Source organism: Paenarthrobacter sp. (genome assembly GCF_031180005.1).
GTDB lineage: Bacteria > Actinomycetota > Actinomycetes > Actinomycetales > Micrococcaceae > Arthrobacter.
This window is the reverse complement of sequence record NZ_JAPSHI010000018.1, coordinates 1-98,476: the sequence shown is the minus strand read 5'-3', so window position 1 is coordinate 98,476 and position 98,476 is coordinate 1. Positions and strand designations below refer to the sequence as shown.

At 60.9% G+C, this 98,476-nt stretch carries 92 protein-coding genes, 6 tRNA genes, 1 other RNA gene, 1 pseudogene and 1 riboswitch; of the genes and pseudogenes, 69 read left to right on the top strand and 31 right to left on the bottom strand.

Features of this window, described 5'->3' with window-relative positions; genetic code table 11:
- Positions 1-1,201: 1,201 nt before the first annotated feature.
- Both RIF72_RS14110 and RIF72_RS20140 read right to left on the bottom strand, forming a co-directional pair.
- Positions 1,202-1,615, bottom strand: coding sequence for a hypothetical protein (locus RIF72_RS14110; RefSeq protein WP_309075483.1), 414 nt, complete (start codon positions 1,613-1,615; stop codon positions 1,202-1,204).
- A 510-nt stretch (positions 1,616-2,125) separates the two neighbouring features.
- Positions 2,126-2,467, bottom strand: a complete 342-nt coding sequence (locus RIF72_RS20140) for a zinc ribbon domain-containing protein (RefSeq protein WP_375164233.1) — start codon at positions 2,465-2,467, stop codon at positions 2,126-2,128.
- Positions 2,468-3,049: 582 nt separating this feature from the next.
- Here RIF72_RS20140 and RIF72_RS14105 point away from each other — a divergent pair.
- The 5 genes from RIF72_RS14105 to RIF72_RS14085 all read left to right on the top strand — a co-directional run bounded on the left by RIF72_RS14105 (position 3,050) and on the right by RIF72_RS14085 (position 6,552).
- Complete coding sequence (locus RIF72_RS14105) at positions 3,050-3,406, top strand: transcriptional regulator (protein WP_309075482.1); 357 nt, start codon at positions 3,050-3,052, stop codon at positions 3,404-3,406.
- Positions 3,406-4,125 carry a nucleotidyl transferase AbiEii/AbiGii toxin family protein gene (locus tag RIF72_RS14100; protein WP_309075481.1) on the top strand — a complete coding sequence of 240 codons (720 nt, stop codon included), beginning with the start codon at positions 3,406-3,408 and terminating at the stop codon, positions 4,123-4,125. The genes RIF72_RS14105 and RIF72_RS14100 overlap by 1 nt, the downstream gene beginning before the upstream one ends.
- The gene (locus RIF72_RS14095; protein WP_309075480.1) at positions 4,122-4,256 is read left to right on the top strand and encodes a helix-turn-helix domain-containing protein; all 135 of its coding nucleotides are present in this window, start codon (positions 4,122-4,124) and stop codon (positions 4,254-4,256) included. Before RIF72_RS14100 ends, RIF72_RS14095 begins: the two co-directional genes overlap by 4 nt.
- 263 nt (positions 4,257-4,519) lie before the next feature.
- Positions 4,520-4,909, top strand: coding sequence for a hypothetical protein (locus tag RIF72_RS14090; RefSeq protein WP_309075479.1), 390 nt, complete (start codon positions 4,520-4,522; stop codon positions 4,907-4,909).
- Positions 4,910-4,953: 44 nt separating this feature from the next.
- Positions 4,954-6,552, top strand: a complete 1,599-nt coding sequence (locus tag RIF72_RS14085; RefSeq protein ID WP_309075478.1) for an ATP-binding protein — start codon at positions 4,954-4,956, stop codon at positions 6,550-6,552.
- Positions 6,553-7,576: 1,024 nt separating this feature from the next.
- On the opposite strand, the gene RIF72_RS14080 is transcribed toward RIF72_RS14085, so the two are convergent.
- Positions 7,577-8,053: a transposase gene (locus RIF72_RS14080; protein ID WP_309075477.1), complete on the bottom strand. Its 477-nt coding sequence runs from the start codon at positions 8,051-8,053 to the stop codon at positions 7,577-7,579.
- A 348-nt stretch (positions 8,054-8,401) separates the two neighbouring features.
- Here RIF72_RS14080 and RIF72_RS14075 point away from each other — a divergent pair, with 348 nt between their 5' ends.
- From RIF72_RS14075 to RIF72_RS14060, 4 genes are all read left to right on the top strand, one after another.
- Positions 8,402-8,692 (top strand): hypothetical protein, encoded by a 291-nt coding sequence (locus RIF72_RS14075; protein WP_309075476.1) that lies wholly within the window; start codon positions 8,402-8,404, stop codon positions 8,690-8,692.
- Positions 8,693-8,913: 221 nt separating this feature from the next.
- On the top strand, positions 8,914-9,708 hold the full coding sequence (locus RIF72_RS14070; RefSeq protein ID WP_091468065.1) for an IclR family transcriptional regulator: 795 nt from the start codon (positions 8,914-8,916) through the stop codon (positions 9,706-9,708).
- 144 nt (positions 9,709-9,852) lie between these two features.
- The gene (locus RIF72_RS14065; protein ID WP_309075475.1) at positions 9,853-11,214 is read left to right on the top strand and encodes an MFS transporter; all 1,362 of its coding nucleotides are present in this window, start codon (positions 9,853-9,855) and stop codon (positions 11,212-11,214) included.
- Between the two features lie 171 nt (positions 11,215-11,385).
- Entirely contained in the window at positions 11,386-13,443 is a 2,058-nt protein-coding gene (locus RIF72_RS14060; RefSeq protein WP_309075474.1) for an acyltransferase family protein, read from the top strand.
- A gap of 8 nt (positions 13,444-13,451) precedes the next feature.
- Here RIF72_RS14060 and RIF72_RS14055 read toward each other — a convergent pair whose 3' ends face one another.
- A complete protein-coding gene (locus RIF72_RS14055; protein ID WP_309075473.1) occupies positions 13,452-14,519 on the bottom strand; it encodes a D-2-hydroxyacid dehydrogenase in 1,068 nt (355 codons plus the stop codon).
- Positions 14,520-14,589: 70 nt separating this feature from the next.
- On the opposite strand from RIF72_RS14055, the gene RIF72_RS14050 reads away from it, so the two are divergent.
- Genes RIF72_RS14050 through RIF72_RS14040 form a run of 3 tightly spaced genes read left to right on the top strand, consistent with a single transcriptional unit; the run spans position 14,590 to position 17,363 of the window.
- Positions 14,590-15,498: an NAD(P)-dependent oxidoreductase gene (locus RIF72_RS14050; protein WP_309075472.1), complete on the top strand. Its 909-nt coding sequence runs from the start codon at positions 14,590-14,592 to the stop codon at positions 15,496-15,498.
- Positions 15,499-15,543: 45 nt separating this feature from the next.
- Positions 15,544-16,314, top strand: coding sequence for an SDR family NAD(P)-dependent oxidoreductase (locus RIF72_RS14045; RefSeq protein WP_309075471.1), 771 nt, complete (start codon positions 15,544-15,546; stop codon positions 16,312-16,314).
- Positions 16,314-17,363 carry an L-idonate 5-dehydrogenase gene (locus tag RIF72_RS14040; protein ID WP_309075470.1) on the top strand — a complete coding sequence of 350 codons (1,050 nt, stop codon included), beginning with the start codon at positions 16,314-16,316 and terminating at the stop codon, positions 17,361-17,363. The genes RIF72_RS14045 and RIF72_RS14040 overlap by 1 nt, the downstream gene beginning before the upstream one ends.
- Here RIF72_RS14040 and RIF72_RS14035 read toward each other — a convergent pair whose 3' ends face one another.
- Positions 17,364-18,092 carry an FCD domain-containing protein gene (locus tag RIF72_RS14035; protein WP_309075469.1) on the bottom strand — a complete coding sequence of 243 codons (729 nt, stop codon included), beginning with the start codon at positions 18,090-18,092 and terminating at the stop codon, positions 17,364-17,366. It abuts the gene before it with no gap.
- Between the two features lie 221 nt (positions 18,093-18,313).
- On the opposite strand from RIF72_RS14035, the gene gndA reads away from it, so the two are divergent.
- Positions 18,314-19,750 (top strand): NADP-dependent phosphogluconate dehydrogenase, encoded by a 1,437-nt coding sequence (gene gndA, locus RIF72_RS14030; protein ID WP_309075468.1) that lies wholly within the window; start codon positions 18,314-18,316, stop codon positions 19,748-19,750.
- Positions 19,751-19,877: 127 nt separating this feature from the next.
- A pseudogene (locus tag RIF72_RS14025) lies at positions 19,878-20,116 on the top strand (short-chain dehydrogenase/reductase); the annotation flags it as partial.
- Here the strand turns inward: RIF72_RS14025 and epsC are convergent.
- From epsC to msrA, 3 genes are all read right to left on the bottom strand, one after another.
- The gene (gene epsC / locus RIF72_RS14020) at positions 20,113-20,697 is read right to left on the bottom strand and encodes a serine O-acetyltransferase EpsC (protein WP_309075467.1); all 585 of its coding nucleotides are present in this window, start codon (positions 20,695-20,697) and stop codon (positions 20,113-20,115) included. The pseudogene RIF72_RS14025 and the gene epsC sit on opposite strands and share 4 nt — an antisense overlap.
- 41 nt (positions 20,698-20,738) lie before the next feature.
- A complete protein-coding gene (gene cysK, locus RIF72_RS14015) occupies positions 20,739-21,674 on the bottom strand; it encodes a cysteine synthase A (protein WP_017200618.1) in 936 nt (311 codons plus the stop codon).
- 66 nt (positions 21,675-21,740) lie between these two features.
- On the bottom strand, positions 21,741-22,265 hold the full coding sequence (gene msrA / locus RIF72_RS14010) for a peptide-methionine (S)-S-oxide reductase MsrA (RefSeq protein WP_011775087.1): 525 nt from the start codon (positions 22,263-22,265) through the stop codon (positions 21,741-21,743).
- Positions 22,266-22,410: 145 nt separating this feature from the next.
- On the opposite strand from msrA, the gene RIF72_RS14005 reads away from it, so the two are divergent.
- Together RIF72_RS14005 and RIF72_RS14000 are read left to right on the top strand one after the other, a co-directional pair.
- The gene (locus RIF72_RS14005) at positions 22,411-23,322 is read left to right on the top strand and encodes a Nif3-like dinuclear metal center hexameric protein (RefSeq protein ID WP_309075466.1); all 912 of its coding nucleotides are present in this window, start codon (positions 22,411-22,413) and stop codon (positions 23,320-23,322) included.
- Between the two features lie 88 nt (positions 23,323-23,410).
- Positions 23,411-24,148 (top strand): C4-type zinc ribbon domain-containing protein, encoded by a 738-nt coding sequence (locus RIF72_RS14000; protein ID WP_309075465.1) that lies wholly within the window; start codon positions 23,411-23,413, stop codon positions 24,146-24,148.
- A 12-nt stretch (positions 24,149-24,160) separates the two neighbouring features.
- Here RIF72_RS14000 and RIF72_RS13995 read toward each other — a convergent pair whose 3' ends face one another.
- Positions 24,161-24,925, bottom strand: coding sequence for a peroxide stress protein YaaA (locus RIF72_RS13995; RefSeq protein WP_309075464.1), 765 nt, complete (start codon positions 24,923-24,925; stop codon positions 24,161-24,163).
- Positions 24,926-24,982: 57 nt separating this feature from the next.
- Between RIF72_RS13995 and rnpB the strand changes: the two genes are divergently transcribed.
- The 4 genes from rnpB to RIF72_RS13975 all read left to right on the top strand — a co-directional run bounded on the left by rnpB (position 24,983) and on the right by RIF72_RS13975 (position 28,333).
- An RNA gene (gene rnpB, locus RIF72_RS13990) (RNase P RNA component class A) lies at positions 24,983-25,375 on the top strand.
- A gap of 263 nt (positions 25,376-25,638) precedes the next feature.
- Entirely contained in the window at positions 25,639-27,126 is a 1,488-nt protein-coding gene (locus RIF72_RS13985) for a glyceraldehyde-3-phosphate dehydrogenase (RefSeq protein ID WP_309075463.1), read from the top strand.
- A gap of 73 nt (positions 27,127-27,199) precedes the next feature.
- Positions 27,200-27,409, top strand: coding sequence for a hypothetical protein (locus RIF72_RS13980; RefSeq protein ID WP_017200613.1), 210 nt, complete (start codon positions 27,200-27,202; stop codon positions 27,407-27,409).
- Positions 27,410-27,532: 123 nt separating this feature from the next.
- The gene (locus RIF72_RS13975) at positions 27,533-28,333 is read left to right on the top strand and encodes an HNH endonuclease family protein (RefSeq protein WP_309075462.1); all 801 of its coding nucleotides are present in this window, start codon (positions 27,533-27,535) and stop codon (positions 28,331-28,333) included.
- Here RIF72_RS13975 and RIF72_RS13970 read toward each other — a convergent pair.
- The 4 genes from RIF72_RS13970 to orn form a co-directional block, all read right to left on the bottom strand.
- The gene (locus RIF72_RS13970; protein WP_309075461.1) at positions 28,318-29,130 is read right to left on the bottom strand and encodes an acyltransferase domain-containing protein; all 813 of its coding nucleotides are present in this window, start codon (positions 29,128-29,130) and stop codon (positions 28,318-28,320) included. The genes RIF72_RS13975 and RIF72_RS13970 overlap by 16 nt on opposite strands.
- A 3-nt stretch (positions 29,131-29,133) precedes the next feature.
- On the bottom strand, positions 29,134-29,706 hold the full coding sequence (def, locus tag RIF72_RS13965) for a peptide deformylase (protein WP_309075460.1): 573 nt from the start codon (positions 29,704-29,706) through the stop codon (positions 29,134-29,136).
- Between the two features lie 126 nt (positions 29,707-29,832).
- Positions 29,833-29,908 (bottom strand) — tRNA-His (locus tag RIF72_RS13960).
- Positions 29,909-30,040: 132 nt separating this feature from the next.
- Positions 30,041-30,676 carry an oligoribonuclease gene (orn, locus tag RIF72_RS13955; protein ID WP_309075459.1) on the bottom strand — a complete coding sequence of 212 codons (636 nt, stop codon included), beginning with the start codon at positions 30,674-30,676 and terminating at the stop codon, positions 30,041-30,043.
- A gap of 147 nt (positions 30,677-30,823) precedes the next feature.
- On the opposite strand from orn, the gene mptB reads away from it, so the two are divergent.
- Positions 30,824-32,380 (top strand): polyprenol phosphomannose-dependent alpha 1,6 mannosyltransferase MptB, encoded by a 1,557-nt coding sequence (gene mptB, locus RIF72_RS13950; RefSeq protein WP_309075458.1) that lies wholly within the window; start codon positions 30,824-30,826, stop codon positions 32,378-32,380.
- A gap of 36 nt (positions 32,381-32,416) precedes the next feature.
- Here mptB and RIF72_RS13945 read toward each other — a convergent pair whose 3' ends face one another.
- Positions 32,417-33,103 (bottom strand): DNA alkylation repair protein, encoded by a 687-nt coding sequence (locus RIF72_RS13945; protein WP_309075457.1) that lies wholly within the window; start codon positions 33,101-33,103, stop codon positions 32,417-32,419.
- Between the two features lie 194 nt (positions 33,104-33,297).
- Here RIF72_RS13945 and map point away from each other — a divergent pair, with 194 nt between their 5' ends.
- On the top strand, positions 33,298-34,065 hold the full coding sequence (map, locus tag RIF72_RS13940; protein WP_309075456.1) for a type I methionyl aminopeptidase: 768 nt from the start codon (positions 33,298-33,300) through the stop codon (positions 34,063-34,065).
- A 130-nt stretch (positions 34,066-34,195) separates the two neighbouring features.
- Here the strand turns inward: map and RIF72_RS13935 are convergent, their stop codons facing one another.
- On the bottom strand, positions 34,196-34,750 hold the full coding sequence (locus RIF72_RS13935) for a single-stranded DNA-binding protein (protein ID WP_309075455.1): 555 nt from the start codon (positions 34,748-34,750) through the stop codon (positions 34,196-34,198).
- Positions 34,751-34,956: 206 nt separating this feature from the next.
- Between RIF72_RS13935 and RIF72_RS13930 the strand changes: the two genes are divergently transcribed.
- The 3 genes from RIF72_RS13930 (at position 34,957) to ettA (ending at position 37,321) form a co-directional block, all read left to right on the top strand.
- Positions 34,957-35,029: transfer RNA gene (locus RIF72_RS13930), tRNA-Arg, on the top strand.
- Positions 35,030-35,094: 65 nt separating this feature from the next.
- The gene (locus RIF72_RS13925) at positions 35,095-35,583 is read left to right on the top strand and encodes a DUF6993 domain-containing protein (protein ID WP_309075454.1); all 489 of its coding nucleotides are present in this window, start codon (positions 35,095-35,097) and stop codon (positions 35,581-35,583) included.
- Positions 35,584-35,638: 55 nt separating this feature from the next.
- Positions 35,639-37,321: an energy-dependent translational throttle protein EttA gene (ettA, locus tag RIF72_RS13920; protein ID WP_011775070.1), complete on the top strand. Its 1,683-nt coding sequence runs from the start codon at positions 35,639-35,641 to the stop codon at positions 37,319-37,321.
- 64 nt (positions 37,322-37,385) lie between these two features.
- Here ettA and RIF72_RS13915 read toward each other — a convergent pair whose 3' ends face one another.
- A complete protein-coding gene (locus RIF72_RS13915; RefSeq protein ID WP_309075453.1) occupies positions 37,386-38,291 on the bottom strand; it encodes an acyl-CoA thioesterase II in 906 nt (301 codons plus the stop codon).
- A 63-nt stretch (positions 38,292-38,354) separates the two neighbouring features.
- On the opposite strand from RIF72_RS13915, the gene RIF72_RS13910 reads away from it, so the two are divergent.
- Positions 38,355-39,026 (top strand): hypothetical protein, encoded by a 672-nt coding sequence (locus RIF72_RS13910; protein WP_309075452.1) that lies wholly within the window; start codon positions 38,355-38,357, stop codon positions 39,024-39,026.
- A 3-nt stretch (positions 39,027-39,029) separates the two neighbouring features.
- Here RIF72_RS13910 and RIF72_RS13905 read toward each other — a convergent pair whose 3' ends face one another.
- Positions 39,030-39,512 (bottom strand): globin, encoded by a 483-nt coding sequence (locus RIF72_RS13905; RefSeq protein WP_309075451.1) that lies wholly within the window; start codon positions 39,510-39,512, stop codon positions 39,030-39,032.
- Positions 39,505-40,203: a mechanosensitive ion channel domain-containing protein gene (locus tag RIF72_RS13900; RefSeq protein WP_309075450.1), complete on the bottom strand. Its 699-nt coding sequence runs from the start codon at positions 40,201-40,203 to the stop codon at positions 39,505-39,507. Before RIF72_RS13900 ends, RIF72_RS13905 begins: the two co-directional genes overlap by 8 nt.
- An 87-nt stretch (positions 40,204-40,290) precedes the next feature.
- Here RIF72_RS13900 and RIF72_RS13895 point away from each other — a divergent pair, with 87 nt between their 5' ends.
- Entirely contained in the window at positions 40,291-41,322 is a 1,032-nt protein-coding gene (locus RIF72_RS13895) for an NAD-dependent epimerase/dehydratase family protein (RefSeq protein WP_309075449.1), read from the top strand.
- On the opposite strand, the gene RIF72_RS13890 is transcribed toward RIF72_RS13895, so the two are convergent.
- Positions 41,319-41,798, bottom strand: coding sequence for an OsmC family protein (locus RIF72_RS13890; RefSeq protein ID WP_091467995.1), 480 nt, complete (start codon positions 41,796-41,798; stop codon positions 41,319-41,321). The two genes, RIF72_RS13895 and RIF72_RS13890, sit on opposite strands and share 4 nt — an antisense overlap.
- A gap of 58 nt (positions 41,799-41,856) precedes the next feature.
- Entirely contained in the window at positions 41,857-44,418 is a 2,562-nt protein-coding gene (pepN, locus tag RIF72_RS13885) for an aminopeptidase N (RefSeq protein ID WP_309075448.1), read from the bottom strand.
- A gap of 131 nt (positions 44,419-44,549) precedes the next feature.
- Here pepN and RIF72_RS13880 point away from each other — a divergent pair, with 131 nt between their 5' ends.
- The 3 genes from RIF72_RS13880 to RIF72_RS13870 all read left to right on the top strand — a co-directional run bounded on the left by RIF72_RS13880 (position 44,550) and on the right by RIF72_RS13870 (position 47,003).
- On the top strand, positions 44,550-45,554 hold the full coding sequence (locus tag RIF72_RS13880) for a hypothetical protein (protein WP_309075447.1): 1,005 nt from the start codon (positions 44,550-44,552) through the stop codon (positions 45,552-45,554).
- Positions 45,555-45,633: 79 nt separating this feature from the next.
- Positions 45,634-46,116: a ribose-5-phosphate isomerase gene (locus RIF72_RS13875; protein WP_375164232.1), complete on the top strand. Its 483-nt coding sequence runs from the start codon at positions 45,634-45,636 to the stop codon at positions 46,114-46,116.
- On the top strand, positions 46,116-47,003 hold the full coding sequence (locus RIF72_RS13870) for a DNA-formamidopyrimidine glycosylase family protein (protein WP_309075446.1): 888 nt from the start codon (positions 46,116-46,118) through the stop codon (positions 47,001-47,003). The genes RIF72_RS13875 and RIF72_RS13870 overlap by 1 nt, the downstream gene beginning before the upstream one ends.
- A 56-nt stretch (positions 47,004-47,059) precedes the next feature.
- Here the strand turns inward: RIF72_RS13870 and RIF72_RS13865 are convergent.
- Positions 47,060-47,133 (bottom strand) — tRNA-Gly (locus tag RIF72_RS13865).
- A gap of 127 nt (positions 47,134-47,260) precedes the next feature.
- Between RIF72_RS13865 and RIF72_RS13860 the strand changes: the two genes are divergently transcribed.
- The 6 genes from RIF72_RS13860 (at position 47,261) to RIF72_RS13835 (ending at position 52,514) form a co-directional block, all read left to right on the top strand.
- Positions 47,261-47,335: transfer RNA gene (locus RIF72_RS13860), tRNA-Pro, on the top strand.
- Between the two features lie 69 nt (positions 47,336-47,404).
- The gene (gene tig, locus RIF72_RS13855) at positions 47,405-48,787 is read left to right on the top strand and encodes a trigger factor (RefSeq protein ID WP_309075445.1); all 1,383 of its coding nucleotides are present in this window, start codon (positions 47,405-47,407) and stop codon (positions 48,785-48,787) included.
- Between the two features lie 220 nt (positions 48,788-49,007).
- Positions 49,008-49,619, top strand: coding sequence for an ATP-dependent Clp protease proteolytic subunit (locus RIF72_RS13850; RefSeq protein WP_014922040.1), 612 nt, complete (start codon positions 49,008-49,010; stop codon positions 49,617-49,619).
- A gap of 39 nt (positions 49,620-49,658) precedes the next feature.
- Positions 49,659-50,318 (top strand): ATP-dependent Clp protease proteolytic subunit, encoded by a 660-nt coding sequence (locus RIF72_RS13845; protein WP_011775058.1) that lies wholly within the window; start codon positions 49,659-49,661, stop codon positions 50,316-50,318.
- A 182-nt stretch (positions 50,319-50,500) separates the two neighbouring features.
- Entirely contained in the window at positions 50,501-51,790 is a 1,290-nt protein-coding gene (gene clpX, locus RIF72_RS13840) for an ATP-dependent Clp protease ATP-binding subunit ClpX (RefSeq protein WP_309075444.1), read from the top strand.
- A gap of 79 nt (positions 51,791-51,869) precedes the next feature.
- Positions 51,870-52,514 (top strand): DsbA family protein, encoded by a 645-nt coding sequence (locus tag RIF72_RS13835; RefSeq protein ID WP_309075443.1) that lies wholly within the window; start codon positions 51,870-51,872, stop codon positions 52,512-52,514.
- An 11-nt stretch (positions 52,515-52,525) separates the two neighbouring features.
- Here the strand turns inward: RIF72_RS13835 and RIF72_RS13830 are convergent, their stop codons facing one another.
- Together RIF72_RS13830 and valS are read right to left on the bottom strand one after the other, a co-directional pair.
- The gene (locus RIF72_RS13830; RefSeq protein ID WP_309075442.1) at positions 52,526-53,401 is read right to left on the bottom strand and encodes a DNA-formamidopyrimidine glycosylase family protein; all 876 of its coding nucleotides are present in this window, start codon (positions 53,399-53,401) and stop codon (positions 52,526-52,528) included.
- Positions 53,402-53,742: 341 nt separating this feature from the next.
- The gene (valS, locus tag RIF72_RS13825; protein ID WP_309075441.1) at positions 53,743-56,364 is read right to left on the bottom strand and encodes a valine--tRNA ligase; all 2,622 of its coding nucleotides are present in this window, start codon (positions 56,362-56,364) and stop codon (positions 53,743-53,745) included.
- 72 nt (positions 56,365-56,436) lie between these two features.
- On the opposite strand from valS, the gene RIF72_RS13820 reads away from it, so the two are divergent.
- Positions 56,437-57,228: an SDR family oxidoreductase gene (locus RIF72_RS13820; protein ID WP_309075440.1), complete on the top strand. Its 792-nt coding sequence runs from the start codon at positions 56,437-56,439 to the stop codon at positions 57,226-57,228.
- A gap of 4 nt (positions 57,229-57,232) precedes the next feature.
- Here RIF72_RS13820 and RIF72_RS13815 read toward each other — a convergent pair whose 3' ends face one another.
- Entirely contained in the window at positions 57,233-58,282 is a 1,050-nt protein-coding gene (locus RIF72_RS13815) for an endonuclease/exonuclease/phosphatase family protein (RefSeq protein WP_309075439.1), read from the bottom strand.
- A 329-nt stretch (positions 58,283-58,611) separates the two neighbouring features.
- On the opposite strand from RIF72_RS13815, the gene ileS reads away from it, so the two are divergent.
- The 4 genes from ileS to ndk are packed head-to-tail and all read left to right on the top strand — an operon-like array spanning position 58,612 to position 64,179.
- Positions 58,612-61,899, top strand: coding sequence for an isoleucine--tRNA ligase (ileS, locus tag RIF72_RS13810; RefSeq protein ID WP_309075438.1), 3,288 nt, complete (start codon positions 58,612-58,614; stop codon positions 61,897-61,899).
- 3 nt (positions 61,900-61,902) lie between these two features.
- Entirely contained in the window at positions 61,903-63,264 is a 1,362-nt protein-coding gene (locus tag RIF72_RS13805; RefSeq protein ID WP_091467963.1) for a folylpolyglutamate synthase/dihydrofolate synthase family protein, read from the top strand.
- A 1-nt stretch (position 63,265) separates the two neighbouring features.
- A complete protein-coding gene (locus tag RIF72_RS13800) occupies positions 63,266-63,718 on the top strand; it encodes a DUF4233 domain-containing protein (protein ID WP_309075437.1) in 453 nt (150 codons plus the stop codon).
- Positions 63,719-63,759: 41 nt separating this feature from the next.
- The gene (ndk, locus tag RIF72_RS13795; RefSeq protein ID WP_159702842.1) at positions 63,760-64,179 is read left to right on the top strand and encodes a nucleoside-diphosphate kinase; all 420 of its coding nucleotides are present in this window, start codon (positions 63,760-63,762) and stop codon (positions 64,177-64,179) included.
- A 79-nt stretch (positions 64,180-64,258) separates the two neighbouring features.
- On the opposite strand, the gene RIF72_RS13790 is transcribed toward ndk, so the two are convergent.
- On the bottom strand, positions 64,259-64,927 hold the full coding sequence (locus RIF72_RS13790) for a vitamin K epoxide reductase family protein (protein ID WP_309075436.1): 669 nt from the start codon (positions 64,925-64,927) through the stop codon (positions 64,259-64,261).
- 471 nt (positions 64,928-65,398) lie between these two features.
- Here RIF72_RS13790 and RIF72_RS13785 point away from each other — a divergent pair, with 471 nt between their 5' ends.
- From RIF72_RS13785 to RIF72_RS13730, 12 genes are all read left to right on the top strand, one after another.
- The gene (locus RIF72_RS13785) at positions 65,399-68,653 is read left to right on the top strand and encodes an Rne/Rng family ribonuclease (RefSeq protein ID WP_309075435.1); all 3,255 of its coding nucleotides are present in this window, start codon (positions 65,399-65,401) and stop codon (positions 68,651-68,653) included.
- Between the two features lie 166 nt (positions 68,654-68,819).
- Positions 68,820-68,918: riboswitch (TPP riboswitch) on the top strand.
- Entirely contained in the window at positions 68,909-70,459 is a 1,551-nt protein-coding gene (gene thiD / locus RIF72_RS13780) for a bifunctional hydroxymethylpyrimidine kinase/phosphomethylpyrimidine kinase (RefSeq protein WP_309075434.1), read from the top strand. Its footprint overlaps the riboswitch before it by 10 nt.
- Positions 70,460-70,833: 374 nt before the next feature.
- Complete coding sequence (gene rplU / locus RIF72_RS13775; RefSeq protein ID WP_024816904.1) at positions 70,834-71,142, top strand: 50S ribosomal protein L21; 309 nt, start codon at positions 70,834-70,836, stop codon at positions 71,140-71,142.
- Between the two features lie 62 nt (positions 71,143-71,204).
- Positions 71,205-71,468 (top strand): 50S ribosomal protein L27, encoded by a 264-nt coding sequence (gene rpmA, locus RIF72_RS13770; protein WP_003803426.1) that lies wholly within the window; start codon positions 71,205-71,207, stop codon positions 71,466-71,468.
- Between the two features lie 154 nt (positions 71,469-71,622).
- Complete coding sequence (gene obgE / locus RIF72_RS13765) at positions 71,623-73,209, top strand: GTPase ObgE (protein ID WP_309075433.1); 1,587 nt, start codon at positions 71,623-71,625, stop codon at positions 73,207-73,209.
- Positions 73,199-74,380: a glutamate 5-kinase gene (gene proB, locus RIF72_RS13760; RefSeq protein ID WP_309075432.1), complete on the top strand. Its 1,182-nt coding sequence runs from the start codon at positions 73,199-73,201 to the stop codon at positions 74,378-74,380. Before obgE ends, proB begins: the two co-directional genes overlap by 11 nt.
- Positions 74,377-75,738, top strand: coding sequence for a glutamate-5-semialdehyde dehydrogenase (locus RIF72_RS13755; RefSeq protein ID WP_309075431.1), 1,362 nt, complete (start codon positions 74,377-74,379; stop codon positions 75,736-75,738). Before proB ends, RIF72_RS13755 begins: the two co-directional genes overlap by 4 nt.
- Before the next feature lie 83 nt (positions 75,739-75,821).
- A complete protein-coding gene (locus tag RIF72_RS13750; RefSeq protein WP_309075430.1) occupies positions 75,822-76,061 on the top strand; it encodes a hypothetical protein in 240 nt (79 codons plus the stop codon).
- A 55-nt stretch (positions 76,062-76,116) separates the two neighbouring features.
- Positions 76,117-76,737: a nicotinate-nucleotide adenylyltransferase gene (gene nadD / locus RIF72_RS13745; protein ID WP_375164231.1), complete on the top strand. Its 621-nt coding sequence runs from the start codon at positions 76,117-76,119 to the stop codon at positions 76,735-76,737.
- Positions 76,738-76,744: 7 nt separating this feature from the next.
- Positions 76,745-77,992, top strand: a complete 1,248-nt coding sequence (locus tag RIF72_RS13740) for a hypothetical protein (RefSeq protein WP_309075429.1) — start codon at positions 76,745-76,747, stop codon at positions 77,990-77,992.
- A gap of 58 nt (positions 77,993-78,050) precedes the next feature.
- Entirely contained in the window at positions 78,051-78,455 is a 405-nt protein-coding gene (rsfS, locus tag RIF72_RS13735) for a ribosome silencing factor (RefSeq protein WP_017200574.1), read from the top strand.
- Positions 78,456-78,571: 116 nt separating this feature from the next.
- Positions 78,572-78,647: transfer RNA gene (locus RIF72_RS13730), tRNA-Ala, on the top strand.
- Between the two features lie 84 nt (positions 78,648-78,731).
- Here RIF72_RS13730 and RIF72_RS13725 read toward each other — a convergent pair.
- Complete coding sequence (locus RIF72_RS13725; RefSeq protein ID WP_309075428.1) at positions 78,732-79,322, bottom strand: ScbR family autoregulator-binding transcription factor; 591 nt, start codon at positions 79,320-79,322, stop codon at positions 78,732-78,734.
- A gap of 375 nt (positions 79,323-79,697) precedes the next feature.
- Here RIF72_RS13725 and RIF72_RS13720 point away from each other — a divergent pair.
- Positions 79,698-79,770, top strand: a tRNA-Ala gene (locus RIF72_RS13720).
- Positions 79,771-79,836: 66 nt separating this feature from the next.
- On the opposite strand, the gene RIF72_RS13715 is transcribed toward RIF72_RS13720, so the two are convergent.
- The gene (locus RIF72_RS13715) at positions 79,837-80,214 is read right to left on the bottom strand and encodes a cupin domain-containing protein (RefSeq protein ID WP_309075427.1); all 378 of its coding nucleotides are present in this window, start codon (positions 80,212-80,214) and stop codon (positions 79,837-79,839) included.
- Between the two features lie 73 nt (positions 80,215-80,287).
- Between RIF72_RS13715 and RIF72_RS13710 the strand changes: the two genes are divergently transcribed.
- The 5 genes from RIF72_RS13710 (at position 80,288) to RIF72_RS13690 (ending at position 86,164) form a co-directional block, all read left to right on the top strand.
- Positions 80,288-81,538: a methyltransferase gene (locus tag RIF72_RS13710; protein ID WP_309075426.1), complete on the top strand. Its 1,251-nt coding sequence runs from the start codon at positions 80,288-80,290 to the stop codon at positions 81,536-81,538.
- 189 nt (positions 81,539-81,727) lie between these two features.
- Positions 81,728-82,978, top strand: a complete 1,251-nt coding sequence (locus tag RIF72_RS13705) for an ROK family transcriptional regulator (protein ID WP_309075425.1) — start codon at positions 81,728-81,730, stop codon at positions 82,976-82,978.
- Between the two features lie 137 nt (positions 82,979-83,115).
- The gene (locus tag RIF72_RS13700) at positions 83,116-84,483 is read left to right on the top strand and encodes an extracellular solute-binding protein (protein ID WP_309075485.1); all 1,368 of its coding nucleotides are present in this window, start codon (positions 83,116-83,118) and stop codon (positions 84,481-84,483) included.
- Positions 84,480-85,349, top strand: a complete 870-nt coding sequence (locus tag RIF72_RS13695; protein WP_309075424.1) for a sugar ABC transporter permease — start codon at positions 84,480-84,482, stop codon at positions 85,347-85,349. The genes RIF72_RS13700 and RIF72_RS13695 overlap by 4 nt, the downstream gene beginning before the upstream one ends.
- Positions 85,346-86,164: a carbohydrate ABC transporter permease gene (locus RIF72_RS13690; protein WP_309075423.1), complete on the top strand. Its 819-nt coding sequence runs from the start codon at positions 85,346-85,348 to the stop codon at positions 86,162-86,164. The genes RIF72_RS13695 and RIF72_RS13690 overlap by 4 nt, the downstream gene beginning before the upstream one ends.
- Before the next feature lie 7 nt (positions 86,165-86,171).
- Here RIF72_RS13690 and RIF72_RS13685 read toward each other — a convergent pair whose 3' ends face one another.
- Complete coding sequence (locus RIF72_RS13685; protein ID WP_237715847.1) at positions 86,172-86,375, bottom strand: hypothetical protein; 204 nt, start codon at positions 86,373-86,375, stop codon at positions 86,172-86,174.
- A 115-nt stretch (positions 86,376-86,490) separates the two neighbouring features.
- Between RIF72_RS13685 and RIF72_RS13680 the strand changes: the two genes are divergently transcribed.
- Genes RIF72_RS13680 through RIF72_RS13655 form a run of 6 tightly spaced genes read left to right on the top strand, consistent with a single transcriptional unit; the run spans position 86,491 to position 91,567 of the window.
- Positions 86,491-87,498, top strand: coding sequence for a MoxR family ATPase (locus RIF72_RS13680; protein WP_309075421.1), 1,008 nt, complete (start codon positions 86,491-86,493; stop codon positions 87,496-87,498).
- Between the two features lie 12 nt (positions 87,499-87,510).
- A complete protein-coding gene (locus tag RIF72_RS13675) occupies positions 87,511-88,440 on the top strand; it encodes a DUF58 domain-containing protein (RefSeq protein WP_309075420.1) in 930 nt (309 codons plus the stop codon).
- Positions 88,430-88,903 carry a hypothetical protein gene (locus RIF72_RS13670; RefSeq protein WP_309075419.1) on the top strand — a complete coding sequence of 158 codons (474 nt, stop codon included), beginning with the start codon at positions 88,430-88,432 and terminating at the stop codon, positions 88,901-88,903. The genes RIF72_RS13675 and RIF72_RS13670 overlap by 11 nt, the downstream gene beginning before the upstream one ends.
- Positions 88,894-89,865 carry a VWA domain-containing protein gene (locus tag RIF72_RS13665; protein ID WP_309075418.1) on the top strand — a complete coding sequence of 324 codons (972 nt, stop codon included), beginning with the start codon at positions 88,894-88,896 and terminating at the stop codon, positions 89,863-89,865. The genes RIF72_RS13670 and RIF72_RS13665 overlap by 10 nt, the downstream gene beginning before the upstream one ends.
- The gene (locus tag RIF72_RS13660; protein ID WP_375164230.1) at positions 89,847-90,863 is read left to right on the top strand and encodes a VWA domain-containing protein; all 1,017 of its coding nucleotides are present in this window, start codon (positions 89,847-89,849) and stop codon (positions 90,861-90,863) included. The genes RIF72_RS13665 and RIF72_RS13660 overlap by 19 nt, the downstream gene beginning before the upstream one ends.
- Positions 90,860-91,567, top strand: a complete 708-nt coding sequence (locus tag RIF72_RS13655) for a hypothetical protein (RefSeq protein WP_309075416.1) — start codon at positions 90,860-90,862, stop codon at positions 91,565-91,567. Before RIF72_RS13660 ends, RIF72_RS13655 begins: the two co-directional genes overlap by 4 nt.
- Positions 91,568-91,683: 116 nt before the next feature.
- Here RIF72_RS13655 and RIF72_RS13650 read toward each other — a convergent pair whose 3' ends face one another.
- Together RIF72_RS13650 and RIF72_RS13645 are read right to left on the bottom strand one after the other, a co-directional pair.
- Positions 91,684-92,190: a DUF2004 domain-containing protein gene (locus RIF72_RS13650; protein WP_309075415.1), complete on the bottom strand. Its 507-nt coding sequence runs from the start codon at positions 92,188-92,190 to the stop codon at positions 91,684-91,686.
- Between the two features lie 50 nt (positions 92,191-92,240).
- The gene (locus RIF72_RS13645; RefSeq protein ID WP_309075414.1) at positions 92,241-93,206 is read right to left on the bottom strand and encodes a LysR family transcriptional regulator; all 966 of its coding nucleotides are present in this window, start codon (positions 93,204-93,206) and stop codon (positions 92,241-92,243) included.
- A 394-nt stretch (positions 93,207-93,600) separates the two neighbouring features.
- Here RIF72_RS13645 and nrdH point away from each other — a divergent pair, with 394 nt between their 5' ends.
- The 4 genes from nrdH (at position 93,601) to nrdF (ending at position 97,597) form a co-directional block, all read left to right on the top strand.
- Positions 93,601-93,843: a glutaredoxin-like protein NrdH gene (gene nrdH, locus RIF72_RS13640; RefSeq protein ID WP_011775022.1), complete on the top strand. Its 243-nt coding sequence runs from the start codon at positions 93,601-93,603 to the stop codon at positions 93,841-93,843.
- 63 nt (positions 93,844-93,906) lie between these two features.
- A complete protein-coding gene (gene nrdI / locus RIF72_RS13635) occupies positions 93,907-94,377 on the top strand; it encodes a class Ib ribonucleoside-diphosphate reductase assembly flavoprotein NrdI (RefSeq protein ID WP_309075413.1) in 471 nt (156 codons plus the stop codon).
- A gap of 11 nt (positions 94,378-94,388) precedes the next feature.
- Positions 94,389-96,530 (top strand): class 1b ribonucleoside-diphosphate reductase subunit alpha, encoded by a 2,142-nt coding sequence (gene nrdE / locus RIF72_RS13630; protein ID WP_309075484.1) that lies wholly within the window; start codon positions 94,389-94,391, stop codon positions 96,528-96,530.
- 92 nt (positions 96,531-96,622) lie between these two features.
- Positions 96,623-97,597 (top strand): class 1b ribonucleoside-diphosphate reductase subunit beta, encoded by a 975-nt coding sequence (gene nrdF, locus RIF72_RS13625; protein ID WP_011775019.1) that lies wholly within the window; start codon positions 96,623-96,625, stop codon positions 97,595-97,597.
- A 101-nt stretch (positions 97,598-97,698) separates the two neighbouring features.
- On the opposite strand, the gene RIF72_RS13620 is transcribed toward nrdF, so the two are convergent.
- Positions 97,699-98,476, bottom strand: a 778-nt coding sequence (locus RIF72_RS13620) for an HNH endonuclease signature motif containing protein (protein WP_309075412.1), incomplete at its 5' end; no start/stop codon positions are given.

Genomic DNA, 98,476 nt, shown 5'->3' with positions numbered 1-98,476 from the left:
CGTCCGAGGAACCTACGCGGTACTGGATTCCGCTGGCCATAACGCTCATCTTGAACGCCCGGAAATCACCGCCGCCCTAGTTAATGACTGGCTTGTACGGACCAGCACGGCTGCCCGGTAACGGATCGGCATACGGGCGCTTGGAGTTGGGCGGAGTCCCCGATCGCTCCCGTAGAGCGGTGGTCCTCCCGGACCTGGCCTGGCTCGAACAGGCAACCACCCTCACCAAACTACGGGCAGGACACGCACTTACCGGGTATACGCATCTTGGGCAGGTTCGATCTGAGCATATGTGGCGCAATCGAAGAAATGAAGTGGACTTCTATCGAGCCGCCACGCCATGTCCGGCCAAGGATCCTCTATCGGGCATGGGTCGGGGCACTTCATGCCTCGCGTCCCGACTGACTGAATCCGTCTCAAGTGGTTCAGGACGGAATCTCCGGACTGTTGGCAGCCCTCTGCTATGGCCTCGTGAACTTCGGGAAATGGCCTTATCCGCCAGTCTTGGTGCCTGAAGCGGTCGGGTAAAGTTCCCCACATCGGGATAGGGCGTTCGCAGAAGCTTGCTCGGATGAGAAGGAATGAAATGACAAAGCGGTACAGGCCTCCGGGCAGAGGTGGCGGCAGTATGTTCGTGCTCTATCTTGTGCCCCCTTTTGCGATTGCAATTTTTATTATGTGGAGTCTGGAAAACGTGTTCCATCTGTACTAGGGAATGATGTGAGGACCGTGATTTGGGACCCGCTACGTCGATCAACAGTCCACAGTTCATGGTCCGTCGCAAGTTGCAGGGCATTTTCGAACGACTCGCGCGCATAAGTCTTCGAACTTCACTGCAATCCCAGATGCTCCCTCAAGGCTGTTCGCCAGTGCAGTCGACTTCTGACATTCAGTGCAGTCAGCTTCTGAAAACGACACTTCCCATGTCATTTTCAGAAGCCAGCTGCACTTGATCTCGCGGAATCCCGGGGTTGGTGCAAACGAGTATGGACACGGAAATGTCAGAAGTGCCGTGCAAGGCACTCCCTTCTGCTCCAGAGTCCTCTGCCCAGAGGGCGCGTTTCTGAGTCGCCTGCACGGTTATGACGTGGGCCTTATGGCTAGGCCGGGCCGTCGGCCCAGCCAACCTCTACCCCTGGGCGGAGCGTCGATCTGTTGGGGGCAGTCTAGGTTCGACTTCATCTGCGGTTTAGGCCTGTACCTAAAGTCTGCTGCGGCCAAGTCCTCGAACAAGGAGACCCAAGGCCGCGCCTACCTGAGTTCCGATGATTACTGTGGCCCCTGTCCAGTCAACGTCACTTGGGCGGCCCTGAGCGCTAATCCACAGGTAGACGTTGACACCGATTTCCGAGGCGAAAATCGCTATGCCGGCGAGCGGTATCAGGAAGGAGGGCGCTGCTGCCGCGGCAGCACCGAGTAGCCCAGCAACCACGAGCAAGAGGAGGTTCAATTCAATAGGTGCTTCGAGGAGAACCTCGATGTTGAAGGGATAAATCAAGAAGAGCAGTATTTCTACAGCCCCCAGGGCAGCGAGGCCAAGCCTCGGGATATTGAAGGTTCTCAGAATGTTGAGGACCACACCCACCAGAAACATGAGTGCGAAGATACTGATCATGGCGGTTGCGGGCAGTGGAGATGCTTGACTAGCAGTAACGTATTCCCAAACCATGACAACAGCCAGCAGACCAGCGCACAACGAAAGTACGAGGTCTCGCGCAGTGCGCAGGACTGGTCCCGCCGTCAATGTCGAGACCAGACCAGCTACAACAGACACGATGCACCACGTTTGGAAACTAACACCGCGCAGTATCGGAAATACTCCATCCTGTAGCTGAGCTGATGCTACGAGGACAAGCGCTGGTGAAATCCAATTAGCAATTCCATCTGGCGCAGAATATTTTCCAAAGTCAGCCCATGAACGGGCACCTCCATAGGCGGGAACAGTCTTGCGTAATATGGCGCCGATAAGCACGGCCACCAAGAGTGCGACGGCGACAGAAGCCGTAACCTGCTTAGGCAACTGAATCCGTCCGCTCAGTGGGAGAGGTGCAGAAGCAGGCGCGGACATCAGGCAAAACGGAAGGCCTCGTGCTGGACAAATCGCTCCTGTCGGCTCAGGGTACCTCTAGGAGAACTTGACTCCACCGGTAAGCTGACTGATGCCGAGAGTGAGCTTCCCCGGAGATTGAGGGGTTACGTCAATTGTGGTCGTTCCGGTCTTCCCGCGTGATGTCTCTACGAGGACATGGTGCTGGCCAGCTGAAACCGGTATCGTCATTGATTTTCGAGCTTTGATGTCTCCGTACAACGTATTGTCCACATAGACAGTCAGCCCTATGGCTCCACCGCCAAGACTTGGACGAATTATAACAAGTTCACACGACCCACCAGGCGAATCAATTCCGCAATTCGGACATGTGCGTGCTGAATCCGAAACCGTGTTACCGCACTCACGACACTGAATCATTGCCACGGCAGTTCGTCCTTTCGCTGCACCCGCCCCATTGGCCTGGTCCTTGCGACGACATTAGCGCTAATTTCTCCCCTGCGGGAGAATTTTTTGTGACTCCACGTCATCCCACATCCAATGTCTCTGTATTCTAAGGCCCTTGCTGGCAAGATTCTGTGCCGTAACACCGTTTGGCAGTGCAGATCGCTTCGGACATTCCGTAGCCAACTTCTGTTCACACGGAGAAGGCAACTTCCCCAAGGGGCCAAACCAATCTGGCTTGGGCAGCCTAACGCTGGACATCAGTTCTTTCAGCCGAGACGACGCCAGGGTAGGTGCCCGTGAAAGCGAGCCATCGCTTGGAACCTAGGACTCGGCGCAGCTGTTAGACAAGCCCCAAACGGGGGCCGTGCAGGGGACTTCTGACATTTGTGCAGTTAGCTTCTGAAAATGACACATGTAGGGGCCTTCAATCACCAGCTTTTGCACGAAAGACTGCACGAAACCTAAGAATGAACAACGGCACGCTGTGTTGAGTTTCGTGCACTCTTGCTAACCTAAGCGCAGCGGCAACTTCCGCCGCGTCTACAGGAGAGACCAATGCCGACCCTCAAGCCCAGGCGCACTGGCGACCACTCGAACGAGCCACGGGTCCTGATACAGGACGTGATCCCCTACGAGGTGGCCGGAAGCCTTGATGCCCTGCAGGGGCCGGGGGAGGGCGTTCTGACGCTGCCTCACCACGTGTACTGGGGTCCGCAGGCGGACTGCGATCTAGGGCAACCCGAAGGTGTGTTCAAGGCCTATCAGGCGATCCTGCGGGAAGGTACGCGGGCAGACCAGGAGCAGCTGCTCAACGCCGGCCTCTTGATGAAGGTGTGGGACGAGCTGATGCTTCCTGTTCGCGTCCGCGATTTGTGGGAGAACAAATTCCCGCAGCTGGCGCGGCACTCCTAATGTCGGACGTCGATTACCAACGTGATGTCACGCGCCTGGCGCTTGATGCTTTGGCCAGCGGAGGCTTCGCATTGGCAGGCTCCGGAGCCATAAGGGAACACGGGATCATCGACCGTCCCACACAGGACATCGACCTGTTCACCTCCGTCACCACCACCGAGGCTTTCGCGCTTTCAACACAACGCCTCACGGCCGCGATGCGGGAGCGTGGCCTCGAGGTAGTGGAGGTGCGCAACGCACCGCAGTTCGCGAACTTCTCTGTCGCATCCCCTGCCGGCCAAACTGTGGAAGTGGACCTTGGCGTCGACTGGCGCGCAGCCGAGCCGGTAACCCTTTCCATCGGCCCGGTCCTGAGCCTGGAGGACGCCGTGGGAAGCAAAGTCGTTGCTGTCTACAGCCGCGCTGAAGTCCGCGACTACCTTGACCTTGATGCCATCAGGGAATCCAAGCGATTCACTGACGGGCAACTGCTCGACATCGCAGCTGACCGCGACCCCGGTTTCGACGTCGGAATGTTCGCCGCGCAGCTCGACCAAGTAAAGCGCATCTCCAGCACTATTCGAGTGCAGGAGTACGGCGTCGGAGAACACGAACTGGCACAACTGAAATCCCGGCTCAGCGGATGGGCGGAGAAGCTGCGCACCAACCCGCCGGCACTTGGCCAACACCCGAAGCCGCCCGTGCTCGCGGCCGCGTGGGCGGCCGGCCTTCCACGATGACCCCCGCACAGGTGGAAGCAGCCCGCACCATGCACGCGACGAAAACACCCATCACAGAAATCGCCCAGGTACTCGGCGTGGGACGGATGAGCGTAAGCCGCGCCCTCGCCAAGCAACAGTCGAACGGATAGGCATAATCTGTCGCTACTCTGGAGCGGTGCCTTCACGTCAAATTAGAGTCCTCGTTCACGCTATCTGGGGGCTCGGTGGGCTCACTCTTGGGGCATCGTTCGCTCTGTTGCTGGTCAAGAATTGGACGCCGGATTGGATTGAAGCGACCGGGACGTGGTTTGGAGCGATAGCAACAGTTCTTACGCTGCTTTGGGCCGTTAGCAGCTTTCGCTCAGACCAAGCAGAGCGCGAGCGGTCTCGTAAAGAGGAACATCAAAAGGAAGTGGCAGAAGCGGCTGAACGTGACCGGCAGCGGGTCACAGAGGCGGACAGGGTGAAGGTCTCCCTTAGAGGCGGCGGTGGCTTCGGACAGGACGCTACACAGGAGATGAACAGTATCTACGTAGTAGTGGAGAACCACTCTAGGTACGACGCCGTCATTAAAAGCATCTCTCTTGATTCAAGGCTCAAACCCATAGTCCCGCTTCCCGCCAGTTTTACCGTTGCTGCCGCCGGCGACCCGTTCAAGCAGGTTATAGACATCGAGCCTGTTCCAGGTCGTGCCGAAGAGCTCAGTGGAAAACCTCTGGATCGTTTTACCGTATCCATGACTTACCTCCTCGATGGAATCGACTGGAAGCGAAGCTCGACAGCGGACCCTGAACTCGACTAACGAAGCTACGGCGCGTTGGTGGAGTCATTACCTAAGATCAGGGGATGAGCGAAGCTGCATCCGGGCTGCCCGGGCCTGTACCCCCCTTTACTTATGACGGCAAGGTTGGCGAGGAAAAGCTCGGGGAGCTTCTTGCTCTTGGCGCGGAAAAACCCTACTTGGATTTCAAGAAAGAACTGGACCTTCGCGAACCGATCAAGAAACTCGATTTCGTCAAAGACTGCGCGGCCATGATGAACATGCCTCGAGGTGGGTACCTCGTAATTGGAGCAAACGACGATGGTACTCCCGCGCAGGACGCGGTTGTCCCTACGAAAGAGATGTTCGACTCCGCAGCGCTCACTCAGATCGTTAGAGGATATGTTGATGCGCCAGTGGATATTCGGTCCCAGGTGCACACGCTTACGGTCAAGGGCGTCCAGGCGTGCATGGTGGTCATCTACATAGCGCCGCCAGCGGATGGCATTCCCGCTGTTATGTCCAAGGCAGGAATGGTGCCTAGCCCAGCTGGCGGAAAGCCGATCGTTCGGTTTAACGAAGGTACGGTCTTCACCCGGATGGGAACCACGAACGCATTGGTCACGCATCAGACGTGGAGACAAGTTCTAAGTAATTTCAGAGACTACGAACGTGCTGATGCCCGCCACGACAGTGACGAGTTGCTGCGGCGAGTGGTCCAAGGCTTTGGCGCATCGGCCGCGCCTTCGCCCGTTGTGCCGGATCTTGCCATGGACGCTACAACTTTCACGGAATCGGTTCGAGCTGCTCTGCTTCAAGACAATGAGCGGATAATTCGGCGCTTCCTCATAACTGCGAAAAGTGTCTATCTTTCAGCCGCTGACGAAGAGCAAACGACAACCCTGAATCGGGTTGCAGCAGCTGCGGTGGAAGCCCTTTTGCTCAGTGACTTGGCCGTAGTGAAGCAATCCATGGACGTTCTCTATGACTTGTACCAAACCCACCTCCTTGCTCCAACCAGGACGAATGGAAAGCCGGGGGCGCCGGCTAAGTGGCTAGAAATAGTTCTTCGCATAATGGCGGTCGGGGCCGCAGCCGTCCGCAGTGGGATGTACGAAGCAATCCCGCTCATCGTTCTGCGACGAATTGGTGACGACACATACTCATATCGGTCGTGGATCCGGCATGGCCTAACGGAGGCCTCCCGCGCGAATCTGTTTATTCGATCTGATGAATCGGGGAAGGGCGGAAATCTCATAGCTTTCTCCGCAGAATTGCTTCTGGAGCACCCCGAGCTCCGACCGGACATTCAGCTACCGGATACCGCCGATTCCGTGGAGGAGTTTCTTGATTCCCTGTGTCAGTTTGATTTTCTATGGTGTTGTCTGTCCTTAGCGGCAGTCGGCGACGGATCATCATCAGCTGCGTTCTATCCAAGTTGTGCGGCCTACCATCAGCACAGAGTCGAACCGGTTATCCAGCGGTTCGAAGGTGACCAAGACGTTCGGGCTGCGGTGTTCGGAGATCTCCCAAATCACCAGATTGCTGACGCCGTCCTCCGTGTCATCGAGATGGCGGAAAACCAGTCTTGGAACTACGGCGGATTTTGGCGGGGAGGAGATAACTTGCATCCATATGGATGGATCAAGAAGAACGCTTCCACGACAGATCCGGTGACAAACTAGAAGCCGATTGTTCCTGATCAGCAATCGTCAAGAATCGTATCTGGCCCCTCGTCCACTGGTGCAAGGCAAAAGCTAAATCCTTCGGGCTTTTCCCGCACACAAGTGGACGACGGGACCCACCTGACCGCCTGCACACAACCACCACGTCACCACTTTCCATGATTTCTCCGTCAGACTTCATACAGGGCCTCTTCCTGGTTCGCTTTTGGTGCGCTTAGACACCGTCATCAAACCCCAGTGAGAGGCTCCCGCCGCTTAGGGCGCGGTCGGTTCAGTAAGGAAGTGGGCAGATCTTATCGCCACCGGTGGGCAGTTTTACTGGCCGTCAGTGGGCACTTTCGTGGCCGCCTATAGGCAGTTTTTCATGGCCGCTAACATTCGACCGGCTTTAATTGATCTCCGCCATCCCGAATGCGCCCTTTAGTCGGTGGATCACAGGGCGCTATGCGCACGTTCAGGGATCTCCAATCGAACGCGGAGGCGCTCGTTAGCCACCGCTTACGGGACGAAGTGAGCTGCCGGATGCAGAACAGTGTGGGGCGGTGGTCTGGTAGCGTCGGGCAACGAACACTTGGGGGAATATTGGACACCGAATTTGCCAGGGTAAGACCTGATCGACCACGTCTAGCCGTGGTCCTGGCTACGATCTTCTGCTCACTGGCAATTCTGCCCGCGATTCCATCCGCTCTTATCGCTGGGGCCACCATCATGTCCGTCTTCACCGGGACCGGGGCTACGTCGAACCAGGCGCTGCAAGTCAGTGCCGTTCTGTCCACCTTTTTGGCCGGCTTAGTGGCATTCGTGATGATGCGACGAAGCGTCACCACCCGTAAAACGTGGGTATGGGCGGGCTTGGCCATCATCCTCGTTGTAGCAGCATCCGCCCCTATAGTTTGGGTTGCTGTACAAGCCTTCGCCGAGGAGTGGTGCGAATATCAACCCGGTGGCAGAGGCGGCGCCGAAATTCGCTCGGTTGATGATGTTCCGGCCTTGTGCCGTTAGGCCTTTGGAGAACCACGGCTCCCTACATCGCTTTCTTCAGCCGCAATTTTCTCTTAGAAGAAGGTGTTTGAGCCCTGCGTTGATTCCGCCCTCCAGCGGACTGGTCGGGTCTCCAGGTGGCGAACTCCCCGGTCCAGGCTGCGGCTTGGTCAAGGTCCGTGACGTGCGTAAGGGCCTTGGCCAGGGCCAGCAGTTCCTTGCCGGCTTCCAGTTTCGGGCGCATCATCAGGTGGGTGCGGATGTTCTGGCGGATGTGGAAAAGACACCGTCGGACTTTCGTTTCGGGCCAGTGTTCCCGCGGTGCGCTCTCCAGGCCTTTGTGGCCGTCCACGACGGCGACGAGCGGTGCCGGGATCTGCTGCAGCAGCGCCGCCCATAAGGCGTGCTTTTCCCGGTCACACCACTGCCAGGCGATGACGTGCCGGCCCGCGTAGGCGACCAGGACGCACCAGCCATTGAAGTACGTGCCATCGACCACGGGGTGGATCTCCCCGGTCACAGCTGCCTGCGGGACTACGTTCCAGCACCAGATACTCCTGCGCCGGAGGGTCCGTTCCGAGGCTGCGTGCGCGCCTTGACGTTGCTTGCCTGTGATCCAAGCCAGGAATGCGGTGAACTCGGCCTTCCTCGTGACATCAATCCTGGACTACGTACTCGATGCACCACAGGACTTACAACGCCATCTTGTTCGTCCCGCACTCGTCGTGCCGTTCAATCCACATACTTTCAAAGCATGTGGATGCCCCTACAACCCGCGCGGAAACTGACAACCAAGCCAATCACGTACACACATTTTGGCCGCTAACCCAGATCTTGAATGTCAGACCCCCACCCTACGCTTTCTTCCATGGAGCACGTTTACATCCCCACGGTTGAGCCAGACGCGCAGGCCATCATCATGAGGGGCGGCCGGGAGTGGCGCATGGTGGTGGAACCAGTGCGCTGGTTTGAGCGCGTTGCCTGGTGGGAGCAGTCCCGGCGGATGCCAAGGGGGCAAGGGCGGGTTGATATTGAAGTCTGGCAAGTCCAGGTCCGTCTGGGGAACAACCCACGATCCGGCATTGCAACGTGGGAATTGGTGAGGGACGGAACTGGTGGGGGCTGGCGTCTTCGGGGCGAGGAGCTCGCTGCTGCGTAGCCTGGCGCAGGAAATGGATGAGCTCTCCACCACGACTATTGGGGGATGCCGCGGTGGAGAGCTCGAAGATGAATATACAGAGAACTTTTGGGTTTGGAAAGTACGGTCTCACCAGCGTCGTATTGCGGGGCTCATCTGACCCTGCTGTGGCACCCCAATTCCACTATGATGAGTATTGTTCAGCAGAATGAACAGCCGATTTGCGATGTCGAAGGAGAATCATGGCCGATTCCCGCACCTCCCGTTCCGAAGGGCTGGGCGCTTCGTCGCCGGCGCCTGCTGTCACCCGCGCTGCGGCCGTGCTGGAGGTGCTCGCTGAGTCCCCAACGGGCCGTTTGACGCTGAGCGACCTCTCGCGTGAACTCGGAATTCCCAAGTCCTCTACATCCAACCTGCTGTTGGCACTGGAAGAGGCGCGCCTCATCACCCGCCAGGGTGCGGACTTTGCCTTGGGGAGGAAGCTTGTGGAACTGGGAGCTGCCTACCTTAGCCGCCTGGACGAGGTGCAAGAGTTCTATAAGTACTGTGAGCAAGCGCCCACACTCTCCGGGGAGACTGTGAGAATCGCGATGCTCGACGGCGACCATGTCATCTATCTGGCTCGGTACGAGGGTCATCCAGCGGTCAGGTTGACGTCCAACATCGGCGACAAGATGCCCGTCTCGCTCTGCAGCGTCGGCAAGGCACTGATTGCCCAGCTTCACGATCACGATATTGATGCAATGTTCCCGGATGGCATGGAGTTGCCCACCATGACCGCAAACTCCCTCAAGACTGCGGAGGAACTCAAGGCCCAGATTTCCACCATCCGCAAGCAGGGGTATGCCTTCGAGGATGAGGAGTCCACGGTGGGTGTAGTCTGCCTGGCCGTGCCGGTCCCTACCCACGGGGCCCATGGCCCAAGCCTGGGCCTGTCCGTGACGGCACTCAAGGCCACCTACTCGGAGGAGCAGGGTGCCCTCATGGTTAAGGAACTCAAAGAGTTGGCGCGTTCCCTAGGTAACCCCATGGGTTAGCACGTTCCCACTTTCTCGAAATAAATCTGATTACAACCTTGGCAGCGCGTCCAGCAAGCTGTACGCTGTTCATCATAGTGATCTTGGCGGTGATGCCATCACTATCTCGCTGGGCCAACGGGGGCCTGGGGTGATTTTGAGGGAGTGCTTGTGATAACTCGTGCAAATGAAAAGCTCGCGGCCGAGGCTGAGGATGCTGTAGTTGAGCCGGAACAGCTCCGGCGGGCTACGCTGGCCAGCTCTGTCGGCTCCGCGCTGGAGTACTACGACTTCTACCTTTACGGCTTAGCTTCAGCTCTGATCTTCGGTCCGCTGTTCTTTTCACCGCTCGGCCCTGACGGTGCGTTGATTGCATCTTTTGCCACCTACGGCGTTGGCTTTGCTGCCCGTCCATTTGGCGGTTTGATCTTCGGTTACATCGGCGACAGGTTTGGCAGGAAGATGGTACTGATCCTCACCATCGCGCTCATGGGAACAGCAAGCTTTGCCATTGGCCTTCTGCCCACCTTCGAACAGGCAGGGATGCTCGGAGCGATTCTGCTGGTTACGCTGAGGATCATCCAGGGACTCGGCGCCGGCGCCGAGCAGGCCGGCGCCACCACCCTGATTTCAGAAGTGGCTCCGCGCAGCCGTCGTGGGTTCTTCGCTTCATTGCCGTTTGTCGGCATTCAGTTGGGCACACTCCTTGGAGCCGGCACCTTTACAGTGCTCATGATGGCGGACCAAACAGCCGTTCACGCTTGGCTTTGGCGGGTGCCGTTCCTGGCAAGTTTCGTTCTGATTGTGGTCGCTGTGCTGATTCGACTCAAACTGAAGGAAACACCAGCTTTCCAAGAGTTGGAGAAGCACAAGAACGTGGTCAAAAGCCCCATCCGGGAGCTATGGAAGCACTCCAAGAAGAACGTGCTTGTGGGTATTGGCCTACGTATGGGCGAGAACGGAAACTCTTCAATCTACTCCGCGTTGCTGGTGTCATTCTTGAGTATGCCTGCTGGTGGCGGGTTCGTAGGCAACACGCAGATTGGCTCGACGGGGCTTTTGATCGCTGCCGGTTTCTCCGCCATTTTGGTGGTTACGTTCGGTGCGTTGTCCGACAGGTTTGGTCGCGTCCCCGTCTACCGCTACGGCGCACTGTTCCAGGCAATCATCGCGGTTCCTGCCTTCTACCTGGTCACACTCGGCAATGTCACTCTTGTATGGGTGGTCATGAGCGTCGGAATCGCAATTGGCGTCCAGTCGATGCTTGGCCCCCAGTGCCCCCTCCTTCCAGAATTGTTCGGCTCGCAGTACCGCTTCACCGGCGTGGCCATGAGCCGGGAAATCTCTGCAGTGCTGGCTGGTGGTGTAGCCCCCCTGCTCGGTGCAATCCTGCTGGCTGCGACCAATCAATCATGGCTGGTCCTGGCCATCTACTCCCTGGTCCTGGCGCTCATCTCCTTCGTCACCACGTTCTTCACCCCGGAGACAGCAGGCAGGGATCTCGTCAGTACCGAAGACGCAAAGTAGCTTCCGCAGAAGCGCCTGCTCAAGGAATAGACAACCACTAATCAGCGCGGCACCCTCTGTCAACAGGGTGCCGCGCTGCTTTGCGCCTCAACACAAAATGAGTCGCTCAGAGTGTGGTGGAAATTCCCGGGTGGCAGTGCAGAATTGGTGCAGCGATAGAGGAGCGTGTCGATGACGGCGACCAAGGGCCTTGCTTCACCGGAAAGTACCGGGCAGGTCCGGTCCGTGGCAGGGAAGACCGCGTTTCGGCCTGAGATCCAAGGCCTGCGTTCCTTGGCCGTACTCATGGTTGTCTCGTACCACATTTGGTTCGGCCGGGTTTCCGGTGGAGTGGACGTCTTCCTGTTGATTTCGGCGTTCCTGATGACGCTGCACTTCGTAAACCGCTACGAGGATGCCCGTCCAGTGTCACTGGTGCGGCACTGGTTACATCTTTTCTGGCGGCTCTTGCCTGCCGTTGTCGTGGTACTCCTTGGCACTCTGGCGGCCACGTACGTCATCATTCCCCGCACCCGTTGGATCGAAATATTCAGCCAGGGATGGGCTTCGCTGTTCTATGTGGAAAATTGGCTGCTCCAGCGGCAGGTGGTCAACTACTACGCGGCAGACCATAGCCTGGCAAGCCCCTTTCAGCACTTTTGGTCGCTGTCCATCCAAGGGCAGGTATTCATCCTCTGGCCCGCCATCTTTGTTGCAACGGCCTTCGTCTGTCAACGTTTGGGTCTGAGCTATAGGGTCGTGTTGCTTGGAGTCTTTGGCCTGATCTTTGCGGTTTCGCTGACATATTCGGTCTATTTCACGGCAGCCAACCAGGAATTGGCCTACTTCGATACCTTTGCCCGGCTGTGGGAGTTTGCCTTGGGCACGCTGGTGGCGCTGTTGCTTCCGTATCTTCGGCCCGGCAGGGGCCTGCGAAGCGTGCTTGGCTGGGTAGGGGTGGCTGCCATGCTGAGCTGTGGCGCCCTTCTTCAGGTCCAGACCGCGTTTCCTGGCTTTGTGGCCTTGTGGCCGACCCTCGCGGCGGTGGCCGTCATCATCGCGGGGCAGTCCGGAAGCCGCTTTGGTGTGGACCGCATTCTTTCGTCCAAGGTGTTGGTAGGCCTGGGATCAACGTCGTATGCCCTCTACTTGTGGCATTGGCCGCTGTTGGTGATTACCCTGGTGTTGATTGGCCAAGACCACGCGGACGTAATGACCGGAACCTTGATCGTGGGTGCATCCCTACTGCTCGCGTTCCTCACCACCCGGTTCGTGGAGCAGCCCCTGCGTGCATGGCAATGGCCGGAAGCCAAGCGCCGGCGTCTGGCGTTGGCTGTATTTGTTTGTCTTGCGGTCGCTGCCGCTCCGATGGTGCAGTTTGGCTTCCAACAGCAAGCGGAGAAGAACATCATCGCCACGCAGGATGCCGACGATAACCCGGGGGCGCGTGCGCTGTTACCCGGATACGTCGCTCTAGTCAGCGAGGGCGCGCGGACGCTGCCCACCCCTGAGCAGCTGCCGGAAGATTGGGGAAGGCTCGACGGCGAATGTACCGGAGATCTTCGCCCCATGGATCCGGTGCTGTTTGCAGAGTGCCAGCAGAACGACGTCGGTGCTGACGCCGGCAGGACCGTCTTTGTGGTGGGTCAGTCCCATTCGCTGCAGTGGCTTGGAGCCATCGGCCCCCTGGCCAAGGAACACCATTGGCGTGTCCAGGCGATCACATTCGGGGCTTGTCCCTTCATGACCGAAACGGATGAGGTAGGGGACGAATGCAACGCCTTCAACCGAAACGTCAGGGAACACATCCGTATCCATCAGCCCGATGCTGTCTTCCTTGTGGGGACGGCAGCAGTTCCGGACTCGCCTGATGAAGACCTCACCTGGGGTCTTGACGAACTGGTTGGCGAGATGACTGACCAAGGTATTGAGGTCATCGCCATGAGGGACAACCCGCGCTTCTCCTTCAGCCCTAGTGAGTGCGCAATGGCGTCCGGCGTGGAGGACCCACGCTGCCGGCCAGATCAGTCGTCGGTGCTTGCTGAAAGCAATCCCTTGGATCAGTTGGAGGGTACCTTCACGGGGTTGTCCATCCTGGACATGACGGACCTGATCTGCGACGGCACGTCGTGTCCGGGCATCGTGGGCAACGTGTATGTGTACCTCGACGACAACCACCTCTCGAGTACTTACGTCAGGACCATGACCGAGACGTTGTCCGAGAGGTGGTTTGGCGCCACAGGATGGTAGTTTCCGGCCTAGTAGAAGTGGACCGGATCAACCAGGTGGGGGAGGTCGCCCCCGTCCAGGAATATGCGCAGGTTACTGCAGAAACGTTCCGTGATGAGCCGGTTTTCAGCGGTGCTTAATGCCGAGGTGTGCGGGGATACCAGGACCTTGGGGTGATTCCACAAAGGACTGTCCTGCGGAAGCGGCTCCACCGCGAATACGTCGAGACAGGCGTAGGAGACCTGGCCTTTGTCAAGGGCTTCCAGCAGCGCGACCTCATCCACTACGGTTCCACGGCCGACGTTGACAAATACGGTTCCCGGCTTCATGGCGGAGAAGATGTCCCTGTTGAACAGCTTCTCCGTATACGGGGTGCCGGGCAGCGTGTTCACCACCGCATCGGCGTCCGCCAGCAGGACGGGGAGGCCCTCATTGGTGGTGACCTCGTCGATCCCCTCCAAGGCTTCAACATTGCGCTTGGTTCCGCTGACTTTCATCCCCAACGCCCGGGCGATTCGAGCCGTCTCCATGCCAATCTCGCCAAGCCCCGCGATGACCACTTTGGAGCCGTTGACAAGCTTGGTGGGCGTCCTCAGCTCGGGCCAGATTTTGGCGGCCTGGTCCTGCGCCATTTCAGCGCTGCGCTTGAAGCCGCTGAGGATGCCGAAGGCTGAGAACTCTGCCAGGGGCAGCGCGTGGACACCTGCGGATGTTGTCACGCGGAACTTTTGAAGGGTTTCCGTGTCCAGCCCGGAAGCCTTGACGGCGCCACCGGCTCCGGCCGCCATGGCGTGGATCCATTGCAGGTGGGGGTTGCTGCCGGCAATGCGCGCCAGTCCGGCCGGGCTCTCGTTGGGGAAGCCGTACAGGATTTGGGCCCTGTTTAGCATGGCCCAGTAGCGTTCCTCCTGCTCCGGTGTGCGTTTGAACCCGGGATCGCCGGCGTGATCGGCGGGAAACCTTTCCGGCGGAAGAAGCTCGGGATCGTAAAGAACTGTTACGGAGGGATCTACAGCGCGGATCAGCTCTACGTGCTCTGCTTCGAGCGGCACAGCGATGGCGATGGTAAGTTCGTCAGTCGTCATAGTGTTCATCATACTGAATGGAGGCTAGGATATTGAACAGAAATCTCCTAGATGACCACAAAGAAGTGAGGTGTTACCTACCGTGACCAGCAAGCGAGTGGGCTTTGTAGGCTTAGGACTCATGGGAGCGCCCATGGCCTCCAACATCGCCGGTGCAGGATGGAACGTCACCGCCTGGAACCGCTCCGACACCATTTTTGAGGGCCTCTCCGGCGTCCGCCGAGCAGCCAGCGTTGCAGAGTTGCGCAACGAGGACACCATCATCTTCATGCTTCCTGACCTGCCCCTCATTGAGGAAGCGGCCACGGAATTGCTCGAGTCATGGCGGAACGAGTCACCGGAGCCGGGCACCGCCGTCGTCATCATGAGCAGCGTCTCGCCAACCGCAGTCCAACTGTTCGGCGAGATTGTTCACCAGGCATCCGGCGGCCATGCCGCGGTAGTTGATGCGCCGGTCAGCGGTGGCACCTCCGGGGCGCAAAACGGAAGCCTTGCCATCATGGTGGGCGCGACCGAAAGCCAGTTCGAATCGCTCGAGCCGCTCCTGGGAACAATGGGGACCACCGTGCGGCGCATGGGTCCTCTTGGATCGGGGTCGCTCGCCAAAGCCTGCAATCAACTCATTGTGGGAACCACGACGGCGGCACTCGCCGAAGCGGCCGAACTCGCGGAACGCTCCGGAATGGATGTGCGGGCGCTTTACGAGGTCCTCTCGGGAGGGCTGGCCGGAAGCCGGGTGCTGGAGAACGTTGGCCCCCGCTTGGCCGCCAAGGACTATGCCCCAACAGGGCCGGCCAAGTTCATGCATAAGGACCTGGGCTTCGTCCTCACCAGCGCTGAAGCCGTTGGCTCTGCCGTCCCCATGGCTTCGGCGGCAATCGATCTATATTCCGAACTTAAGCGCCAAGGACTCGGAGACCAGGACCTCGCCGTCGTCCGCCAGGCCATTGCAAACCTGAGCGTGGCAGCCGCGACGTCGAACAGCAACTGACCGGTGAAGAACCTGCCCAACTGAAGAAGGAATGAAGTACAAACTATGAGTGGACTTTTTGATCTGACCGGGCGGGTTGCTTTGGTCACTGGTTCAAGCCGGGGGATCGGCAACGCCCTGGCCAAGGGGCTGGCGGATGCCGGAGCTACCGTGGTGCTCAATGGCATCAACGCCGAACGGCTGGAAGCAGCCCGGCAGGCCATGGCTGCCGACTACCCGGAGGGAAGGACCCACAGCCTGGCCTTCGACGTCACCGACGCCACGGCCGCCGCTGACGGAATTGCCTGGGTGGAGCAGAACGTGGGTCCGCTTGACATCCTGGTGAACAATGCCGGAATCCAGCACCGTGTTCCCATGCTGGACCTGGATGTGAAGGACTGGGACCGCGTGATCACTACAAATCTCACCAGCGCCTTCCTTGTGGGCCGGGAAGCGGCCAGGCACATGATCGCCCGGGGACAGGGGAAGATCATCAACATCTGCTCGGTTCAGACGGACCTTGCCCGTCCCACCATTGCACCGTATGTGGCGGCCAAGGGCGGGCTCAGAAACCTGACCCGCGCCATGACTGCAGAGTGGGCTGCCTCCGGTATACAGATCAATGGCATAGCGCCCGGGTACATCCACACGGAAATGACGCAAAACCTGGTGGATGACGCCGATTTCAACGCCTGGATCCTCGGGCGGACCCCGGCCAACCGGTGGGGTACCGTTGCAGATCTTGCCGGGCCGACGGTATGGCTCGCTTCTCAGGCATCCAATTTCGTGAACGGCCAGACGATCTTCGTCGACGGCGGAATGACAGTGGTGGTCTGATGAGCATTCATCTTCCGGCCTCCGGCCCCGCTGTAGTTGCCCACGGCAAGGGCGATCTCAGGATCGAGGACATCCCGCTGACGGCACCGGCGCCCCATGAGGCGGTAGTAGAGGTTGCCTACGGTGGGATCTGCGGGTCAGACCTGCATTACTGGCTGCATGGTGCTGCGGGGGAGTCCGTCCTCCAAGAACCCATGGTCCTTGGACATGAAATCGTAGGGGTGGTCGTCCAGCAGGCATTCGATGGTACTTGCCCCGGCGTGGGAACGCCCGTGGCTGTCCATCCAGCCAGCCCTGCCTCAGGTAACGTCAGATACCCGGAGGACCGGCCCAACCTGTCCCCGGGCTGTACCTATTTGGGCAGCGCCGCACGGTACCCGCACACCGACGGCGCTTTCAGCCGATACGCCAACCTGCCCACGCGAATGCTGCGACCGCTACCGGAAAACCTGCACCTTCGCACTGCCGCCCTGGTGGAACCTGCCAGCGTTGCCTGGCACGCGGTAGGACGCGCAGGAGACGTCAAAGGAAAGACCACGCTTGTGATCGGCAGCGGCCCTATTGGTGCGCTTGTGGTCGCCGTTCTCAAGCGTGCCGGTGCGGCCCGAATCGTCGCAGTCGACATGCATGACAAGCCCCTGGAAATCGCGCGGGCTGTTGGCGCCGATGAGGTCCTTAAAGGTGATGATGCGGACGCCATTGCTGCCGTGGATGCCGATGTCGTAATTGAATCCTCAGGCAGCCATTTCGGACTGGCCTCGGCCGTCAAGGGTGCTACCCGTGGCGGCAAGGTGGTGATGGTGGGGCTCCTGCCATCAGGACCGCAGCCGGTGTTGATCTCCTTGGCCATTACCCGCGAGTTGGAACTGCTTGGCTCTTTCCGCTTCAACAACGAAATCGATGAGGTCATTGATGCCTTGGCTGATGGCTCGCTGTATATCGACCCCGTGGTGACCCACGAGTTTGGCCTCGCCCAAGGCCTGGAAGCCTTCGAAGTGGCGAAGAACTCTGCCGAATCCGGAAAGGTCCTGCTGAACTTCCGGCCGTAGCTAGTTCTTAGCGACCGGGACGAAGACGCGGGGCTGGTCATTCCAGCTGGGTGCAAGCTCCGCGATGGTCTGCCGCATGATCTTGGCGGCGGCGTCGCGGGCGACGGAACCGTCGCCGGCGTCAATTGCGTGGGCAACATCCATGTGCCATTGAAGCGCCTGCTTTTGGGGGTGTTCCGGCATGAGCCCATGGACGGTGCGACCGGTGAGGGTTTCAGTGACCTGTCCAATAAGGTTGGCAAACATTTCGTTCCCGGAGCCGGAGAGGACCAGCGCATGGAACCGGATATCGAGGTCAAGAAAGCGGGCCATATCGCCGGCATCACCGGCTTCCTTCATGGCCAGCGAAATGGCAACCAACTCCTGCCGGAGACTTTCGGGTGCGTTTCCTGCGGCCAGCTCTGCTGCAACAGGTTCGACGGCGGAACGGAGTTCGGCCAGCGACCTCAACTGCGCGCCACGCCCCTCGCCGGCGAGCCGCCAACGGATCACCAGCGGATCGAATGGATTCCAGCGGTTGGCGGGGAGGACCCGGATGCCAACTCGCTTGATGGTCTCCACCAGCCCTAGCGACTGCAGCACGCGGACAGCTTCACGGACAACGGAGCGCGACACATTGAGCTCGTCCTCCAAATGCTCGGCCAGCATGACGTGGCCTGTAGGAAGGGCGCCACCGACGATCCTGGTGCCCAAATGCTCTACGGCGCGGTGGTGGAGGCTGGTTGACATAGAGGTAAGCATAGTGGCGCGGGGACGTCCCGTGCGCAGCTGCATCCGGGCCGGCATCATAGACTGTTTATGACGCGGCACCGTTCCAAAACGTGGGCGCCGCTTTCCCGCCCAAGGTTTAAATACGTATGGTTTATTACAGCCCCTGGTTTTGAAATCGCTTCCTGTGTACCCCCAGGGGGTAGGCGGGACTGTTTGTACACGAACGAATTGGAGTTTTAATGTCAGCACACATCGGTGTCACCGGCCTTGCGGTGATGGGCGCCAACCTGGCCCGCAACCTCGCCCGTAACGGCTTCACCGTGGCTCTCCACAACCGCTCCGTGGAAAAGACTGACGCCCTGCTCGAAAAGCACGGCACGGACGGCGACTTCATCCGCACGGAAACCCTGCAGGAACTCGTCGACTCCCTCGAAAAGCCCCGCCGCGTCCTCATCATGGTCAAGGCAGGCGCCCCTGTTGACAACGTGATCGAGCAGCTCGAACCGTTGCTCGAAGCCGGGGACATCATCATCGACGCCGGTAACTCGCACTATGAAGACACCCGCCGCCGAGAAGCCGCGTTGGCCAAGAAGGACCTCCACTTCGTCGGCGTCGGTGTATCCGGCGGCGAAGAGGGCGCACTGAACGGCCCGTCCATCATGCCCGGCGGCTCGCGTGAGTCCTACGATGCCCTCGGCCCGCTGCTGGAGAAAATTTCCGCAAAGGTCGACGGCGAACCGTGCTGTGCATGGATCGGCACCGATGGCGCCGGCCACTTCGTCAAGATGGTCCACAACGGCATTGAATACGCCGACATGCAGGTCATCGGCGAAGCCTTCGACCTCCTCCGGTCCGGCGCCGGCATCGAGCCCGCCGAGCAGTCCAAGATCTTCGCTGAATGGAACAAGGGCGATCTGTCCTCCTTCCTGATCGAAATCTCCGCCGAGGTCCTGGGCCACGTTGACGCCAAGACGGGCAAGCCGTTCGTGGACGTCGTCGTGGACGCTGCAGGCCAGAAGGGCACCGGCCGCTGGACGGTCATCTCCGCACTGGAACTCGGATCCCCGATCTCCGGCATCGCCGAATCCGTCTTTGCCCGTGGTCTCTCCTCCCAGGCCGAGCAGCGCAAGCTTGGCCAGGAACTGCTCGCCGGCGAAGAAGCCTCCGTGGAAGTCCCCGAGACCTTCGTCGAGGACGTCCGCCAGGCACTGTACGCCTCCAAGCTGGTCTCCTACGCTCAGGGCCTGGACATGCTGACCTCCGCTGCCAAGGAATACGGCTGGGACCTTAAGCTGGACGAGATCGCTTCGCTCTGGCGCGCAGGCTGCATCATCCGGGCAGAACTGCTCAAGGACATCACCAAGGCCTACGCCGCTGAGGAGAAGCCCGCAAACCTGCTGTTCGCGCCTGCCTTCACCAAGGCCATCGCGGAGGCACTCCCGGCATGGCGCCGCGTGGTAGCCACCGCAGTCCAGCTGGGCATCCCGGTACCTGTGTTCTCCTCCTCGCTGGCCTACTATGACGGCCTGCGCCGCAAGCGCGTTGCCGCTGCCCTGATCCAGGGCCAGCGTGATCTCTTCGGTGCACACACCTACGGTCGCGTGGACACCGAGGGCACGTTCCACACCCTGTGGGGCGAAGACAAGTCCGAGATCTCGGCAGTCGACACCCACTAGCAGCAGCTTCAAGTCAGAGGCCGGTTCCTCCCAGTTACGCTGTGGGGACCGGCCTTTGCCGTACCCAGCTGAAGGAGACCAGTCATGGCATCCCGTATCGCGCTTGTCACCGGCTAGAGGAAGTTCCGCGGTTGAGGGAATGAGTGATTCCCTGCACCTGGAGCTGGGGCCGCACGGCATCGACGTCGTCATTATTGAACCGTCGGGAACTGACAGTGAATAGTGCGGGCCGCAACGGCAAAACGCCCCAGGACCCGCTACCCGGTGGGTAGGGGAGCCTGGAGCGTCCTGGCACTGCGAAGGGTTCTTCCGGACCGCGCCTTCGACGCAGTCTTCTGGAATTTTTACAGAAGGCTCGCCAGCTAGATCCGGTACTCGATGTAATATTCTGCCGGGTCCACGGCAGGCTTCGTTTCGGACCTGGCATCGCGGTGCCGCCATGTGGCCGGAATGCCTGTGATGATGGATTCCGCTGGCGCGTCCTTGACCACCACTGCATTGGCGCCGATAGCGCTGCCGGCACCGATGGTGATGGGACCAAGGACCTTTGCACCTGCGCCGATGGTTACGCGGTCGCCGATGGTAGGGTGCCGCTTGACCTTGGCCAGTGAACGTCCGCCCAACGTTACTCCGTGATAAATCATCACGTCCTCGCCGATCTCTGCAGTCTCACCGATCACCACCCCCATGCCGTGGTCGATGAAGAAGCGGCGGCCGATGGTGGCACCGGGATGGATTTCGATGCCGGTAAGGAACCTGGCCAGCTGGGAGATCAGGCGCGCAGGAAAACGGAGGGCCGGATTCTGCCACAGCCTGTGGGTCACGCGGTGTGCCCAGATGGCATGCAGGCCGGAGTATGCGAAAAAGTTCTCAAAAGAGCCTCGAGCCGCCGGGTCATGAGACCGGGCGGCGTCGAGGTCTTCCTTAAGCCTTGCGAAGAAGCTCACAAAGACCTTTCTACAGGAAATGAAGGCGTGCGGGCGAAGTGTTAGCCGCGGATGTCGTCGAACAGCACTGTGGAGATGTAACGCTCTCCAAAGTCACACACGACGGCGACGATCAACTTGCCGGCGTTCTCGGGACGCTTGGCCAGTTCCAATGCACCCCACACGATGGCGCCGGAGGAAATACCGCCGAGGATACCTTCACGCGCGCCGAGTTCACGGGCTACGCGGACTGAATCTTCCAAGGTGGCGTCCAGTACTTCGTCGTAGACGTTGGTGTCCAGGATTTCCGGAACAAAGTTAGCGCCGATTCCCTGGATCTTGTGCGGACCGGGTGCTCCACCGTTGAGGATCGCGGAGTCCTTGGGCTCGATAGCCACAATCTGGACGCCGGGCTTGCGTTCCTTGAGGACCTGGCCGACACCTGTGATGGTGCCGCCGGTGCCTACGCCGGCAACAAAAATGTCTACTTCGCCATCGGTGTCTTCCCAGACTTCCTCGGCAGTAGTGGTGCGGTGGATCGCCGGGTTGGCCTCGTTGGCGAACTGCTGCGCCCAGATGGAGTTCTCCGTGTTGGCGACGATTTCCTGTGCCTTCTCGACGGCGCCACGCATGCCCTCGGAACCGGGTGTCAGGACGATTTCCGCACCGTACGCACGCAGCATGACCCGGCGCTCGGTGGACATGGTCTCGGGCATGGTCAGGATGACCTTGTAACCGCGGGCTGCACCCACCAAGGCCAGCGCGATGCCGGTGTTGCCGGAGGTACCTTCGACGATGGTTCCACCAGGCTTCAGGGCGCCGGACTTCTCGGCAGCATCAATGATGGCCACGCCGATACGGTCCTTGACACTGTTGGCCGGGTTATAGAACTCAAGCTTTACTGCAACGGTGGCGTCGAGGCCCTCGGTCAGCCGGTTCAGACGGACCAGCGGGGTGCGGCCGACAAGCTGCGTGACGTCGTCGTAGATCCTTGCCATGAAAATTACGCCTATCTCTGAAGAGGGAATGCTGAGGTCAGCCTAACCAGCAGGATCGAAACCCTGCTAAGCAGTAAGCCATGCAGAGTAATATTTCCGGGCCTTTGCCAATTTCGGGTTAATGATCACCTGGCAGTACCCCTGATACGGGAACTTCGCATAGTAATTCTGGTGGACTTCCTCGGCCTCATGGAACTCCGGAAGGCGGCTGACCTCGGTCACAATCGGATCGGACCAGAGGGCTTGGGCGCGCTCGATTGCTTCCTCGAACAGCACCTTCTCTTCCGTTGTTGTGTAGAACATCGAGGATCGGTACTGGGTTCCGACGTCGTATCCCTGGCGGTTCAGCGTGGTGGGGTCGTGCAGGGCGAAGAACATGTCCAGGATGACTTCCTCCGGAACAACGGTTTCATCGAATGTCACCGCGACAACTTCTGCATGGCCCGTAGTACCGGAGCACACCTCGTAGTAATCGGGATTGCGGACGTGACCGCCGGTGTAACCGGATACAACCGAGCTGACGCCGCGGGTCTTCTGGTATACGGCATCAAGGCACCAGAAGCAGCCGCCGCCAAGTACGAAAGTTTTCATGTTCTCTTCAATGGATCGGAGGGCCTGATGATTCCCGCTTCACCTTACGGGAGAATTACGGCACCAGGGAGATGCCACCGGTGCGGTAGCCGCCGGACCGGGCCCAGTAAGAAAGAAATCGGTCCCAGTAGGGAAGAATAAGAGCATGGAAGCAGTAAACACCGACATTTCGGATGCGGATTCCGTCGAAGAAGACGAAACAGTTGACGCCAGCGGTGATCCTACGCTCGGTCAGGTGTTGCTGGCTGTCGAGGAACTCTGGCCTGAATCCCTGGCTGAAGACTGGGATGAGGTGGGCCTTGTTGTCGGCCGGCCCAACGCCGCCGTCACCAAAGTCCTCTTTGCCGTGGATCCGACGCTGGCCGTGATCGACGAGGCCGTGGAGTGGGGAGCCGAACTGCTCATTACCCACCACCCCCTGCTTCTCAAAGGGGTGAACTCAGTGGCAGCCACGTCCGCGAAGGGCCTCGCTGTCCATCGCTTAATAGAGGCCGGCACTGGGCTTTTGACCGTGCATACCAATGGTGATTCAGCAGTTGGCGGGGTTTCCGATGTCCTGGCCGACGCCTTCGGATTGGAGAACGTCACACCGCTGACGGCTGCAAGCAACGGCTTGCCGGAGGAAGGCATCGGCAGGGTAGGGGACCTCCCTGAGCTGGAGACGCTCGGTGATTTTGCAGCCCGCGTCTTTGAGATGCTGCCCGCTGTTGCCGGGGGAGTCCGGGTGGCTGGAGATAAGGACGGTCTGGTCAGGCGCGTCGCAGTTTGCGGTGGTGCGGGCGACAGCTTGTTCGACGCCGTTCGCGCCCGCCATGCGGATGTGTACGTCACGGCAGATATGCGCCATCACCCGGCATCGGAGGCCCGCGAAGGTGCCACTAACGGTAGGCCCTATCTGATTGATGTTTCGCACTTTGCCAGTGAATGGCTGTGGCTCCCTGCAGCAGCTGAAGCGTTGGGCAACGTGCTCTCGGATCAGGGCTACGACGTCGAGATCCGCGTCAGCGGCACGAACAGCGACCCTTGGGACTTCATACTCACTCCCGGCGGGGACTAGAGTCTAGAAAGATACGGGCAGCCCTGACAGATAGTGGCGGTCCGGCCGGACCTGATACCCAGGCCGGCGGCGATTAGCGGAGGTAAGCGTGGCGAAAGCAGCACCGGCAGAACAATTGAAATTGCTTGAACTGCAGGGACTGGATGCCAAGCTCAGGTCGCTTGCCGGCCGCCGTAAGGTTCTTGAAACAGATCCACGCATCACCGATCTCACAGACGCGTTGAACGTGGCCAACGGTGAACTTGGCGCGGCCAAGGTAGCCGTCCACGATGCCGAGGCCGAGCTCCGCCGGGCGGAAGCCGACGTTGAGCAGGTGGCTACCCGCATTGAACGCGATGAAACCAGGCTGAACAGCGGTACAGGCCTGTCCAAGGACCTGGTGGCCCTGCAGAGCGATATCGCTTCGCTGAACAAGCGCCGTTCGGACCTTGAAGATGTGGAGCTCGAAATCCTGGAGCGCTTGGATACGCTGCGGGAACGTCAAGCTGCCCAGCAGTCCATCGTGGACGATATCCAGGGCTCGTTCGGCAGCATCCGGGCCGAGCTGGACGAGGCTATTGCGGAGATTGCCGCCGAAGAAACGGTGGTCCGTGGACAACGTGCCGCCTTCGCGGAATCCCTGGATGCGGGAGCGCTGGCCATCTACGAGAAGACCATTGCCAAGCGGGGAGTTGGTGCAGCCCGGCTTTTCCACGGTAAGTCCGAGGGCTCAGGCATGATGCTCAGCCCAGGCGACCTTGCGGAAGTCAAAGCTGCAGCAGAGGACGACATTGTTTTTTGCCCGGACTCAGGCGTCATCCTGGTGCGTTCGGCGGAGTGGAACTGACCCGGCCCAGTCTCAGCTGGACAGGATGATGTTGAGCGCGTGCGGCTTCCGGGCCGTGCCCTCAACAAGTTCCGCCGTCCAGATTTCCCGCGCGGCCTTCAGGAGCTGATCCGGGGATGCCGGCGCCTTGCCACGCCGGGTCAGCAAGTGTCGCGCCAGTTCCCCGCGGGTGTGTTTGGCGAAGTGGCTGACAACCGTACGCTTGCCGTTTACCTCGTTGAAGACGTTGACGTTAACAGTGTGCGTCGCTGGCGGAGCCCAGGCTGCGGCATAAGTGCTCGATCGACAATCCACCAGAAGCTCGTTCTCGGCACGTGAGGCGAGGGCTGCGTTAAGCTGCGGCTTCCAGTAGGAGGCGAGGCGTCCGACGTCGGGCAGTGCAGTTCCCATGGACAGCCGGTAGGCGGGTACATGGTCGCCAAAGCCGATGGCGCCCCACAGGGCGGAAACCACCAGGACGGATTCGTTCGCCTTCCGGCGCTGCGTCGGGGTCATGCTGTTGTAGCCAAGGGCGTCGTACAGAACCCCGGAATAGACCTGATGCGCCGGAGCGACCGGTTCGGCATGCAACCGTGTATTACGTTCGACGTCGTCACGCAGTGAGGCGCCCACCCCCAACAGAGCGAGGGCATCCTCGTGCGCGCTCACCGTACCCAGCGCTTCGAGCACCTTTGCCCGGTACGGGTTCAGTTCAGGAAAGCTCAGCGATTCCCAGTCGATGGAGGGGCCGTTGGCAGCGGGGGTTTTACCTTCGGAAGGCGGCAGCAGAATCAGCACCAGTCGATATTACCGGGGACTTTGCCCGGTCCCAACGCCGGTAGACTGGACAACGGATGGGTCGACCAGGCGGTCGCGCGTCACGAGAGTGGCTCGAGGAACGTCCGGGCTCCGCAGAGCAGGGTGGTGGGTAACGCCCACTCGGGGTAACCCGCAGGCCAGTGCCACAGAGAACAGACCGCCTGCGCGTCACGATGTTCTGCATCGCGGGGTAGCAGGTAAGGGTGAAACGGTGGTGTAAGAGACCACCAGCTCCCTGGGTGACCGGGGAGGCTAGGTAAACCCCACCCGGAGCAAGGCCAGACAGGACACGCTTGAGGGCTGCTCGCCCGAGTGTCCGGGTAGGCTGCTGGAGGGCGTCGGCAACGGCGTTCGTAGATGGATGGCCGCCACTCCTTTGCCGGTAACGGCAGGGGATGACAGAACCCGGCGTATCGGTCGACCCATCCATTTATTACCCCCGGATTTCCGCCGTGTGAGTGATTTCACGCCGCGGGGCGGCCTTCACCGCTTCCTTCCGCCCTAGAATGGTTACTGAACGTAGATGTTCTGCCGCCGGGACTGCGTTCGCAGCCGGCGGATTTTCTTTGCTCTCGTTCAAGGCGCTGTGGGTGGACCGAAGCCCGCCGGCGCATGAGCCGCAGGACTACTCCGGGCGGCCGCTGCCATCTGCATACGAGGACGTATGTGGTTGACCCAAGGAAGGTAGTTCTGTGAGCCAGACGTCAGATTCTTGTCTTGATAAGTGGATGGGCCGGGAGGCTCTCGCCGAGGCCATGATTCCGGTGATCGGCCGGTTGTACCGGGAAAACAACGTGGTCACGAGCATCCACGGCCGGAGCCTGATCAACAAGTCCACCATGAACATCCTGAAGGCCCACCGCTTTGCGCGCCGGATGAGCAACCACGAGCTGCTGCTCGAAGAGACCGCACCGCTGCTGAACGCCCTGTCCGAGCTGGAACTCGGCGCAGCAGCCATTGATATTGCACGTTTGACAGAGAAGTTCCGGGCTGAAGGCAACGGTGCCTCGCTGGATGAGTACCTGCGTGCCGAGCTCGCCGAAATCGTGGGAAAGCGTGGCGCAGACGACCGCACCAGCACCGATGTCGTTCTTTACGGCTTTGGTCGAATCGGACGCCTCCTGGCCCGCATCCTCATTGAGAAGGCCGGCGGCGGGCACGGTCTGCGACTCCGCGCCATCGTGGTGCGCAAGGGTGCAGAGAATGATCTTGTGAAGCGCGCCAGCCTCCTGCGTCGCGACTCCGTGCACGGTTCCTTCGAGGGCACCATTCGCGTGGACGAGGAAGCGAACACAATCACCGCCAACGGTGTGCAAATCCAGGTCATCTACTCGGACAACCCCGCCACGGTGGACTACACGGCCTTCGGCATCAAGGACGCCCTGGTGGTGGACAACACGGGTCGCTGGCGCGACGCCGAGGGCCTTTCCCAGCACCTGCAGAGCAAGGGTGTTTCCCGTGTGCTGCTGACTGCACCGGGCAAGGGCGAGCTCAAGAACATCGTCCACGGCATCAACCACCGGGACATCTCGGATGATGACAAGATCGTCACCGCGGCGTCCTGCACCACCAACGCCATTACGCCGGTGCTGAAAGCCATCAACGACAAATTCGGCATCATCCACGGCCACGTTGAGACCGTGCACTCCTTCACCAATGACCAGAACCTGATCGACAACTTCCACAAGGGTGATCGCCGCGGCCGTTCCGCAGCCCTGAACATGGTCATCACGGAGACCGGTGCAGCCAAGGCAGTAGCCAAGGCGCTTCCGGAATTGCAGGGCAAGCTCACGGGCAATGCCATCCGCGTTCCTACCCCTGATGTCTCCATGGCAATCCTGAACCTCAACCTGGAGAAGGGCACCAACCGCGACGAGGTCAACGACTTCCTCCGCGAAATGTCATTGCACTCCGATCTCCGCAAGCAGATTGACTACATCGATTCTCCCGATGTTGTTTCCACTGACTTCGTCGGCTCCCGCCGAGCGGGCATCGTTGATGGCCTCGCAACCATTTCCAACGACAAGAACCTCGTTCTTTACGTCTGGTACGACAACGAATTCGGCTACTCCTGCCAGGTTGTCCGCGTCATGGAAGAAATGGCCGGCGTGAACCCGCCGTCGTTCCCGGCACGCGACGTGGTTGCTCCCATCGCAGTGCTTGAAGGCGCCGGCGCCTAAGCACGCCGAAGTATTCACGGGTTTCCCGGCTGAGTCACTGGTATCAGCCGGGAAACCTGACCAAAATAGGTTCATGGAAAACGAATCAACGTTGGAACATGAGACCACCCTGGAACACGCGTTGGACGTCGCCAAGGCCAACCACAAGCAGGCCCAGAAACTTCTGGACCAGGCCATAGCGGCCAACGCCGCCGGTGACGTCCCGGATCAGCGCGTGGAACAACTACGTGGCCTCCTCGCGCTGGCAACAGAGGACCTGCAGCGCGTAATGCGTGAGCAATAGCCCTCTGACGCGCCCCATCTCCGCAGTGTGACTTCTCCTGCACACTGTGGATAGCGACTCTGACTGTCGGGGCCTTGTCCTACGCTCGTAGGACATTGCTAGTTCCCCACCGGATGGAGTCCCTTGAGCATCACATGGTCTGCCTACAAACGTGCGCGGCGCAGGTCACGTCAGGCGTGGGCCATTCTTGGCCTGGCCGCCGTAACCGTGGTGGCAGGCCTTTCCTGGTACTTCACCACGGGTCAATTCAGTGCCGCTGAACCGTGGGCCGACGGCCCCAGTGAAGCACCCGTCTACAATCCCGGCTGGATGAAACCCCTTCGGGGTGGGGTGCGCGTTGCCCCGGAAAAGGCGAGCGACGCCTTGGAGCGACTCCCGGTCAAAGGGCGCGCGGCCAAGTCGAACTACGATAGGGCCGCCTTCGGGCAAGCTTGGGCGGACGCTGACCGCAATGGGTGCGATACCAGAAATGACATTCTCCGGCGGGATCTTTCGGGGGTCGAATTCACGGAAGGTTCATCGTGCAAGGTTGCCGGCGGTAGCTTCCATGAACCCTACACGGGGGCGCAGGTGACGTTCCGAAGAGGCCAGGGCACCAGCGCTGCAGTTCAAATCGATCACGTGGTGGCCCTCGCCGACGCTTGGCAAAAGGGCGCCCAGCAGCTCACGGTGCAGCAGCGGCAAACGTTCGCGAACGATCCGCTGAACCTGATCGCCGTCGATGGTCCGGCCAATGTTAAGAAGGGCGCAGGTGACGCGGCCACGTGGCTGCCGGCCAACAAGAACTTTCGCTGCCACTACGTCGCGCGGCAGGTTTCCGTGAAAGCGGCCTACAAGCTCTGGGTTACGCAGGCCGAGAAGGACTCCATGAAGCGGGTTCTGTCCTCCTGCACTGAACAGCAAACCATCTACAGTGCCAGGTGACCGTGCCCCAGTTGCCAGATGCCGCCGTCGTCGATCCGCTCCAGGACCACGCGCTGGAGTGAGGTTTCCCGTGGGAGCTTATCCAGGTCATGAAGGCCCCGCTGCCTGAACGTGAAGTAGATGGCATCGGTCGGGGCGTCAGTGCAGTGGTCGAGCGTGAAGCGTCGGGCAAACGACGCGATGTTGCTGTCCGGCAGGCGCTCGACGAGATACGGGTCCAGCATCCATGAGTCGCACGTGGCTTTGTGCGCAGGCTTGTCTGGAAAATGCCGGGAAAAGAACAATCTCGCTTCCGCAAAACTGGCATCCACCAGCGCAGGGGAGAGGCCTCCATCTTCGGGTATGTGGACGCCGAGAAGCCAGTCAGGGCCCCGATCATTGGCCGGAACCAAATGGAACTGAAGCCGGCCCAACCGGAACAGATTGCCGGCCATATGCAACGTCAGCCAGCTCCAGGTGTCCAGCCCAAAACGGCCGTGGACCCGTCTGTTGATACGAAGCTGCAAACCCATGTCTGCCAAGGATGCAGCCGAGACAGCCGGACTGATTCCGAGCTCCAGATGGTACGCGTGAACTGAGGGCGCGAAGCGGAGGAGTGCTTCGACCCACACCGTCTCCACAGCGCCGTCGGCCCGGATGCTGTCTACTGGAAAGGTCCCCAGCCGTTCCTGCATCGCCTTCATGGCCTGCAGAACAGGCGCGTCCGGAGGCGTCTCCAGAAGGTGTGTGCATTCAATGGCGTCTTGGCCGGTGATGTCCAAGAGCTCAAAAAGCTCTGCGTGGGGGCTGGCGGCCATGGCTTAGTGCCCGAACGGATCGGGATCGACGCCGGGCATCCAGGTCAGGCCTGGCACGCCCCAGCCTTTCTTCTTGGCTTGCTTGAGCGCCTTCTTTGAGTAACGGTCCACGAGGCGGTTGACGTACAGTTTGCCGTCCAAATGATCGAACTCGTGTTGCAGGATTCTGGCGAACCAGCCTGTCGCTTCGAAATCCAGGGGATTGCCGTCGCCGTCAAAGCCCTGAACCCGTGTCCATTCAGCGCGCTGCAACGGGTAGTACTCGCCGGGGAAGGACAAGCAGCCCTCAACGTGTTCATCAGGATCTGGAAGCGCGCCGGAGACCTTGGACAGGGTCAGCACCGGATTGACTACCACGCCCTGTTCGGGGACGTCGTCATCGTTGGCGTACTTGTAGACAAACAGGCGCTTGCCCACGCCGATCTGGGGCGCGGCCAGCCCCACCCCGTTAGCAGCGTCATTGGTCTCGAACATGTCCGCGATCAAGGCGCGGAGTTCGTCGTCAAAAGCCTCGACTTCACTTGCCCGGCGGTGCAAAACAGGTTCGCCCCAAATAGTGACTGGCAGGACGGTCATCTCGGTTTTCCTTCGTCTAGCGCTGCGGTCCGGAAGCGGCCTTGGTCCGCCCTTCGGTTAAAAGCAAAGGCCGCACCGGATAACCGGTGCGGCCTTTGTGGAAACCGGCTCTGGAGCCAATCTCGGTGGGGTGAGCTACGGGGGTTGAACCCGCGACCTCCTGGACCACAACCAGGCGCTCTGCCAACTGAGCTAAGCCCACCATGTGCCTTTTTGGGCTGAACCGTTTGACCGGCTTTCCTTCAAGGCAACGACAAATAGCTTACCTGCTGTTTTGGGGTGCAAAGTCCACTTTTGCCGCTTTTTGCGAAAAAACCTCGAAAAATGGTGCAGATCACACTTTTTCGCTGGTCCCCAGGATCTCCGCCGTAGCAATGATGTCCTTGGAAATGCGCTGTGCCGTCGCTGTGTCCGGTCCCGGCGCCGGAACGAAGACGGCTTGCCGGTAGTAACGGAGTTCGTCAATGGAGTCCTTGATATCGCCCAAAGCGCGGTGGCCGCCATGTTTGGCCGGCGACTGGAAATACGCACGCGGGAACCAGCGGCGTGAGAGCTCTTTGATGGTGCTGACGTCGATCACGCGGTAATGGAGGTGCTCTACGATGTTCGGCATGTCCCTGGCCAGGAACATGCGGTCTGTTCCCACCGAGTTTCCACCCAAGGGAGCCTTGCCCGGATCCGGGACCCACTTCTCGATGTATTCAAGGACCTGCGCCTCTGCTTCAGCCATGGTCTTCCCCTGGGGGAGCTCGTCCAAGAGCTTGGAGCGGGTGTGCATGTCCCGCACGAAATCGTTCATTTGTTCCAGCGCGGCGTCATCCGGCTTGATGACGACGTCTACGCCGTCGCCCAGAATGTTGAGCTCGGAATCCGTCACCAACGCTGCAACCTCGATCAAGGCGTCGTTCGTGAGGTCCAAACCGGTCATTTCGCAGTCGATCCAGACGATGCGTTCATTAGTAATAGGCACGCGCCCAGCCTATCCCTCAGTGGCTTCCAAGTGCTCCGATGGTACGATTTTTGAGCGCGGCAGTGTCGTTTTTTTCCTGTTGCCGAAAGCCCCCATGACGCAGAATTTGACCCGACCACAGCGGGTGAACGATTGGATGACGACCACATGACGGTGCCAGTACCCGCCGCCCAGTTGGCAGGGGCAGCGACGCCGTCAGCTGACGCCGTTGCCGGCGAGGTGGATAACGCACGTTCGCCGCTGATCGCTGGCTTCGTTGGTTCGATGTTCATGGTGTTCGGCTCACTGGGCGTAGGTTGGCTTGCTCCGGTCTCGGAACTTCGTCGCCTCCCGCTCTTCATATGGATGCGCACCGAAGGTGTGGGCGTCGCTCTCTCCATAGTTTTGCTGGCCATCGGTGGCATGTTGCTCGTCCGTGCCTGGCTACGGCTGGGACAGCGTGTCCGGGTTTGGGGGTTGGAGGCGAGGAAAGCAACGCTGCAGGCTGTAGCAGCTTGGGGCCTGCCCATGATGTTCACCGTTCCCCTTTTCAGCAGGGACGTTTACGCGTATATCGGCCAGGGCCGGTTGATGGTGGAAGGGATAAATCCTTATGAGAACGGGATTTCGGCCCTGCCCAACTACTTCCAGCTCGGCGCAGACAAGATGTGGACCGAAGCGCCGGTTCCCTACGGTCAGTTGTTCTTGTGGATTGAGCAATTTGTAGTGTGGGTCACCAACGTGCAGCCGGAAGCGAGCATCATGCTTTTTCGGCTTGTTGCTGCTGCGGGGGTCATCCTCTGCATCATCTACGTGCCGAAACTGGCGGAGCTCCATGGCGTAAATCCTCATAGGGCGCTGTGGCTGACGGCGGCCAACCCGCTATTTCTCACAAACTTCATCGCCAGCGTCCACAATGATGCCTTGATGATTGGGCTGGCACTGGCAGGCCTGTACTACTGCGCGACCCGCCGTGTCATTCTCGGACTGGTGCTGGTCACGCTCTCCATCTCGATTAAACCGATCACGGTGGTATTCCTACCGTTCATTGGGCTTCTGTGGGCAGGCAAGGATGCCTCGTGGCCGCGCAAGTTCCTGTATTGGTTCCTGACAGCAGCTCTGAGCTTTGGTCTTCTCTTCGCTTTGAGCCTCGTGAACGGCTTCGGATTCGGTTGGATCAACGGCCTGTCAGCGCCGGGCAGCGTATGGATTTGGTATGCGCCTGTGGGTCTCATCGGAATGGTTGTTGCCCTGATCTTCAACGCCTTTGGCCTGGACGGCTGGGCCATGGCGAAGTGGGTTTACGATATCGGCAAGGTGCTGATGGTTGCAGCGGTGGCTTGGCTGATTTTCAGGGGCGACTACGATCGCTTAATGCGCCGCTTGACCTTGGCCTTTGCCACCATTGTCCTGCTGGCGCCCATGATCCAGTCCTGGTACGTGGTGTGGCTGATCCCTCTGTTTGCCGTGACCGGCATCCGCAACGACTGGCAGGTCAAGGCTCTCTACTTCATCGTGTCGTTCTTCATGGTTTACGCGATCTCAGACCAATTGGACGTGTTCCCTTACCTTCAGAGCGAAGACCTGGGACTTGCCCTCATTCTGGCGCGTTACGCTGCCGCCCTTATTGCGCTCCTGTTCGCCATCTATCTGATCTTTGTGGACCCGAAGACCAAGAGTTTGTTCCGGGTGCGCGACGAATCCGGTCTGCGTCCCATTATCTGAAGACTCTCCGCTGGGTCGTGCCCGCTGCGTGCCCGCTCAGCTGGACGGCAACAGCCGCAATGCCTCGCGGGTGGACAGCGGACTCAAAGCCGCTGCGTTGTCGGCAGCGAATGCCTTGACCCATTCAGGATCCGTTTTGCTGTACTCACGGAGCGCCCACCCAATGGCCTTGCGGATGAAGAACTCGCTGTCGGCGAGGTTCGCTGAGATGACCGCTGCCAGGAGGCCGGTATCTGTCTTTGACTTGGCCCCTAGCTGTGCAGTGATTGCCGCCCGGCGAATCCACATGTCATGGTCCGTGGACCACTGCTGCAGTACAGGCGTCATGGTGGGCCTGTGCGCAAGAAGGAGCGCGCAGATCCGGTGTGAAACCCCGTCGACCAGGTCCCACCATGCACCCGTCCGGATGATCTCCTCATAGATGGGGAGCATCTGCAGGTCTTCTTTGACCATTCGCAGGCCTGTCAGGTCGATGGCTGCGTATCGCTCTTCACGGGCCTCCGCGTTGCGCCACAGCTCAAGAACGTCTTTTTGCAACTCAACCGGTGAGGCCACAGGGAACTGCTTCACGGCTTCTTTCACTATTCTGCGAACCTCGGGAACCCGGACGCCCCGGGAAGGCATGTCGGATTTCAAGTAAGCCTGGGCTCCGGCGCCCCGTTCCGCATCAGCGGCTGATCGGAGGGTTGACCGGATCGACTCCACGAGGACGTTGGGGTTCATGCCACAACTCTAGGTCGGTGATGGAGGAAGGCGATGGACGAAGGGGTGTGGGCCACTGCGCGGGAACTGTGGTCCCCGCTGTTCGGTCACCGTAGAGTGGGCACATTCGTACGCGCTGTTCCCGCACGGCCAACAGTGCCTTAGTTCACGCTGAAACAAACCAACTTCATCTCGGCAACAACGAAGGAATCCCGATGTCAATGCTGAAATCACCGGATCAAATCGCGATGATGCGTGAGGCCGGTCGCGTAGTGGCCAAGGCACTGTCCGCAGTCCGGGAACAAGCTGAAGTGGGTGTTTCCCTTAAGGAACTCGACGACGTCGCTGCCGCTTTAATCTCCGATGCCGGCGCAAAACCTGCCTTTCTGGATTACCACCCACGCTGGGCGGCGGTGCCGTTCCCCGGCGTCATCTGTACCAGTGTCAACGACGCCGTGGTGCACGGAATCCCGAATGGATACGTGCTGGAGGACGGCGATCTGCTCAGCGTGGACTGTGGTGCCTTTGTGGAAGGCTGGTGCGGTGATGCGGCCGTGAGCTTCGTCGTAGGGGCCGGAGACCCTGCCGATCATGAGTTGGTGAAAGCGACGGAAGCCGCGCTTGCCCGCGGCATCGATGCAGCCCGCATAGGAAACAAGATGGGTGACCTTGCCTACGCGATTGGTGGCGAGGCGAAACGCGCAGGATACGGGCTGTTGGCTGATCATGGCGGGCATGGCATTGGACGGACAATGCACGCCGAACCTCCCGTCCCCAACCTCGGTCGGCCTGGTCGGGGTATGAAGCTCGAAGAAGGCTTGGTCATTGCCATTGAGCCCATGTTGATCTTGGGCGGCAAGGACGATTACTACCACGACGAGGACGAATGGACTCTTCGTTCGGCCAACGGGCGACGTGCCGCCCACAGCGAACACACGGTAGCCGTCACGGCTGACGGCCCGATGATCCTCACCTTGCCGTAGTTTGGCGATCCTGCTTATCGAACAACAATTCCCTGCGGTCACCGGTCGATGTTCCGGCCCAACCATTGCCGGTAAGGGCGAACCACCGGCACCGGCACCGGGAGGGTTCGCCCTTGGTTCCGAACAACGATCAGACGCCGGCACCCACCAGTTCGCCTGTTGTGGTGTTAACCATTAGGGGACCGGTGCCATCAGCACCGTCAACGTCCGTCACGATGGACTCGTCCTCCGGTGGAACTTGTTCGTGGTCGTCCGAGTCCCAGTCATTGCTGCGGTCAGGGGTGCCGGGTGCCTCAACAGCAGGTGCTGCATCGGCAGGGGCTGAGGCGCCGCTCATTCGGGTGAAGTTGGCAGAGCCCCACATGAGGTCATGTCCCACTGATTCGGCGTCGATTTCGGCTACGTGGTAGACACGGCCCTCATGTTCCCATTGCCGCAACCGGAGCTTCCCAACGACGAGAACCCGCTGTCCCTTTTTCACACTGCATCCAACGTGTCCAGCGAGGTAGCGGAATGACTGAACCGTGTACCAGTTCGTGTTTCCGTCCACCCAGGTGTTGGTGGCGCGGTCGTAGCGACGTTCCGTGGTGCCCAGGCGAAACGAGGCAGTGGACGTGCCCCGTGTTGTGGTGGAGCTCTTGACCTCCGAGGCCACAAAGCCCCGGACTGTGATCATGTCATTCATGGTGGTCCTTCTCGGGTAGTGAAGTGCCTGTCCGGCTCTTTCAGCTTCATCCAGGGAAGTCAGGGAAGGGAGTGCCTCATGCACTTATGTGAATAACGGCGGTTGTGGAGGAGTAGAAGCACGTTGCATGGGATGGCAAGGAGTTGGCTGATCGCACTGTAAACTCTTTGTGGCGCCAGCGGCCCATGTGGTCATGACGCGAGTGCGCCCCAGTAGCTCAGGGGATAGAGCAGCGGCCTTCTAATCCGCCGGTCGGGGGTTCGATTCCCTCCTGGGGCACCGAAACATCCCCCTTGGGACAGTGTCCAAGGGGGATGTCACTTTTAAGGCAGAATAGCTAAGTGATGAGCAGGCGAACCGCACAGACATATGGCAGGGCAGCAGACGCATCGACTATTCGGGGCGCTGGGTTGTCGCTGATGATCGCCGCGGCACTGACGGTCACCGCATGCACTCCAACGCCTGCGTCATCCGCCGATCAGCCCACAGTGGCTCCGTCACCGTCCGTGAGTCCGCAAGCCACGGCCACCGTTGATCCCGCTGTGGCTGCAACCACCTCTGCCGTGGAGTCAACGCTTAGAACCTTGATAGCCGGTAACCCCAAACCCGACCGCGAAACCCTGCGTGCGGCCCTGGTTTCTGCAGGCATCCCCAACGCCAACGTAGAGGTGTCCGTGAGCAGTACGCCGACGGGCCTTGACGTGGATGCGATGGAAGCCGCAGCGCTGACGGGGGAGAGTTGCGTCATGGGTCAGATCCGCGACGGCGGAGTAGTGGTTACGGTGCTGCCTGTGCTGGCCACCGGAAAATGCTTCGTGGGAGACGCCCGCTAGCTCCACCGCGGGGCTCGAATGTGAGTTATGTACGCCTACCCATTAGATTTAAGGCATGGCGGAATTCATTTACACGATGACCAAGGCTCGCAAGGCCGTTGGCGACAAACTTATTCTGGACGACGTCAGCATGTCGTTCTTCCCTGGCGCGAAGATCGGCGTCGTGGGTCCGAACGGTGCTGGTAAGTCCACCATCCTGAAGATCATGGCCGGACTGGACACCCCGTCAAACGGCGAGGCCCGCCTGAGCCCCGGCTACACCGTGGGCATCCTCTTGCAGGAACCGCCGCTGAACGAGGAAAAGACAGTCCTGGGCAACGTCCAGGAGGGCGTTGGCGAGATCTACGGCAAGATCCAGCGCTTCAATGAGATCTCCGAAGAAATGGCCAACCCGGATGCGGACTACGAGACGCTCCTGGACGAAATGGGCAAGCTTCAGGAAGCCATTGACGCGGCGGATGCCTGGGACATCGACTCCCAGCTTGAGCAGGCCATGGACGCACTGCGCTGCCCGCCGGCTGATTCTGATGTCACAGTCCTCTCCGGTGGTGAGCGCCGCCGCGTAGCGCTGTGCAAGCTCCTCCTGCAGAAGCCCGATCTCCTGCTCCTTGATGAGCCCACCAACCACTTGGACGCCGAGAGCGTACTTTGGCTCGAGCAGCACCTGGCTCAGTACCCCGGCGCCGTGCTTGCCGTGACTCACGACCGTTACTTCCTGGACCACGTGGCTGAGTGGATCGCAGAGGTCGACCGCGGCCACCTCTACCCGTACGAAGGCAACTACTCCACCTACTTGGAGAAGAAGAAAGCCCGCCTTGAGGTCCAAGGCAAGAAGGACGCAAAGCTTTCCAAGCGCCTCACCGAAGAACTTGAGTGGGTGCGCTCCAACGCCAAGGGCCGCCAGACCAAGTCCAAGGCACGTCTGGCCCGCTACGAGGAAATGGCTGCCGAGGCCGAGCGCACCCGCAAGCTGGACTTCGAAGAAATCCAGATTCCGCCGGGACCGCGCCTGGGTTCTTTGGTCATCGAGGCCAAGAACCTGAAGAAGGGCTTCGACGATCGAGTGCTGATCGAGGACCTTTCCTTCTCCCTGCCCCGCAACGGCATCGTCGGCGTCATTGGTCCCAACGGTGTGGGTAAGTCCACGCTGTTCAAGACGATCGTCGGTATGGAGCCTTTGGACGATGGTGAGCTCAAGATCGGCGAGTCCGTGAAGATCTCCTACGTGGACCAGTCCCGTGGCGGTATCGATCCCAACAAGTCCCTCTGGGAAGTTGTCTCCGAAGGCCACGACTTCATCCAGGTCGGCCAGGTTGAAATGCCTTCGCGGGCCTACGTTTCGGCGTTTGGTTTCAAGGGACCGGACCAGCAGAAGAAGGCGGGTGTCCTCTCCGGTGGTGAGCGCAACCGCCTGAACCTGGCCCTGACGCTCAAGCAGGGTGGCAACCTCCTGCTCCTTGACGAACCTACCAACGACCTCGACGTCGAAACCCTGAGCAGCCTTGAGAATGCCCTTCTCGAATTCCCGGGTTGTGCAGTAGTCGTATCGCACGACCGCTGGTTCCTGGACCGGGTAGCGACTCACATCCTCGCCTACGAAGGTGACGACGAGAACCCCTCCAAGTGGTACTGGTTCGAGGGCAACTTCGACTCTTACGAGGAGAACAAGGTGGAGCGGCTCGGCCCCGATGCCGCCAAGCCGCACCGTGTAACGCACCGCCGCCTGACCCGCGACTAGTAGGTAACCGCAAATACGAGAGGCCGATCCCAGCAGGGATCGGCCTCTTGGCTTTAAGGCAAGACTACGGAATCCGAACCATGCCCTCCTGGGCCACCGTGGCAACATGCTGGCCTTCGCGGTTGAAGATGCGTCCGGTGGCGAGTCCCCTGGCACCCTGGGCGCTGGGGGATTCCTGCACGTAGAGCATCCACTCGTCCACCCGCACAGGGCGGTGCCACCACATTGCGTGATCGAGGCTGGCAACACTCATGCCGGGAGTCATCCAAGCCAGGCCGTGCTTACGGAGGATTGGTTCCAGCAGCGTGTAGTCGCTCGCGTATGCCAGGGCGGCCCGGTGGAGGTTGGGGTTGTCAGGAAGGGGCCCCATGGTCTTCATCCAGACAGCGTTGGTAGCTACGTGATCGGTGGGTGGGGAAACATAGAGAGCGGGGTCGATGTGGCGGACGTCGAAGGGCCGCTCCGAAGACATGTGCCGTGCCATGGGGTGATCGTAGTGGGACAACAGCTCGGCGGTGCTGGGCAGCGTTTCCGGATCAGGGATGCCTTCGGGCATCTGTGCCTGATGGTCCAGGCCGCTGTCTTCCACCTGGAAGGAGGCGATCATTGAGAGAATCGGCACACCGTCCTGGTAGGCGTGCACTCGGCGGGCCGAGAAGGACCGGCCATCCCGCAGCCTCTCCACACCGAAGGTGATGGGTTTGTTGGCATCACCCGGACGGAGAAAGTATCCGTGCATGGAATGCGCTACTCGGTCCGGTTCAACGGTCCTCATGCCGGCCATCATGGACTGCGCCAACACTTGGCCACCAAAAACGCGGTGCCTGGGTTGCTTTTGGGACGGCCCCAGGAAAATGTCCTCGTTGGTGCGGGCTCCGTCAAAGTCACCAAGATCCAGCAGGCCAATCAGCACTTCCATGGGGTCTTCTACGGGTGCTTCCACCTCGAGGCCAGCGTTCGTGTCAGTCATGGTTCGACTTTAGACGGCACCCCAACCCCTCTCAACCGTGGACATGCCGGTAGAGTCGATGATGTGACAGACGTCTTGACCCAGTCCTTCCGCTTCGCCGATCCCCGTGACCTCGCTGACCTGCGTACCTTCGTTACGCGAGCAAAGAGCATCGACGACGGCGCCATCCGCCTTCAGGCCACGGGCAATGTCCTGGCGGCCTATGTGTGTGTCCTGAGGCCACGTATCCTGGGCGAATCAACCCCTACAATTCTTGGCCTGCGAACCATGGCCCTGGCCGAGCCTGCCCAAGTCGACGTGACCGTGACGCTCGCGTCCGTCATGGACCGCTTGGCCCGATCAGGCGCCGAAGATGTGGAACTGCCCATCCCGCCGTCGACCGTTTCCGAATCCTGGGCGGGCGTTGGCGCGCCCCGGACCGGCTGGGAAGCCCAAGGAACAGTTCCCGACGCCGACCTCAAGACGGCTGCTGAGGCCGGCATTGCGGAGGTGGCGGGCGTCATTCCCGCTTTGGCGGGCGCCGCGGTAGTCAACACAGCCAGGGCAGCGGTGTGGGGCCGTGAGTTGCCAGGTCTGGGCGGGCTGCCGGCAGGTGCGGCTTTCGCGGCTTTCGCGTTGGGTTTCCTGGGCGAGTCTGAGCAGCAGGTCTTCCGAAATGGCCGCTGGTTCCGCCTGAGCGGCCCCCGCGGCCATGTGTTGGTCCGGACCGGAGCAGGCCTGGGGCTCGGTTTCTAGGACCTAGGCCTCGGGACCGGCCGAAGGGCTATTGACCATGGTCAGCGCTGCGCGCTCCATGTAGTCCCACAGCGTGCCCTCATGCAACGGCGAGAGCTCCAAGGAGTCCACGGCGGCGCGCATATGGAACAACCAGCGGTCCTTGGCTTCGGGGGTCACCCGGAACGGCATATGGCGCATGCGCAACCGTGGGTGGCCCCGTTCTTCGCCGTAGGTGGTGGGACCGCCCCAGTATTGCTCCAGGAACATGAGGAAGCGGCGCTTTGCCGGTTCGAGGTCCTCTTCGGGGTACATGGGTCGAAGCAACGGGTCAGTGGCTACGCCGTCGTAAAAGACGTCGATAAGCTTGACGAACGTCTCATGGCCACCGACTGCGGCGTAGAAGCTGTCCGTGTAGGCTGGCTGGCTGAACGGATCGTTCTGCATCAGCTGACGTCGGGGCCCTGCCTGCGGCGCTGGCGGTTGCCCACCTGCAGTGTTACTCATTGGACTTCTCCTCGGCTTTGGTGACGCGCGGTGCGCCTGCTGTGACGGGCGCAGCGGCAGCGCCGGGTTCGTCGCTGTTGTCCGGCGTTTCCAGCGGCACGTAGTCGCCCTGTGAACGGTTGCCCACACGGAGGATTTCGCCGTTGCGAAGGTACCAGATGGCGCCGTCCTCTGCGCGGACCCGTGTAATACGCAGGCCCACCGATTCAACGGTACCAATCACTTCGCTGGTAACAATGACGTCACCGATTCCGTATTGGTCCTCAATGGTGATGAAGATTCCTGCGAGGAAGTCGCGGATCAACTGCTGGGCGCCGAAACCGATGGCAACACCGAGGATGCCCACGCTGGTTAGGAGCGGCGCGACGTCCACGTTCATGTATTTGAGGACGTAGATGATCACGATCACCACCACCACAACGCTTACCAGGCTTGTCAGCAGCGAGCCGATGGTCTCGGCGCGCTGGGAGCGTCGTTCATGGTCCAAAGCACGGATAGCGGGTTGCACCCATTTGAAGTGCGGCTTCTTGAAGAAAGTACTGCCCGCCGAGACTCGTCGCGTGATGCGCAGGATGATGAACCGGGCCACGATCCACACAGCCAGGCCTACGCCCACCGTGATCAGAATCGACATGAGGTCGATTTTCTCGGGTTCGATGTTGATGGTTTCCGCCAGGGGGATGGAGGTCAAAGTGGAATAGCTCCTTGTCGTCGGCCCGTGTTCGCCGGGCGCGGAACACTCTGTCCACCTACAACCCTAGCGCCGTAGCGTGACGGTATGCGCATCCTGGTCTTGGGCGGTACAGCCTTCCTGTCAGCAGAAATCGCCCGGCAGGCTGTAGAAGCCGGACATGAGGTCACCTGTTTGGCACGCGGCAGTTCAACAACCCCGCCCGACGGCGTCACTTGGGTAAGGAGCGACCGCGGGGCGGGTGCAACGGCCTTCGCGGAGATCGACGGAAGCTGGGACGAAGTGGTGGATGTTTCCCGGGATCCGGTACAGGCACGTGTGGCACTGGACGTGCTGGGCCCTTCCGCCGCTCATTGGACCTTTGTTTCAAGTTGCTCCGTGTACGCGGACCACTCAATGCCCGACGCGGATGAGAATGCGGCCCTCTTGGAGCCCTTGCCTGAAGGCCAGGCAGGGACCCCGGAAACGTATGGGGAGTCCAAGTCGGCGATCGAGCAAATGACGCTTGCCGCTGTGGGGGAAAAGGCGCATATCGTCCGGGCGGGACTCATTGGCGGACCCGGAGACGGCACCGACAGATACGGTTATTGGCCTGCCCGATTCGCTGCGAACACTGACACGGTACTGGTCCCGGACATCCCGGACGACGCCACCCAGATCATTGATGTCCGGGATCTCGCGGCGTGGATCCTGCAGTCCGCGGAGGAAGGGCTGACGGGAATTTACAACGCTTTGGGAGAGGTAGTGCGGTTCGAGGACTACATCGTCGAGTCCCAGCGGGCGGTTGGAACCGCAAATGGGGACGGAAATTCAGCAACTGACAGGGCAGACCAGGACGTCATCAGGCCTGACGCAGATTGGCTCGTGCAGCGCGGTGTCGAGTACTGGTCCGGCCAGGATTCCCTGCCCCTGTGGCTCCCGGCAGGCTACGACGGTTTTCAAGCGCGGACAAACCGCGCTGCTCGCGAGCGCGGAATGGTGCTGCGGCCGTGGCAGGAAACCCTGGCGGCCGCACTCGAGGATGAACGGGCGCGAGGCTTGGACAGGAACCGCAAAGCCGGCCTGAGCCGTGAAACGGAACAAAGGCTCGTGGCACTCTGGCAGCTCGAACAGCGTTAGGCTGCTGCCGCCGTCGTGATCGGTTCGTGGAGTACCGGGAAGTTGACGCTGCGGGCGATGAAGCAGACCTGGTTGGCTTCATGGTGAAGCTGCGGGACCAAGCTTTCGTGGGCGGGATCGGCAATGATGACGTGAGGCTTCAGGGTGACGCTTTCGAACTGCCCGCTGCCGTCCCGGTTGAGCTTCATGAGGCCTTCGGCGTTGTCCTCGTAGCCGGTAACTACCACCCCATGCTTGACGGCCACGTGCAGGAAGGACAACATGTGGCATTGCGAGAGGGCCGCAAGTAACAACTGTTCCGGGTTGTAGCGTGTCCGGTCGCCGTGGAACGTCGGATCTGCTGAGCCCTTCAAGGTGGGCAAGCCACTGATTTCGACGTCGTGGTCCCTTGAATATCCCCGGTAACTGGCCGTGCCTTCGCCGAGGTTTCCGGTCCAGCGGACGGTCAGTGCGTAATGGTGTTCGTGGAGGCCCATGCGGACAGTTTAGCTTTGGGGCCACAACCGTCCGCACGGGCCTCACGATCCTGCGGGCTTAGACGTCTGCTGCCCTTGCGCGCAGTGCCCGGGCTACGCTGTCCCGGTTTTCCAGCATCATGCGGCGCAGTGCTGCGCTCTCCTCCGGAAGACCGGCCAGGAACTGGTCCGTGCGATCCACTGTGGCCTGCGTGGTGAGCTGTGCCGGGTAGAGACCCACAACAATCTGCTGGGCCAGGGCGTGCGTTCGTTCCTCAACGATTCCAGGTACGGCCTCGAAGTACTTCTCTGCGAAAGGTTCCAACAAGCCGGTGTCCACGACACGCATGAAGCCGGCCACGGCTGAGGCTTGCAAGGCGTTGGAGAGTTCTCCTTTGACCACGATCGAGTCCCAAGCTGCTGCCTTGGCCTCCGGGGTGGGGATGGCTGCTGTCGCCTGGGCTGCTGCATTTTGGCCGTTGGAAGTGTTGTCCCGGGAAAGCTCCTCGTCGATCCGGGCTTGGCCCTGCCGACCGCCGGCAACAAGGGCCGTCAGCAGTTCCCAACGCATGTCTTGGTCGATGCTGAGTCCTTCGAGGGTCTCCGTACCGTCCAAAAGGGCCTGAAGACGGTCGAACTGTCCGCCACTGCGGGCCAGCTGGGCGTACGACTTGGCGAACTGCAGCTGGGCATCCGAACCTGCGACAGCTGCCGATGCGAGCTCCCACAACTTGTCCGCAGCCGCGATCGTCGAGTCGAGCTTGTGATCGGCGGCCACGAAATAGGTCAAGGTGGTGGCGAGCTGACGCAGCTGCACCAGGATCACGGAGGAGTCTGTTTCCGAGGCGATGTTCGCCAGGATCAGCTCCACGTAGCCGCGGGCCGGGGTTTCGCCGTCGCGGGCCGCGTCCCAGGCCGAACCCCACACCAAAGTGCGGGGCAGACTGGTGGCGAAGTCCTTCAGGTGCGCCTTGGCGGTGGCAAGGGAGTGCTCATCGAGGCGGACCTTGGCATACGCGAGGTCGTCGTCGTTCAACAGGATCAGGTCCGGCCGGGCTTTGCCAACCAAGGCAGGTACCTCGGTACGGGGGCCATCGACGTCGAGTTCCTCGCGGTGGGTCCGCTCCAGCTTGCCTTCGCCCGAGAGCGAGTAGAAGCCAACGGCCAGGCGGTGCGGGCGGAGCGTGGGCTGCTCGTCGATCGCGGTCTGCAGGATCGCGAAATTGGTAATGTTGCCGTCCGCGGCAACGGTCAACTCCGGGGCGAGGGTGTTCACCCCTGCAGTTTCGAGCCAGAGCTTGCCCCACGCGTCCAGGTCGCGACCGGAGGCAGCTTCGAGCTCCACCATGAGGTCCGCGAGCTCGGTGTTTTTCCAAGCGTGCTTGGCGAAGTACGTGCGGACGCCTGCCATGAACTGTTCAGGTCCCACCCAGGCCACCAGCTGTCGCAGGACAGAGGCGCCTTTAGCGTAGGTGATGCCGTCGAAGTTCACCTCGACGTCTTCGAGGTTGTTGATCTCGGCGAAGATCGGATGTGTGGTGGGCAACTGGTCCTGTTTGTAGGCCCAGGACTTTTCCACGGAGGCGAACGTGGTCCAGGCCCGGTCGAATTCGGTGTTCTCTACGGCGGCCAGGTGAGACATGTATTCGGCAAAGGATTCGTTGAGCCAGAGATCGTTCCACCAACGCATGGTTACCAGGTCCCCGAACCACATGTGCGCAAGCTCGTGCAGGACCGTGATGGCGCGCCGCTCAATCTGCGCACCCGTGACCTTTCCACGGAAAACGTAGCCTTCCAGGATGGTCACGGCACCGGCATTCTCCATGGCTCCGGCATTGAACTCCGGGACGAAGAGCTGGTCGTACTTCTCGAACGGGTACGGGAATCCGAATTGTGCCTCGAAGAACTCGAAGCCCTGGCGGGTCAGTTCAAAGATGTTGTCCGCGTCGAGGTACTGCATGAGTGACTTGCGGGCAAATACTCCCAGCGGGATGACGCGGCCATCTGAGCTGGTGACCTCGGAACGGACCGACTGGTACGGTCCGGCGATCAAGGCCGTGACGTAGGAAGACAGACGGGGCGTGGGGGCAAATTTCCACACCGAACGTGCGGTGCCGTCCTCGGTGCCAGGGGCTTCAACGGGAACCGGCGTGGGGGAGTTGGAGATCACGTCCCAATGCGAAGGAGCGGTGACGGTAAACGTGAAGCTGGCTTTCAGGTCGGGCTGTTCAAAGACGGCGAACATGCGCCTGGAGTCAGGAACTTCGAACTGCGTATAGAGGTAAACCTCACCATCAACAGGGTCAACGAATCGGTGGAGTCCCTCACCGGTGTTCATGTAGGGAGCGTCTGCCACCACCACGAGTTCGTTGTCCGCTGACAGATCCGGGAGCTGGATGCGGACGCCGTCAGACACCTCCGCAGGGTTCAGCTCGGTGCCGTTAAGAGTCACGCTGTGGACCGCTGCGGTGATGGCATCGATGAACGTGGACGATCCCGGCTCCGCGGAAAACTTCACAACAGTGGTGGAGCCGAAGGTCTCTGCTCCCTGGGTCAGGTCCAGGGTGACGTTGTACGACTCGACGTTGAGTAGTTCGGCGCGCGTGGCGGCTTCATCGCGCGTAAGATTCAGGCCTGGCAAGTGGTGCCTCCGGAGATTTGGGATGGCCGGCCCGTCATGGCCGGCCGCTGGTGTGAAGTCATTCTTTCACTCCACGCCGGGAAGGCAAGGAGCGGGCACCACAGTGTCGCGCCACGGAGTAGCGTTGGATTATGGCATCGTTCCGGGACACCCTCGATTTCCGCGCACTGAGGTTTGCGGTCGCCTTTCCGTTGCTGCTCGCCGTCGGGTTTGTCGTGTGCGCCCAGATGCTGCGCAACGACCTCCCAAACCCGGTCGCGGTTATGTGGAGCGCCGACGGCGGCTCTTCCTTCGCTCCTTTCGGCGCCTACGTGGCAGGCGGCGCTGCCCTCATCACCTTCTGCGGTTGGGCAGTCTTCCTTCAAGCGGTATCGATTTCCCGGCCGGTGGTCATGCGCCGCGTCATGATGGGTGTGGGCCTCATGGTCAGCCTTTTCATCACCACCGTGTTGGCTGCAGGTTTGGTCGGCCAGTCCGGGCTGGCGGACGCGCGCGAATCCCACGTTGATCCGATCGTGCTGGCCATGGGCAGCGGAGCCGCTGTGGCGCTGGGCGTCGTCATGATGTTCGCCTTTAAGCCGGACCCTCGTTGGACCAGGGAAGATGACGTTGCGCTCGAAGAAGAGTTGCGACTTCTCGAAGATCCCGATCTCGCCCGCGACACGCTCCGGCTGTGGGTGCATGCCCGGAGTTCCGTTTTCGTCATGATCATAGTCTCGGCACTGTTCCCCGCTGCGCTGATAGCGGTGGCAGTTCCATGGCTCGGTGCCTTGGTAGCAGCGGCGGCCCTCATCGGCGCAGGTTTCCTGTTCGCACGGGTGCGGGCGGACAGGGGAGGGTTGCAGGTATTCGCCGGCGGGATCGTCCGCGTCCTGACCGTCCCCGCCGTCGACATCGCTGCGGCAGCCCCTGCGGACGTAAAGGCGGCAGATTATGGCGGGTGGGGCTGGCGGCACCACGACGACGCCACCGCGATGCTCGTCAGCAGTGGCCCTGCCGTCGTCGTAAGGAAACTTAACGGAGGCCGGGTGGCACTGAGTGCAGGGACCCAGGCCTCTGCAGACAAACTCGCCGGTGTCCTCAACAGGGCAGCGCATCGGGCCCATGGCGACGGGCAGGCCCAACAACCCGGGTAGCGGTACCCTAGGTAGCGCATCCCTCAACGCCGCGCCCGGCAATATGCCGTACCCGCGCGCCAGAAAGAATGGACTTCCTGTGACTACACCCCGCGTCCACATCGCTACGGACCACGCCGGCATGGAACTCAGTGCCCACCTGGTCAGCCACCTCACGGCCAAAGGCTACGAAGTGGTGGATCACGGGCCCAAAGAGTACGACGCCCTGGATGACTACCCCTCTTTCTGCATCAATGCCGGCCTTGCTGTGGTGGCAGACCAGAAAGCCGGTGTGCACGCTCTCGGCATTGTGCTGGGCGGCTCGGGCAATGGGGAGCAGATTGCTGCCAACAAGGTCAAAGGCGTCCGCGCTGCCCTCGCATGGAACCTGTCCACCGCGAAGTTGGCCCGCGAACACAATGACGCCAACGTTGTGGCTGTCGGCGGACGCCAGCACACCGTTGAAGAGGCCACAGAGCTCATCGAAGCGTTCCTGCAGGAACCCTTCAGCAACGACGAACGCCACGTTCGCCGGATCGGAAAAATTGCGGTGTACGAAACCACCGGCGAGATCGTCGAGTAGTGCCTGAGGGGCATTCGGTCCATAGGCTGGCCCGCCAGTTCCAGGATGTTTTTGGCGGCCGGCGTTTGGATGTTTCCAGCCCGCAAGGGAGGTTCGCCGCCGGCGCGGAGCTACTCACCGGGCACATCTTGGTTGAAGCCACCGCCCACGGCAAGCAGCTCTTCCTCAGGTTTGACCACGAGCTCTTCCTCCACGTCCACCTGGGCCTTTACGGTGCGTGGAGCTTTGGCGGCGATAGTTCCTTTACAGGTGCCTCCAGCATCGGGGCTCCACGGCGTATCGGCGAACGGGAGGCTGGCCCCGCTTCCGACGACGGCGACTACGCCGGCCCACCTCCTCCCGTGGGCGCAGTGCGTGTCCGGCTGGTGTCCGGGCACGGCTGGGCCGACCTCCGTGGTGCCACCACCTGTGCCACGATAACGGCAGCTGAGGCGGCGGCCGTGGTGGCGCGCCTGGGCCCGGACCCGCTGCACAACCGGCCAGGAGACCGCGAGGAGTTCATCCGCCGCCTGCGCCGCCGCAAGACCGCGGTGGCCCTGCTCTTGATGGACCAGTCCGTCTTGGCCGGGGTCGGCAACATCTACAGGGCCGAGGTGTTGTTCCGGCAAGCAGTCGACCCCTGGACGCCGGGAAGCACCATTGATGCTGAAACCGCTGGTCGTCTATGGGACGACACCGTGGACACCATGTCCGACGGCGTCCGTGACGGACGGATTGTTACAACGCCTTCCACGCTGTGGACTGGCGGCGGTGCTGTAGCGCCCGACGCCGATGCCCACTTCGTCTATAAGCGCGACGGCATGCCCTGCCGGGCGTGCGGGACGCCGGTGGGGATGACGGAACTAGGTGCGCGCAAGTTGTATTGGTGTCCCGGCTGCCAGGTGTAGAACTCATCTTTGTATAAGAAAAGAGGGCCCCGATCCGTGGATCGGGGCCCTCTGCATGGAGGGGACGACGGGAATCGAACCCGCGTAATCAGTTTGGAAGACTGAGGCTTTACCATTAAGCTACGTCCCCAAGCGGATGTCCTTGTTCAGGACATCTTCCTGGTGGCTGTTGAAGCCGGGTACTACTAAACCTAATTCCGGCGGCAGTGTCAAATGTGCATTCCGGGCTCGCTTGCCCGTAGACTGTCCTGTGCATTCGGGGTGTAGCTCAGCTTGGCTAGAGCGCCTGCTTTGGGAGCAGGAAGTCGCAGGTTCAAATCCTGTCACCCCGACTCTGTGTTTGTGTCCGCTTCAGGGGCACGGCAGAACCCCATACCCACAAAATCAGGAGTACTTAGACTGTGAAGAGCGCTGTCGAGAACCTCACCGCAACGCGGGTCAAGCTCAACGTTGAGGTTCCCTTTGAGGAACTGAAGCCGAGCATCGATGCCGCGTACAAGACCGTTGCTTCGCAGATCCAGGTTCCCGGATTCCGCAAGGGCAAAGTTCCCTCCAAGCTGATCGACCAGCGCGTTGGCCGTGGCTACGTTCTGGAGACTGCCATCAACGATGGCCTCAACGGCTGGTACCAGGCTGCAGTTCAGGAAACGGGCGTTCGCCCCCTGAGCCGTCCCGAAGTTGAAATTACCGAGGTTCCGGACCCGTCCGCAACTGATGGCGAACTCAAATTCCAGGTGGAAATCGACGTCCGCCCCGAGATCGAGCTGCCGGACTACGCCGGCATCAAGGTTGAGGTTGCTGCTGCTGAGTCTTCCGAAGCTGACGTTGACAAGGCGCTGGACGAACTGCGTGGCCGTTTCGGCACACTGAAGTCCGTTGAGCGTCCTGCCGAGAACGACGACTTCCTGACCATCGACATCACCGCCACGATTGACGGCGAAGACATCGATTCCGCTTCCGGGCTTTCCTACCAGGTTGGTGCGGGCACCATGCTCGAAGGCCTCGACGAAGCCGTGACCGGCCTCTCCGCCGACGAAGAAGCAATCTTTGAGACCACGCTGGTTGGCGGCGACCACGCCGGCGAGTCCGCGCAGGTGAAGGTTGTTGTCAAGGCTGTCAAGGAACGCGAACTCCCCGAGGCAAATGACGACTTTGCCCAGCTCGCCTCCGAGTTTGACACCCTTGCCGAACTCCGTGAAGACCTCGCCAAGCAGGCTGCGGACTCCAAGGTCGTCGAGCAGGGCGTTGAAGCGCGCGACAAGGTCCTGGACAAGCTCGTTGAGCTCGTTGAGGTTCCTGTTCCGGATTCCGTCGTCGAGGAGCAGATCGAAGCTCACTTCAACCCGGAGAACGCGCACGGCGAAGGTGAGCACGACACCGAGGAGCACCGCGCCGAGGTCAAGGCCAATACCGAGCGTGCCTTCCAGAACGAGATCATCCTCGACGCCATTGCGGACAAGGAAGAAGTAGACGTCAGCCAGAACGAGCTGATCGACTACATCGTTACCACCGCAAGCCAGTACGGCATGGATCCCAACCAGTTCGCCCAGATCATTGATCAGAGCGGCCAGGTTCCCATGATGGTTTCCGAGGTTCGCCGCCGCAAGGCCCTGGCCGTTGTGCTGGGTCAGGCTGAGGTAGTCGACTCCGAGGGCAACAAGGTTGACCTCACCGACTTCGTCCGCCCCGCCGGCGAAGCAGCAGCCGAAGAAGCTGCAGCTGTTGAAGCAAGCGAAGAAGCCGACGTTGTCGCAAGCGACGACCCCGCAGCAGTGAAGTTCTAGTCAACGACTTCAACCGGCCCCGGATCAATTGATCCGGGGCCGGTTTGCTTTAACGCTGAACATTGGTGCTGAACGCAGACGTGCGCCGTCAGCGAACAGTGCGATTTCGGCGAACAAATCACCCGCGAAAACGGTTAGTGTCCAAGTAGTGAAGTTCAGTGAGGTCACTGGCACCAGCGAGAGGTAAGTACTTATGTCACAGCAATCAGAGGCTCCCCGGATGGCAACTGTCGATCCCGCAGCCCAGGACAACTACATCTACAACCGCCTGCTGAAAGAGCGCATCATCTGGCTCGGCTCTGAGGTCCGTGACGAGAACGCCAACGCCATCTGCTCGCAGCTCCTCCTCCTCTCGGCCGAAGACCCGGAGAAGGACATCTACCTGTACATCAACTCACCGGGTGGTTCCGTGACGGCCGGCATGGCCATCTACGACACCATGCAGTTCATCCCGAACGACGTCGTTACCGTGGCAACCGGCCTGGCAGCGTCAATGGGCCAGTTCCTCCTTTCCTCCGGCACCAAGGGCAAGCGTTATGCCACGCCCAACGCCCGTATTCTGATGCACCAGCCGTCGGGCGGCATCGGCGGCACGGCGTCGGACATCAAGATTCAGGCCGAACTGATTCTGCACATGAAGAAGGTCATGGCCGAACTCACGGCAGAGCAGACCGGGCAGTCCGTGGAGACGATCCTCAAGGACAACGACCGCGACAAGTGGTTTACGGCTACTGAAGCCCTGGAATACGGCTTCTTCGACAAGATCTCGGCGCACGCCGGTTCTGTGGCCGGTGGCGGCGGAACGGCCAACCAGTCGAACTCCGAAAACTAACCGGCACAAAGAACCACTGAAACCCCAGGAGTAAAGAACATGAACTACAACTTCGGATGGTCTGCCGGTAATCTCCCGTCCAGCCGTTACGTCCTGCCCCAGTTCGAGGAGCGTACGCCGTACGGCTTCAAGCGCCAGGACCCGTACACCAAGCTGTTCGAGGACCGCATCATCTTCCTGGGTGTCCAGGTTGATGATGCATCCGCTGACGACATCATGGCCCAGCTGCTGGTCCTCGAGTCGACTGATCCGGACCGTGACATCACTCTGTACATCAACTCGCCTGGTGGCTCGTTCACTGCCATGACGGCCATCTACGACACCATGCAGTACATCCGTCCGGAAATCCAGACGGTGTGCCTGGGGCAGGCAGCCAGCGCTGCCGCGGTCCTGCTTGCTGCTGGTACGCCCGGGAAGCGCCTGGCCCTGCCGAACGCCCGCGTGCTGATTCACCAGCCGGCTCTTTCCGGTGGTCAAGGCGGACAGGCCTCGGACCTCGAGATCCAGGCGGCTGAAGTCATGCGTATGCGCACCTGGCTCGAGGACACACTGGCTCACCACTCGGGCCGCACTTCCGAGCAGGTCAACAACGACATCGAGCGAGACAAGATCCTCACTGCCGCGGACGCCCTGAGCTACGGTCTCATCGACCAGGTTCTGGACTCCCGTAAGATCAAGCCCCAGGCAATCGCCCGGTAAAGCACGGATTTCGACGCCGGTGCGGTTCACGAAATATGAACCGCACCGGCGTTCTGTTTCCACCCAAGCAGCCCATTGTGACCTAGAGTGGATGTTGTCACGGTGGTGCCAACCGCGGCGTGGCCGCACACTTAAGTACGGCGCGGAGCCGCATCACCCGCATGCAACGAAGGGATTCCCACATGGCTCGGATTGGCGAGAGCACGGATCTGCTGAAGTGTTCTTTCTGCGGAAAGAGCCAGAAGCAGGTACGGAAGCTGATTGCCGGGCCCGGTGTGTACATCTGCGATGAGTGCATCGAGCTTTGCAACGAGATCATCGAAGAAGAACTCGCTGAAGTCTCCGATCTCGGTAGTTTTGAGTTGCCAAAGCCTCGTGAGATTTTCGACTTCCTGCAGGAATACGTCATCGGCCAGGAACCCGCCAAACGTTCCCTGGCGGTAGCGGTTTACAACCACTACAAGCGCATTCAGGCCGGGCACGCGCCTAAGGCTGGCAGCCTCGGTGAGGGCCCGCACCACGAGGATGTCGAGATCGCCAAGTCCAATATCCTCCTAATCGGCCCTACGGGTTGCGGCAAGACTTACCTGGCCCAGACGCTGGCTCGTCGCCTCAATGTGCCGTTTGCCGTAGCTGACGCCACCGCGTTGACGGAAGCTGGCTATGTTGGCGAGGACGTCGAGAACATCCTGCTCAAGCTCATCCAGGCCGCTGACTATGACGTCAAGAAGGCCGAGCAAGGCATCATCTACATTGATGAGATCGACAAAATCTCCCGTAAGAGTGAGAACCCGTCGATCACCCGCGACGTCTCGGGCGAAGGTGTACAGCAAGCACTCTTGAAAATTCTGGAGGGTACAGTCGCCTCTGTTCCGCCCCAAGGTGGTCGGAAACACCCGCACCAGGAATTCATCCAGATTGATACCACCAACGTTCTCTTCATTGTGGCCGGTGCGTTCGCCGGGCTGGAAGACATCATCGGTTCGCGCTCCGGACGCAAGGGCATCGGATTCGGTGCACCGCTCAACGAGGCTCGGGACAACGTGGACACCTACGGCGAAGTCATGCCGGAGGATTTGCTCAAGTTCGGCCTCATTCCGGAATTCATCGGCCGACTCCCTGTCATCACCACAGTATCGAGCCTCGATCGGCCCGCGCTGATCCAGATCCTCTCTACCCCAAAGAACGCTTTGGTGAAGCAGTACCAGAAGATGTTCCAGTTGGACGGCGTAGAGCTGCAGTTCGACGACGACGCCTTGGACGCCATAGCGGACCAAGCCCTTGAACGTGGCACTGGTGCACGTGGCCTCAGGGCCATCATGGAGGATGTGCTGCTGCCCGTTATGTTCGATCTCCCCAGCAGGGACGACATCGCAACTGTGGTGATCACCGCGGACGTCGTGGCCAAGAAAGCCCAGCCCACCATGATCGCCCACGACGTCGTGGCCAAGCGCCGGAATAAGTCGGCTTAGCCTCCTGTTGGCCTAAACAAGACACGGTTCCACCGGGACCTTTGTCACGCCACCGTCACACCTTTCAGAGGAGTTCCCTGTGCCCGAACAGCTTGTGCCCGAACAGCTTGCGACCGAAGAGAACGTCAACAAGGCTGATTTCTGGTTCGACCCCGTATGCCCCTTCGCATGGATCACATCGCGCTGGATCGGTGAGGTGGAGCAGGTGCGGGGCATCGAGACCGAATGGCACGTCATGAGCCTCTCAGTGCTCAATGAGGGCCGTGACCTCCCCGGAGATTACCGGGCCATGATGGACGACAGCTGGGGACCCGTTCGAGTCATCATTGCCGCCCAGGAGTTACACGGCAGCAGCTTTGTCAAGCCCCTGTATGACGCCATGGGGGAGCAGATCCACCACGAAGGTAACAAGGACCGCGCGTCGGTGATCCGGAAGGCCCTCGCCGAGACCGGACTTCCCGCTGACCTGGCACGCTTTGCAGCCTCAGATGAATACGATGCCCAGCTGCGCGCAAGCCACGAAGCCGGTATTTCGTTGGTGGGCCAGGACGTCGGAACTCCCGTGGTAGCCGTCAACGGCACGGCGTTCTTCGGTCCTGTCCTTACACGGATTCCCCGGGGCGAAGAAGCAGGAAAGCTCTGGGATGCCACGGTGACTTTGGCTGGCTACCCCCACTTCTTCGAGCTGAAGCGCAGCCGAACTGAAAGCCCTGAATTCAACTAGCGGCTCAGCCTCTACTTCAGGAACCGTGATGTCCGGCGGTCGGCGAGAATCTTCCTGTTGGTCTGGCAGGTAGGGCAATACTGAAGTGAGGTGTCCGCGAAGGACACCTCACGGACGGTATCCCCACACACCGGGCAGGGCTGGCCAGTCCTGGCATGCACCCGGAAATTGCTGCGCTTGGTGTCCTTGAGTTCGCTGGACGGTTTGCCGGCTGCTGCGTTGACGGCACCTACCAGGATCTCCTGCATTGCCTCAAACAGCCGGGCCACCGTCTCCTGGTCCAAGGACTTGGCGGTGGCAAAGGGCGAAATCCTGGCGGCGTGGAGAATCTCGTCGCTGTAGGCATTGCCAATTCCGGCGATGACGCTCTGGCTTCGCAGCAGGCCTTTGATTTGTTGCGAACTGGAGCCGAGGATTGCAGCCAGCGCTTCGAGATCAAAATCGGGGCTGAGCGGTTCGGGTCCAAGGGTGGCTACTCCCGGAACGTCTTGCGGATCTTTCACCACGTAGATGGCGAGGCTCTTTTTGGTTCCCGCTTCGGTCAAGTCCACGCCAATGTGCGCGTCGTCGGCAGGGCGGTGGAGTAGGAGGCGTGCCGAGATGTTGCTTTTGCCCAGGCGCAGCCCGGCCGAGGACGGGTGCTCGGTGTACCTGACCCAGCCGGCCTTCGCTAAATGGAAGACGAAGAACAGGCCGTCAGCGTCAAGGCAAACGAACTTCCCTCTGCGTTTTACGCCGAGAATGGTCCGGCCCTCAAGAGCCGTGTAGGGAGGATCCGCCGTCTTGAGTGCAGAGACGGAGTTGATGCGGACGTCGGTCAGCACGGCTCCATGGAGTTGGGTGTCCAAGTACATGCACAGGCCGTGCACTTCGGGGAGTTCCGGCATGGTCAATACTTTGCCACAGACAGCCATCTGCCCGCAGGAAAACTACAGCTTTGTAGTTCTTTCGAACCCCTTGTGCATCGTCCTCAGCGGGACAACAATAGTTCTTACCCACTTCGAAAGAAGAGGGACACGGAAACCAAAGATTCAGTGATTGCAACCAACGCAGCCTTTGGCAAAGTTGGAAGCAACCTACCAGTGATGAGGTAGGAAGACCTGAAATTCCAAGGATTCCGCCAGACTGTCAAGACATCACCAGACAGCCGAAAAGTCGAAGCCCCACCAACGGCAAAACGCTGATGGGGCTTCCCCTTTGCCCTAAAACGGGCGGCTGACCATTTTTTCTAGGACGCGGGCTGTTCCTCGGCGGGTGCCAGGACAACATCGCTGACGGTAAGCTCACCTTCACCGGACTGGAGAGTGATCTCCTGCGCGTTAGCGGCTGCCTTCAGGTCGCCAAGGCCGGCCTTCAGCTGGGCGACCAGTACCTCAGACGCGGTAATGGACGCGGACAGCACCTCGGTACGCTGCTTCACCTTCGCCTCAGACTTGGCCTTGCGGATACCGCTGAGTGCGATCCCCACAGTGCCGAGCATCGTGGTGTCGCCATCGGTGATTTCCAAGGCTGCCGGCCACTGGGCACGGTGAACCGATCCTGTGCGCCACCAGCCCCAGACCTCTTCAGTTGCGAAGGGCAGGAACGGTGCAAACAGGCGCAGGAGTGAGTCCAGTGTGGTGGCGAGGGCTGCGAGGACGGATGCCTGCTCGGTTTCGCCGGCGGCACCGTAGGCACGGTCCTTGATGAGCTCCACGTAGTCGTCCGTGAACTGCCAGAAGAACGACTCAGTGATCTGGAGTGCGCGGGCGTAGTCGTAGTTCTCGAACGCCTTGGTGGATTGTGCAACGACGTCGGACAACTGCGCCAACAGTGCACGGTCCAACGGGTTGGACAGGACCGAAAGATCGGATGTCACCACTGAGTTCTCGGTGGCGCCGAGGTTCAGCACGAACTTCGAAGCGTTCAGCAACTTGATGGCCAGGCGGCGGCCGATCTTCATCTGGGCGATCTCGTAAGCGGTGTCGGCGCCGAGCTTGGCCGAGGCTGCCCAATAGCGGACGGCGTCCGAACCGTACTCGTTCAGCACGTCCGTGGGTACAACAACGTTGCCCTTGGACTTGGACATCTTCTTGCGGTCCGGGTCCAGGATCCAGCCGGAGATGGCGGCGTGCTTCCACGGGGCGTTCTTCTGCAGGGCATCTGCCCGAACCGCTGAGGAGAACAGCCAGGTGCGGATGATGTCGTGTCCCTGCGGACGGAGGTCGAAGGGGTAGACCTTGGAGAACAGTTCCTCGTCACGGCTCCACCCACCCACGATTTGGGGGGTCAGCGATGACGTTGCCCAGGTGTCCAGCACATCGGCGTCACCTGTGAAGCCGTTGGACTGGTCGCGCTGGGATTCCTCGAAGCCGGGAGCAGCGTCTGCGGCCGGGTCCACGGGGAGCATCTCGTCCGAAGGCAGGATGGGGTTGTCGTAGTCCGGGTTGCCCTGGGCATCCAGCGGGTACCAGACAGGGATGGGCACGCCGAAGAAGCGCTGGCGGGATACGAGCCAGTCACCGTTCAGGCCTGCGATCCAGTTCTCGTAACGCGAACGCATGAACGCGGGGTGGAAGGTAATTTCCTGTCCACGGCCGATCAGGCGTTCCCGGCGTTCCTCATCGCGGCCACCGTTGCGGATATACCACTGACGGGAGGTAACAACTTCGAGGGGCTTGTCGCCCTTCTCGAAGAAGTTCACCGGGTGTGTGATCTTCTTTGGTTCGCCGTCCAGCAGCTCCGCCGCCTTGAGCAGTTCCACCACGGCTTCCTTGGCGGAGAAAGCGGTCTTGCCGGCGATCGCAGCGTAGGCTTCCTTGCCGGCGTCGGTGGTGATCCATTCCGGGGTCTCGGCAATGATGCGCCCGTCGCGGCCCATGATGGCGCGGGTGGGCAACTGCAGTTCGCGCCACCAGGTGACGTCGGTCAGGTCGCCGAAGGTACACACCATGGCGATGCCGGAGCCCTTGTCAGCTTTGGCGAGCGGGTGAGCCTTAACTTCGAGTTCGACGTCGAACAGGGGCGACTTCACAGTCTTGCCGAAGAGCGGCTGGTACCGCTCGTCGTCGGGATTTGCCACCAGGGCGGCGCAGGCCGCAAGAAGTTCCGGGCGGGTGGTTTCGATAAAGATCTTTTCGCCATCCTCCGTGAAGAAGGGGTAGCGGTAGTAGGCGCCGGCAACTTCGCGGTCCTCCAGTTCAGCCTGCGCAACAGCGGTGCGGAACGTCACATCCCAGAGTGTGGGTGCCTCGGCCATGTACGCATCACCGGCCGAAAGGTTCGCGAGGAAGGCGCGTTGGGACACCGCACGCGAAGTGTCGTCAATGGTGCGGTAGGTGAGGTCCCAGTCCACGGACAAGCCAAGGGTCTGGAACAGGTTCTCGAAGACTTTCTCGTCCTCAACGGCGAGTTCTTCACACAGTTCGATGAAGTTCTGGCGCGATACGACGTCGAAATCGCGTTGGTTCTTGGCCGGCTGTGCGGGGGGCGTGTAGTCGGCCTTGTAGGGGATGGCGGGATCGCAACGCACGCCGTAGTAGTTCTGGACGCGGCGCTCGGTGGGCAAACCGTTGTCGTCCCAACCCATGGGGTAGAAGACGTTCTTTCCGGTCATGCGCATGTAGCGGGCCTGGACGTCAGTCTGGGTGAAGGAGAACATGTGGCCCACGTGGAGCGAGCCGGATGCCGTGGGCGGGGGAGTATCGATCGAGTAGACCTGCTCCCGGGTGGTGTCCGGGTTGAACTTGTAGGTTCCTTCCTTCAGCCAGCGCTGCGTCAGGGCAGCCTCGAGGCCTTCAAGGGCCGGCTTGTCGGGAACGTTGATTGGGGCGGTGGCGGGCGTGTCTGTACCCTGCGTTGATTCAGCCATGGGTCAATTGTTTCATGGCCTGGCGTTACCGCCCGCCCGTCGTGGGGCCTGCACCCTCGATAAGGTAGTGCCATGACTTTGGCTGCGCACAACACGCCTTCCGGACAGAATGCAGACTACAACAAGACGGCCGTCGTAACCGGTGCGAGTACCGGCATCGGTGAGGCCACGGTGAAGGCGCTGGCTAGCACCGGATGGAAGGTCTTCGCGGTGGCCCGCCGGGCGGACAGGCTGGACGCCTTGGGAGCCGAAACCGGCGCCGTGCCGTTCCCGGCTGACATCACGGACGACGACGACGTCTCGGCCTTGCTCGCGGCCGTCACCAAAGCCGGGGGTGCCGACACGCTCATCAACATCGCCGGTGGGGCACGCGGCGCGGACACCATCGCGAACGCTGACACTGAAGACTGGGATTGGATGTACCAGGTGAACGTCCTGGGCACCATGAAAATCACCCGGGCCTTCCTGCCCATGCTGCGGGACAACGGCGAGGGAACCGTCCTCAACCTCACGTCCACGGCAGGGCTGTCCGCCTATGAAGGCGGCGCGGGCTACAACGCAGCCAAATTTGCCCAGCACGCAATGACCAATGCCCTGCGCCTGGAAGAGGTGGGCAACAACATCCGGGTCATCGAGGTTGCCCCGGGATTGGTGCAGACCGAGGAATTCGCCCTGAACCGCCTCGGCGACAAAGACGCAGCCGCCAAGGTTTATGCCGGTGTGGAGAAGCCCCTGACCGCCGAGGACGTGGCAGGCGTGGTGGCGTACTCAGTTTCGCTGCCGCACCACATTAACCTCGACCAGATCGTCATCCGCCCGGTGGCCCAGGCGGCGAACCACAAACTGATCCGAAAAGAGGGCTGAGACCTCAGCCGGCAGGAATGAGCAGTCTAGCCATGATGGCTGCGTGATCCGAACCGGGAACCCGGTGGACGGCATATCCGCTGCTGCCGATGTGGGGCGAGCTGACAATATGGTCGATCACGATGCCCGGAAGCGGTGGTCCCTCCATGGGCCACGTGGGGGCGAACCGTCCACCCGAAGCTGTTCCCACATCCACAAGCTTCCCGCCGCCTGACGAGGTGCCGTCGAGTCCAGGGTCCAGGAAAGCCCGGAATTCGGAGTGGTCATAGGTGGCGTTGAAGTCACCCATCAGCAGGTGGTTCCCCGGTCGGGAACCCTGCCGGGCCACCTTCTCGAGGTCGCTCCGCCATTGGTCAATCCGCTCATCCACCGGCGGCAGCGCGTGCACGTTGGTAAGGTTCAACGAGGCCTCGGCGCCGGACGCAGAGTCCGTCAGAAGGACCCGCGTTACGTCCATCCGGAACGGGGTGTCAGGCAGAAGGCCTACGGGCTCCAGGGGAAATGCGGAAAACACAGCGCCACCGGACGCGTCGTCATTGGGTTCACTGAGGAGATTCGGCAGTACGTCTTCCATTCCGGCCGAGCGAAGCGCATCCTCGAGGCCCTGCGTATGTTCCTGGATGCTCAGCAGCTGAATCCCGTTGTCCCGAACCAGCTCCACGATGCTGGCCGCGTCCGCTTCCCCGTATTCGGAGTTGAGGCTCATCACTCGCAAAGGGACCGTGGCACCAGCGGCACGTAATGACTCCGGCTTACCGGCGTCCAACGGGAACAGCCAGAACAACTGGGCCGCCAGTAAGGCCGCAGTCGTGATGGTGACCCAACGCCGCCGCCCTACCAAGGCAAGCACCAGGGCAAACGCTGACGGCAGCACCATCCACGGGGTGAAGGACAACAGCTGCACCACGATCACTGGCCACTCCGCTGGGAACCCGCGGAACATCGATACCCCCGCCACAGGCAGCGCAACAAGCAGCGCCACCACCGACCACGCCAAGGAAGCACGGCGCGGCGCAGGGCGGGTTTCCATCACAGCAGTCCCGGGGTGTGTCATGGGCTTGAGTCTATGCATCGCCCATCGAACCGGACTCCATCCACAGGATGAACCCACAAGTAGATCGGGGCCCTCCGCTGGCGCTAGACTTGGAAGACCAGCTTTGACCCGGCCATCACCGGTGAGCTTCCGGAAGAACAGCGTTTACCACCCGCAAAGGTGGCAAGCGCCCAGTAGAACCGGACGGGTAAGCCCGTCACAGCAGTAATGAGAGGCCGGAACATCGCGTTCCGGTAAGTGAGGTGGTACCGCGGTAGCTGCGCAGCCGACAGGCAGCACAGACGCCGTCCTCGCATCCTGACAGTCAACCAGCTATCACAGGATATGAGATGACCCACTACCCCAAGGCCTCAGCGTCTTCGTCCGGCACGCACGGCGTGTCCGCTTCCGTGAAGTTCCCGGAAATCGAAGAGCGCATCCTCAAATACTGGGACGAAGACGGCACCTTCCAAGCAAGCATCGACCAACGTGATGCAGGCAAGGACGGCAGCAACGAGTTTGTCTTCTACGATGGCCCTCCCTTCGCCAACGGCCTCCCGCACTACGGCCACCTCCTGACCGGCTACGCCAAGGATCTTGTGGGCCGCTACCAGACCCAGCGTGGCAAGCGCGTGGAGCGCCGCTTCGGCTGGGACACCCACGGCCTCCCGGCAGAGCTCGAAGCCATGAAGCAACTGGGCATGACGGATAAGACCCAGATCGAAGCCATGGGCATCGACAAATTCAACGACGCCTGCCGCGCCTCGGTCATGAAGTACGCCAATGAGTGGAAGGCCTACGTCACCCGCCAGGCTCGCTGGGTGGACTTCGAGAACGACTACAAGACGCTCAACGTCGAGTACATGGAGTCGGTGCTCTGGGCCTTCAAGCAGCTGCACGAGAAGGGCCTCACCTACAACGGTTACCGTGTCCTCCCGTACTGCTGGAAGGACGAGACACCGCTGTCCAACCACGAACTCCGTATGGACGACGACGTCTACAAGAACCGCCAGGACCAAACTGTCACTGTGACGTTCCCCGTCAAGGCAGGGGAGTCAGAGCTCTCCAACGCACTTGCCGGTGTCCAGGCGCTCGCCTGGACCACGACGCCCTGGACATTGCCTACCAACCTGGCGCTCGCCGTCGGGCCGGACATCTCTTACGCAGTCCTGCCGGCCGGACCCAACGGCGTCAAGGCCGCTTCAGCTGAAGCTCCGGTCACGGGTAGCTTCCTGCTGGCGGCTGACCTTGTGGGGGCGTACGCCAAGGATCTGGGGTACGACGACGCTGCTGCCGCGGCTGCCGCCGTCGTCTCCACTCACACCGGCACCGAGTTGGCCGGTCTTGAGTACGAACCGCTCTGGAACGACTTTGCCGATGCTGAAAAGTACGGAACGCAGAATGCGTGGCGTTTCCTGGTGGCCGATTACGTCACCACCACCGACGGTACGGGCATCGTTCACCAGGCTCCGGCCTACGGTGAGGATGACCAGAAGGTCTGTGAAGACGCCGGCATCCCCGTGGTGCTGTCCGTCGACGAAGGCGCCAGGTTCCTACCGCTGTTCGCACACGGTGAGCTTGCTTCGATCGTCGGTCTCCAGGTCTTCGACGCTAACAAGCCCATCACCCAGGTGCTCCGCGCCGACGGACGCCTGGTCCGCCAAGCCAGCTACGAGCACAGCTACCCGCACTGCTGGCGCTGCCGGAACCCGCTGATCTACCGTGCCGTGTCGTCCTGGTACGTGGAAGTCACCAAGTTCAAGGACCGTATGTCCGAGCTGAACCAGGAGATCAACTGGATCCCGGGCAACGTTAAGGATGGCCAGTTCGGCAAATGGCTGGATAACGCCCGCGACTGGTCCATCAGCCGCAACCGGTATTGGGGTTCGCCCATCCCCGTATGGCAGTCTGATGACCCCGAATACCCGCGCACCGACGTCTACGGTTCCCTGGCCGATCTCGAAGCCGACTTCGGCCGTCTTCCGATGAACAATGAGGGTCAGGTAGACCTGCACCGGCCGTTCATCGATGAACTGACGCGTCCCAACCCGGACGATCCCACGGGTAAGTCCACCATGCGCCGCGTCGAAGACGTCCTGGACGTCTGGTTCGACTCCGGTTCCATGCCGTACGGCCAGGTGCACTACCCGTTCCAGAACGAGGAGTGGTTCGACACCCACAACCCGGCGGACTTCATCGTCGAGTACATCGGACAGACTCGCGGCTGGTTCTACATGCTGCACATCCTGTCCACGGCACTGTTCGACCGCCCGGCGTTCCGCAACGTGATCAGCCACGGCATCGTGCTGGGCTCCGACGGCCAGAAGATGTCCAAGAGCCTGCGCAACTACCCTGACGTGTCCGAGGTTCTGGACCGCGACGGTTCCGACGCCATGCGTTGGTTCCTCATGTCCAGCCCGATCCTGCGTGGCGGCAACCTTGTGGTCACCGAACAGGGAATCCGCGACGGCGTACGCCAGGTCATCCTGCCGCTATGGAACGTTTACAGCTTCTTCACGCTATACACGAATGCCGCCAACGGCGGTTCCGGCTACGAGGCGAAGCTACGCTACGACGGCTATGCCGACACCTTGGACCAGTACCTCCTGGCCAACACCGGGGACCTCGTCCGCAATGTCACCAGCAGTCTGGACAGCTACGACATCTCCGGTGCCTGCGATGAACTCCGCAGCTACCTGGACATGCTCACCAACTGGTACGTCCGCCGTAGCCGTCAGCGCTTCTTCGATGAAAGCGTTGACGCCTTTGACGCGCTTTACACCGCGCTCGAAGCGGTGTGCCGTGTATCGGCGTCCTTGCTGCCGCTGGTGACGGAGGAGATCTGGCGTGGGCTGACCGGTGGCCGCTCTGTTCACCTGGCTGACTGGCCTGACGCTTCGCTGTTCCCGTCCAACCCGCAATTGGTTGAAGCAATGGACCGCGTCCAGCAAATCTGCTCCACCGGCTCAAGCCTCCGGAAGGCAGCAAACCTGCGCGTCCGCTTGCCGTTGCAGGAGTTGACCGTGGTGGCACCTGGTGCAGATGCGCTGGAAGGCTTTGCCGCCGTCGTCGCCGATGAACTGAACCTGCGTTCCGTCCGGCTCCTGGACGCTGCAACTGCCTCGCCTGAGGAGTTCGGCATTGAGCAGAAGCTCGTGGTCAACGCCCGGGCCGCGGGTCCGCGCCTTGGCAAGAACGTGCAGCAGGCCATCAAGGGATCCAAGTCCGGCGATTGGTCTGTCAATGACGCCGGCGTGGTGGTGGCCGGTGGCTTGGAGCTCGAGCCCCAGGAATACACGCTTGAAACTGTCGTGGCAGACACGGCCGACGGCGGCAGCTCGGCAGTAGCTGTCCTGCCGGGCGGCGGTTTCGTTGTCCTCAACACAGAGGTCACTCCTGAACTTGCAGCCGAGGGACTGGCCCGCGACATGGTCCGTGCCATCCAGCAGGCGCGCAAGGACGCAGGACTGAACGTCAGCGACCGCATCCACACTTCCGTGGAGGCCGCACAGGATGTGGTTGACGCCCTGGAAGCCAACTCGGAACTCGTCAAGACCGAAACTCTGACGTTGGAACTGGAGGTTCTGTTGGCCAGTGTCGACGAACCGCAGGTCACCGTCGCAAAGGCAGGGGCCTGATCCATGACTGACGAATTCTCGGTTGAAAGTGTCTACGCCGAACTCCTGGGCCGTGCCCCGGAAAACAAGATGGAACCTCGCCTGGCTCCGTTGTTCCGTGCAATGGATGTTCTGGGGGAGCCGAACAAGGCTTTCCCGATCATCCACATCACCGGCACCAACGGCAAAACGTCCACGGCACGCATGATCGAGGCCGGACTGCGTGCCCACGGCCTGAGTACGGGCCGTTACACCAGCCCGCACCTGTCCAAAGTGACTGAACGCATCAGCATTGACGGAGAGCCTGTACCGGATGCGACGTTCGTGCGTATCTGGGACGAAATCCGCCCCTACCTGGAGATCGTGGATAGCGAGCTCGTTGCCGAAGACCAACCGCGGCTTACCTACTTCGAGTGCCTGACTATTCTTGGCTTCGCGGTGTTCGCTGATCAGCCTGTTGATGTTGCCGTCATGGAAGTCGGCTTGGGAGGCATCACCGATGCCACCAACGTTGGCGATGGCCAAGTCTCAGTCATCACACCGATTTCGCTGGACCACACGGATCTTCTGGGTGACACCACCGAGGACATCGCCTACGAGAAATCCGGCATCATCAAACCGGGCGGCTTCCTGGTCAGTGCAGCTCAACCCGTTGACGCTGCGCAGGTCCTGTTGGAGAAAGCCCGTGAAGTTGACGTGCCGTTCCGATTTGAGGGCGTCGAATTCGGTGTCGAGTCCCGCAGCGTCGCTGTGGGCGGCCAGGTCCTGACCATTCAGGGTCTCGCCGGGCGTTACGAAGACCTGCTGCTGCCACTGCATGGTGCCCACCAAGCCGAAAACGCCGCCGTAGCCGTCGCGGCTTTGGAAGCGTTCTTCGGTGGGGGAGAGAAAGAGCTCGATGCCGAGGTGCTCAAAGAAGCCTTTGGCAACGTGACTTCGCCCGGCCGGCTCGAAGTTGTGCGCACTGCGCCCACAGTTGTGGTGGATGCTGCACACAACCCGGACGGCATCCGCGTCTCGTCGGAAGCCATCCAGGAGGCCTTCAGCTTCAGCAAGCTGGTGGTTGTGGTGGGCGTTCTTCGGGAGAAGGACGCCGAGGAGATCCTTAAGACCCTCAAGGAATCACTGGGTGGCCTGGCCGAGGAATTCTGTTTCACCCAATCCAACTCGGCGCGTGCCGTTCCGGCGGCGGAACTGGCCGAACTCGCCGTCGACCTCGGCTTCGGCGAGGACAACGTCCACATCGCGGAGAAGTTGGACGACGCCCTGGAATGGGCTGTGGAGCGCGCCGAATCCAACGATGACCTGGCAGGCGGTGTCCTGGTAACAGGTTCCATCACTGTGGTGGCCGAGGCGCGGATCCTGCTTGGAAAGGCGAGTGCCTAGCATGGCGAAAATGACCAAGGCGCAGCGTGAATGGCGGCCCGGCATGCCCAAGAAGCGCCGATCCACCAAGGTGATGTTCGCGTCTACCGTGCTCCTGCTTGAAGCCTTCGTCGCGTTCTTCGGCACGTTGGCAGTCTTCGGCCTGAGGCGTGGAGAAGTTGACCCCGCCATCATTCTTGGGGTCGGCATCGCACTGACGGTGGTGCTGGTGTTGGCGTGCGCCGTACTGTCCAAGCCATGGGGCATCGGGGTTGGCTGGGCACTGCAGCTTGTGCTGATCCTGACGGGCTTCGCCGAGCCCACCATGTTCATTGTGGGGATCCTGTTTGCCATCTGCTGGTGGTACGGGATCAGGGCCGGTATGCGGATTGACCGCGAGGTGGCCCAACGCGACCGCGAGCAGGCCGAATGGGATGCAGCCCACGGTGACCAGGCTGACCCGCAAACCCCGTAAACTGGCTGGGAAAACCACCGAACAACCACATTGGAGCAACTGTGAGCATTGAACGGACACTTGTCCTGGTCAAGCCCGACGGCGTCGCCCGCAACCTGGGTGGAAGCATCCTCGCCCGGATCGAAGCCAAGGGCTACACCCTGGCGGAGTTGAAGAAGGTCAACGCGACCCGCGAGCTGCTGGAGCAGCACTACGAGGAACACGTTGGCAAGCCGTTCTACGAGCCGCTGGTTGAGTTCATGCTCAGCGGACCGGTTATCGCTGCAGTCTTCGAAGGCCACCGCGTGATCGAAGGCTTCCGCTCGCTGGCCGGAACAACGGATCCGACGACGGCGGCACCGGGCACCATCCGCGGCGACTTCGGCCGCGACTGGGGACTGGCAGTCCAGCAGAACCTCGTTCACGGCTCAGATTCAGTCGACTCTGCAGAGCGTGAGATCAAGATCTGGTTCGCGGGCTAAACAACCCCGCCGAGATAACAGTTAAGGCCAATGTTCTTCTTGAACATTGGCCTTAACTGTTATCTCGCGAGTGGTGGTTCTACGCTGTGGACGCCACGAAAAGGTGGATGAAGGAGAAGAAGATCGTGGCGATTACGGCCACGTACAACAGGGCAACGATGATCCAGCCCGAACCGGACAAAAGCCTGACCATTGCCGGCGGTGCCTTGATGACCCCACTGGTGACGTTGCGGATGGTTACCCAGACGAACAGCGGGATCATGGCAGCCCATACCACCATGCAGAACGGGCACAGCACGTGGATGACGTAGAGGGCCTGCGACCACAGCCACACAACGAACGCGAAGCCAAGGGTCACACCGGTTTGCAGGCCCAGCCAGTAACCTCGTGAATACCTGGCTCCCGCGAGAATGCCCATGGCTGTGGTGATAATGACAGCGAAGGCGACGATGCCGATGAACATATTGGGGAACCCGAACACCGAGCTTTGTGGTGTCTGCATCACTTCACCGCAGGAGACAAAAGGATTCACATCGCACACTGTCACGTGGTTTGGATCCTTGAGCACCTCAAGTTTCTCCAGCACCAGGATTCCGGACGCCAGCCAGCCAACCACACCGGTGATCAGCAGCAGCCACGCGAAAGGCTTGTCACGGACCGTGCTGGGGAGGGAATCCTGTTGGGTGGATATGTCCTCCACAGGGCTTGAGGCTTTGTTGGCCAGGTTTTCCCTGGCGGTGCTTGGCATCGCGGATGTGATCCTTTTCGACAAATGGCCCGGCAAGCCGGGAAGGGCTCTTGGGAGGATTGTAACTCCGAAGGCTGGACGCTGGCCCCAGCTTGCGGGCGGAGCTCCGCGACACAGCGACCTACCTTGGGAATGTGCAGGGGTGTGAGAGAATGTACATGGCCGGGAGTCGATCCACATTCGAATTCCGGTCCGGTGACTTTGTTCCCAAGACCGCCAGTATGAGCTGGGCATGCCCGGATCACGTGATCCTCGGTAGGCCCGCCATGACAATGGACGGCACCTGGTTGTGGCAGCAGAACAACGGGTTTCAGAATAGAGTCGCCGGCCTTCCAGGGCTGCCGCACCCCAATGCTGGTGCGAACCGGAAGGCATACTGCCGACTTCTGTCAACGCCTGCGGGTTTTGACAATATTTGCTCCACTGGGCGCCGGATGTGGCGGCGTCGCTGGGGCAGGAGTGTTGCCACATATGGATAATGACCAGGTTGTAGCCGTTAATGATGAGGCAGCTCCCGCGGAAACTGCGGAAGCGCCCAAGAAAGCCACCAGGACCCGGCGCAAGGCAGCGCCCAAAGTCGCTGCTGACGTAGAGGTACCTGCGGCCGAGACCCCCACCCGGGAAGCAGCCACTGAGACAACCGCCGCACCAGTGCGCCGCACCCGTTCCCGCAAGAAGGCAGAGCCTGCCGAAACCCTGCCCGGTTTGGGCGAGGACGCTACTGCCGCGGGCGACGCCGCCCCCGCCGTCCCGGAAGCTGCCGAAGCCGCCACCGAGCCGGCCCCCGAGAAGCCGGTCCGCCGTCGTCGTACTACCAAGCCCAAAGCTGAAGTATTAGAGGCACCCGTTGCTGCAGAAGCCGCCCCGGAAACCACGACGCCGGAAAATGGCTCCCAGCCGGAAGTACCGGTCGCTGAGGTAGCCACCGATGTTGCTGCCCAAAACCCGGAATCCGAGGCCGCTGCTGAGGAACCTGCCGAAGAAGCTGCTCCTGCAGCGTCCACCTCCCTGTTCATGGAGCCGGTTTCCATCACCTCCATGATCTTCCAGGCCCCGGACCTCACCACGGTTCCCCGCGTCACCGCGGTGGAGGAGAAGGCTGAGGAGCCCGCAGAAGAAACCGAAACCGCCGCTGAAGGCGAGCTGGAAGACGCAGGTAGTCGCCGGCGTCGCAGGAGCCGGGGCCGCCGTGGTCGCCGTGGAACCGAGCGCGAAGAGAACGAGACCGAGGACGGCACTGAGTCCGAGGACGAGGAAGCGCCGGTAGTAGAAGCCCTCGAAGAAGGCGTCACCTCGCGGCGTAGGCGTCGTAGGCGTCGTGGAGACCAGGATCTTGAACTGACCGGCGGCTCGGACGACGATCCGCCCAACACAGTCACCCGTGTCCGCGCGCCCCGCCCCATCACGGAGGCAGCCCCCTCCAACCGGGTTACCGGCGTCAAGGGCTCTACCCGGCTGGAGGCCAAGAAGCAACGCCGCCGCGAGTCCCGTGAAACCGGACGCCGCCGCCAGGTCATCACCGAGGCCGAGTTCCTTGCCCGCCGCGAGTCGGTGGACCGCCAGATGATCGTCCGCCAGCGCGACGACAGAATACAGATTGGTGTCCTGGAAGACGGCGTGCTTGCTGAGCACTTCGTGTCCAAGACCCAGCAGGACTCCCTGATCGGCAACGTGTACTTGGGCAAGGTCCAGAACGTGCTGCCTTCCATGGAAGCTGCGTTCGTGGACATCGGACGGGGCCGTAACGCCGTCCTGTACGCCGGAGAAGTCAACTGGGACGCAGTTAACCTTGAAGGCCAGCCGCGCCGGATCGAGAACGCCCTGAAGTCCGGCGACTCCGTCCTGGTCCAGGTCACCAAGGACCCCGTGGGACACAAGGGTGCCCGCCTCACCAGCCAGATCTCCCTGCCGGGCCGCTACCTGGTGTACGTACCCGGTGGTTCCATGACCGGCATCTCACGCAAGTTGCCCGACGTCGAACGCAACCGCCTCAAGCGCATCCTGAAGGACCGCCTGCCGGAAAACGCCGGTGTCATTGTTCGCACAGCAGCTGAGGGTGCGTCGGAGGAAGAGCTCACCCACGACATCAACCGGCTGCGTGCACAGTGGGAAGGCATTGAAGGACAGGCCTCGTCCACCAAGGTCCTGGCTCCGGAACTGCTCTACGGCGAACCCGACCTCACCATCAAAGTGGTCCGTGACGTCTTCAACGAGGACTTCTCCAAGCTGATCGTCTCCGGTGACGACGCGTGGGACACCATCGAAGCCTACGTGACTTACGTCGCCCCCGATCTGGTGGGACGCCTCGAAAAGTGGACCAAGGACCAGGACATCTTCGCCGCGTGGCGCATCGACGAGCAGATCCACAAGGCCCTTGAGCGGAAGGTCTTCCTGCCTTCCGGTGGTTCGTTGGTCATCGACCGCACCGAGGCCATGACCGTGGTGGACGTCAACACCGGTAAGTTCACCGGCAGTGGCGGAAACCTTGAAGAAACCGTCACCAAGAACAACCTTGAAGCGGCCGAGGAAGTTGTTCGCCAGCTTCGTCTGCGCGATATCGGTGGCATTATCGTCATCGACTTCATTGACATGGTCCTTGAATCCAACCGCGACCTCGTCCTGCGACGCATGGTGGAGTGCCTCGGCCGGGACCGCACCAAGCACCAGGTGGCCGAAGTGACGTCGCTGGGCTTGGTCCAGATGACGCGCAAGCGCATGGGAACCGGCCTCCTTGAGGTCTTCGGTGAGCAGTGCGAGCACTGCGCCGGCCGGGGTGTCGTCACGCACGACGAGCCCGTTGAGCACCGGCGCGCCAACGTAGTGGCTGCTGAACATCACCGCCCGCACGCAGAAGCGCAGCAGCCTGCGGGGCGGACCGAACGCAAGCGCCGCCGCGGCAAGGGTGGGGGACCGGCCATTGCCGAAGCCCCCGCGCAGGTCCACACCACCACGTCCGCCCCGGCCGCAGCAACCACCACGGCTGAACCGCAGGATCCTGTCCGTCTAGCCAAAGCCGAGGCAACCAGGGCAGCCTTGGCCACGATTGCCGCTGCAGCGCACGCCGCACACCTGCACGACGACGAAGTTCACCGTGCAGAGGAGCAAGCGCGTGCGGCAGGCCGGCACGAGCCAGATGCCAGCCCCGCACCCGGCGCCGCCGCCGGCGGCGAAGCCACCGGCAGTGAAGCAGGGGCGTCAGCCCGCGGTACTGCAAACACGGATGCTGCAAGCACGGATGCTGCAAGCAGGGAAGCGGCAGTCCAGGAAGCAAGGTCCACTCCTGTTTTGCGTTTCGGCGGGGAAGAAGTTGCCTTGCCGTTCGTTGAACACCACGACGAGCCGCAGGCAGCAAAGCCTGCCATGAGCCTGGATCTCCTGGCTGAAGCGTTCTCGCACCTCGGCGCTGCTCCGGCAGCTGAGGAAGAAGCCGCGCCGGTTTCAGTACCGAAGGCTGCTGAGACCCCGAAGGCTGCTTCTCCGGCACGGGCTGCTGAGGAAGATCCTGAGGCTGCTTCAGCCCCGCGTGGTCGTCGTGGTCGCCGTAACAGGAGTGCCAGCAGGGCTCAGGGCGCGGCCAATGAAACCAGCGTTGAACACCATGACGTAACAGCGTCGGCCACCCGTGGTTCGGCGCATGAAGCCAAGGCGACTGTGGAACCGACCCGGAAGGCACCAAAGGATGAGCCCATCATCCTCGGCGTTGGAGTGCCTGCTTCCGAGCTCTAATCGCACCGAACAAGTTGAAAAGGACCCTGCGCTATCTGCCAAACGGCGGGTAGCGCAGGGTCCTTTTCTGTCGGCACTGTAGGCCACGCATGAGCCGCGTGCATAGTCACATCCGGGCTCCGGCGTGGCCCGGTTCCCGCGCCACGTTGCTTCCCGGCTACGCTTGGGGACTGACACGGGGTGCCGGGCGTTGGGCCAGGCTGAGATCCAAACCCGTTGAACCTGTCCGGTTAGCACCGGCGAAGGGATGTCCTCATGACTGCATCATCATATTCATCGGTGTACCCCTTGGACGCACCGGCTTCGGCCCATCCAACCCCGCGCGTCCTGAGCATTGCCGGCTCGGATCCTTCGGGTGGCGCCGGAATCCAGGCGGACCTGAAGAGCATCGCCGCATTCGGCGGGTACGGCATGGCTGCCATCACGGCGCTCACCGCGCAAAACACCAGGGGGGTCAGTGCCGTCCATGTCCCTCCCGCACACTTCCTGCGTCAGCAACTGGACGCCATTAGTGGTGACATCACCATTGATGCCGTCAAGGTCGGAATGCTCGGCGACGCAGCCGTTATTGACGAGGTCCGGGGCTGGCTCGAAGAGGTGTGTCCCGCCGTCGTGGTCCTTGATCCGGTGATGGTGGCCACCAGCGGTGACCGACTGCTTCGGGAGTCCGCTGAGAAGGCATTGCGTTCGCTGCTCCCTTTGGCCCACCTCATCACTCCGAACCTTCCTGAACTGGCCATGTTGCTGGGGGAGCCGGAGGCAACAGACTGGGCTTCGGCGCTGGACCAGGGCAAGCGGTTGGCAGCCGAGTTCGGGAACACGGTCCTGGTCAAGGGCGGCCACCTCCCAGGGCCGGAGTGCCCCGATGCACTGGTAAACACCAGCGGGCTGCTGTCCCAGGATGTGATCGAAGTGGCAGGTCCAAAGGTTGCAACGCGGAACAGCCACGGTACCGGGTGTTCCCTGTCCTCCGCCCTGGCTACAGTCCAGGCAGGAACTGGTGACTGGGAAGTTTCACTGCGGGAAGTCAAGCCGTGGTTGCTAGGGGCGTTGAGGGCCTCTGACGCGCTGCACGTGGGTCAAGGCAACGGGCCCGTGAACCACTTCCACCACTTCCGGCAGGCATCCAAGCCGGGCGCTTTCGCTGCGGCCATGTGGAACGAAGCCGTCCCTGAACTCGAAGCGATTTACGGACTCCCGTTTATTCAAGGACTTCAATCCGGCGAGCTGCCGGAACGTGACTTCAGTTACTACCTTGCCCAGGACGCTATCTATCTCAATGGGTATTCGAGGGTCTTGGCACGTGCTGGAGCCTTGGCCCCCACGGAGGAAGAACAACTGTTCTGGGCAAAGGCGTCACAGCAGTGCCTGGAGGTTGAATCGGAGCTGCATAGGAATTGGTTGAGCACGCGGGAAGCCTCCACGACAATCGGACCGGTCACCAAGTCCTACGTGGACCATTTACTGGCAACATCCGCTGCCGGCAGCTACGCCGTGGTGCTGGCAGCGGTCCTGCCCTGTTACTGGTTGTACGCGGAGGTGGGTCAGCGGCTTCATGCGGCATACGTAGAAGCCGGCGCGCCTGCGGACCACGCATATGCGGGCTGGTTGAAGACCTACGCCGACGAGGATTTCGCAGCGGCAACAAGGAAAGCGATCAACTTCACGGATGCTGCGGCCGTCGTGGCTTCCGGTACGGAGCGGGCTGCCATGATGGATGCCTTCACTCAGTCATGCCGCTACGAGACAGCATTCTTCGATGCTCCGAGGCTGTTTGCGCAGGCTTCGTTCACCCGCGCTCAGTAGCTTTCCACGCACGTATATGAGACCGATTGGAGCGACACGTCTGCGCGTCGCTGGTTGGATCGCGTTAATCTCGCCCAAACACTGTAGGCTGTATGGGCACGGTGCCGGGAGAGTCCGTTACAACTGGTGACGCAAGTCACGAGGTAGCCTCCGGACCCGGCCTCATTTGCAGCTGAAGGTCAAACTAGCGTAATCTTGATCTTCGGTGCTTACGCCAACACTTGGGTTATGCCCCTTGGAATTGTTCATGGGATGACTCGCGGACTTCGATCAGAAGTCCACGGCGTTGAGGCACAGCGCGAACCAGGGCTGATTCCGGTTCAAGGTTCCGCACGCAAATTTTGTAATAAACGTCGAGAGAAGTGAGTACCCAAGTGGTGTACGCGATTGTCCGCGCAGGCGGCCGCCAAGAAAAAGTTTCCGTTGGAGACTACGTAACGCTGAACCGCGTCCCCGGTGGAGCCGGTAGCACGCTTGAGCTGCCCGCATTGCTCCTGGTTGACGGCGAGAAGGTCACCTCCGCAGCTGCGGAACTGGCCAACGTCAAGGTCACGGCTGAGATCCTCGAGGACCTCCGCGGTCCGAAGATCGTCATCCAGAAGTTCAAGAACAAGACCGGCTACCGGAAGCGTCAGGGTCACCGTCAGGAACTGACCAAGATCAAGATCACCAGCATCGCGTAACTTTCGTTACCCGCTGTTCAGGTTTTTCAGTTTCCCCAGAAATTTAGAGGCAGGCATTTCACATGGCACACAAAAAAGGCGCGAGTTCCACTCGCAACGGTCGTGACTCCAACGCTCAGTACCTGGGCGTCAAGCGTTTCGGTGGTCAGGTAGTTTCCGCTGGCGAGATCATCGTTCGCCAGCGTGGAACCCACTTCCACCCCGGCGCAGGCGTCGGTCGCGGTGGCGACGACACCCTGTTCGCACTGCAGGCCGGTGCGGTTGAGTTTGGTACTCGCCGCGGCCGTCGCGTAGTGAACATTGTTGCTGCTGCAGCTGCAGAGTAACAACAAGTTCTGAACCGGTGGAGCGGGCCAAACGGCCCGCTCCACCGTTCTTTTAACCGCATTACAATCGACTAGGGCGCTTTAGCGCACTGGTTTTTGCAATAACGCTGGCAACAGCAACAAACGCTGTGAGACAGCAACTGAGGAGATTCACGTGGCGAGCTTTGTAGACCGGGTAGTCCTGCACGTATCCGGCGGAACCGGCGGCCACGGCTGTGTCTCTGTCAAGCGGGAAAAGTTCAAGCCGCTCGGTGGACCCGATGGTGGCAATGGCGGCAACGGTGGCGATGTCATCCTGCGTGTATCTGCCCAGACCACAACCCTGCTTGATTACCACCACGCTCCCCACCGCCACGCCACCAACGGTGGCCCCGGCATGGGTGACTGGCGTGGAGGCAAGAACGGTGAAACCCTGATTCTTCCCGTGCCCGATGGCACCGTGGTCAAGACCAAAGACGGCGAAGTCCTGGCCGACCTCGTTGGCGAGGGTACCGAATACATTGCAGCTGCCGGCGGGCAGGGTGGCCTCGGCAACGCATCCCTTTCATCGCAGAAGCGTCGGGCTCCGGGCTTTGCCCTGCTTGGTATCGAAGGTGAATCCAGCGACATCGTCCTGGAACTGAAGTCCATCGCAGATATCGCGTTGGTTGGTTTCCCTTCGGCCGGTAAGTCGAGCCTCATTGCAGCCATGTCTGCTGCCCGGCCCAAGATTGCCGACTACCCTTTCACTACCCTCATCCCCAACCTCGGTGTTGTGCAGGCCGGCGATGTCCGCTTCACTATCGCCGATGTTCCCGGCCTGATCGAGGGCGCCAGCGAAGGCAAGGGCCTGGGCCACAACTTCCTGCGTCACGTAGAGCGTTGTGCTGCGCTGGTTCACGTCCTTGATTGCGGAACACTCGAATCTGACCGCGATCCTCTTTCCGACCTCGCCATCATCGAGGCCGAACTGGAGAAGTACGCAGTAGACATGAGCTACGCCGGTGTTGACGGCGAAGTTGTGCCCTTGAATGAGCGTCCCAAGCTGGTAGTCCTCAACAAGGTGGACCTTCCCGACGGCAAGGACATGGCCGAGTTCGTCCGTCCGGATCTCGAAGCCCGCGGCTACCGCGTTTTTGAGGTATCTGCAACGAGCCACGAGGGCTTGCGCCAGCTCGGCTTTGCCATGGCTGAGATTGTCCAGGCAGCGCGTGATGCCGTTCAGGCCACGCCTCCCAAGGTTGCTGCTCCCGTCCTGCGTCCCCGTGCGGTCAACGAATCCGGTTTCAAGATCCGCCGCGAGGAGAAAAACCTCGAGCCACTGTTCCGCGTCCTGGGTGAAAAGCCAGTGCGATGGGTCAAGCAAACTGACTTCACCAACGAGGAAGCCATTGGCTACCTCGCCGACCGCCTCGCCAAGCTTGGTGTTGAAACCGAACTCTTCAAGGTCGGCGCCAAGCCCGGCGACACCGTGGTAATCGGTGAAGACGATGGCGTGGTGTTCGATTGGGAGCCCACCATGATGGCCGGCGCAGAGCTCTTGGCTACGCCCCGCGGTACAGACATTCGCGTTGCGGACATCGGCGACCGCCCCACTCGTTCACAGAAGCGCGACGAGCAGCTCGAACGCCGCGAAGCCAAGGCCGCTGCGCGGGCTGAGCTTGAAGCTGAACGCAAGGCCGGCATCTGGACAGAATCAGTCAGTGGTCGCCGTGCCCAGGCAGTGAAGGAAAGCCACCTGGATTCCGGTGATGACGACTAGGACCGTCGACGCCCCGGACATAGCTGAGCGACTTGAGCGCCAGGCCCTCGCCACCGCCAAGCGGATTGTTGTCAAAGTAGGGTCATCCTCACTGACCAGCATCAAGGGGGGCATCTCCGAAAAGTCCCTCACCGGACTGGTCAATGCCCTCGCTGAAAAGCGCAATTCCGGGACAGAAATTATCCTGGTGTCCTCGGGTGCTATTGCTGCAGGGCTTGCCCCCTTGGGTCTCGCCAAGAGGCCCAAGGACCTTGCCACGCAGCAGGCTGCCGCCAGTGTAGGGCAGGGACTCCTGATGGCACGGTACACCCAGGCTTTCAACGCCCACGGGGTAACGGTCAGCCAGGTTTTGTTGACCGCCGATGACCTGATGCGCCGGACGCAGCACACGAATGCCTTCAGGGCTTTGGACAGGCTGTTGAACCTTGGTGTTGTTCCGGTAGTTAATGAGAACGACACCGTAGCCACGCATGAGATCCGCTTCGGCGACAACGATCGCCTTGCTGCCTTGGTAGCGCACTTGGTTCGCGCCGATGCACTCGTGCTGCTGTCCGACGTCGACGCCCTCTACGATGGCCCGCCGTCCCAAGGCGCCCAACGTATTCCGCTCGTCCGTGGTCCGCAGGACCTGGAGGACGTGACCATTGGCAAGGCGGGTAAGGCCGGCGTCGGAACCGGCGGCATGATGACCAAGGTGGAAGCAGCGTCCATTGCTGCCGGCTCGGGGATCCATGCGCTCGTCACGTCCACAGCCAATGCTGCGGCAGCCTTGGCCGGGGAGGACGTGGGAACGTGGTTCGCCGTAAACGGCAACCGTAAGCCGGTCCGCCTCCTTTGGCTGGCGCACTTGGCGACCGTTCAGGGCCGTTTAATGCTCGACGACGGCGCCGTGAAGGCCGTGCGCGACCGGCACAGGTCACTCCTTCCCGCAGGCATTTCGGACATTAGCGGTGACTTCGAAGCCGGTGATCCCGTTGAGATGGTTGGCCACGACGGTACCGTGGTGGCACGAGGCCTGGTGAACTACTCTTCGGAGGAACTCCCGCGCATGTTGGGTCGTACAACGCAGGAGCTTGGCCAGGCCATGGGTCGCGGCTATGACCGCGAAGTTGTTCATGTTGACGACCTGGTGCTCCTCAGGGCGTCCCGCTCATCTAAACTTGGAGCATGACTGAAGCGCTGACCCCTGACGCCCCTGTGATCTCCGACGTTTCCGGGACCACCGGCCAGACGCCGGAGAACCCTGCGGCAGGCGGACCGTTGGCACCGGAAGACGTTGAGGCTGCCGTCCACGCAATCGCGGACCGCTCCCGGAAGGCTGCCCGCCGCATGGGGCAGGCAAACCGTGCATGGAAGGACCGTGCGTTGCGTGCCATCGGTGCTGCCCTGGTGGAGAACCGGAAGCACGTGTTGGATGCCAACGCCAAGGATGTTGCCGTGGGTCGTGCCAACGGCACGTCCGCGGCCCTGTTGGATCGTTTGACCCTGACTCCTGCCCGTATTGACGGTTTGGTTGCTGCCCTGGAGAACCTGGCTGGCTTGCCCGATCCTGTTGGCAACGTGGTCCGTGGGCAGACACTTCCCAATGGACTGCGCTTGCGCCAAGTCAACGTCCCCATGGGCGTTGTGGCCGCCATTTATGAGGCCCGCCCGAACGTCACGGTGGACATCGCAGGCCTGGCACTCAAGAGCGGCAACGCAGTAATCCTTCGCGGAGGTTCTGCCGCTGCGAACACCAACGGGGCGCTGGTGCAGATTCTTCGCGAAGCCCTGGATTCCGTAGGCCTGCCTGCTGATGCCGTGCAGACCGTGGACCAGTATGGCCGCGAAGGGGCCAACGTCCTGATGCGCGCCCGCGGTCGGGTGGACGTCCTTATTCCCCGCGGTGGACGCGATCTGATCCAGACGGTTGTAACCAACTCTGCCGTGCCCGTCATTGAAACCGGCGAAGGCAATGTCCATATCTTCATTGACGAGTCCGCGAATGAAGAGATGGCCGTGGAGATCCTCCTGAATGCCAAAACGCAACGCCCCAGCGTCTGCAACACAGTGGAAACCCTGCTGGTGCACTCCGGCGCTACTGTGCTGCCTGCCGTTGCCAAGGCACTGCGTTCGGCCGGTGTCACCCTTCACGTCGATGAGCGGATCGCTTCTGCCTTGGGCAAGGACATTGAAACCGTTCCCGCTGACGATGACGATTGGGCCACCGAATACATGGACCTCGATCTCGCGGTCGCCATGGTGGACAGCCTGGATGAAGCAGTCAACCACATCCGCACCTGGACCACCGGGCACACGGAAGCGATCCTCACCAACAACCTGGCCAACGCTGAGAAGTTCATAGCTGACATTGATTCAGCTGCCGTGATCGTCAATGCCTCCACCCGGTTCACTGACGGAGGGGAGCTCGGGCTCGGAGCCGAAGTGGGTATTTCCACCCAGAAGCTTCACGCCCGCGGTCCCATGGGCCTCACGGAGCTGACCACCACCAAGTGGATCGTCCAGGGCGAGGGCCAGATCCGCGCCTAGTGACGCGGTAACATAGAACAGAAGTCCGGAACGGTTGGGGAGTCCCGCCGTCGAAAATCCTTTGAGAACCAATAGGGGAGAAGATGCTGTTTCAGCAGATCGCCACGTCCATTGCCGCCCAATCTGAAGGTGGCCACGAGGAACTCGCTCCGCTGTGGGCCGAGCCGTGGGTTTTCGGCGTAGTGATGTTCGCCCTCATGTTGGTTCTCCTGTTTGTTACCCTCTCCTACACCAACCTTGGCAACCGACACGAGGCCGTTGAAGAGCACGCCGATCCGCACCGCCAGCACCCGAACAAGCACACCCACGGCCAAGGCCACTAACATTATCGCCGCAACACCGCGTGGGGAGGCGGGGCGCAGGCTCCGGCTGGGCGTGATGGGTGGAACGTTTGATCCCATTCATCACGGCCACCTTGTTGCTGCCAGCGAAGTCGCAGCCAAGTTCGGCCTTGATGAAGTGGTTTTCGTGCCCACGGGGCAGCCTTGGCAGAAGTCTCACAAGCTGGTCAGCAGGCCTGAACACCGCTATTTGATGACGGTCATCGCAACGGCATCCAACCCCAGGTTCACAGTGAGCCGGGTGGATGTTGATCGTCCAGGCCCGACGTTCACCATTGACACCCTCCGGGATCTCCGTGCAGAACGTCCGGAGGCCGACCTCTTCTTCATCACTGGTGCAGATGCGTTGGCGCAGATCCTTTCGTGGAAGGACGTGGACGAATTGTGGTCCTTGGCCCACTTCGTCGGTGTGACCCGTCCCGGACATGAACTGCACGACATGGGCAGGGACGACGTCAGCCTGTTGGAAGTTCCCGCCATGGCCATCTCCTCTACGGATTGCAGGACCCGCGTTGGGGCCGGTAATCCCGTCTGGTACCTCGTGCCTGATGGAGTTGTACAGTACATCGCAAAATATGGACTGTATGCAGCGCCGGCCAACGCAGCGGATCTGACACCAGCATTGTCCGGATCAGACGACCAAGCACGTACTGAATGAGTTTTGAATGAGCAGCCAGGACCAGCGACCCATCCGCAGCAGGCGCGAGCTTCGACGTGCCCGGGAAGAACACCCCGAGGTCGAGCAAGTGGATACCTCCGCGCCTGCGGACGTAGAAAACCTTCCTCAAGCCGATCGCACGAACGGCCGCAATCGACGTGCCGCGGACGTCCCCGTGGACGCCGTGGGACCGGCTGGACAGGAACGCTCCTCTCAAATCCGTGCCCGTGATCGTGCCGCCTTGCGCACCATCAAGGAGCTTGCCGACAAGGAGGAGCAGCTCTCCGGTGGGGGAGCGCCCACTCGTCGCCAGCTGCGTCTCCAGCAACTTCAGGCCGAAGTTGCTACCTCCATGAATCCCATTGTTCCGGCGCCCGCGCCCACAAAGGACGCGGGTCAGTCGGAGGGTGCAAAGTCTTCCAAGCCGGAGTCTTCCCAGCCGGAGGCTGCTGACAAGGCTTCGAAGGAAAAGGCGCCGGGCACTCCTAAGCCCACAACTGACGATGCAGGAAGCAGCAAGGCTCCTGCGGAATCCGAAATGTCCGTAGAGCAGGCGCTTGCGGTCCGGCAGCTGATCGCCGCGCAGGTGGAAAACCAGACGGCCAAGCTGGAACACATTGCCGAGCAGGACCCATTGGCTGTAGATCCTGAGGTCCTGGCGCAGCAGATCGCCCTTGCCGAGCGTGCAGCTGTCCTGAATAAGCGCGCCGCCGCTAAGCAGAAGCTTGCCGAGAAGACGCAGGCAGAATCCGGCAAGAACCCGTCGGAACGCGCCAAGAATGATTCGGGTTCCGGAATTGACGGGAAGTCGCCAGCCGCTGCGGTGGGTCCTTCCACGGCCAACAACCTCGCGATGGTGACTCCCTTGGAGTTCGTCAAGATGCCGGGGATTGAACGCCCTGTCATGAAGCGCCCGAGCACCACATTTGTACCGCTTATTACGTCTGCGGGGCCCAAGCTCGACGCCGAACAAGCTCAGGCTAAAAAGCCGGGAGTACGGGGCCGCGCCGGAGTGCTTGCCCGCGCGGAAGCGGTTGCGAAGTCGGTCGGGAAACGTCCTGTCGCCGCGGCGGAGCCAAACCAAGAGACCCAACGCCCACCGGTTTCCGCCAGCGCGGCGTATGGCCTTGACCCTCTGGATGCCAACACCGCCGGTTTGGCCCGGGCGCAACGGAACAGGTTGCTGCAGTTTGGAGTCCTGGGGTTGGGCATCGTGGCACTTATTGTCGGCATCATCATGATCACCAGCGGCTAATTCCGCTGAACAATGGCTCACGCCAAACATAGGCCACTGGCCACAACAAGGAGTACCCGTGTCTGCACATGAACAATCCATCACCCTCGCCCGTCACGCTGCGCGTGCTGCAGCAGACAAGCTTGCCGAGGACATTGTCGCCCTGGATGTCAGCGAGCGTTTGGCGCTCACTGACGTCTTCCTGATTGCATCCGCTCCCACCGAGCGCCAGGTCAACGCCATCGTTGACGGCATCGAGGAAGAACTGATGAAGCAGGACCTTCGTCCCGTGCGCCGTGAGGGCCGCTCTGAAGGCCGTTGGGTTCTCTTGGATTATGCGGACATCGTGATCCACGTCCAGCACGCCGAGGATCGCGTCTTTTACGCCTTGGAACGCCTGTGGAAGGACTGCCCTGTAGTGGACCTCGAATTGGGTGACGACGCTTCTGCGAAGGCTGTTTCGGCGGAAGATTCCGAGCTCTAAGTACAGGCTTCAGCCGAAATATGTCCGATTTGGAATTTTCGGAAATGCTGTTCTAAGATATTTGAGTTGCTTCGGCGCGGATGGTCAAAAAGCCAGATGCGAAGCGGCAAGAATATGGGGCTGTGGCGCAGCTGGTAGCGCACCTGCATGGCATGCAGGGGGTCAGGGGTTCGAGTCCCCTCAGCTCCACCACCAAGGTCCTGTCTGCTTCATGAATTGCATGGAGTAGGCAGGGCCTTTTCTGTACCTGGAGGCAGCCGCTTGCTGAACTCGTGGCTATTTGGCAGGTGCCGGGCGTAACGCCGGCAGCATGAACTCCCACATCTGTTCAATCCTCTGCAGCACGTCTTCGCGTGAGGTCAATATTTCGGAGACCATTTGAACACCGGTGAACGACGCAACCAGGTACCTCGCGAAGGCAGCAGCGTCCAGCTCGGGACGTACGGCGCCATCCGCTACAGCTTGCCGCAGCAGTTGCTCTGCCGTGTCGATCCAGTCCTGGTAGGGACCTGAGACGTCAGCGTCGAAGGCGGAGGCTTCAAACGTGAGCCGGATGCCTCCTTGGACCACCGGTTCATCCAGCAGCTGTTGGCCGAACATCCTGCAGAGTCCTATGAGCCTGTCCAAGGCGGGTGCGCCTGAGGCGATGATGGCGGACCCCGCGGCCAAAACGATGGCGTGCTGCTCTTCGATGACAGCCAGGGCCAAATCCCGCTTTGACGTGAAGTGGAAGTAGAGCGCACCCTTCGTGACGCCTGCGCGCCTGGTGATGTCGGTCAGGCTGGCATTTCCGTAGCCGATTTCCGCGAAGACCCGGGCAGCGCCTTCGATGACGGAAAGCCGGGTGTCTTTCGCACGTTGCTGCATGGGTGGTGAGTGGCCTCTCGGATCAGGCAGGAGACGGAGGAGTGTGCCGCCGTCGAGACTCCACAACGCTACCATCGGTGGCTTATAGGCCAGCCGGACATAAACCGACTGAACGGTTTGGTTTTGTTCCAAAGAAAATCTAGACTTCAGGGGGAGCCGCGCAGCTTTGGCGGGCGGCTCCTTCGCAGCCGATTTGGGGGAGGTGCGGTGGAGAAATCCAGCGCACCACGGCTGCGGATTGCGGCCAGTTGGACCGCAAAGCGGCGTGATGCAGCTCATGTTCCAGCGATTTCGCTTCTCGTGGGATTGTGGTTAGTATTGACGAGTTGCTTCGACGGGAAGAGAAATCGAACCGTTTGTAGTCAACAAAATTCCGGGGCTGTGGCGCAGCTGGTAGCGCACCTGCATGGCATGCAGGGGGTCAGGGGTTCGAGTCCCCTCAGCTCCACTTCGGAAGAAAGACCCCGCTCAATGAGCGGGGTCTTTCTGTTCTTCACCCGTTAGTCCCCGGGAGCTACTCCGCCGGACGCGCGAATTCGGCGCCGCTGACGAACTCGACGCCTTGGAATGGTTGATCGCCCACCACATGGGCGTTATGGCCCGGCGGGATGGTGTAGGAATCGCCGGCTGAAATGCTGATCTTGCCGCCGTCATTGGTTTCTACTTCCAAGTTGCCGGAAAGGCAGAAGCCGACGTGGCTCAATTCGCACGAGTCGGTACCAACTACTGGCTTGATGCAGTCGGCCCAGGTCCACCCTGGTTCAAAGGTCATACGGCCGATTGTGTAATCTCCCACGGTGACGAGGTCCAGCACCGTCTTTTCGGGGCGCCTCGTTTCGTCGGGAGAGTTGTGGGACTTTACTTCAAGGTTCGTGACAACATTGACACTCATGGCTTCTCACAGGGGAAGGGGAGCCCAATGATGAGTGGATCCCGGTGCCTGGCTCCAAGGGTCGCCGTGAACTGTGCCTGCCGCCTTGGTCTCCAACCGAAAGCAGGACAGGTGTTTGCGTTGTGCAAGCACTAGGTTCCTCCCAAGCCACCCTAAAGTCGAGACAGTTAAGCATGAAAGTGAGAACCGCACCGTGACGGCAATGGATATTGAAGCGCTCCTGGGTACGTTGAGCAGGCTTCCCGACGTCGAAGCGGACAACCTGCAGGCATTCGATGCCACAGACAAGCTACTGCTGGACACAGCGGCGGAACTGGTCGGCCCCGACACGAAGGTGGTTGTCATTGGCGACCGCTATGGCGCCCTGACATTGGGCGCCTTGGCTGGTCTCGGCGTCGGCCATGTGAGTGTTAGCCAGGACCTTTTCACTGGAAGGCTCGCGCTGAAACGCAATGCCGTGTCGGCAGGCTTGGAAGGACGTTTCACAGGGTACGACCTGGACCGGGACTTGCTGGACGGTGCGGGCGTTGTGCTTTTGCAGTTGCCCAAATCGCTGGCTGAGTTGGAGGAAATCGCCGACGCCGTAGCTCGGTTTGCGGCGCCGGATGCGGTCTTGCTGGCCGGAGGTCGCGTAAAGCACATGTCCCTCGGCATGAATGAGGTCCTGGAACGCTACTTCGCATCGGTGCAGCCGCAACTTGCCCGGCAGAAGTCCCGGGTCCTGGTGGCACGGGACCCCAAACCGACGGCCGGAAAGCCTCCCTTTCCTGTGGTGGAGTCGCTGCAGGAGTTGGGAATCACTGTGTGCGCTCATGGTGCTGCGTTCTCCGGCGCCCGACTGGACATAGGCACGCGCTATCTTCTGACGTTCCTGGACCGTATGCCGGCGTCAAGGCACGCCGTGGATTTGGGCTGCGGGACCGGCATTCTCGCCACGATGTACGCGCTTCGCCACCCGGATGCCCGCGTCATTGCCACCGACCAGTCAGCGGCAGCCGTTGCTTCAGCCAAGGCTACGGCGGCTGCAAACGGGTTGGGGGAGCAGGTGACAGTGATCCACGATGACGCCATGTCCACCCTTGAGTCGGACAGTGCTGACCTCATCCTGCTGAACCCGCCCTTCCACTTGGGTGCCAGTGTGCACGCCGGCGCTGCGCTCAAGATGTTTCAGGCAGCCGCCCGGGTTCTTGCCCCAAGGGGGGAGTTGTGGACCGTCTACAACAGCCATTTGCAGTACCGGTCCGCCCTTGAGCGAAGCATCGGGCCAACGGTTGAGGAAGGCCGGAACCCGAAGTTCACGGTAACGCGCAGCCGGAAGTCCTGAGGGCAACCGGAGTTCTGAACCTGGCCATCGAGGGGCGGCCGGAATGGCCTCCGCATGCTAGGGAGCGGCATTGTTACCAAGCCCTGACACCGGCGTCAGCGTGTGCTCGTATCCGAAGCGGCGGCGGTATCGTACGATTCAGACAAAGACCATCTTCGACGAAGTTCATCCCAATGACGAGGGGCATCAGTGACTGAGATCCGGCAGCCGACACCGAGGCGCGGAACCAACCTTCCCCGCATGGGGGACTTCAACCTGACCGTTATTCTGGAGGCGATCCGGCGGTCATCGGGCGGACTTAGCCGTGTTGAGTTGGCTCAGATCGTGGGCCTTTCCCCACAGACCATTTCGAATATCTCCCGGCGCCTCCTGGACCAGCAGCTGATTGTGGAGGCCGGTAAGGAAGGCTCGGGCCCCGGCAAGCCCAGGACCATCCTGCGCCTGAACCCGGCGGGTATGTACGCGGTGGGCGTTCATTTGGACCCGGCCGTCATCACCTTTGTAGTCCTCGACTTGCTGGGCGACGTCGTAAGGCACTCGCGGATGGCCACCCCCGGCGGTGACCCTGCCGACGTGATTACCAGCATTGCCGAACAGATTAACGTCCTCATCGAAGAGTCAGGCGTCGATGCTTCCAAGATCGCCGGGCTTGGTGTTGCGGTTCCCGGCCCGATCGACCTCGAGGAGGGCTCCGTGGTGGAGCCGCCCCTCCTGACGCGATGGAACCGTGTGCGCATCCGCGAGGCTTTGGCCGAGGCCACCGGCATGGAAACGCTGGTGGACAAGGACGTGACGAGCGCGGCTGTGGCGGAAACTTGGGCCGGCGGCGCCAGTGGGGCTGGCAGCTTCGTGTTCATGTACATGGGAACCGGTATCGGCTGCGGCATTGTGCTCAATGACGAAGTAGTGCGCGGCACTTCGGGCAATGCCGGCGAAATCGGCCACATCGTGGTGGACCCTAATGGTCCGCAGTGTGACTGTGGTTTGCATGGCTGCGTCAAGTCTTCCTGCATTCCGCAGGTGCTGGTGGCCGAGGCCGAAGCCGCCGGTTTGCTTGAAGGGCACCGGGAGGGTGCTGACGGCCCTGAAGTCCAGGAACGCTATGCCGCGTTGTGCGACAAAGCAGATGCAGGTGACGCCAAAGCCATTGCCATCCTGGACAAGTCCGCCACACTGGTGGCACGCGCCGTTTCCATCGTGACCAACACACTGGACGTGGAGCGCGTCGTCTTTGGCGGTCCGTTCTGGGGGCGGATGTCCCCTTACTTCCTGGAACGCGTTCCGGATTTGCTGGACAAGAACAATGCAGCCCGAATGATCCATGACCTGGAAGTCGTGGGGACCGGTGTGGGTGAAGACGTTGGTGCCATTGGTGCCGCCTGCCTGGTTTTGGAGCACATGTTGGCTCCGCGCGCGCAAAGGCTCCTGTTGGAAGGGTAGTTCGACGCAGGACAACTGAATATCCACAAGGCTCGGCCACGTCGCATGGGTGTCACGGTGAAGTATGGGGGCTGTAGCCACGTTCGACTGAATGGAGCAACATGCGCCGCCGTTTGAAAAATGAGGCAGTGAATAAAATGCCGGTGAAATACTCCGCTGCTGCTAAGTTCGCTGCCATTGTTTCCGTCGCTGCCGTCCTGACGGCAGCGACGTCCTGTTCGACTACGCCTGAGGCGGCCGAGAGCAAGACCCTGAAGATCGTCTATCAGAAAACCGACTCGTTCACGGCCTTGGACACCGTCATGCAGGACGCCAAGAAGGAATTCGAAGCTTCCAACTCCGGTGTGACCGTGGACCTTCAGCCCATCCAGGCCAATGACGACGACTATGGGACTAAGCTCGCCTTGGCACAGCGTTCCGCTGATACGGCGCCGGATGTTTTCTATGAGGACACCTTCAAGGTGCGGTCCGACGTCGACGCCGGTTACCTCCTCAAGCTGGACAGTTACCTTGAGAAGTGGGACGACTGGGGGGCGTTCAACGAAGCTGCCAAGGCAGCTGGCCGCGCGGATGACGGCGGCATTTATGCGGTGCCGTTGGGCACGGATACCCGGGCCATTTGGTATAACAAGTCCGTCCTGCAGAAGGCGGGAATTTCCGTACCGTGGCAGCCTAAAACGTGGGACGAGATCCTGACCGCCGCGCGCACCATGAAAGCTGCGGATCCCAATGTGATCCCGTTCAACATGTATGCAGGCAAGGGGACCGGCGAGGGAACGGTCATGCAGGGCTTCTATGAACTGCTCTATGGCACAGACAGCAGCCTGTATGACGAGAACGAAAAGAAGTGGGTGGTGGGCTCCCAAGGGTTCACCGACTCGTTGGCGTTCTTGAAAACCCTGTATGACGAGAAGCTCGCCGTGAGCCCTGCCGAAGCCCTGGACGCGAACGTGTGGAAGAAGGTCTTTGGCGAGTGGTTCCCGCAGGGCAAACTCGGGGCAACTGTGGAAGGTTCCTATACGCCGTCGTTCTGGCAGAAAGGCGGCGCGTATGAGTGGGCCGGCTATGAGCAGGAGATGGGCGTAGCCATGTTTCCCACACAGAAGGGACAGGACCCCGGTGGCGTGAGCATGTCCGGCGGGTGGACCTTGGCTGTGGGGGCGAAGAGCAAGAACCCTGAGCTGGCCTTCCAGTTCCTCACCACAGCGCTGAACAAGAAGAACGCCCTGGCCTATGACATCAACAACTCCCAGATCGCTGTCCGCACGGATGTTGCATCGGAGCCTGAATATCTGGCAGCCAACCCGTTCGTGAAGGACGTTTCAGACTTGGTGAAGGTAACGCATTACCGGCCGGCAACTGCCGATTACCCGAGGATCTCCACGGCCGTCCAAGTAGCTACTGAGTCCGTTATCACGGGTAAGCAGAGTCCTGAGGATGCCGCGGCTGAATACGATGCCACCGTCCGCAAGCTGGTAGGTGAGGACAAGGTTCTGGAGAAATGAGAATGCGCCGCTCCCTGCGGCTGCTCCCCGTCGTCCCGTCCGTTCTCCTGCTCCTGTTGTTCCTGCTGGCTCCTGTGGCGTGGTCCTTCTACGCCTCGTTCACCGACGCCGCGTTGTCAGGGCGGGCGGCCAAAGACCCGCAGTGGGTGGGTGTGGACAATTACGTCCGGATGTTCAGCGACGACTCTTTCCCTTTGGCCGCGTGGCTCACGATAGTGTTCGTCGCAGCGTCGGCGGTGCTGGGACAGAATGTGTTGGGCTTGCTGATTGCCCTGTTGATGACGCGTTCGCGCAGGGCAATGGCATCCTGGGTGGGGACCGCTGTGGTGGCGGCCTGGGTGCTTCCGGAGATCGTGGCTGCGTTTGCCGCATACGCCTACTTCAACCGTGAGGGAACGCTCAACCAGATAGTGGGAGCCTTCGGTGGTGTGGGCCCGGATTGGCTGTACTCGTTTCCCCTGGTGGCGATCGTCTTGGCGAACACCTGGCGTGGAACTGCCTTCTCCATGCTGGTTTACCGGGCAGCGCTTGCTGACGTTCCCAGGGATATCGCAGAGGCGGCGCTCATGGATGGGGCACGAGGCTGGCAGCGGCTCGCCTTCATCACGCTGCCGCTCATCCGGAGCAGTATCGCCACCAACCTGATGCTGATCACGCTTCAGACGTTGGCTGTGTTCACCCTCATCTGGGTGATGACTGCCGGAGGCCCCGCCAATGCCAGCACCACATTGCCGGTGTTGGCTTACCAGGAAGCGTTCAAGTTCGGTGACATTGGTTACGGCACAGCCGTGGCATCGGTGCTGATTCTGTTGGGGATGATTTTCGGTGGCGTGTACGTGCGGTTGCTGCGGGAGCAACGGCCATGACCACCAAGGCCAAGTTGGGCGCGGACATCGCCCTGGCGGTCATCGGGATTTGTTTTGTTGCGCCGTTGCTCTGGTTGCTGTTGGCCGCCGTCGACCCCCAAGCCGGGTACCAGACCAAGGTCCCCTTGGTGCCTTCCACCGAGAACTTCCGTGCGGTGATGACTCCCGAGCTGTTGTTTCAACCCTTGGCAAACAGCTTCCTGTTGTCAGCGGGCACGGCTGTGGTGAATGTGCTTGCTGCTGTGCTTGCCGCCTACCCGTTGTCCAGATATCAATCACGGTTCAACAAGCCCTTCCTGTACACGGTCCTGTTTGGGACGTCGTTGCCTGTGACGGCCATCATGGTGCCTGTCTATGGCTTGTTTGTTCAGCTTCAGTTTTTGGATTCCATGGCTGCCACCATCTTCTTCATGGCAACTACCACGTTGCCCATGGCGATCTGGATGACCAAGAACTTCATGGATTCCGTTCCTCTTGAGTTGGAGGAAGCGGCGTGGGTGGATGGGGCCTCCACGATGGCGGCCCTGCGGAGCATCGTCCTGCCTCTGATGAGGCAGGGACTGGGAGTGGTGTTTATTTTTGTTTTCATCCAGGCGTGGGGAAACTTCTTCGTCCCCTTCATCCTGTTGCTGTCCACAGGCAAGCAACCAGCCGCAGTATCCATCTTCAGCTTCTTTGGCCAGCACGGCGCTATCGCCTACGGCCAGTTGGCCGCGTTCTCCATCTTGTATTCGGTCCCTGTGCTGGTGCTTTATGCGCTGGTATCCCGTGGCATGGGAAACTCGTTTGCCCTCTCCGGGGCCATGAAAGGTTAGTTCGGTGTCAGTCGATGTCCTCGATGATCTCCCCGTAGGGTATGGATTCGTCCAGATGGGCTTGGTGACCGGTTGGGCCCCTGTTGAAGGTGATGCGGACGCCGTGTCGTTGGTCTGCTGCAGACTGGAGGAGAACCGGTCGTACGGCGTCGATGACGTGCTGGTCCTGGGAGGCGAGGTACTTCTGATAGGCGGCTGGTAGCGGATGCATGGCAAAAGAATAGACCCAGGAAGAGCACATGGGGAGGGGTCCCCATTGCGGCCTTGCTCCAGGAAGGCTTGGATGGAGTGGCCGTTTCACATCAGCGCCAGCAAGGGGACCACGAGTGCAACAGATCACAGCCGTAGCCGGAATCGATGCACCGGACATGGCCCGTGCCCAGCAACTCGTCGGGAGCATCGTACGCAGCTTCGAAAACAAAGTGGTGGGCCAGGCAAGGTTGCGCGAGACGCTGGTGATCGGCCTGTTGACCGGTGGCCACGTCCTGTTGGAAAGTGTGCCCGGCCTCGCAAAGACCACCGCGGCCCAAGCAATAGCAGAGTCGGTGAGTGCGGAGTTCCGCCGGATCCAGTGCACGCCGGACCTGCTGCCCAGCGACATCGCCGGTACGCAGATTTTCGACGCCGTCAAAGGCACGTTTGTCACGCAACTGGGCCCGGTCCACGCCAACATCGTCCTGTTGGACGAAATTAACAGATCCAGTGCCAAGACCCAGAGCGCCATGCTGGAAGCGATGCAGGAACGGCAGACGTCCATCGGCGGCGAGTCCTACCCTTTGCCCCAGCCTTTCCTGGTGCTCGCTACGCAGAACCCCATCGAGCAAGAAGGGACGTATCGTCTCCCCGAAGCCCAGATGGACCGGTTCATGCTCAAGGACGTACTGGACTATCCAAGTCCTGCAGAGGAAGCGGAAGTCATCCGGCGGATTGACGCCGGCGTGTTCAACGCGGACCAGAAGCCTCCCGCGGCCGCCTCCCTTGACGCCGTAGTCCAGGTCCAGGAATTGGTACGGCGGGTTTACATTGATCCGGCGATCGTCCGCTACATCGTGGGACTCGCCTACGTCACCCGCAACGCCTCCCAGTATTTGGAGCCCAGGCTCGCTAACGTCGTGGAATTCGGCGCCAGCCCGCGTGCGAGCATCGCCTTCAGCCAGGCAGCCCGAGCCATGGCACTGCTCAAGGGGCGTGACCATGTCATACCTGAGGACGTCAAAAACCTCGCACATCGGATCCTGCGTCACCGGATCATCCTCGGATTTGATGCCGTGGTGGAGGAAATTTCCGTGGAAACCGTGATCGATGCCGTGTTGGCATCAGTCCAGACGCCGTAGCAGGGCCTGCACGTGCCCAGCCTTCTCCGACGCGTCAAGTCGAAGATGTTCATTTTCGCCCACCGTAGGACACTGACCCTTCTTGACGGCGAATACGGCTCGGTCTTCAAAGGACGCAGCCTGGACTTCGATGAACTCCGCGCGTATGTCCCGGGCGACGAGGTCCGTGACATCGATTGGAAAGCCACTGCACGGCACGGATCGCCCCTGGTCAAGCGCTATGTCGCAGTGCGCCGCCACGCGGTCCTGTTACTGGTGGATACCGGAAGAAACATGGCAGCACAGGCGTTCTCGGGGGAGTGCAAGAAGGACATCGCCGTTCATGCAGCCGGCGTCCTCGGGTACCTGGCTTGCCGGCACGGTGACGACGTTGGTCTCCTTCACGGGAACGCTGTTGCGTCCAAGTACCTCCCGCCCCGCAGCGGTGAAGAGAATTTGGAGCGGTTGCTCCGTGAAGTAGATGCCAGCGCTTCCCTCGACAGCCCAGCCAGTGGCATTGCGGCGCAGCTGGACTATGTGCTGCGGTACCTGAAGGGACGCCTGCTCATTGTTGCCATTGCGGACGAGTTCCTGCCGGACGCCAGCACCGAGAGCCTGATGCGCAGGTTGCGCGGCCGTCACGAGGTCCTCTGGCTGACCGTCCGGGACGCAGAGCTCGCTGCTGAGGCAGGAAGCCAAATGCAAGACAGCACGGACGTGGGCACGGGACGTGGAATTTCCCGGTCCGTGGCCGTGGACAGCAAAGTACGCGCCGCCTACGCTGCGGCAATGCTCAAACGCGAGCAGGGGCGGCGGGACGTGTTCCACCGGCTGGGAATCGCGGAGGAACAAACGACCGGCAGTGAGAACGTCCTGACTGCAGTCTTCTCACTTCTCGAAAAGCACCGGTCCGGAACTTTCACCACAAGAACCTTTGCGCGGGGTGGCACCCGTGCAGGATGAGGCCGGCTTCTACCCGCCCCTGCAGTATCAGCCACAATGGTTGTGGCTCGGACTCATTCTGGTACTCGTCATCGTGGGTTGGTACGCATGGATCTTCCGGCCCGTCCGCAAGACGGTGCCGGTCCACGAAGATCCAGCCCGTAGGCTGATGGTGCCGGACCTTGAGACACTTCGGGCCACCTACCTGGCCGCAATCCACGCCACAGCGCTGGACGCCGACGCCGGCCGCTTGCCAGAGCGCGACGCCCATCAAAGGCTCAGCTTCCTCGTGCGGGAGTTCGCCGGAGCGGCCAGCGGCTTGCCCATGACCTCCATGACCCTCGAGGACCTCCACCGCCACGAATTCAAAAACCTGGCAGCAGGAATAGCCGGCATCTATCCCAGTGAATTCGCGCCCCGACCCGTCCATTCCGTCAGGCAATCCGCAGAGAGCGCACGGCAGGTGGTCTTGGCATGGAACTGAGCTACTGGTGGATACTGCCCTTGGCTGCAGCAGCGGTGACCATCACCGCCTGGCTGTACCGCCGCCGTCGTCCCCAAGGAACCAGGCCAATCGCGCACGGCGGGCGGCTCACTGACCTCCCCGAGTACCAAAAGGCGTTGCGCCGGCACCGCACCCGCTTGGCGCTCGCCGTGGTGTTGGGCGCAGTGTTCCTCGCTGCGACCGCCACGGCAGCCGCAAGGCCCATCCAACGCACAACGGAGCAGCCGGAAATCAGGAACAGGGACATCGTGCTGTGCTTGGACGTCTCTGGGTCCATGACCAGCACGGATGCCGCCATCGCTGCAGTATTCGAAGACCTCGCCAAGGAGTTCGACGGCGAAAGAATCGGCATGGTCATCTTCGACAGCAGCAGTGTGCAACTCTTTCCGCTCACCGACGACTACCAGTTCGCCGCCGAACAACTCACGCAAGCGAAGGAAGCCTTGGACAGCGGCACCGGGTCCTTCTTCGACGGCACCTGGAACGGGGAAGGCTCCTCGCTCATTGGTGACGGACTGGCATCCTGCATACAGAGCTTCCCCGACACCGACGCAGGGGAGCGCTCACGGTCCGTGGTGCTGGCCACAGACAACTTTCTTTCCGGGGAACCGATCTTTACCTTGGACGAGGCCGCAGCCCTGGCCGCCGGGAAAAACGTGAAGGTGTACGCCCTGAACCCCGGCGACATGGACTACGGCGAGCAACCCGAGCAGCCCGGTGCCCAGCTCAGGGCAGCAGCAGAAAGGACCGGCGGCTCCTACTTCACCTTGGACAGCCCCACCGCCGTGCCGGGCATTGTCCAAAAAGTGCAAGAAACCGAGGCCACAAGCTACCTCGCGGCACCGCAGGCAGTGGTCGCCGATACACCCGCTTGGCCTCTGGGTATCGCCTTGCTTGCCGGCTCGGGAATGCTGCTGCTCGGATGGCGGCTGGAGCCATGACCTTCGCCCCCATCATTCCGTGGCCCCTACTGGCCTTGGCATTCGTCGCCGTGCTGGGCTTCACTGCCTGGACCTACATGAGGCGTGTTCGAAGCCAGCCGCTTCGAACCTGGAGGCCCGCAGCCCTGCGGAGCGCCGCCGTCGTACTTCTTCTGCTCGCCGCTTTGCGTCCCGGTTGGGCAGGTGGCCAAGCCCAAACTGCCACCACGGACCTGGACGTCTATTTCGTCGTAGACACCAGCACCAGCATGGCAGCGGAAGACTACAAAGGAACCGGCACACGGCTTACGGGGGTCAAACAGGACGTCCTGGCCATTGCAGAGGAACTCGCGGGAGCCAAGTTCTCCCTCATCACCTTTGACAACAAAGCAACCGTCCGCATGCCGCTCACGCAGGACGCAACAGCCCTCCAAACCGCCATGACCACCTTGCAACCCCAAAACAGCAGATACGCCAAGGGGAGCAGCATCACAGGCGCGGCACAACTCCTGAAAGAAAGGCTCACGGCCGCCAATCAGCAACATCCAGGTCGCCCGGCACTGGTCTTTTACGCCGGTGACGGTGAGAACACCAGTGCCGAGGCCCCGGCTCCCATGGATGCCACCCATGTGGCCGGGGGAGCGGTACTGGGGTACGGCACCGGCGAGGGCGGCCCGATGAAGGAAACCGCGGACCCTGACGCTGGATACGTGAAGGACAAAACCTCCAACACCCCACAGGACGCGGTCTCACGAATTGACGAAGCGCAGTTGCGAACCATCGCAGAGCAACTCCACGTCCCCTACGCCCACAGAACAGGCGCCGAGCCAACATCGGACATGTTGGGCCAAGCCCGCCCCGACGCCATGACCACCATGACACACGACGGCCCGGGGCGCGTAGAACTCTACTGGCTGCTCGCCATGGCCGCTTTCCTCCTGGCAATCCACGAGCCGTTGCGGCACTTCACCGCACTTCAAACGCTTCGGCCAGCCATGCGGAAGGAGCCCACCACATGACCGGCGATAAAGCACGACGGCGGCGAAGCAACCTTGCGCTCTGGTCAGCGCCACCTGCGCTCGTGGCGCTCGCAGTTGCGGCGAAGCTCCTGAGTGTTGGAGTTTTGGGTGACTCTGCCGGACAGTCCTTTGATGCCGGGCAGCAGCAGGGTGTGGCCCGCGCGGCGTCGTGGTTGCAGGTGGCCAACATCCTTGAACCACACAAAGCACATTTCGCCTCCGGAGATGCCCAGGTTTTGGCGGGGGACTTCGCAGCTGCACGGCAGGATTTTGAGTCAGCCCTGAAAGCCGGCTCCGGCGTCGATGAGTGCAAAGTGCGCGTCAACCTGGTCCTCAGCATTGAGAAGCTGGGGGACGCTGCCGGGGATCGGGACGCAGCTGCCCAACTGTTCAGGGAAGCCATGGCTTCAGCAAAAGACGCACCGCCACAGTGCCACCTGGTAGGCCCGGCAAACGCCGCAGGAGAAGGTGGCAGCCTGGATGCGGCCGAAGAGCGGCTGGCCGGCAAAATCGCCGAGGGCGAGTCGCAGAACGACGTTCCGTCTAAGCCCAACCAGGAAACGCCGTCGCCCCCGAAACAGGAACAGCTTCAGCAGCTTGAAGAGAGCGCGCAACAGGCCCAGCGGGAGCGTTCGGAAGGTCAGGAACGGGGCGAGTACCTGCGAGGGCCGGACAAAGCCCCGGGTATAGATAGGCCATGGTGACTTGACGAAGCATCTGCTGTGACCGCGTCCTGCGCTACCTCGTTAAGGCAGCCATAACGACGGCGGCCGGTCACCCGAAAGGTGACCGGCCGCCGTCGTGCGCCGTTAAAAGCTGTTTACGACTCCCACAGGATTTCGTCGTCTACCACGCCGTCCTCATCAGCGGCCACTACCAACAGCTCGTCGGTGAAGTGCGAGCCGAGGGTGAAGTCCAACACGAAGTACCGCTCCGGCTGACCCGGATAGATGGCCACATGGCCGAGTTTGAGGGCTTTGAGGAAGACGTCGTTGGTTAGTTGGCCTTTGTCGCTGACACCAAAGACCGATTCGAGTTGCTCTTCTTTGAGCTGTGAACTGTGGAAGTGCAGGAACTGTTGGGGGTTGGTGCCGTCTTGGTCGAGTTCATCGGCGATCATCTCCCTGACCTGGTCCACGAGTTCCGGCAGGAAGCGCAACCTATAGTCCACCTTGCGCAGGGCCGCCTCATCGAAGTGGTCGTGCGCGGTGACATTGAGGTCCAGCTCTAACTGGTTGCCGCCAAGTTCGTGTCTCGCGACGAAGCAATGTTCACGCCCGTGGTTGAGCTCGATCTCCCCAAAATGTTTGCTCGCTACCTTGCCCATGTGATCAATCTAACCCCATCAACCGGCGGGTTCCAGCACTTCGCGGCAATTCACCTCTCGAGCTTGCGGCCCTTGACAGGAGCGGATTTTAGGGGGTGAAGACCACTCTTTCCCGAGGTGTCCCTGAGGGTGTCCGCAAGCAGCTGTGTGAACAACTGCACTTGGGCTGTGCGCTTTTCGTTGATGAGCAGGGCGAACACGTTCCGGGCCAGCCGGATGTCCGGTACGTCAAGGACCACGACGCCGGGTGGTCGGTTCCGCAGCGCCAGTTCCGGTACCAGCGAGGCACCCAGGCCGGCGGCTGTCATCTCCAGGCTCGCGTGGAAATCGTCGCTGTAGGCCACCACCCGGGGGTGCAGGTTGCAGCTGGCGAACAGGCGTTCGATCACCAGGGCATCGCTGGTTCCCGGGTGGTGGACGATCCATGGCATGTCGGAGAGATGCGCTGCTTCGATCTCGGCGTCCTCGCGGATCTTCCAGGATGCCGGCAGCACTACGCGGAAGTCGTCGTCGCCTATCCACTGGCGTTCCAGTGAATGCGGCCACGCCAAGCCGGATTGCCCCACCTGGTAGACCAGCGCCACATCCAACTCGTCGCCGCTGCGCAGGCCTTGAATGGTTTGTGCCGGTTCCGCCACGGAGACCCGCAGTTCAATGCCTAGTCCGCTCCATCGTTCATTCCGCAGGATGTCAGGCAGGACATAGGTTGCGAGGCTGGGGAAAATGCCCAGCCTCAGCTCTTGCGCGGGGGAGTCATTGGTCCTCGAGGCTGCCGCCATCAGGGCCTCGACGTCTGTGAGTACCTTCGACGCGTGCCGGGTCATGGTCAACGCGGCCTCTGTTGGAACAACGCTGCGGGCTGACCGCTGGAAGAGCTCGACGCCGGTATCGCGTTCCAGCGCCGCCATCTGTTGGGAGACTGCTGAAGCTGTGTAGCCGAGTTGGACGGCAGCGGCTGCGAAGGAACCCAGCCGGGTGACCTCCATCAAGGTGCGGAGATGGAGAAGGTTGACCATCAGTCGATTTTAGCTGTTCGCCACGCCACATTTTCAAAGTGTCACGACACGCCGTATCCCGGCGACACGCTGAAGATTAAATGTGGCTAAGTAGTCCACAGGGTGTGGATGACATCTCTCAATTCGGCGGAATCACGGACATTTTGAGGTCCCCCGCCTGTGGACGAGTGGTGGATTGAATGACATACTTGTAATACATCATCTTGGGGTTCCGGCGAGGCGCTTGCACTACATGTAGTATCGATTTACGGATTGAGCGGGAAACCAGCACAAGACTAAATAAGCGTGTTGGCTGCCACAGCAGCCCGCGGGCCGGTATCGGATTCAGAAACTAGTTCCGGTTGAGCCCGCCAGATACGAAGAGCGACAGACTTCAACTAAGGGGACAGGGATCATGACCGTTACGGTTTACACGAAGCCGGCCTGTGTTCAGTGCAACGCAACCTACCGTGCACTCGACAAGAAGGGCATTGCCTACCAGAGTGTAGACATCTCCCAGGATGCCGAGGCCCTCGAGCGCCTCAAGGCCCTGGGCTACATGCAGGCGCCGGTTGTCGTGACCGAGCAGGACCACTGGTCTGGTTTCCGCCCGGACAAGATCGAGGAACTGGCCCAAGCTGTTTCCTCCGTGGCCTAAGTTTCCATTCAAACTTCGCCACCACAGCAAACTCAGAATTCCTATGTAGTCGAGGTGACTCCCATGGCACCGCTGGCAGCGGCAACCGTACGCAAAGCTGCGGAAGCTGTCACCACCAGGAGTCACCTGATCTACTTTTCCTCGACTTCCGAGAACACCAAACGATTCGTCCAAAAATTGGGCAGGGATGCAGCACGCATCCCGCTATATGCCCAGGATGCACCGCTTCAGGCCCTCGAACCGTTCGTCCTTGTACTGCCCACTTATGGCGGAACAAACGGCGAAGGTTCCGTGCCGAAGCAGGTCATCAGATTTTTGAACGATCCCCGGAACAGGAAACTGATCCGGGGTGTTATTGGAGCAGGGAACACCAATTTCGCGGATAACTATTGCGCAGCGGGGGACATCATCTCCGTTAAGTGCAAGGTGCCGCATCTTTACAAATTTGAACTCATGGGGACGCCGGAAGACGTTCAACGGGTCAACGAAGGGCTGGAAAAGTTTTGGACACAACTGTCGCAGAAACAGAAGTAACCGGGGGCGCTGTGGACACGGTCAAGAAGCCGCTGCCTGAGGCTTTCAAGGGCTTGGGTTATCACGAGCTCAACGCCATGCTGAACCTGTATGGCCCCAACGGTGAGATCCAGTTCGAAGCTGACCGTGAAGCTGCGCACCAGTACTTCCTGCAGCATGTGAACAACAACACGGTGTTCTTCCACGACCTGGAAGAGAAGCTCGACTACTTGGTGAAGAACCAGTACTACGAGCGTGAAACCCTCGACCAGTACACAATGAACTTCATCCGCGACCTCTTCAACCGCGCGTACAAGAAGAAGTTCCGCTTCGAGACCTTCCTCGGCGCCTTCAAGTTCTACACGTCCTACACGCTGAAGACTTTTGACGGCAAGCGTTTCCTTGAGCGCTACGAAGACCGCGTCTGCATGGTGGCCCTACACCTGGCCCGCGGTAATGAAGAACTGGCCAACCGCCTCGTCGACGAAATCATTGATGGCCGCTTCCAGCCGGCCACCCCCACGTTCCTCAATGCCGGCAAGGCACAGCGCGGTGAGCTCGTCTCCTGCTTCCTGCTCCGCATCGAAGACAACATGGAGTCGATCGCCCGCGCCATCAACTCCGCGCTCCAGCTCTCCAAGCGAGGCGGCGGTGTAGCTCTTTCGCTCACCAACATCCGCGAGCACGGCGCTCCGATCAAGCAGATCGAAAACCAGTCCTCCGGCGTCATCCCCGTGATGAAGCTCCTCGAAGACAGCTTCTCCTACGCAAACCAGCTCGGTGCCCGCCAGGGCGCAGGTGCCGTTTACCTGCACGCCCACCACCCGGACATCCACCGCTTCCTGGACACCAAGCGTGAGAACGCTGACGAGAAGATCCGCATCAAGACGCTCTCCTTGGGCGTTGTGGTTCCGGACATCACGTTCGAGCTCGCCAAGAAGAACGAGGACATGTACCTCTTCTCCCCGTACGACGTCGAGAAGGTCTACGGCGTTCCGTTCTCCGATATTTCGGTGACCGAGAAGTACTACGAGATGGTTGATGATTCCCGGATCAAGAAGACCAAGATCAGCGCCCGCGAGTTCTTCCAAACTCTCGCGGAGATCCAGTTCGAGTCCGGCTACCCGTACATCATGTTCGAGGACACCGTGAACCGGGCCAACCCGATCGACGGCAAGATCACCATGAGCAACCTGTGCTCGGAGATCCTGCAGGTTTCCTCGCCGTCCATTTACGCCGAGGACCTCAGCTACGAGACCGTGGGTAAGGACATTTCCTGCAACCTCGGTTCCATGAACATCGCCAAAACCATGGATTCGCCGGACTTTGGGCTCTCCATTGAGACCTCCATCCGCGCCCTCAGCGCTGTTTCGGACATGTCGTACATCAACTCCGTGCCTTCCATCGCCCAGGGCAATGCCCAGAGCCACGCGATTGGCCTCGGCCAGATGAACCTCCACGGTTACTTGGCTCGTGAGCATGTCCACTACGGTTCCGAAGAGGGCCTGGACTTCACCAACATCTACTTCTACACGGTGCTGTTCCACGCTCTGCGCGCTTCCAACCGCCTGGCCATCGAGACCGGCCAGACGTTCGGCGGATTCGAGAAGTCCACCTACGCGTCCGGTGAGTTCTTCGACAAATACACCGAGCAGGAATGGGTTCCGGAGACGGAGCGCGTCCGCGAGCTCTTCGCCGGCCACCACATCCCCACCCAGGATGACTGGCGCGAGCTGAAGGCTTCCGTCATGGAGCACGGTATCTACAACCAGAACCTGCAGGCCGTGCCGCCCACCGGTTCCATCAGCTACATCAACAACTCCACGTCCTCGATCCACCCGGTGGCCGCCAAGATCGAAATCCGCAAGGAAGGCAAGATAGGCCGCGTTTATTACCCGGCTCCGTACCTGACCAATGACAACCTGGAGTACTACCAGGATGCCTACGAAATCGGCTACGAGAAGATCATCGACACCTACGCCGCTGCCACGCAGCACGTGGACCAGGGCCTGTCCCTGACGCTGTTCTTCAAGGACACCGCCACCACGCGTGACATCAACAAGGCGCAGATCTACGCATGGCGCAAAGGCATCAAGACCCTCTACTACATCCGTCTCCGCCAGATGGCCCTCGAAGGGACCGAGGTTGAGGGCTGCGTCAGCTGTGCGCTCTGATCAACCGCGCTGAAAACTAAAGATTACGACGGCGGGTTACCACCCGCCGTCGTAGGCTTATCTCAAGAAAACCATCGCTTTAAGGGGATGAAATGACCGAAAAGGTCAAGCTGCTGACACACGTCGAGGCCATCAACTGGAACAAAATCCAGGACGACAAGGACGTGGAAGTCTGGAACCGCCTGGTCAATAACTTCTGGCTCCCGGAGAAGGTGCCGCTGTCCAACGACGTCCAGTCGTGGCACACACTGACGCCGGACGAGCAGCAGCTCACCATGCGCGTGTTCACCGGCCTCACTCTCCTGGACACCATCCAGGGCACCGTCGGCGCCGTTTCGCTGATTCCGGACGCGATCACCCCGCACGAAGAAGCTGTGTACACCAACATCGCCTTCATGGAGTCGGTGCACGCCAAGTCCTACTCGTCCATCTTCTCCACCCTGTGCTCCACCAAGGAGATTGACGACGCTTTCCGCTGGTCCCTCGAGAACGAGAACCTGCAGAAGAAGGCCCAGATAGTTATGGACTACTACCAGGGCGACGATCCCCTGAAGCGCAAGGTTGCGTCCACTCTGCTGGAGAGCTTCCTGTTCTACTCAGGCTTCTACCTGCCCATGTACTGGTCCTCGCGCGCCAAGCTCACGAACACGGCCGACCTCATTCGCCTCATCATTCGAGATGAGGCCGTTCACGGTTACTACATCGGCTACAAGTTCCAGAAGGGCCTGGAAAAAGTTTCCGAGGCCCGCAAGCAGGAAATCAAGGACTACACCTTCGAGCTGCTCTTCGAGCTCTACGAAAACGAAGTCCAGTACACGCACGACCTCTACGACGGCGTCGGCTTGGCTGAGGACGTCAAGAAGTTCCTGCACTACAACGCCAACAAGGCCCTCATGAACCTCGGCTACGAGGCCATGTTCCCGGCTTCCGTCACCGACGTGAACCCGGCTATCCTGTCGGCCCTGTCCCCGAACGCTGACGAGAACCACGACTTCTTCTCCGGCTCGGGCTCTTCCTACGTGATTGGCAAGGCTGTCAACACGGAAGATGAGGACTGGGAGTTCTAAGTCGTCGCCTATTAGTCGACTATTAGGAGGCGGGCAGCGAGCAATCGCTGTCCGTCTTTTTTGTGCCTAAATTGAGGCGTCGCAGCTCCTGCGGCGGGTTTCTACGTTCTGGAGGGGTGGTGTCCGGGCAGGGGTGGGGCTTTTGATTGGTAGGTGTGCCCGGTGGGGGTGCTGATTTCCAGGGTGTGGACACCTCCGTGCAATTCAGCGGCAACGGTTTTGGTGGTCCAGCCGGGGTTTTCCTTGGTGTGGTTGCACGCCTCGCACAGGCCTGCGCCGTTGGCGAGGTTCGTTTTGCCTCCGGAACGCCAGGGAAGAACATGATCGATGTGCCGTATGGGCGCATCGCAGTACGGGGTTCGGCAGATGTCGTCGCGGATCTCTATAAAGCGTCTGAGTCGTGGTGGGAAGAGCCGGGCTTTGGAGTCCATGCTCAGGAGCTCGCCCGTGGCGGGCGCGGTGTAGAGCCGGCGAAGCCACACCGTGAACTCTGTATCCGGTGTTGTCGAGTGATCCGGGCCGGTTTGGTCCTCGGTCAGAAGCTCTCTGGCCCATTCTGCGGGGACAATTCCGTAGCCCTTGAGCCGGGCCGGTTCGCTGTCGCCCTGGAAGAGGGTGCGGTCAGTCATGACGAGGTCCAGGTTGACCCCGGAAATCCCGCCGGGGGTGCCGGTAACTCGTTCAACCAAAGTGTCGGCCATAACCTGGCCACGGGTCGGGACAACCCCACCGGACCTGACATCCCCGCTTGCACGGGCAGAATCAGCCGTCCGGCACAGGGCCGCGTAAACAGCCACTCCTTGGGCGACCGGTAGCAGGGCGGTCAGGTACGTCATCGCGTCAGGAGCAGGGCGCAGGCTGACGGTCCGTTCGGCGGCG

Excerpts from the sequence above, each read along its gene's own strand:
- RIF72_RS14110 (WP_309075483.1), bottom strand. The coding sequence starts at position 1,615 with ATGATCAGTATCTTCGCACTCATGTTTCTGGTGGGTGTGGTCCTCAAC.
- RIF72_RS20140 (WP_375164233.1), bottom strand. The coding sequence starts at position 2,467 with ATGATTCAGTGTCGTGAGTGCGGTAACACGGTTTCGGATTCAGCACGC.
- RIF72_RS14105 (WP_309075482.1), top strand. The coding sequence starts at position 3,050 with ATGCCGACCCTCAAGCCCAGGCGCACTGGCGACCACTCGAACGAGCCA.
- RIF72_RS14100 (WP_309075481.1), top strand. The coding sequence starts at position 3,406 with ATGTCGGACGTCGATTACCAACGTGATGTCACGCGCCTGGCGCTTGAT.
- RIF72_RS14095 (WP_309075480.1), top strand. The coding sequence starts at position 4,122 with ATGACCCCCGCACAGGTGGAAGCAGCCCGCACCATGCACGCGACGAAA.
- RIF72_RS14085 (WP_309075478.1), top strand. The coding sequence starts at position 4,954 with ATGAGCGAAGCTGCATCCGGGCTGCCCGGGCCTGTACCCCCCTTTACT.
- RIF72_RS14075 (WP_309075476.1), top strand. The coding sequence starts at position 8,402 with ATGGAGCACGTTTACATCCCCACGGTTGAGCCAGACGCGCAGGCCATC.
- RIF72_RS14070 (WP_091468065.1), top strand. The coding sequence starts at position 8,914 with ATGGCCGATTCCCGCACCTCCCGTTCCGAAGGGCTGGGCGCTTCGTCG.
- RIF72_RS14060 (WP_309075474.1), top strand. The coding sequence starts at position 11,386 with ATGACGGCGACCAAGGGCCTTGCTTCACCGGAAAGTACCGGGCAGGTC.
- RIF72_RS14055 (WP_309075473.1), bottom strand. The coding sequence starts at position 14,519 with ATGATGAACACTATGACGACTGACGAACTTACCATCGCCATCGCTGTG.
- RIF72_RS14045 (WP_309075471.1), top strand. The coding sequence starts at position 15,544 with ATGAGTGGACTTTTTGATCTGACCGGGCGGGTTGCTTTGGTCACTGGT.
- RIF72_RS14040 (WP_309075470.1), top strand. The coding sequence starts at position 16,314 with ATGAGCATTCATCTTCCGGCCTCCGGCCCCGCTGTAGTTGCCCACGGC.
- RIF72_RS14035 (WP_309075469.1), bottom strand. The coding sequence starts at position 18,092 with ATGTCAACCAGCCTCCACCACCGCGCCGTAGAGCATTTGGGCACCAGG.
- gndA (WP_309075468.1), top strand. The coding sequence starts at position 18,314 with ATGTCAGCACACATCGGTGTCACCGGCCTTGCGGTGATGGGCGCCAAC.
- cysK (WP_017200618.1), bottom strand. The coding sequence starts at position 21,674 with ATGGCAAGGATCTACGACGACGTCACGCAGCTTGTCGGCCGCACCCCG.
- msrA (WP_011775087.1), bottom strand. The coding sequence starts at position 22,265 with ATGAAAACTTTCGTACTTGGCGGCGGCTGCTTCTGGTGCCTTGATGCC.
- RIF72_RS14005 (WP_309075466.1), top strand. The coding sequence starts at position 22,411 with ATGGAAGCAGTAAACACCGACATTTCGGATGCGGATTCCGTCGAAGAA.
- RIF72_RS13980 (WP_017200613.1), top strand. The coding sequence starts at position 27,200 with ATGGAAAACGAATCAACGTTGGAACATGAGACCACCCTGGAACACGCG.
- RIF72_RS13970 (WP_309075461.1), bottom strand. The coding sequence starts at position 29,130 with ATGGCCGCCAGCCCCCACGCAGAGCTTTTTGAGCTCTTGGACATCACC.
- def (WP_309075460.1), bottom strand. The coding sequence starts at position 29,706 with ATGACCGTCCTGCCAGTCACTATTTGGGGCGAACCTGTTTTGCACCGC.
- mptB (WP_309075458.1), top strand. The coding sequence starts at position 30,824 with ATGACGGTGCCAGTACCCGCCGCCCAGTTGGCAGGGGCAGCGACGCCG.
- RIF72_RS13945 (WP_309075457.1), bottom strand. The coding sequence starts at position 33,103 with ATGAACCCCAACGTCCTCGTGGAGTCGATCCGGTCAACCCTCCGATCA.
- map (WP_309075456.1), top strand. The coding sequence starts at position 33,298 with ATGTCAATGCTGAAATCACCGGATCAAATCGCGATGATGCGTGAGGCC.
- RIF72_RS13935 (WP_309075455.1), bottom strand. The coding sequence starts at position 34,750 with ATGAATGACATGATCACAGTCCGGGGCTTTGTGGCCTCGGAGGTCAAG.
- RIF72_RS13925 (WP_309075454.1), top strand. The coding sequence starts at position 35,095 with ATGAGCAGGCGAACCGCACAGACATATGGCAGGGCAGCAGACGCATCG.
- ettA (WP_011775070.1), top strand. The coding sequence starts at position 35,639 with ATGGCGGAATTCATTTACACGATGACCAAGGCTCGCAAGGCCGTTGGC.
- RIF72_RS13915 (WP_309075453.1), bottom strand. The coding sequence starts at position 38,291 with ATGACTGACACGAACGCTGGCCTCGAGGTGGAAGCACCCGTAGAAGAC.
- RIF72_RS13905 (WP_309075451.1), bottom strand. The coding sequence starts at position 39,512 with ATGAGTAACACTGCAGGTGGGCAACCGCCAGCGCCGCAGGCAGGGCCC.
- RIF72_RS13895 (WP_309075449.1), top strand. The coding sequence starts at position 40,291 with ATGCGCATCCTGGTCTTGGGCGGTACAGCCTTCCTGTCAGCAGAAATC.
- RIF72_RS13890 (WP_091467995.1), bottom strand. The coding sequence starts at position 41,798 with ATGGGCCTCCACGAACACCATTACGCACTGACCGTCCGCTGGACCGGA.
- RIF72_RS13880 (WP_309075447.1), top strand. The coding sequence starts at position 44,550 with ATGGCATCGTTCCGGGACACCCTCGATTTCCGCGCACTGAGGTTTGCG.
- RIF72_RS13850 (WP_014922040.1), top strand. The coding sequence starts at position 49,008 with ATGGCAACTGTCGATCCCGCAGCCCAGGACAACTACATCTACAACCGC.
- RIF72_RS13845 (WP_011775058.1), top strand. The coding sequence starts at position 49,659 with ATGAACTACAACTTCGGATGGTCTGCCGGTAATCTCCCGTCCAGCCGT.
- clpX (WP_309075444.1), top strand. The coding sequence starts at position 50,501 with ATGGCTCGGATTGGCGAGAGCACGGATCTGCTGAAGTGTTCTTTCTGC.
- RIF72_RS13830 (WP_309075442.1), bottom strand. The coding sequence starts at position 53,401 with ATGCCGGAACTCCCCGAAGTGCACGGCCTGTGCATGTACTTGGACACC.
- valS (WP_309075441.1), bottom strand. The coding sequence starts at position 56,364 with ATGGCTGAATCAACGCAGGGTACAGACACGCCCGCCACCGCCCCAATC.
- RIF72_RS13820 (WP_309075440.1), top strand. The coding sequence starts at position 56,437 with ATGACTTTGGCTGCGCACAACACGCCTTCCGGACAGAATGCAGACTAC.
- RIF72_RS13815 (WP_309075439.1), bottom strand. The coding sequence starts at position 58,282 with ATGACACACCCCGGGACTGCTGTGATGGAAACCCGCCCTGCGCCGCGC.
- ileS (WP_309075438.1), top strand. The coding sequence starts at position 58,612 with ATGACCCACTACCCCAAGGCCTCAGCGTCTTCGTCCGGCACGCACGGC.
- RIF72_RS13805 (WP_091467963.1), top strand. The coding sequence starts at position 61,903 with ATGACTGACGAATTCTCGGTTGAAAGTGTCTACGCCGAACTCCTGGGC.
- RIF72_RS13800 (WP_309075437.1), top strand. The coding sequence starts at position 63,266 with ATGGCGAAAATGACCAAGGCGCAGCGTGAATGGCGGCCCGGCATGCCC.
- RIF72_RS13790 (WP_309075436.1), bottom strand. The coding sequence starts at position 64,927 with ATGCCAAGCACCGCCAGGGAAAACCTGGCCAACAAAGCCTCAAGCCCT.
- RIF72_RS13785 (WP_309075435.1), top strand. The coding sequence starts at position 65,399 with ATGGATAATGACCAGGTTGTAGCCGTTAATGATGAGGCAGCTCCCGCG.
- thiD (WP_309075434.1), top strand. The coding sequence starts at position 68,909 with ATGACTGCATCATCATATTCATCGGTGTACCCCTTGGACGCACCGGCT.
- rpmA (WP_003803426.1), top strand. The coding sequence starts at position 71,205 with ATGGCACACAAAAAAGGCGCGAGTTCCACTCGCAACGGTCGTGACTCC.
- proB (WP_309075432.1), top strand. The coding sequence starts at position 73,199 with ATGACGACTAGGACCGTCGACGCCCCGGACATAGCTGAGCGACTTGAG.
- RIF72_RS13755 (WP_309075431.1), top strand. The coding sequence starts at position 74,377 with ATGACTGAAGCGCTGACCCCTGACGCCCCTGTGATCTCCGACGTTTCC.
- RIF72_RS13750 (WP_309075430.1), top strand. The coding sequence starts at position 75,822 with ATGCTGTTTCAGCAGATCGCCACGTCCATTGCCGCCCAATCTGAAGGT.
- nadD (WP_375164231.1), top strand. The coding sequence starts at position 76,117 with ATGGGTGGAACGTTTGATCCCATTCATCACGGCCACCTTGTTGCTGCC.
- RIF72_RS13740 (WP_309075429.1), top strand. The coding sequence starts at position 76,745 with ATGAGCAGCCAGGACCAGCGACCCATCCGCAGCAGGCGCGAGCTTCGA.
- RIF72_RS13725 (WP_309075428.1), bottom strand. The coding sequence starts at position 79,322 with ATGCAGCAACGTGCGAAAGACACCCGGCTTTCCGTCATCGAAGGCGCT.
- RIF72_RS13715 (WP_309075427.1), bottom strand. The coding sequence starts at position 80,214 with ATGAGTGTCAATGTTGTCACGAACCTTGAAGTAAAGTCCCACAACTCT.
- RIF72_RS13700 (WP_309075485.1), top strand. The coding sequence starts at position 83,116 with ATGCCGGTGAAATACTCCGCTGCTGCTAAGTTCGCTGCCATTGTTTCC.
- RIF72_RS13695 (WP_309075424.1), top strand. The coding sequence starts at position 84,480 with ATGAGAATGCGCCGCTCCCTGCGGCTGCTCCCCGTCGTCCCGTCCGTT.
- RIF72_RS13690 (WP_309075423.1), top strand. The coding sequence starts at position 85,346 with ATGACCACCAAGGCCAAGTTGGGCGCGGACATCGCCCTGGCGGTCATC.
- RIF72_RS13685 (WP_237715847.1), bottom strand. The coding sequence starts at position 86,375 with ATGCATCCGCTACCAGCCGCCTATCAGAAGTACCTCGCCTCCCAGGAC.
- RIF72_RS13665 (WP_309075418.1), top strand. The coding sequence starts at position 88,894 with ATGGAACTGAGCTACTGGTGGATACTGCCCTTGGCTGCAGCAGCGGTG.
- RIF72_RS13660 (WP_375164230.1), top strand. The coding sequence starts at position 89,847 with ATGGCGGCTGGAGCCATGACCTTCGCCCCCATCATTCCGTGGCCCCTA.
- RIF72_RS13655 (WP_309075416.1), top strand. The coding sequence starts at position 90,860 with ATGACCGGCGATAAAGCACGACGGCGGCGAAGCAACCTTGCGCTCTGG.
- RIF72_RS13650 (WP_309075415.1), bottom strand. The coding sequence starts at position 92,190 with ATGGGCAAGGTAGCGAGCAAACATTTTGGGGAGATCGAGCTCAACCAC.
- RIF72_RS13645 (WP_309075414.1), bottom strand. The coding sequence starts at position 93,206 with ATGGTCAACCTTCTCCATCTCCGCACCTTGATGGAGGTCACCCGGCTG.
- nrdH (WP_011775022.1), top strand. The coding sequence starts at position 93,601 with ATGACCGTTACGGTTTACACGAAGCCGGCCTGTGTTCAGTGCAACGCA.
- nrdI (WP_309075413.1), top strand. The coding sequence starts at position 93,907 with ATGGCACCGCTGGCAGCGGCAACCGTACGCAAAGCTGCGGAAGCTGTC.
- nrdF (WP_011775019.1), top strand. The coding sequence starts at position 96,623 with ATGACCGAAAAGGTCAAGCTGCTGACACACGTCGAGGCCATCAACTGG.